This is a genomic window from Roseofilum sp. (genome assembly GCF_982964205.1).
Genome location: NZ_CEZBFX010000005.1, coordinates 1 through 106,309, shown reverse-complemented (window position 1 = coordinate 106,309; position 106,309 = coordinate 1). Strand labels below are relative to the sequence as shown.

The 106,309-nt window shown below is 45.5% G+C and carries 94 protein-coding genes, 3 pseudogenes and 1 CRISPR repeat array; of the genes and pseudogenes, 48 read left to right on the top strand and 49 right to left on the bottom strand.

The genetic code is table 11. From position 1 onward, the window contains the following. Nucleotides 1-170 precede the first annotated feature (170 nt). Nucleotides 171-1,685, bottom strand: a complete 1,515-nt coding sequence (locus tag AC3A14_RS02875; RefSeq protein ID WP_318733327.1) for a family 10 glycosylhydrolase — start codon at nucleotides 1,683-1,685, stop codon at nucleotides 171-173. 271 nt (nucleotides 1,686-1,956) lie between these two features. On the opposite strand from AC3A14_RS02875, the gene AC3A14_RS02870 reads away from it, so the two are divergent. Beyond that, nucleotides 1,957-2,688, top strand: a complete 732-nt coding sequence (locus AC3A14_RS02870) for a PEP-CTERM sorting domain-containing protein (protein WP_318733328.1) — start codon at nucleotides 1,957-1,959, stop codon at nucleotides 2,686-2,688. Nucleotides 2,689-2,753: 65 nt separating this feature from the next. Here AC3A14_RS02870 and AC3A14_RS02865 read toward each other — a convergent pair whose 3' ends face one another. Next, the gene (locus AC3A14_RS02865; protein WP_318733329.1) at nucleotides 2,754-3,665 is read right to left on the bottom strand and encodes an AAA family ATPase; all 912 of its coding nucleotides are present in this window, start codon (nucleotides 3,663-3,665) and stop codon (nucleotides 2,754-2,756) included. Nucleotides 3,666-3,775: 110 nt separating this feature from the next. On the opposite strand from AC3A14_RS02865, the gene AC3A14_RS02860 reads away from it, so the two are divergent. The 4 genes and pseudogenes from AC3A14_RS02860 to AC3A14_RS02845 all read left to right on the top strand — a co-directional run. Beyond that, nucleotides 3,776-5,323, top strand: coding sequence for a CPBP family intramembrane glutamic endopeptidase (locus tag AC3A14_RS02860; RefSeq protein WP_318733330.1), 1,548 nt, complete (start codon nucleotides 3,776-3,778; stop codon nucleotides 5,321-5,323). A 97-nt stretch (nucleotides 5,324-5,420) separates the two neighbouring features. Then, nucleotides 5,421-5,666 (top strand): ribbon-helix-helix domain-containing protein, encoded by a 246-nt coding sequence (locus AC3A14_RS02855; protein ID WP_318733331.1) that lies wholly within the window; start codon nucleotides 5,421-5,423, stop codon nucleotides 5,664-5,666. Between the two features lie 47 nt (nucleotides 5,667-5,713). Then, complete coding sequence (locus AC3A14_RS02850; protein ID WP_318733332.1) at nucleotides 5,714-6,037, top strand: hypothetical protein; 324 nt, start codon at nucleotides 5,714-5,716, stop codon at nucleotides 6,035-6,037. Nucleotides 6,038-6,177: 140 nt separating this feature from the next. Further along, nucleotides 6,178-6,561 (top strand): annotated as a pseudogene (locus tag AC3A14_RS02845) (hypothetical protein); the annotation flags it as partial. Here the strand turns inward: AC3A14_RS02845 and AC3A14_RS02840 are convergent. Continuing rightward, nucleotides 6,531-7,922 carry a UDP-N-acetylmuramoyl-tripeptide--D-alanyl-D-alanine ligase gene (locus AC3A14_RS02840; protein WP_318731484.1) on the bottom strand — a complete coding sequence of 464 codons (1,392 nt, stop codon included), beginning with the start codon at nucleotides 7,920-7,922 and terminating at the stop codon, nucleotides 6,531-6,533. The pseudogene AC3A14_RS02845 and the gene AC3A14_RS02840 overlap by 31 nt on opposite strands. A gap of 505 nt (nucleotides 7,923-8,427) precedes the next feature. Here AC3A14_RS02840 and AC3A14_RS02835 point away from each other — a divergent pair. The 3 genes from AC3A14_RS02835 to AC3A14_RS02825 all read left to right on the top strand — a co-directional run bounded on the left by AC3A14_RS02835 (nucleotide 8,428) and on the right by AC3A14_RS02825 (nucleotide 12,041). Further along, nucleotides 8,428-9,711, top strand: coding sequence for a hypothetical protein (locus AC3A14_RS02835; RefSeq protein WP_318731483.1), 1,284 nt, complete (start codon nucleotides 8,428-8,430; stop codon nucleotides 9,709-9,711). 261 nt (nucleotides 9,712-9,972) lie between these two features. Next, entirely contained in the window at nucleotides 9,973-10,542 is a 570-nt protein-coding gene (locus AC3A14_RS02830) for a Uma2 family endonuclease (protein WP_318731482.1), read from the top strand. Nucleotides 10,543-10,631: 89 nt separating this feature from the next. Continuing rightward, nucleotides 10,632-12,041, top strand: coding sequence for a GTP-binding protein (locus tag AC3A14_RS02825; protein ID WP_318700513.1), 1,410 nt, complete (start codon nucleotides 10,632-10,634; stop codon nucleotides 12,039-12,041). 17 nt (nucleotides 12,042-12,058) lie between these two features. Here AC3A14_RS02825 and AC3A14_RS02820 read toward each other — a convergent pair whose 3' ends face one another. After that, on the bottom strand, nucleotides 12,059-12,928 hold the full coding sequence (locus AC3A14_RS02820; protein WP_318700512.1) for a retropepsin-like aspartic protease family protein: 870 nt from the start codon (nucleotides 12,926-12,928) through the stop codon (nucleotides 12,059-12,061). 82 nt (nucleotides 12,929-13,010) lie between these two features. Between AC3A14_RS02820 and carA the strand changes: the two genes are divergently transcribed. The 5 genes from carA to AC3A14_RS02795 all read left to right on the top strand — a co-directional run bounded on the left by carA (nucleotide 13,011) and on the right by AC3A14_RS02795 (nucleotide 16,546). Beyond that, on the top strand, nucleotides 13,011-14,156 hold the full coding sequence (gene carA / locus AC3A14_RS02815) for a glutamine-hydrolyzing carbamoyl-phosphate synthase small subunit (RefSeq protein ID WP_318731481.1): 1,146 nt from the start codon (nucleotides 13,011-13,013) through the stop codon (nucleotides 14,154-14,156). Between the two features lie 114 nt (nucleotides 14,157-14,270). Further along, nucleotides 14,271-14,660, top strand: coding sequence for an STAS domain-containing protein (locus tag AC3A14_RS02810; protein ID WP_278003129.1), 390 nt, complete (start codon nucleotides 14,271-14,273; stop codon nucleotides 14,658-14,660). Nucleotides 14,661-14,739: 79 nt separating this feature from the next. Continuing rightward, nucleotides 14,740-15,138, top strand: a complete 399-nt coding sequence (locus tag AC3A14_RS02805) for a Mini-ribonuclease 3 (protein ID WP_318700510.1) — start codon at nucleotides 14,740-14,742, stop codon at nucleotides 15,136-15,138. A gap of 75 nt (nucleotides 15,139-15,213) precedes the next feature. After that, nucleotides 15,214-16,173, top strand: coding sequence for a 23S rRNA (guanosine(2251)-2'-O)-methyltransferase RlmB (gene rlmB, locus AC3A14_RS02800; RefSeq protein ID WP_413039040.1), 960 nt, complete (start codon nucleotides 15,214-15,216; stop codon nucleotides 16,171-16,173). 85 nt (nucleotides 16,174-16,258) lie between these two features. Further along, nucleotides 16,259-16,546, top strand: a complete 288-nt coding sequence (locus AC3A14_RS02795; protein ID WP_318731479.1) for a DUF1816 domain-containing protein — start codon at nucleotides 16,259-16,261, stop codon at nucleotides 16,544-16,546. A gap of 33 nt (nucleotides 16,547-16,579) precedes the next feature. Here AC3A14_RS02795 and AC3A14_RS02790 read toward each other — a convergent pair whose 3' ends face one another. Both AC3A14_RS02790 and AC3A14_RS02785 read right to left on the bottom strand, forming a co-directional pair. Further along, entirely contained in the window at nucleotides 16,580-17,392 is an 813-nt protein-coding gene (locus AC3A14_RS02790; protein ID WP_318731478.1) for an alpha/beta fold hydrolase, read from the bottom strand. Then, nucleotides 17,389-17,865: a nitrate reductase associated protein gene (locus AC3A14_RS02785; RefSeq protein WP_318731477.1), complete on the bottom strand. Its 477-nt coding sequence runs from the start codon at nucleotides 17,863-17,865 to the stop codon at nucleotides 17,389-17,391. Before AC3A14_RS02785 ends, AC3A14_RS02790 begins: the two co-directional genes overlap by 4 nt. Nucleotides 17,866-18,105: 240 nt before the next feature. Between AC3A14_RS02785 and AC3A14_RS02780 the strand changes: the two genes are divergently transcribed. Genes AC3A14_RS02780 through AC3A14_RS02770 form a run of 3 tightly spaced genes read left to right on the top strand, consistent with a single transcriptional unit; the run spans nucleotide 18,106 to nucleotide 20,698 of the window. Further along, the gene (locus AC3A14_RS02780) at nucleotides 18,106-19,083 is read left to right on the top strand and encodes a GDP-mannose 4,6-dehydratase (protein WP_318731476.1); all 978 of its coding nucleotides are present in this window, start codon (nucleotides 18,106-18,108) and stop codon (nucleotides 19,081-19,083) included. 53 nt (nucleotides 19,084-19,136) lie between these two features. After that, nucleotides 19,137-20,252 carry a glycosyltransferase gene (locus tag AC3A14_RS02775; RefSeq protein WP_318731475.1) on the top strand — a complete coding sequence of 372 codons (1,116 nt, stop codon included), beginning with the start codon at nucleotides 19,137-19,139 and terminating at the stop codon, nucleotides 20,250-20,252. A 56-nt stretch (nucleotides 20,253-20,308) separates the two neighbouring features. Beyond that, a complete protein-coding gene (locus tag AC3A14_RS02770) occupies nucleotides 20,309-20,698 on the top strand; it encodes a hypothetical protein (RefSeq protein ID WP_318700503.1) in 390 nt (129 codons plus the stop codon). Between the two features lie 38 nt (nucleotides 20,699-20,736). Here AC3A14_RS02770 and AC3A14_RS02765 read toward each other — a convergent pair whose 3' ends face one another. Both AC3A14_RS02765 and tmk read right to left on the bottom strand, forming a co-directional pair. Next, on the bottom strand, nucleotides 20,737-21,147 hold the full coding sequence (locus tag AC3A14_RS02765; RefSeq protein WP_318731474.1) for a DUF1622 domain-containing protein: 411 nt from the start codon (nucleotides 21,145-21,147) through the stop codon (nucleotides 20,737-20,739). A gap of 174 nt (nucleotides 21,148-21,321) precedes the next feature. Then, nucleotides 21,322-21,975, bottom strand: coding sequence for a dTMP kinase (tmk, locus tag AC3A14_RS02760; protein WP_318700501.1), 654 nt, complete (start codon nucleotides 21,973-21,975; stop codon nucleotides 21,322-21,324). Nucleotides 21,976-22,031: 56 nt separating this feature from the next. Here tmk and AC3A14_RS02755 point away from each other — a divergent pair, with 56 nt between their 5' ends. After that, nucleotides 22,032-22,445 carry a hypothetical protein gene (locus AC3A14_RS02755; protein ID WP_313898632.1) on the top strand — a complete coding sequence of 138 codons (414 nt, stop codon included), beginning with the start codon at nucleotides 22,032-22,034 and terminating at the stop codon, nucleotides 22,443-22,445. Nucleotides 22,446-22,554: 109 nt separating this feature from the next. Here the strand turns inward: AC3A14_RS02755 and AC3A14_RS02750 are convergent, their stop codons facing one another. The 4 genes and pseudogenes from AC3A14_RS02750 to AC3A14_RS02735 form a co-directional block, all read right to left on the bottom strand. Next, on the bottom strand, nucleotides 22,555-22,989 hold the full coding sequence (locus AC3A14_RS02750) for an FHA domain-containing protein (protein ID WP_318700500.1): 435 nt from the start codon (nucleotides 22,987-22,989) through the stop codon (nucleotides 22,555-22,557). 362 nt (nucleotides 22,990-23,351) lie between these two features. Next, nucleotides 23,352-25,664, bottom strand: coding sequence for a heavy metal translocating P-type ATPase (locus tag AC3A14_RS02745; protein WP_318731473.1), 2,313 nt, complete (start codon nucleotides 25,662-25,664; stop codon nucleotides 23,352-23,354). Nucleotides 25,665-25,875: 211 nt separating this feature from the next. Continuing rightward, on the bottom strand, nucleotides 25,876-26,217 hold the full coding sequence (locus AC3A14_RS02740) for a XisI protein (protein WP_318731472.1): 342 nt from the start codon (nucleotides 26,215-26,217) through the stop codon (nucleotides 25,876-25,878). Beyond that, nucleotides 26,205-26,392, bottom strand: a pseudogene (locus AC3A14_RS02735) (element excision factor XisH family protein). The gene AC3A14_RS02740 and the pseudogene AC3A14_RS02735 overlap by 13 nt, the downstream one beginning before the upstream one ends. Nucleotides 26,393-26,454: 62 nt before the next feature. Between AC3A14_RS02735 and AC3A14_RS02730 the strand changes: the two are divergent. Both AC3A14_RS02730 and AC3A14_RS02725 read left to right on the top strand, forming a co-directional pair. Further along, entirely contained in the window at nucleotides 26,455-26,841 is a 387-nt protein-coding gene (locus AC3A14_RS02730) for a hypothetical protein (RefSeq protein ID WP_318731471.1), read from the top strand. Nucleotides 26,842-26,988: 147 nt separating this feature from the next. Beyond that, nucleotides 26,989-34,032 carry an amino acid adenylation domain-containing protein gene (locus AC3A14_RS02725; RefSeq protein WP_487778905.1) on the top strand — a complete coding sequence of 2,348 codons (7,044 nt, stop codon included), beginning with the start codon at nucleotides 26,989-26,991 and terminating at the stop codon, nucleotides 34,030-34,032. A gap of 43 nt (nucleotides 34,033-34,075) precedes the next feature. Here the strand turns inward: AC3A14_RS02725 and AC3A14_RS02720 are convergent, their stop codons facing one another. From AC3A14_RS02720 to AC3A14_RS02690, 7 genes are all read right to left on the bottom strand, one after another. Beyond that, nucleotides 34,076-34,594, bottom strand: coding sequence for a YceD family protein (locus AC3A14_RS02720; RefSeq protein ID WP_413038755.1), 519 nt, complete (start codon nucleotides 34,592-34,594; stop codon nucleotides 34,076-34,078). Nucleotides 34,595-34,612: 18 nt separating this feature from the next. Beyond that, on the bottom strand, nucleotides 34,613-35,104 hold the full coding sequence (locus tag AC3A14_RS02715) for a Jag family protein (RefSeq protein ID WP_318731469.1): 492 nt from the start codon (nucleotides 35,102-35,104) through the stop codon (nucleotides 34,613-34,615). A 27-nt stretch (nucleotides 35,105-35,131) separates the two neighbouring features. Further along, nucleotides 35,132-36,322, bottom strand: a complete 1,191-nt coding sequence (gene yidC / locus AC3A14_RS02710) for a membrane protein insertase YidC (RefSeq protein WP_318731468.1) — start codon at nucleotides 36,320-36,322, stop codon at nucleotides 35,132-35,134. 118 nt (nucleotides 36,323-36,440) lie between these two features. Then, nucleotides 36,441-36,842: a PH domain-containing protein gene (locus tag AC3A14_RS02705; RefSeq protein WP_271941582.1), complete on the bottom strand. Its 402-nt coding sequence runs from the start codon at nucleotides 36,840-36,842 to the stop codon at nucleotides 36,441-36,443. After that, nucleotides 36,832-37,209 carry a ribonuclease P protein component gene (gene rnpA, locus AC3A14_RS02700; RefSeq protein ID WP_413039039.1) on the bottom strand — a complete coding sequence of 126 codons (378 nt, stop codon included), beginning with the start codon at nucleotides 37,207-37,209 and terminating at the stop codon, nucleotides 36,832-36,834. Before rnpA ends, AC3A14_RS02705 begins: the two co-directional genes overlap by 11 nt. A gap of 112 nt (nucleotides 37,210-37,321) precedes the next feature. Beyond that, nucleotides 37,322-37,459 (bottom strand): 50S ribosomal protein L34, encoded by a 138-nt coding sequence (gene rpmH, locus AC3A14_RS02695; protein WP_271941585.1) that lies wholly within the window; start codon nucleotides 37,457-37,459, stop codon nucleotides 37,322-37,324. A gap of 335 nt (nucleotides 37,460-37,794) precedes the next feature. Beyond that, nucleotides 37,795-38,340: a DUF2808 domain-containing protein gene (locus AC3A14_RS02690; RefSeq protein WP_318731466.1), complete on the bottom strand. Its 546-nt coding sequence runs from the start codon at nucleotides 38,338-38,340 to the stop codon at nucleotides 37,795-37,797. A 302-nt stretch (nucleotides 38,341-38,642) separates the two neighbouring features. Between AC3A14_RS02690 and AC3A14_RS02685 the strand changes: the two genes are divergently transcribed. The 6 genes from AC3A14_RS02685 (at nucleotide 38,643) to AC3A14_RS02660 (ending at nucleotide 44,439) form a co-directional block, all read left to right on the top strand. Then, complete coding sequence (locus AC3A14_RS02685; RefSeq protein ID WP_318731465.1) at nucleotides 38,643-39,794, top strand: Re/Si-specific NAD(P)(+) transhydrogenase subunit alpha; 1,152 nt, start codon at nucleotides 38,643-38,645, stop codon at nucleotides 39,792-39,794. A gap of 98 nt (nucleotides 39,795-39,892) precedes the next feature. Beyond that, nucleotides 39,893-40,180: an NAD(P) transhydrogenase subunit alpha part 2 gene (locus AC3A14_RS02680; protein ID WP_271941602.1), complete on the top strand. Its 288-nt coding sequence runs from the start codon at nucleotides 39,893-39,895 to the stop codon at nucleotides 40,178-40,180. A gap of 67 nt (nucleotides 40,181-40,247) precedes the next feature. Then, on the top strand, nucleotides 40,248-41,663 hold the full coding sequence (locus AC3A14_RS02675; protein ID WP_318731464.1) for an NAD(P)(+) transhydrogenase (Re/Si-specific) subunit beta: 1,416 nt from the start codon (nucleotides 40,248-40,250) through the stop codon (nucleotides 41,661-41,663). Nucleotides 41,664-41,801: 138 nt separating this feature from the next. Next, nucleotides 41,802-42,371, top strand: coding sequence for a Uma2 family endonuclease (locus AC3A14_RS02670; protein ID WP_318731463.1), 570 nt, complete (start codon nucleotides 41,802-41,804; stop codon nucleotides 42,369-42,371). 33 nt (nucleotides 42,372-42,404) lie between these two features. Next, entirely contained in the window at nucleotides 42,405-43,799 is a 1,395-nt protein-coding gene (locus AC3A14_RS02665; protein WP_318731462.1) for an FAD-dependent oxidoreductase, read from the top strand. A gap of 205 nt (nucleotides 43,800-44,004) precedes the next feature. Next, nucleotides 44,005-44,439: a DUF1810 domain-containing protein gene (locus tag AC3A14_RS02660; protein ID WP_413039038.1), complete on the top strand. Its 435-nt coding sequence runs from the start codon at nucleotides 44,005-44,007 to the stop codon at nucleotides 44,437-44,439. Nucleotides 44,440-44,642: 203 nt separating this feature from the next. Here the strand turns inward: AC3A14_RS02660 and AC3A14_RS02655 are convergent. The 3 genes and pseudogenes from AC3A14_RS02655 to AC3A14_RS02645 all read right to left on the bottom strand — a co-directional run bounded on the left by AC3A14_RS02655 (nucleotide 44,643) and on the right by AC3A14_RS02645 (nucleotide 46,663). Then, a pseudogene (locus AC3A14_RS02655) lies at nucleotides 44,643-45,235 on the bottom strand (NAD(P)H-dependent oxidoreductase). A 46-nt stretch (nucleotides 45,236-45,281) separates the two neighbouring features. Next, nucleotides 45,282-45,926 (bottom strand): peroxiredoxin-like family protein, encoded by a 645-nt coding sequence (locus tag AC3A14_RS02650; RefSeq protein ID WP_318731459.1) that lies wholly within the window; start codon nucleotides 45,924-45,926, stop codon nucleotides 45,282-45,284. A 32-nt stretch (nucleotides 45,927-45,958) separates the two neighbouring features. Next, entirely contained in the window at nucleotides 45,959-46,663 is a 705-nt protein-coding gene (locus AC3A14_RS02645; RefSeq protein WP_318731458.1) for a glutathione S-transferase family protein, read from the bottom strand. A 165-nt stretch (nucleotides 46,664-46,828) separates the two neighbouring features. Between AC3A14_RS02645 and AC3A14_RS02640 the strand changes: the two genes are divergently transcribed. Together AC3A14_RS02640 and AC3A14_RS02635 are read left to right on the top strand one after the other, a co-directional pair. Continuing rightward, nucleotides 46,829-47,191, top strand: coding sequence for a winged helix-turn-helix transcriptional regulator (locus AC3A14_RS02640; RefSeq protein WP_318731457.1), 363 nt, complete (start codon nucleotides 46,829-46,831; stop codon nucleotides 47,189-47,191). 568 nt (nucleotides 47,192-47,759) lie between these two features. Next, on the top strand, nucleotides 47,760-49,346 hold the full coding sequence (locus AC3A14_RS02635) for a serine/threonine-protein kinase (RefSeq protein WP_318719410.1): 1,587 nt from the start codon (nucleotides 47,760-47,762) through the stop codon (nucleotides 49,344-49,346). Between the two features lie 255 nt (nucleotides 49,347-49,601). On the opposite strand, the gene psaD is transcribed toward AC3A14_RS02635, so the two are convergent. The 3 genes from psaD to AC3A14_RS02620 form a co-directional block, all read right to left on the bottom strand. Further along, on the bottom strand, nucleotides 49,602-50,027 hold the full coding sequence (gene psaD / locus AC3A14_RS02630) for a photosystem I reaction center subunit II PsaD (RefSeq protein ID WP_318719411.1): 426 nt from the start codon (nucleotides 50,025-50,027) through the stop codon (nucleotides 49,602-49,604). 118 nt (nucleotides 50,028-50,145) lie between these two features. After that, nucleotides 50,146-52,221 (bottom strand): DICT sensory domain-containing protein, encoded by a 2,076-nt coding sequence (locus AC3A14_RS02625; RefSeq protein WP_318731456.1) that lies wholly within the window; start codon nucleotides 52,219-52,221, stop codon nucleotides 50,146-50,148. A 66-nt stretch (nucleotides 52,222-52,287) separates the two neighbouring features. Beyond that, entirely contained in the window at nucleotides 52,288-52,590 is a 303-nt protein-coding gene (locus AC3A14_RS02620) for a hypothetical protein (protein ID WP_413039037.1), read from the bottom strand. A 245-nt stretch (nucleotides 52,591-52,835) separates the two neighbouring features. On the opposite strand from AC3A14_RS02620, the gene AC3A14_RS02615 reads away from it, so the two are divergent. The 4 genes from AC3A14_RS02615 to AC3A14_RS02600 all read left to right on the top strand — a co-directional run bounded on the left by AC3A14_RS02615 (nucleotide 52,836) and on the right by AC3A14_RS02600 (nucleotide 57,002). Beyond that, nucleotides 52,836-53,474: a peroxiredoxin gene (locus AC3A14_RS02615; protein WP_318731454.1), complete on the top strand. Its 639-nt coding sequence runs from the start codon at nucleotides 52,836-52,838 to the stop codon at nucleotides 53,472-53,474. Between the two features lie 135 nt (nucleotides 53,475-53,609). Next, nucleotides 53,610-54,584 carry a cysteine synthase A gene (locus AC3A14_RS02610; protein WP_318731453.1) on the top strand — a complete coding sequence of 325 codons (975 nt, stop codon included), beginning with the start codon at nucleotides 53,610-53,612 and terminating at the stop codon, nucleotides 54,582-54,584. Between the two features lie 67 nt (nucleotides 54,585-54,651). Further along, nucleotides 54,652-56,628 (top strand): CRTAC1 family protein, encoded by a 1,977-nt coding sequence (locus tag AC3A14_RS02605; RefSeq protein WP_487778904.1) that lies wholly within the window; start codon nucleotides 54,652-54,654, stop codon nucleotides 56,626-56,628. 74 nt (nucleotides 56,629-56,702) lie between these two features. Continuing rightward, nucleotides 56,703-57,002, top strand: a complete 300-nt coding sequence (locus tag AC3A14_RS02600) for a (2Fe-2S) ferredoxin domain-containing protein (RefSeq protein WP_318731451.1) — start codon at nucleotides 56,703-56,705, stop codon at nucleotides 57,000-57,002. 6 nt (nucleotides 57,003-57,008) lie between these two features. On the opposite strand, the gene AC3A14_RS02595 is transcribed toward AC3A14_RS02600, so the two are convergent. From AC3A14_RS02595 to lpxD, 8 genes are all read right to left on the bottom strand, one after another. Continuing rightward, complete coding sequence (locus AC3A14_RS02595; protein ID WP_318731450.1) at nucleotides 57,009-57,851, bottom strand: acyl-CoA desaturase; 843 nt, start codon at nucleotides 57,849-57,851, stop codon at nucleotides 57,009-57,011. Nucleotides 57,852-57,928: 77 nt separating this feature from the next. Beyond that, nucleotides 57,929-58,984, bottom strand: coding sequence for a fatty acid desaturase (locus AC3A14_RS02590; RefSeq protein ID WP_318731449.1), 1,056 nt, complete (start codon nucleotides 58,982-58,984; stop codon nucleotides 57,929-57,931). An 89-nt stretch (nucleotides 58,985-59,073) separates the two neighbouring features. Next, nucleotides 59,074-60,126 (bottom strand): fatty acid desaturase, encoded by a 1,053-nt coding sequence (locus AC3A14_RS02585; protein ID WP_318731448.1) that lies wholly within the window; start codon nucleotides 60,124-60,126, stop codon nucleotides 59,074-59,076. Between the two features lie 164 nt (nucleotides 60,127-60,290). Next, complete coding sequence (gene hpsU / locus AC3A14_RS02580; protein WP_318731447.1) at nucleotides 60,291-60,905, bottom strand: hormogonium polysaccharide biosynthesis acetyltransferase HpsU; 615 nt, start codon at nucleotides 60,903-60,905, stop codon at nucleotides 60,291-60,293. Beyond that, entirely contained in the window at nucleotides 60,892-61,833 is a 942-nt protein-coding gene (locus AC3A14_RS02575) for a glycosyltransferase family 2 protein (RefSeq protein ID WP_318731446.1), read from the bottom strand. The genes hpsU and AC3A14_RS02575 overlap by 14 nt, the downstream gene beginning before the upstream one ends. A gap of 135 nt (nucleotides 61,834-61,968) precedes the next feature. Then, nucleotides 61,969-62,898, bottom strand: coding sequence for a glycosyltransferase family 2 protein (locus tag AC3A14_RS02570; RefSeq protein WP_318731445.1), 930 nt, complete (start codon nucleotides 62,896-62,898; stop codon nucleotides 61,969-61,971). 128 nt (nucleotides 62,899-63,026) lie between these two features. Further along, entirely contained in the window at nucleotides 63,027-63,569 is a 543-nt protein-coding gene (locus AC3A14_RS02565; RefSeq protein WP_318731444.1) for a hypothetical protein, read from the bottom strand. An 85-nt stretch (nucleotides 63,570-63,654) separates the two neighbouring features. Continuing rightward, complete coding sequence (gene lpxD, locus AC3A14_RS02560; RefSeq protein WP_318731443.1) at nucleotides 63,655-64,695, bottom strand: UDP-3-O-(3-hydroxymyristoyl)glucosamine N-acyltransferase; 1,041 nt, start codon at nucleotides 64,693-64,695, stop codon at nucleotides 63,655-63,657. A gap of 196 nt (nucleotides 64,696-64,891) precedes the next feature. Between lpxD and AC3A14_RS02555 the strand changes: the two genes are divergently transcribed. Further along, on the top strand, nucleotides 64,892-67,783 hold the full coding sequence (locus tag AC3A14_RS02555) for an NACHT domain-containing protein (protein ID WP_318731442.1): 2,892 nt from the start codon (nucleotides 64,892-64,894) through the stop codon (nucleotides 67,781-67,783). A gap of 41 nt (nucleotides 67,784-67,824) precedes the next feature. Here the strand turns inward: AC3A14_RS02555 and kaiC are convergent, their stop codons facing one another. The 3 genes from kaiC to AC3A14_RS02540 form a co-directional block, all read right to left on the bottom strand. Next, a complete protein-coding gene (kaiC, locus tag AC3A14_RS02550; protein ID WP_318731441.1) occupies nucleotides 67,825-69,399 on the bottom strand; it encodes a circadian clock protein KaiC in 1,575 nt (524 codons plus the stop codon). Nucleotides 69,400-69,482: 83 nt separating this feature from the next. After that, nucleotides 69,483-69,797, bottom strand: a complete 315-nt coding sequence (gene kaiB / locus AC3A14_RS02545; protein ID WP_318701478.1) for a circadian clock protein KaiB — start codon at nucleotides 69,795-69,797, stop codon at nucleotides 69,483-69,485. 63 nt (nucleotides 69,798-69,860) lie between these two features. Further along, a complete protein-coding gene (locus tag AC3A14_RS02540; protein ID WP_318731440.1) occupies nucleotides 69,861-70,775 on the bottom strand; it encodes a circadian clock protein KaiA in 915 nt (304 codons plus the stop codon). Between the two features lie 278 nt (nucleotides 70,776-71,053). Between AC3A14_RS02540 and AC3A14_RS02535 the strand changes: the two genes are divergently transcribed. After that, nucleotides 71,054-72,844 (top strand): sensor histidine kinase, encoded by a 1,791-nt coding sequence (locus AC3A14_RS02535; protein ID WP_318731439.1) that lies wholly within the window; start codon nucleotides 71,054-71,056, stop codon nucleotides 72,842-72,844. A gap of 212 nt (nucleotides 72,845-73,056) precedes the next feature. Here AC3A14_RS02535 and AC3A14_RS02530 read toward each other — a convergent pair whose 3' ends face one another. Further along, the gene (locus AC3A14_RS02530; RefSeq protein ID WP_318731438.1) at nucleotides 73,057-73,359 is read right to left on the bottom strand and encodes a hypothetical protein; all 303 of its coding nucleotides are present in this window, start codon (nucleotides 73,357-73,359) and stop codon (nucleotides 73,057-73,059) included. Between the two features lie 144 nt (nucleotides 73,360-73,503). Continuing rightward, a CRISPR array of direct repeats spans nucleotides 73,504-74,204; the repeat unit is 37 nt; unit sequence CTTTCCAACTAATCCGACTTAACCCAGTCGGTTGGGG. Between the two features lie 281 nt (nucleotides 74,205-74,485). Between AC3A14_RS02530 and AC3A14_RS02525 the strand changes: the two genes are divergently transcribed. From AC3A14_RS02525 to AC3A14_RS02500, 6 genes are all read left to right on the top strand, one after another. Next, nucleotides 74,486-75,985, top strand: coding sequence for an AAA family ATPase (locus AC3A14_RS02525; RefSeq protein ID WP_318700813.1), 1,500 nt, complete (start codon nucleotides 74,486-74,488; stop codon nucleotides 75,983-75,985). A 27-nt stretch (nucleotides 75,986-76,012) separates the two neighbouring features. Next, a complete protein-coding gene (locus AC3A14_RS02520) occupies nucleotides 76,013-76,444 on the top strand; it encodes an SH3 domain-containing protein (RefSeq protein ID WP_318731437.1) in 432 nt (143 codons plus the stop codon). A 257-nt stretch (nucleotides 76,445-76,701) separates the two neighbouring features. Continuing rightward, nucleotides 76,702-76,875, top strand: a complete 174-nt coding sequence (locus tag AC3A14_RS02515; RefSeq protein WP_318700815.1) for a hypothetical protein — start codon at nucleotides 76,702-76,704, stop codon at nucleotides 76,873-76,875. A gap of 18 nt (nucleotides 76,876-76,893) precedes the next feature. After that, a complete protein-coding gene (locus AC3A14_RS02510) occupies nucleotides 76,894-77,613 on the top strand; it encodes a peptidoglycan-binding domain-containing protein (RefSeq protein ID WP_318731436.1) in 720 nt (239 codons plus the stop codon). A 182-nt stretch (nucleotides 77,614-77,795) separates the two neighbouring features. After that, the gene (locus tag AC3A14_RS02505; protein WP_318700818.1) at nucleotides 77,796-78,815 is read left to right on the top strand and encodes a peptidoglycan-binding domain-containing protein; all 1,020 of its coding nucleotides are present in this window, start codon (nucleotides 77,796-77,798) and stop codon (nucleotides 78,813-78,815) included. Between the two features lie 88 nt (nucleotides 78,816-78,903). Continuing rightward, nucleotides 78,904-79,488 (top strand): thioredoxin family protein, encoded by a 585-nt coding sequence (locus AC3A14_RS02500; RefSeq protein WP_318731435.1) that lies wholly within the window; start codon nucleotides 78,904-78,906, stop codon nucleotides 79,486-79,488. A gap of 531 nt (nucleotides 79,489-80,019) precedes the next feature. Here AC3A14_RS02500 and AC3A14_RS02495 read toward each other — a convergent pair. The 3 genes from AC3A14_RS02495 to AC3A14_RS02485 all read right to left on the bottom strand — a co-directional run bounded on the left by AC3A14_RS02495 (nucleotide 80,020) and on the right by AC3A14_RS02485 (nucleotide 83,146). Beyond that, nucleotides 80,020-80,235: a hypothetical protein gene (locus AC3A14_RS02495; protein ID WP_318731434.1), complete on the bottom strand. Its 216-nt coding sequence runs from the start codon at nucleotides 80,233-80,235 to the stop codon at nucleotides 80,020-80,022. Nucleotides 80,236-80,480: 245 nt separating this feature from the next. Next, nucleotides 80,481-81,266 carry an EAL domain-containing protein gene (locus AC3A14_RS02490; RefSeq protein ID WP_318700820.1) on the bottom strand — a complete coding sequence of 262 codons (786 nt, stop codon included), beginning with the start codon at nucleotides 81,264-81,266 and terminating at the stop codon, nucleotides 80,481-80,483. A 164-nt stretch (nucleotides 81,267-81,430) separates the two neighbouring features. Next, on the bottom strand, nucleotides 81,431-83,146 hold the full coding sequence (locus AC3A14_RS02485; RefSeq protein ID WP_318731433.1) for a sensor histidine kinase: 1,716 nt from the start codon (nucleotides 83,144-83,146) through the stop codon (nucleotides 81,431-81,433). 265 nt (nucleotides 83,147-83,411) lie between these two features. Between AC3A14_RS02485 and AC3A14_RS02480 the strand changes: the two genes are divergently transcribed. The 5 genes from AC3A14_RS02480 to AC3A14_RS02460 all read left to right on the top strand — a co-directional run bounded on the left by AC3A14_RS02480 (nucleotide 83,412) and on the right by AC3A14_RS02460 (nucleotide 91,801). Next, the gene (locus AC3A14_RS02480) at nucleotides 83,412-87,854 is read left to right on the top strand and encodes a helicase domain-containing protein (RefSeq protein WP_318731432.1); all 4,443 of its coding nucleotides are present in this window, start codon (nucleotides 83,412-83,414) and stop codon (nucleotides 87,852-87,854) included. 26 nt (nucleotides 87,855-87,880) lie between these two features. Further along, a complete protein-coding gene (locus AC3A14_RS02475) occupies nucleotides 87,881-88,669 on the top strand; it encodes a Uma2 family endonuclease (RefSeq protein ID WP_318731431.1) in 789 nt (262 codons plus the stop codon). 114 nt (nucleotides 88,670-88,783) lie between these two features. Next, entirely contained in the window at nucleotides 88,784-89,779 is a 996-nt protein-coding gene (locus AC3A14_RS02470; RefSeq protein WP_318731430.1) for a S1C family serine protease, read from the top strand. A 208-nt stretch (nucleotides 89,780-89,987) separates the two neighbouring features. Then, nucleotides 89,988-91,121, top strand: a complete 1,134-nt coding sequence (locus tag AC3A14_RS02465) for a DUF58 domain-containing protein (protein ID WP_318731429.1) — start codon at nucleotides 89,988-89,990, stop codon at nucleotides 91,119-91,121. Nucleotides 91,122-91,231: 110 nt separating this feature from the next. Further along, on the top strand, nucleotides 91,232-91,801 hold the full coding sequence (locus AC3A14_RS02460; RefSeq protein ID WP_318731428.1) for an HD domain-containing protein: 570 nt from the start codon (nucleotides 91,232-91,234) through the stop codon (nucleotides 91,799-91,801). A 235-nt stretch (nucleotides 91,802-92,036) separates the two neighbouring features. On the opposite strand, the gene AC3A14_RS02455 is transcribed toward AC3A14_RS02460, so the two are convergent. From AC3A14_RS02455 to AC3A14_RS02445, 3 genes are read right to left on the bottom strand one after another with little or no spacing between them, the layout of a single operon-like run. Further along, a complete protein-coding gene (locus AC3A14_RS02455; protein ID WP_318731427.1) occupies nucleotides 92,037-93,842 on the bottom strand; it encodes a DNA polymerase III subunit gamma/tau in 1,806 nt (601 codons plus the stop codon). 18 nt (nucleotides 93,843-93,860) lie between these two features. Further along, on the bottom strand, nucleotides 93,861-94,310 hold the full coding sequence (locus AC3A14_RS02450; RefSeq protein ID WP_271941720.1) for a type II toxin-antitoxin system VapC family toxin: 450 nt from the start codon (nucleotides 94,308-94,310) through the stop codon (nucleotides 93,861-93,863). A gap of 15 nt (nucleotides 94,311-94,325) precedes the next feature. Continuing rightward, nucleotides 94,326-94,694 (bottom strand): hypothetical protein, encoded by a 369-nt coding sequence (locus AC3A14_RS02445; protein ID WP_318731426.1) that lies wholly within the window; start codon nucleotides 94,692-94,694, stop codon nucleotides 94,326-94,328. Nucleotides 94,695-94,868: 174 nt separating this feature from the next. On the opposite strand from AC3A14_RS02445, the gene bchI reads away from it, so the two are divergent. After that, nucleotides 94,869-95,978, top strand: coding sequence for a magnesium chelatase ATPase subunit I (gene bchI / locus AC3A14_RS02440; RefSeq protein WP_318700831.1), 1,110 nt, complete (start codon nucleotides 94,869-94,871; stop codon nucleotides 95,976-95,978). 72 nt (nucleotides 95,979-96,050) lie between these two features. On the opposite strand, the gene AC3A14_RS02435 is transcribed toward bchI, so the two are convergent. The 5 genes from AC3A14_RS02435 to AC3A14_RS02415 form a co-directional block, all read right to left on the bottom strand. Beyond that, nucleotides 96,051-97,094, bottom strand: coding sequence for a hypothetical protein (locus AC3A14_RS02435; protein ID WP_318731425.1), 1,044 nt, complete (start codon nucleotides 97,092-97,094; stop codon nucleotides 96,051-96,053). Nucleotides 97,095-97,233: 139 nt separating this feature from the next. Further along, on the bottom strand, nucleotides 97,234-97,893 hold the full coding sequence (gene tsf / locus AC3A14_RS02430) for a translation elongation factor Ts (RefSeq protein ID WP_271941732.1): 660 nt from the start codon (nucleotides 97,891-97,893) through the stop codon (nucleotides 97,234-97,236). A 516-nt stretch (nucleotides 97,894-98,409) separates the two neighbouring features. Further along, a complete protein-coding gene (rpsB, locus tag AC3A14_RS02425) occupies nucleotides 98,410-99,207 on the bottom strand; it encodes a 30S ribosomal protein S2 (protein ID WP_318729088.1) in 798 nt (265 codons plus the stop codon). Nucleotides 99,208-99,323: 116 nt separating this feature from the next. Then, a complete protein-coding gene (locus AC3A14_RS02420) occupies nucleotides 99,324-99,923 on the bottom strand; it encodes an NUDIX hydrolase (protein ID WP_318731424.1) in 600 nt (199 codons plus the stop codon). Nucleotides 99,924-100,103: 180 nt separating this feature from the next. Next, nucleotides 100,104-100,421, bottom strand: a complete 318-nt coding sequence (locus AC3A14_RS02415; RefSeq protein WP_318731423.1) for a P-II family nitrogen regulator — start codon at nucleotides 100,419-100,421, stop codon at nucleotides 100,104-100,106. Between the two features lie 500 nt (nucleotides 100,422-100,921). Here AC3A14_RS02415 and AC3A14_RS02410 point away from each other — a divergent pair, with 500 nt between their 5' ends. From AC3A14_RS02410 to bicA, 3 genes are all read left to right on the top strand, one after another. Continuing rightward, nucleotides 100,922-102,046 carry a sodium-dependent bicarbonate transport family permease gene (locus tag AC3A14_RS02410; RefSeq protein WP_318731422.1) on the top strand — a complete coding sequence of 375 codons (1,125 nt, stop codon included), beginning with the start codon at nucleotides 100,922-100,924 and terminating at the stop codon, nucleotides 102,044-102,046. Between the two features lie 115 nt (nucleotides 102,047-102,161). Further along, nucleotides 102,162-102,701 carry a phosphate-starvation-inducible PsiE family protein gene (locus tag AC3A14_RS02405; protein WP_278003134.1) on the top strand — a complete coding sequence of 180 codons (540 nt, stop codon included), beginning with the start codon at nucleotides 102,162-102,164 and terminating at the stop codon, nucleotides 102,699-102,701. A gap of 360 nt (nucleotides 102,702-103,061) precedes the next feature. Beyond that, nucleotides 103,062-104,789, top strand: coding sequence for a bicarbonate transporter BicA (bicA, locus tag AC3A14_RS02400; protein ID WP_318700838.1), 1,728 nt, complete (start codon nucleotides 103,062-103,064; stop codon nucleotides 104,787-104,789). Nucleotides 104,790-104,906: 117 nt separating this feature from the next. On the opposite strand, the gene trxB is transcribed toward bicA, so the two are convergent. Beyond that, nucleotides 104,907-106,271, bottom strand: a complete 1,365-nt coding sequence (trxB, locus tag AC3A14_RS02395) for a thioredoxin-disulfide reductase (RefSeq protein ID WP_318731420.1) — start codon at nucleotides 106,269-106,271, stop codon at nucleotides 104,907-104,909. Nucleotides 106,272-106,309 lie beyond the last annotated feature (38 nt).

The following is a 106,309-nucleotide window of genomic DNA, read 5'->3' as shown; positions in this document are numbered from 1 at the left end:
ACAACTCGAATCTATGATCAACAATGTACCTCATAGCAGCGCTTCGCGCTGTATAGCAGAGAAAGAGTTGGTGAGGACATGGTTCAAGAGTGAAACCTAGCTACCATCACCTATTCCCTATTCCCTATTCCCTATTCCCTATTCCCTATTCCCTAGCGCGCAGCGCTATATTACTGAGGGCGACAAGAACGCCGTTGGCGATCGATCTGCGGTTCTTGCCAAGAAAAGGCAAAATGGCTAATGGCTGAAATGCGGCCCTGCCAGCGTTGAAGGTCGCGCATCTGAGCTTCTAAAGAAGGTCGATTTCTGTAGGTTTCCCCCCATTGTCCTGCTAAGACCGGCTTCACTTGCACCTCTTGAGTGGCCATACTCAAGACTCGCTCCACTTGTTCCGTAATACATTCAGTTCCTCCACAAACGCCATAGGACATGGGATGCCATTCCATAGAAGCTGGGAATCGATCCCAAGGTTGCAATCGGGAATCATAACCTTTGCCAACGACTTTGTTTGCATCTGGGAAAAAGACCGCTCCAGTGGGTAACCCTTGGCGTTGAGCCGGGGCACTGGCAAGAGAGAGAAAGTCGATGACCCCTTGCAGAGCATGGGCAACAGTGAGGAACCACAATTCCTGTTGGAGACGATTCTGCTGTTGCCCTAAACTGAGGGAGGTTTGGGGTGCTTGGCGACCCTGCCAGAGGGGTTGACCTTCTTGGGGATGGCGGCGATTGGCAGCTTGAATATCGTCGATGGTAATATACCCCTTGCTGATATAGGCTTGAATTAAGTCCCGACCTTTGTTATTGGTGGCTCGTTGATAGAGGGACTGTTGAGATGCGGGGCCATAAATCCATAAATCTTGGACTTTTGTCGCCACCGAAGCGGGGCCAGTGAGCCGAGGATAGCGAATATAATCAAATAGCATTCCATCAGGTTGGCGTTTGAGGATGGAATTAACTAAGTAATAATAGTCTCGTTTGGCTTGGGGATGGTAGGGATCGATAAACACATTCTCTGTGTCGCCTCCAGTCACATCATAACTGGTATCTTTTTGATCGTGGACGGAGAGACTGGTATCATTATTGCCATTGCGGGCCAGGACTTGTTGGCGATCGCCAAGCAGACTATAGTTATACCCAAAATTCATCGAAAACAACCAGGCATAAATCCGTAATCCCCTTTGTCTGGCTTTCTGAATGGCCAGAGCTAACAAGTCGGCGTTTTCTTGTCCTTGAAGCCGAACGACAGAGGGCCAAGGTGTGGGGTTATCATTGACCGGTAAGAGGACTTGGCTATCATAAAATACCTCAACATAGACTTCGTTATATCCCTTATTAACAATCTCATCCATCACCCGATCCAAATTCCCGTTAAATAGATCGCAGGGATAGAGCCGTAGCCAAATAGCCTGAGTTTGGGGCCAAGTGCGATTGCGACAATTTTGCAGTTGGGCAGTATGTTGTTGAATCAAAGCTTGATAGCGCCTTTGTGCTTCTGGATTTCCACTCAGGGCTGCTTGACGGACCTGTTCTTTTTCTTGCCGCTCTCGATCGGATAACTGACAATAGGCATTGACTGCCGCCAAGCTAGATTTAACTTGAGTTAAGGTTCCTAAAATCGGGGACACAACTAGCAACAGAGCCAGCCAAAGATTCAACTTTTGAAGTCTCAAGAATGGAAAAGTCATGAAAAAAAGGATTAATGAGGTTGGAGTACCTTGTAGAGGCAGGGAAAATTTGGATTAGGCGATCGCCAAATATTGCTCGTCATCTTAACATTAATTCAATTGAGCCAGATCGTCGATCCGTACTTTTCCCAATCTTCATACCCCTGTGAAGAGTTGGTAAAGAAGGGGATTTAAGCTAGTCATCCGAGGAACTGACAGCTTAAATTAGGCATATGACATGCACTTAATCTTATTCAAACCCCTAAAGATGCCCTACCCAGGAGAAATAACGATGAAATCTACTCAAGTCTTTGCTGCGATCGCCACTACTACCACCTTAAGTGTAATGGCAATGACTAGCGCCGCCCAAGCCTTCACCATCGGTGGCCATCTGAACGGGGCAGAATTTGACGCTTTAGGTTTAGACATTCCCTGGGCAGCCGAAAGCCGTATTGGTCGCGTAGGAGACCATGAACTTAATATTCATGACCATACCAACAGTGCCCAAAATCGGGTTCAAGCAAACTACGACAACTGGGTGAGTGGTGAAGCCGTTGATTTTTCCTTGGTTTTTGACAGTGCGCTCAATACCCTTACTTATACAGTAGCTGGTATTGAACTGAGTAAAACTGAGATCTTCGAGGACAATTTTTCCGACCTCTACATCCGCACAGCCGCTCGCAAAGAAGGAACTAGCATGGTAGTCAATAACTTATTCTTGAGCGATGCAACCATGTCATCAAGTATTGGAGATTTCTCCAGTGCCTCCTGTTCTGGAGGAGTCGGTTGTGGATACAATGATGCCGACTACCTTCACATCGGCAATATTGTGGGTGACTTTACCCTAACTGGACAATCGACCATGACTTGGGGAGCAACGAAACCAAAGAATTCTAACCTTGCCTATCAAATTAAACTGGTGGAAGGAAATCCCTCAGTTCCCGTTCCCGAACCCGCTACGTTGTCCGTTTTCTCCCTGGGTTTAGTCGGTTTGTTAGCCAGTCGCAAACGTCGTCAATCCTAATTAACAATTAATAATTAACAATGATAGGGTTTCTGCTCAAGATTCAGAAACCCTATTTTCTTGATTTAAGTGCCAGTGGGAACCGATCGCAACAACCGCTCGATAATCACCCTCGCTTGTCGTCCTCCAGCCGGAATCATGCGATGACATAGTACGTGGGGAGCTAAAAACTTGACATCATCAGGGGTCACATAATCGCGATTTTCCAGGAAGGCTAGGGCTTGGCTCGCTCGTTGCAGAGAGATCGCTCCCCTAGGACTCACCCCTAACGTAATCTCTTCATCTTCACGGGTTGCGCGCACCAAATCCACAATATATTGCTGTAAGGGCACTTCCACCTTCACTTGCAAACACTCATTTTGCAGTGTCTTTACTTCCGCCAGAGAAATACAAGGTTTTAGGCGATCGCCCGGTTTTGCCCCTGCATGTTCTTGCAACATCTTTAACTCTTCCGATTCCGTGGGATAACCCAGAGAAAACGACAACGCAAACCGATCCATTTGCGCCTCCGGTAAGGGAAATGTGCCTTGATATTCCACCGGGTTTTGCGTCGCAATCACAAAAAAGGGAGACTCTAGAGTATGGGAAACTCCATCCACAGTTACCTGCTGTTCTTCCATTACTTCCAAAAGCGCTGACTGGGTACGGGGAGTGGCGCGGTTAATCTCGTCGGTGAGCAGCACATTGGCAAAAATCGGCCCTGACATAAACTTAAATTCCCCCGTATTCGGGTTCCAGATATTGGTTCCAGTAATATCACTAGGGAGCAGATCGGGGGTACATTGAATCCGTTGAAACTTACCATCAATGGAACGAGCTAAGGATTTAGCCAGTAAGGTTTTTCCCACTCCAGGAACATCTTCTAAAAGGGCATGACCTCCAGATAAAAGGGCTACAAGTACAAGACGAATTGGATCGTTTTTACCGACGATCGCTTGATTCAGGTTATCGATTAATTGCTGGATACGCTCTCTCATCCGCTGATTACTCCCCAAGCTTATTGTTTATAGAATAGCTTGGTTTCGATTCAGGATGTCTAGAATACTCCGGTACAATGGGATCTTGCCATCCCACCTAGAAGTGTTCTATGACCTCTGAAAAGCAACCTCTAACCATTAAGCAAATTGGGCTATTGTTCTTAACGGCGATCGCCCTTAGCCTGATCGCCCTCTTTTTGTATAACAGTTGGAGCCAACCCCAGTTTCAAGGTCAGTTAGAACTCTATCAGACCAATTTACTCCTGAATTCGTCTGTGTGGAAGGGGGAAAATTTAACCCCCCAAGCCCAAGGGGTGTTGCGTCAAACGCTGATCGGGGTTGAACCGGTGTCAACGGCGATCTCCCAATATGAAGATGCTCAAAAAGATAGCCAAAATCATCTGGAGAAAACGCGCCAGCAACTCACCGAGTTAAACCAGCAACCGGTAGCAAATCTGACTCAGGAGACCCTCCTAAAACAGGCGATCGCCTCTACACAAGAGAGTTTAGAAAAGATTAATCTTAATTTGGGTCTGTTAAAAATCCAGGCAGATCGAGTTCCAGAAGCTTTGCAATTATGGCAAAAATTAGCCGATGATCCCCAATCTTTTACCGGAGATACAGCACAGGCTTTAATCGGGTTATGGGAAGATTCGCCCCAGATTCTCTCAGAGGCACCATTGATGTTGGATCTGGAGTTATCGGGATGGTTTCGTTATCAGGCATTATCACGACTGTATGAGATCCAGGGTGACGAATTAGCCTTAAGGGAGCTGGAGACTCAGCAACAGGAGATCGCGTTTCAAGGGATTCGTAAACTGCTGATTGTGGCTGGGGTGCAGTCAGTGGGAATATTCTTAGGAACTGCCTTATTGGTGCTAGTCGTACTGCAATGGATCGTTCAACGGAAAGAGTCTTGGTTATCTCAAAATCAGGGGGTTACAGAAGTTCCCTGGAATTGGGACACTATCTTGTTAGTCTTAGTAGCAGGATTTTTCTTCATTGGCCAATTGATTTCGCCAGTCATTTTCCGGGAATTCTTAAGTCTATTTTCCTTTACTCGTGGCAGTGGAGTTCGCGCCGATGCCCTTATTATTTTAATGTCCTATTTGGTGAGCAGTGCTGGAGCATTAGGGATTTTATATGTGGCGGTGAATCCCTTTAAACCCCTACCACAAAACTGGTTTAAGTTTGATATTAAAGCGTCAGGTATAGTGTGGGGAATAGGGGGATTTTTGATTGCTATTCCCGTGGTATTATTGGTGTCTTTAATCAATCAAATTCTATGGCAAGGTCAAGGGGGTAGCAATCCAATTTTACCGTTAGCGCTGCAAGGGAATGATTGGGTTGCGATCGCCTGTTTCGCTTTTACCGCATCTGTTGCTGCACCGGTATTTGAAGAAATTATGTTTCGCGGTTTCCTGCTTCCATCCCTCACCCGCTATGTTCCAGTCTGGTTGGCGATTACGTTGAGTGGGTTTGTTTTTGCGATCGCTCACCTGAGTCTCTCAGAAATCATTCCCCTCGCCACCTTAGGTATAATTATGGGAATAGTTTATACCCGTTCCGGCAACTTACTCGCGCCCATTGTCCTCCATAGTTTATGGAATGGAAATACCCTGTTAAGTTTATTTCTCCTAGGCAGTAGTCTTTCTTGACTTGATCTATACTAGATTTAGTGAATATGTTGTATCGGTTGAATGATAGATATGATTTTCACTAGATCTCTTTTGATTGAACGAGTAAATTGTTGTCATGAATATCGTTTTAAGTCCGGAACAAAAACAATTCATTGAATCTCAAATCAAGAAAGGAAAGTATCTGAATAGTCAAGAGCTAATTAACAAAGCTTTGCAATTATTAGAAAAACAAGATCGAGAATATGAAAGATGGATTGAAGATACTCACAAAAAAGTTGTTGTTGGAATTGAACAATTAGAAAAAGGAGAAAAAATGGAGGGGAAAGTTGTGGTGGCACAATTGCAAAATAAGTTTGAGTAAATGCAGGAAGGTGGAATTAAAATGATTTTCTGAGGTCACCATTAAATATGCCTTTTAGTGCTTATAAAGACTTGAGTGCGGTTCTTAAAGAATTTGAGATTATCCAAAATCAATCCAATTTCATTATTGAAACCCCTTTTGAAATCTCGCCATACTTCCGGGAACATTTAGGTATTCTTCTAGAAGATGGTGTGGTGGATAATTCAGAATACGCTATCTGTGAATCCATTATTGCTCCGATTTTGCAAGAAATTTGGAAACAGTACCGGAGTAAGTTTATTCTCTGGAGCCATCAAACCCTTCGCTATGAAGATCCATTATCTGGAATCCCAGAATTCAGCGCTTCGCGCTGCTATGAGGTACATTGTTGATCATAGATTCGAGTTGTCATTGCGACCGCAGGGAAGCAATCGCCAAGATTTGGGGATTTTGCGATTGCTTCATTCCACTTCGTTCCATTCGCAATGACTTATCTCAATGATACTGTACTCCGTTACAGCGCAAAGCGCTGTATATCTTAGCTCAAAAGTCTCCTTTGGGAAAACGGGTATTTGACCGCCCGTATTTTGTGATTGTGGAAGGAAAAAAAGATGACTTCAACCAAGGATGGGGCCAATGTCTAGCAGAAATGCTTGCCGCACAGAAAATGAATGAAGACTCGGATCAAGAAGTTTTTGGAATCACTTCTAATGGAGAAGTTTGGAAGTTTGGGAAGCTCAGACGGAATCGTTTTACAGAAAATAAAACATTTTATACGATTCAAGACTTAGATCAACTTTTTGCTGCCATCAACTATGTTTTTCAGCAATGTGAGAGGATAGTCGATCGGCAAGTTATTCCCCAAAATAATCAACTTGATGGGGTCTATGAGGGTTCAGGATTGTCTAATCCGTAATGTTCTAAGATCGCTTTCACTACCCGATCCAAACCTACAGAATGGGATGCTTTAAATAAAATGCGATCGCCCGGTTGCATGAGGACTTTAAGCCGTTCAATGACCCGTTCATGGGTCGTGTAGACTTCACAGGGAATCTCGCGGATACCTTCGTCAATACCTTCTACATCTTCGTCATCTTGCAAAACCATTACTCCATCTAAGGATGGCAGTTGTTCTGCCCATTCTCCCAGTTGGCGATGATATTCAAAGGAATTCTCGCCTAATTCTTTCATGGCTCCCAAGACGGCGATGTGGCGGTATCCTGGAGTTTGATCCAATAACTCTAAGGCGGCTTTCATCGATTCTATGCCCGCATTATAGGTTTCATCAAGCAGGACGATATCATTCGGTAAAACATAGCGTCCCGATCGCCCGCTTGGTAAATTTACGGATAATCCGGCTTGTAGTGGCTTCCAGTCTAATCCTAAAACCTTAGCCACGGCGATCGCGGCCAGATAATTAGATGCATTATGACGGCCCGGAAGCGGTAAGGGTAAGCGTACTCCTTCTAACTCCAAGGTTTCTGTATCGATCAATTTTCCCTGACAGTCCCCTGCACTCAATCCATAGGTCAGGGTTTGACCCGACCACACTCGATCCGCCGTTGCCAGTAATCTCTCATTATCAGCATTTAAAATTGCTACTGAGTCTTTCGGCATTTTTTCTAGTAACTCACATTTCGCTTCGGCGATCGCCTGTTCTGACCCCAGCAGACCAATATGAGCAGTTCCCACATTCACAATTACCCCAATCGTCGGCTGGGCCAACTCTGAAAGCAAGGCAATTTGCCCCCGACCCCGCATGGCCATTTCCAGCACGGCATAGTTATGAGTCCCTGATAGTTCCAAGAGTGTTTTTGGCACCCCTATCTCGTTATTAAAATTTTTTTGCGTTTTGAGAATGTTTTTGGTATAATTTCTTCCTTTGAGGTGGGCTAAAACAGCAGCAATTAATTCTTTTGTGGTAGTTTTGCCACAAGATCCAGTAACCGCAATCACTGGAATATCGAACGTCCCTCTCCACCAACTGCCTACAGTTTGATAGGCAACTAATGTATCTTCAACTACAAGTTGAAGACCTCCGTGGGGAACGGGAGTATCGACAATAGAGGCAACTGCGCCCTTGGCGATCGCCCGATCAACAAAATCATGACCATTAAAGGTTTCCCCCCGCAAAGCCACAAAAACCGATCCAGGAACCAGAGAACGAGTATCAGTCGAAATACCCGTCACTTCTAACGTCTGGTCTAATTGTAGCTCATGGATTACCGTAGCCCCTAGAACATCAATTAACTGGGCAAGGGTGACCTGAAATGTCATGATGACCTAACTATTCCTCTAACCAATACACTTTGTCGTCCTTCATTGCTGAAGTCTTAATTTCCAGGATACCTCATAAATTCACTGAAGTTTTACAGAAAACTCGGATCAAAAGGAGGTACTTTACCAAAACTTTAAAAAAAACGCTCTCAATTGCCGGTCAATTATAGAGGAGAATTATTGGGAGTCTATCATTTGATCTCTCAAATGCACCGATTGATCGGGGTTTATCCCGATCTAGGGAAGATAGACGCTCTTTCAAAATTCCCAGAATTAACGGATGCAGGGTGACCCCATTCAGGGGGAAAATAGGGAATAATAAAAGTTATATAATTTACGGATAAGAAAAACATAGGGTGCCCAGACCTTAACTGGAAACCATCCATATACTGAAATAGAATAGATGAAAGAATAGATAAACCGATAGGGTCAAGGTCTCGATCGTATTGAGTAAAGCACGAAAGGGGATAACCCCCATATATATTCAAATCTAGGGGGATGTACAATGAACAGGCGAACGAACACTACTTATAACAAATCCAACCGAATTGCTCAAGAACAGGTGATCTATGAGCATCTCCTCGAATGTGTCCAAGCAGAAACCCCCGAACAACTCGTCGATCGATTCCGGCAACTATTTATCCATGGACTCGGATACGATAATCAAGAAGTAGTAGCTGCCTTAAATGCCCTAACCTCGGCTAAAGGGGCAGAAGAGGACTTTAAATTTGTTATTAACCGCTGTTGTCATATTCTAATTAACCAGTGGCGAACCTATCCCCAACATCAAAATAGCATTCCAGATTTAGTCCACCTATTCGATCGTAGCCGCAAGGATCTCAATGGTGGATTGACCCAAATGCGCTCCGTTCATCGTCTGCGCTCTTTAGTTCAAGACTTTACAAACACAGAACAATATGTAACGCTCTCTCGGTTAGCGGAAGTCTTTAGCGCCACACCCAAGCCAGCAGGGGATCGGGTTCCTCTCAAACAGCTTATTCACCGCTATCCCTACCTCTATTCCCACTGCATGTTAAGCGACCAAAGTAGTTCAGAGCAACAAAATACTGTCAGACAAGTTCAAACTCAAATGCAACAAAAGTTTGAGAAAAACCTGTCCCAGTATGTCACCTATCGAGTTCGGCAAAGCCAGATGCTGCGCCTATGTTCCCCAGAAAAGGCCAAACGACTGGTCAAACCAGAAGAAAATCCTACTCTATTGAGCGATCGCGAATTAGTCGGCGCACTCAAACACTATATTGGCAAAGTTGAAGGATCGTATACCCACCAAGACTTAGCTCAATCCTTTATCACCCATACCCATCAAGTGAGAACCTTCAGAGAGTACAAAGACAGTCTCTATGAATATCTCTCAAGCTCCATCGAATCCAGCTATGGTCAACGGAAGTTTAATAAACAACTCTACGAGCATCTCAGTAATACCCTCCCCCAAAGCGACGATCAAAAACCAAGTGACTTCCTCACGATCCGTACTTGTAGTCAACTTTTAAACTTCATGGTAGTTCAGGGTCAACAGAACCCCCAACACTATACCTTTATTGACCTCCTCTCCAATAACGGTCCCACAGCCACCATTGGACTATTGCTCAAAATTGTCCTAGTCTGCCATAAAGTCAAACCCTACTTAGAAAAGCGCCTCGCTATCCTCTATAACCACTATGAAAACTCCACGAAGTCAACTGTCTCTTGGTTGGTTCATGCTCTAGAACATATGAATGTCGCCCTAAGTACCAACTTCGGTAAAGTCGATCTCTCGATCATCCGTTAAACTGAGGGATTGGGCGATCGCCCAAAAAGATAGCCCGATCTGCAAGCGTACACTTACTAGCGCTTTGCGCTAAGGAATCGGGAATAGGGAATAGGATTGTACTACATGACTTTGGGGATTCGGTATCGTACTCCATAACATCGCAAAGCGCTCTCATGCAGTTCCCCAATACCATTTCTCCTGGTTAGTTTGGGGCTGTAGATATCCGTTCGTCTAAAATGGAGTCAGGTCATCCAAGCCATGGAAAATCTATAAAAACGTATGGTTGCGCGCCCTAAATCCGATTTTATCAGCCCAGAAGAGTATCTGGAAATCGAAGAACAGAATACCATCAGACATGAATATATTGATGGTCAAATGTATGCCATGTCAGGAAGCACTGATAGTCATAATGTTATTGGTGGTAATTTGTATATGTTGCTCCGCAATCATGTACGAGGAACGGATTGTCAGGTCTATTTCAACGATCTAAAGGCACAGATAGAAAAACAGAATCGGTTTTACTATCCCGATTTGATGGTTGCTGGCGATCCGAGGGATCGGGAAACTTCGGTGTATAAGCGATTTCCTAAATTAATTGTGGAGGTGTTATCTCCCAGTACAGAAGGATTCGATCGCGGGGATAAATTTAATGATTATCAAACCTTGGAGACGTTGGAAGAATATGTGCTAGTGAACACCAAACAGCAGCGAGGAGATATTTTCCGTCGCCATGGAAAACCGCAGTGGTCTTTTCAATCTTATACCCAAGATTCGGGAACATTTGCACTACAGAGTTTAGGGCTAGAGGTGTCTTTTGATCCATGGTACGAAGATGCGGGGATTGATTAAAAATTAACAATTTTCAGGTCGGCGGTAGCCGAAATAATTAACTGGTAGGGGCGAGTTTAGGGAATTAATTTTTTATTTTTAATTGATCCATGAGTGCAGCAGATTTTGAGCAAGAACTGGAACAAACCGTTCTTAGCTTCGCCGATATTCAAGCGGAATTAAACTATAAACAGGCCACGGAATCTTTACAATCCTTGGTCTCAAATTTGGATTTGAGCCATTCAGAACGGTCGGGTCTAGAAGCAGAAATTGAAGATTTACAAGGAATGCTCGACAAGTTAGAACAAAGTCGGGTACAAATTGCCGTATTTGGTTTGGTGGGACGGGGTAAATCTTCAGTGCTGAATGCACTGTTAGGAGATCGAGTGTTTGAAACCGGCCCTATCCATGGAGTGACTCGCGCTATTCATGGAGCGTCCTGGGAAGTTTGCGATCAACAGGAGTCAGAGTTAGTACGGGTGACCATTGGCCATCAAGGACAGGCTCAAATTAAGCTCATAGATACGCCAGGAATTGATGAGGTCAATGGTCAGCAGCGAGCGGCTCTTGCTCGCGAGGTGGCGAAGCAGTCAGACTTAATTTTATTCGTGATTGCTGGGGATATGACCCAGGTAGAATACGAAGCTTTGTCTCTCTTGCGAGCCGAGAGTAAGCCGATTTTGCTGGTGTTTAATAAGATCGATCAATATCCGGATACTGACCGGATGATGATTTATGAAAAAATTCGCGACGAACGGGTAAAGGAGTTGTTGTCCCCAGAGGAAATTGTGATGGCGGCTGCTTGTCCGTTGGTTCCGGAAGGGGTACTACAGCCGGATGGCAGTTTGGGGGTGAAACTGGTGCGGGGAGAACCGCAAGTGGAGGATTTGAAACTGAAGATTTTGGAATTGCTCGATCGCGAAGGCAAGTCTTTAGTCGCGTTAAATACCATGCTCTACGCCGATACGGTGAATGAGCGGTTAGTTCAACGAAAGATGGAAATTCGTGAGGGGAAGGGGAATCAAATCATCTGGAATTCCGTGAGGGTCAAGGGATTAGCCATCGCCCTAAATCCGGTTACGGCGATCGATTTACTCAGTGCAGCGATCGTTGATGTGGTGATGATCCTGAATTTATCTAAGCTCTATGGTATACAGATGACCCAACAAGGGGCCTTGAATTTACTCCAAAAAATTGCGATCGCCATGGGAGGTATTAGCGCCGGAGAACTATTCGCCAACCTGGGACTCAGTAGTCTCAAAGGTTTACTCGGTTTAGCGACTCCCGTGACGGGAGGAGTTGCCTTAGCACCCTATTTATCTGTCGCTATCAGTCAAGCAGCCATTTCTGCCCTATCTTCCTATGGCATTGGCCAAGTGACCAAAGAATATTTAGCCAATGACGCATCTTGGGGCCCGGATGGGCCAAAAGCAGTCGTTAGCCGCATTTTATCAGGTTTAGATGAGAGTTCTATTTTAAATCGGATTAAGGAGGAATTATGGACAAAACTACATCATTAACACTTAATAATCGTTAATTACCTCGGTTGAAAGACAATCTGGTCTTGGCGGATAATCAGGTCATAATCGCCAAAAAAGTCATGGCCGAGTAAGCCAATGTCCAACTGGGAACCGGCAATAACCACGGGTAAATTCTGCACAACTAAACTTTTAACGGCAATAGATTCGACCAAACCAATGGGGACTGTAACTCCTTTGGCACTCGCAGTATCCATTTTTGCAGACCCGATGAGAGGAATATTCAGGGATTGGGCCATCTTTTGGGTAATCACTACTCCTGTTGCTCCCGTATCAACGATCATTTCAAAGCTTTGGGTCTGATTAAACACCACATCAATCACTGGTGTTCCTCCCTCTCGGCGCTTAATGGGAGTTTGAATGCTGCCCGGTTGAGCAGAATAGGGTCTGCGTCGAACCGGTTGAACGGGGGTGACAGGTTTAACCGCAATAATTTGGGGGGTGGGAGCAGGCGCTGGGGAAGCGTTTTGACTTTGGTTTTGAGCGTAAGTCAGGTTTTTCTGATATTCATTGATTTTTTGTTGAGCTAGGGCATAGTGGGGACTTTGGGGTGAGATGTGTTGGAGAAGCGCGATCGCCTGTTGCCATTGCCGTGTCACTAACTGCCAATCCCCTGGAGATGCCGCAGACTGGGCGATACTGGCTGCACCATAGGCTTTATCTAAGGCTCGTTGTAGGGTTTTTTGATCTTGGACAACTGGAGAGGGGGCTGCCGAGGGAGAAGGGGAAGGGGAGACAATCGCCTGGGGGACTTCTGGGGTTGGCGGATCGGACCCCTCAACGGGCGATCGCCCACAGGCTACGATCCCGACTGCCATTCCTAATACAATTAAGCCTTTCACCGGTTCTAACCCGATCTGAGTATTCATTGGCAAAAACAATCTAAAAAAACCATAGCTTCCTTTTCCCCTGTGCGATAATAACCAGCGTTCTTAATCCTGCTTGATGCCTATGCCACTCAAAGATGCTCAACCCGCCCTCCTCGTCCTTGCTGATGGCACAGCCTATCGCGGTTGGTCTTTCGGTGCAACTGGAACCACCCTCGGAGAAGTTGTGTTCAATACGGGAATGACAGGCTATCAAGAAGTCCTCACCGATCCCAGTTACTGTGGCCAAATTGTAACATTTACTTATCCAGAATTGGGCAACACTGGGGTTAACTTAGATGACGAAGAATCCGATCGCCCCTACGTCAAAGGGGCGATCGCTCGCAACATTTGCAGCCTGCCCAGTAATTGGCGCTCTACGGAATCCCTACCCGACTATCTTAAACAACATAATATTATCGGTATTTACGGTATCGACACCCGTTCCCTAACCCGCAAGCTCCGGGGCTTTGGAGCCATGAATGGGGGCATCTCCACCGAAATTCTCGATCGGAACCAACTGCTTGAAAAAGTCAAACAAGCCCCCAACATGAACGGACTGAACCTAGTTCGTGAAGTGACCACCGCTTCCACCTACGAATGGTCAGACCCCACGCCAGATCTCTGGGAATTCAACCCCGAAGGCATTAAAGATAATACACAAAAATATACCGTAGTGGCGATCGATTTTGGAGTCAAACGGAATATCTTGCGTCGGTTAGCCAGCTATGGTTGCCGTGTCATTGTGGTTCCGGCTAATACTCCCTCTGAAGAAATCCTTCGCCATAACCCCGATGGTATCTTCTTGTCCAATGGGCCAGGAGACCCTTCTGCGGTGACTGAAGGCGTTGAAACGGCCAAACAGCTACTCACGGCTGGAAAACCCATGTTTGGCATTTGTATGGGTCACCAAATTCTGGGACTCTCCCTGGGAGCGCAAACCTATAAACTCAAATTTGGTCATCGAGGTCTCAATCAACCCGCTGGACTATCGCAAAAAGTGGAGATTACCAGTCAAAACCATGGATTTGCCATTAGTGGGGAATCTCTCGATCCCCAAGTAGAAGTCACCCATCTGAACTTAAACGACAAAACCATTGCCGGACTGCGCCATAAAGAACTGCCAATCTTCTCGGTTCAGTATCACCCAGAAGCAAGTCCTGGCCCCCATGATGCTGATTATCTGTTTGAAAACTTTATTCAGGCCATGGAAAATTACCGCGCGGCCTAAGTTCCCTGGAAACTATGGCATAAGGGACATCAGAAATGTTAATCTAGATCTCCGACTGTCCAATCTTGAATAGTCCTTTCATGGGGTTTACCCCTAAAAATTTGTTGATTTGATCTGAAATCAAAGGAGGGTAGAATTAAGGCTGAACCACTCACCCTGACTGTTAGTTTAAGAGGCACACGCAGCGTCAGCGGTAATGCACAAATTTTTCGCCTCACGGGTTTATTAGATGCATTTTCTGAACCCGCATTTCGTAAGGCCATCGGTAAATGTATTGATGAAGGGCCAAAGCACATTATCCTAGACCTGTCTAAGATTGATTTTGTGGATAGTTCTGGGTTAGGAGCTTTAGTCCAATTGGTGAAAAAAGCTCAGACTGAAGAAGGAAGTCTACAAGTGGTTGCCAATGCTCGGGTATTGCAAACTGTAAAACTGGTTCGACTAGAAAAGTTCCTATCGGTGTGTGACACGATTGACCAAGCCCTTGAAAATACGAAGAACTGATGACCAGGATAGGTCTTAACCGAGCTATCCAGTCCTTTTACTGGATAGCTTCCTATTTTAATTGTGGTGGAGGCACTTAGTGGTACTCGACCCGCGATCGATAGTTCCCGATCCTATCGACTTGCAACGATTATCGCCAGCGGCTTTAGCCTATGTGGGGGATGCTGTATATGAGTTGTACATGCGGACTTATTATCTAATGCCTCCCAAGAAATCGCCACTCTATCATCAAGCGGTTGTCCAACAGGTTCGCGCTGAACAGCAAGCTCAATATCTACAAACCCTAATTCCCTACTTAAGTCCAGAAGAGTTAGATATGGTTAGGCGGGGTCGCAATAGTGTCCATCGTTCCCCCCGACGCTTAGACCCCCAAATTTATCAACAAGCGACTAGCTTAGAAACCCTCATTGGTTATCTCTATTTAAGCGACCCCTCTCGATTGCATCAGTTATTGGGGATGCTTAATCTTGATGAATAACTAAAAATGTGTCCTGTTCGACAGACAGCCGAAAAAGCGATCGGGCAAACTACACCTTTAGATACGATTAATCCTATGGCAGCATTCCATAAACCCCGTCCTCAACGGAAATCCGAGGGGAGACGTTTTTCACGTCCTCAACTCAAAGGCAAACCCAAACCTGTACTCAAGCATCGCCCGTCTGCAGTAGAAACTCCCCAAGAGTCACCCCAAGAGCGATCGCCAGAAGTTGTGGAGGACTCGAACCCCGACCTAATCTATGGTCTCCATCCAGTACTCGCCGTCCTTAAAGGAGAACGGCATATCAATCGTGTCTGGATTACAGCCAAAATGAGGTATGATTCTCGATTTCATACCCTCCTCAACCAGGCTAAAGCAAACGGAACCGTCATTGATGAGGTAGACTATCGCCGACTCGACCAAATTACAGAGCGGGGAAATCACCAAGGAGTTGCCGTTCAGGTGGCTCCTTATCAATATATAGAGTTATCCGATCTGATTACCAGAGCCAAAGAACAAAGCCCCAATCCGGTCTTAGTTATTGCTGATGGAATTACCGATCCCCATAACCTAGGGGCAATGATTCGCACGGCTGAAGCCTTGGGATCTCAGGGTCTCGTGATCCCCCAACGCCGAGCTGTGGGGATCACCTCCAGCGTGGTTAAAGTTGCAGCCGGATCTTTAGAATCTTTCCTGGTTTCTAGGGTTGTCAATCTAGCTAGGGCCTTGGAAGAATTGAAGGCATCTGGATTTTGGATTTATGGAACTGTTGCTGAATCAGGAGAAGCTCTCCCTAAAGTTAACTTTTCTGGGGCGATCGCCCTCGTCATTGGTTCAGAAGGCAGTGGGCTAAATTTACTAACCCAGCGCCATTGTGATTTTCTCATTTCTATCCCTCTCCCAGGTAATACCCCCAGCCTCAATGCTTCTGTTGCTGCTGGAATGAGCCTTTATGAAATCTACCGGCAACGGTGGACTACCCCTTTGGATATTTCTGGTCAGAGCAATTGCCAAAATAAATTGAACCATGTATAACAAAATGTAAAGAAATATGACCATCGCTCAATATCGTCCGCTCAACTTTATTGTCCATCGGCAAAGTCAATAGGCAGGCTAGTCAATGAATAACGTCCAAGATTTGTTAGTGAATACCCAAAACTTCCTTGGTTTCGCCTACTGGATTGAAATCAAAACCCAAACCCCCTCTTGTACTTACTACTTTGGCCCCTTTCAGAGCATAGAAGAAGCGGAAGAAGTCCAACACGGTTATGAAGAGGATCTCAAAGCTGAAGCTGCTGAAGGCATCAGTACCCTGATTAAACAGTGTAAGCCTGAAGCCCTTACTATTTCTGGAGACTTGGGGGAAATCGGTAATCGGCAGGAGGCCATAGGGAATTATAGGGAATAGGGAAAGCCGGGTTTCAAAATTACCCATTACCCATTACCAGGCCTGAGAGTCTAGCCAATGGTCAATATCGGCTAAAACCAGGTTAGGGACTTCCCAAGGGAACAAATGGGCAGTTTGTGGATAACAGTGCCATTGACTCTTGGATAGAGCTTGTGCGGTTTCCCAACTGGAATCGGCTGTAATATGACAATCATGTGACCCAGCTAAAACTAAAGCTGGGCACTTAATCTGAACAAGAGCATCTCGGCGATCGTAGCGCTTTCTCAGGGCCCGATTCAAGGCTTGATGGGCAGCCCGAGAAGTCGAGAGATAGGCTCTTGTGCCCTCCTGAGCTAAATAGCGATAGGCTTGGGGGGTATGTTGTCGGATTAAGGTGCGAAAGAGCGATCGCCTCCCAAACTGCTCAATATTCCACTCCCATCCTGGCTTGATCCCATTCAACAGTGCTGCTATCCCCGTATACAGATAATCCTTCCAATTGACTGGAGGATGATTCCCACGGGGTCGAGCTGCTGTAGCAATCAGAATTAGCCCCTTCACCCGTTGCGGATGTCTCAAAGCCAACTCCAGGGCCAAAATACCCCCCAAAGACCATCCCAAGAGCAAAAATGAGTCAATTCCCAACCGTCCTAGAAGCGCCTCAAGATCGGCCAAATGATCGGTTAACTCAAACTCTTTTCGTACCTGGGAACGACCATAACCGCGCAAATCTGGGGCCAACGTCCAAAACCTTTGAGAGAGGCGATCGGTAAATACGGAGAGGGAGCCACCTGTACCTGGATGGCCATGTAAACACAATATCGGGAACCCTTCCCCCTTCGACTCCACAAACAAATCCTGGCTCATGGCAAAATCTGAAATTCCCTCAATGCAGGGACAAAATTGTGATTTTCATGACTGGGGCGACTCAGTTTAATTAAGGCAAAACGCTGGGCTGGAGTCAGTTTTGACCATTGCTCCAGAGTCAAATCAACCGTCACACTCTCCGCCTTTTCCACTACAACTGTGGGTATAACTGTTGCATCCATCCAAGGGAGATCGGGATCGATCGCCAGATCCTTGGGAAATCCCCCCGTTTTCGCGAAGACCAACTCTCGCAACTGTTCCCGATAGGTTTGCTGTTCCTCTAGAGTCTCACAAGGTAAAGCCATCAGCTCTTCTCTCTCCTCTACCGTCAATTGATGCCAATGGGTTAACTTCAGTTTCACGCCACAAGTATCCAATTTCATCCGTACCTGCATAGGAATACAGCGCAGGTCTTGCACAAAATCAGCTTCAAACTGAAACAAAGATAGGTTTTTGCCCTGATTATCACTCATGAAGGATCTGTCAATGGGGGTTTCTACAGAGTCTAGCAACGAATGGAGTTGTGCGATCGAATTGCACAACTCCAAGTGAAACAAAAATACTGATTATTCGGTAGAATTTTACTAAATTTCTGAACAGATCTCGAAGCGATCTCTTCATTGGGCTTTGCGCCCTTCGCAATCCCCTATCCTAGTTCAATCCCCCAGAGATGACTTAACATAAAAATAGAAACACACTTTACCAACTATCCCATGACCAAAACAGCAATCATTACAGGAGTGACAGGTCAAGACGGTTATTACTTGAGTCAGCTACTCTTAGGAAAAGGATATCATGTAGTCGGGTTAGTCTCTCCTCAACGCAAAAAAAATGTTTCTAAACTAGGAGAGTTAGCAGAACGGATCGAGATTTATCCTGTAGAATTAACGGATAGTGAGGCTTTGATTGAAATGGTTGAAGCCAAGCATCCAGATGAAATTTATAATCTAGCTGCCCCTAGTTTTGTCCCAGATTCTTGGAACGATCCGTTAGGCACTTTAGACTTAGTAACCGGAACCGCAACGCGCTTACTCGATGCTGTGCGTAAAGGAGATTTAGATACCCGATTTTATCAGGCCAGTAGTTCGGAAATGTTTGGCGATGTGCAGTGTTCTCCCCAGGATGAAGAAACCGCATTTCGACCCAAAAATCCCTATGCAGCGGCTAAACTTCATGCCCATTGGACTATGGTACATCATCGGCAACGATATGGTTTATTTGCCTGTAGTGGAATTTTATATAATCATGAATCTCCTCGCCGACCCCGAAATTTTGTTACTCGAAAAGTGTCTTTAGCAGCCGCTTCAATTAAGTTGGGTTTGAGAGAAAATTTAGAGATGGGAAGTTTAGAAGCCAAACGGGATTGGGGCTATGCTGGCGATCACGTGGAAGCCATGTGGCGAATGCTTCAAGCAGATGAACCAGAAGAATATGTAATTGGGACAGGAAAACTACATAGCGTTCAGGATTGGGTTGCTACAGCGTTTGCTTGTGTCGATTTAAATTGGGAAGACCATGTCACGATTAATCCCAAGTTTTTACGAAAAGATGAACATTTTCAATTGGTCGCGAATCCGACCAAGGCAAAGACGAAATTAGGATGGCATCCGCAGGTGAGTTTTGAACAATTGATTGAGAAAATGGTAAAACAGGATTTGGAGTTATTAAAACAGGGAGAGATAGGGAGATAGGGGAACACGGAGATCTCCTATTCCCTATTCCCTATTCCCTATTCCCTATTCTCATGGATATATTTGTTTTTTTAGAAATCTTTAGCCTGGAAGGAGGTATCCAATCCTATGTTAAAGATATTCTCAGCAGTTATACACAACTGTGCGCTCAAGACCCCGATCAAAGGGCTGAAGTTTACCTGTTGCGAGATAAAGCGGGATGTGATAATCCTTTTGAGGGTGAACCGGGTCTGAAGTTTTATTACTTCAAAAAAGAACAAGCTTGGTTAGGTCGAATTCATTTAGCCAGTACGCTCTTTCTTCATTTACTCCAAAAACGGCCTCGTCGCGTGTTTTGTGGCCATGTGTATTTAGCGCACTTGATACAACTGTTATGCAAGCCTCTGGGCATTCCTTATACGGTATTAACCTATGGTAAAGAAGTGTGGGAACCTTTAGCGCCGAAATATTACAATGCCCTCCAAAAAGCGGAATGGGTTTGGACGATTAGCCGTTATAGTCGAGATCGGACGAGTATCAATAATCAAGTCGATCGCCAGAAATTTGAGCTGCTCCCCTGTGCGATCGATGGGGATGTGTTTACCCCAGGGCCTAAAAATCTGGAGTTAGTGCAAACTTATCAGCTAGAGAGTGCAAAAGTGTTGATGACGGTTGCTCGGTTGTGGAGTGGAGATATTTATAAAGGGGTTGATGTGACTATCCGAGCCTTACCTAAAATTGCCCATGCTATCCCAGATGTGAAGTATTTGGTGATTGGACGGGGAGACGATCGCCCTCGGTTAGAGCAATTAGCTGAGGATCTGGGAGTGAGCGATCGCATCGTCTTCGCTGGTTTTGTGCCTGATGAGGCTCTTGTCGATCACTATCGTCTTGCCGATGCTTATATTATGCCATCCCAAGAAGGTTTTGGTATTGTATATCTTGAAGCGATGGCTTGCGGTGTCCCCGTATTATCAGGGGATAATGATGGTTCCGCCGATCCCCTGGAAGATGGGCGTTTGGGGTGGCAAGTCCCCTACCGAGACCCGGAAGCGGTGGCAACGGCATGTATCGAAATTCTGCAAGGGGGCGATCGCCGCTGTGACGGTTCCTGGTTACGGGAACAAGCTCTCTCTGGGTTTGGAAAACCAGCCTTTACCCAACGGTTAGCTCAACTTCTCCATAACTGACAATTGGGTAACTGAGCCATTATCCTAGGAAGAGACAACCCCATAAGGAGGCGATCGTGAACTTAAACGATTGGAAAAAACTTCAGATTAACCTATCCGGTATTGGCTTTTGGTTAGCCCTTTTTGGGGGAATTTGGCTGTTAGGATCGGTGGGTTTGGGCTGGATTGTCCATTCGATTCTGATTCTGATTGTCCTATTGGCGATCGCTCCTGTTATTTTTCTTATTGCTCTGCGCTGGTGGTTGCAACGAAATCTGATTGAGTCTTCTTGTCCCGTGTGCCAAACCTCATTTCCGGCGTTAAATAACACTCAAGTGCGCTGTCCTGGTTGTGGGGAACCCCTGAAAGTCGTCTCTGGCAAGTTTACGCGTTTAACTCCCGATGGCACAATTGATGTTGAGGCGATCGATGTGTCTGTACAACAAATCGATGACCGAGGAAGTTAGGAATTAATGGCTTGAGGCGGTAAACTTGAAATTCATCGCTATTCTCCAGATTGTAACTGGCTTTGCTCATTGAGTTTCTCTCGTAATTCCACTTGTTCCACTAACTCCTGATTCAAGAAATAATTGAGGAATGTTCGGATAATGGCGATCGCCCCCAATTTTCCCAAACTTTCCCAACTTGGCGCAACTGTTGTTGCTAAAATATCCGCCCCTAGCTGAAACTCCAGCGCCAACGCCAACCAAGACCCCAATTTAATTCGCAGCAGTACAAAAGGAGTATCCGAATTCCCTTGTGGCATCAACTTCATTTGAGGCAGCAGTTGGATCGCTAATCGCAGAGTTTGCACCAAACCAAGGAGAATGCAAAATACAGCGATCATCTCAAAGGCTAGTTGAATGATTCCAATGAAGCCACTAAAAGCTTCTTCAACATGATGTATCCATTCCATAGCTTCAGGTTGGTATGGTTTACTCCTATAGCAGAGAAAGAGTTAGTTAGGACTCCGGCTCAATACTGAAACCTAGCTACAATAACTTATTCCCCATTCCCTATTCCCTATTCCCTATTCCCCATTCCCTATTCTCTATTCCCCATTCCCCATTCCCTAGCCCACAGCGCTATATTAACCGTTCATCCTGATTTTAAGGGCAGTCCGAATCTGAGCCTGTACCCGATCTTCGGGCAAATTGGCATCAATACGAATCATGCGCTCTGGATAGGTGTGGGACAGACTCTCAAAGCCCTGTTTGACGCGATGATGAAAGGCCAGATCTTCTTGTTCCATGCGATCGGCTGATGCCCTTTGGCGCATTCGTTTAAGTCCAGTTTCCACATCGACATCCAACCATAGGGTGACATCACTTTGGATACCTTGTGTAGCAATTTGATTGAGTTGATGGATTAAGTCTAAACTTAAACCACGACCGTAGCCCTGATAAGCGAGGGTCGAATCGGTGAAGCGATCGCATAAAATAATTTTGCCTGCCTTCAGTGCAGGTTGGATAAACGCTTGGATATGTTGGGCGCGATCGGCTGCATAGAGTAACAACTCTGGAATATCATAAATCCAACTATCCCCCAATAACACCGCCCGTAACTGTTCGCCCAAAGGTGTACCTCCGGGTTCCCTGGCGATCAGGACTTCTTGAGAGAGCCAAGACCTCAGCCACTCTGAGGTTTGCTGGATTTGGGTCGTTTTTCCTGCACCCTCAATTCCCTCAAATACAATTAACTTGCCCAACCCAGGGGAAAAACGCTCTAATGGTTCTACAATCATAGTTTTTTGGCGATCGTACCCACCTCACTCATTCTCTCGTGTCAATAAGAGAGGGAATGACTGGTAAGATGAGTTTCGATAATATAGTTAAAATTATCCGTGTTTTACGTCCGGAGTGTTTTATGGCTCGGTACACTTGTTTATTTACAGTAGCGCTTCCCAATAACAATCTCCGGCAGTCGTTGATTGAGATTCTCAAATCCTTGAATATTGAGGTTCAATACGATAGAGCCGAGTACCTCATGGGACGCGAAAAGCCTGGCAAAGTCCCTTTTGGCAAATTAGTTACCGTGGAAGTGTTGATTGATAACACAACCGCTACTGAAACGGAAATTAAAATGACCTTAGTGGCCAAAAACGAAGAGCTACCTTTACAACTGGACAATCACTGTCATCAACTGTTCCAACAGGTTAGCAAGCAAATTCAAGACAGCAGTCAATTGAAGTTGATTGATACAGTTCCTGGATAACCCGATGGCCAGTAGTGGAGTAGGGAGTGGGGCGTAGGGAGTAAGGGAAGATCCCCAATGACCTGTTACCTATTACCCATGACCTATTACCCATTACCAGTACGTAGGACTATATATCTTCTTCGCCCATCATACCGGGGCTAATTAAGGTAATATCGAATTCATCTGATGCGGGAGTCGTGACCACGCTTTCCCGGACTAATAGATAATAACTAGCTCTTACTTGGGGACCGAAGACAATTTCATCTTCATTCTTGAGGTCATGGGTGGGGACTTTTTTACCATTGACCATAATCCCGTTAGCGCTTCCTTTGCCTTTAAGATTACCGTCAACGATGCGGTAATAGTAATTTCCGTCTTCTTTGGGTAACCGAACTAGGGTCGCATGGCGACGAGAGACGAATTGGGAATATAGGCGAATATCGCTCTGTTCATGGCGACCAATGGAGTAAACTGGGGCTTCGAGTGTAAATTCTCGCCGTCCCTTATCGTCTTCAATAATGAGGAGATGATTTTGGTTAGATTGGGCAGAAGTTTCGGTCATTATTTAGATTATACCTATTCAATAACATCAATAACTTAGGGTTTAGTCCTCATTTAAGAGGTTTTAGGGAAGGGGCAAAGGACACGAAGCCTTGTTAACCGTAGATTTTGGGATTCCTTTTCTAGTTTAAACGCTCTTGATGGAGATAGTTACTCTAATTGGGAGTATTTTTAGAGAAACCATGAGTACAATAACTGGAGAATGGAAGCCCCCAGATGAGTACAACAAAGTGACAATTTTAATCGATTCTAGTCATATTGTGAAGTAGGGGAACGGATCTGCCAACAGTAGTAATATAAGCTATTGTGTATTGCCTCTTGCCTATTGCCCATTCCCCATTCCCTAGGGCGAAGGTTAGAGAGTCAAGTGGGGTAACGTCGGCGCAACAGCAGAGAGTTGGTGACGACACTGACGGAGCTAAAGGCCATGAATGCACCCGCAGTCGCTGGAGAGAGGAGAATACCGAATTGCGGCAGAAACACACCCGCAGCTAGGGGGATGGCAAGGATATTGTAGGCAAAGGCCCAAAAGAGGTTTTGGCGAATTTTGCTAAAGGTGTCTCGACCAAGGGCGATCGCGTGGGGAATGTCGGCGAGCCGATCGCCGATCAAAACCAGTTGTGCGGTATCCATCGCTACTTCAGTGGCGCTCTGGAGGGCAATGCCCACATCCGCTTGAGCTAGAGCAGGAGCATCGTTGATGCCATCTCCGACCATAGCGACGCGGGCAGATTTTTGTAACGTAGCGATCGCCTCGGCTTTGGCTTCGGGTTTCACTTCTGCCTGAATTTCGTCCTGACTCAGTCCCAGTTTTTCCCCCACGGCGTGGGCGGTTGCTTGGCGATCGCCGGTTAGCATCATCACGCTTAAGCCCATCTGCCGCAGAGTTTCCAGGGTTTCCCTTGCTTGGGGACGCAGGGGATCGATAATCCCTAACCATCCGGCCCATTGGCCATTGAGGGCGATCGCTACGACGGTTTTACCCTCTTGGGCAAGTTGGTCAATTTCTTCAGTATTCGCGGGTAAAATAACCTCTTGTTGCGCTAACCATTCGGGGGTTCCCAACAGTACCCGTTCTTGCTCCACCCAGGCTTGAACGCCATAACCGGCAAGGGTTTGGAAACTTTCCGCCGAGGGTAAGATTAATTCCCGCTTTTGGGCTGCGTCTAAAATAGCACGGGCGAGGGGATGGTTCGTGCCTTGTTCAACGGCTGCCGCAGTTCCCAGGAGGCGATCGCTACTCCAACCTAGGGCCGGATTGGGGATACAATCGGTGACTACAGGAGTGCCTTGGGTGAGAGTTCCCGTTTTGTCAAAACTGATTAAGTCGATGGCGTTGAGTTGTTGTAGCGCTTGTCCGCCTTTGATCAGAATGCCTTGTTTTGCGCCAATTCCTGTACCGACTAAGATGGCGGTGGGGGTGGCTAACCCTAGGGCACAGGGACAAGCAATGACTAAAACGGCGATCGCCAATTTTAAGCTCAGTAGAACGGGAGAATAGGGGGTTTCCCCAGTTGCTAGTATATGGGGCCACAGTTGCACGCCCCACAGTTGCCAGAAGAGAAAGGTTAATGTGGCGATCGTCATAATGCCGTAAACAAAATAACCGGCTACCGTATCAGCCAGTTGTTGAATGGGCGCTTTACGGGTTTGGGCATTTTCCACCCATTGGATAATTTGACCCAAGGTTGTATCTGAGCCAACGTGGGTAGTCTCCAGAGTGACGAGTCCCGACTCATTCACTGTTCCGGCACTAACCCAATCTCCCGCCTGCTTGGGTACGGGGATCGCTTCCCCGGTAATCATACTTTCGTTGACCGTGGTTTCTCCACCGACGACGCGCCCATCCACGGGAAAGCGTTCTCCTGGTAAGACTCGCAACCATTCCCCCACTTTCACGGTTTCAGCCGCAATATCAACGGGGGTTTCATCCGGCGTTGAACCGACGGGAATCAGGTGCGCTCGTTTGGGTTGTAGGGCTAAGAGGGCACTGAGATCGGCGGCGGCTTGGCTTCTGGCTCTGGCTTCTAGGGTACGACCGAGGAGAATAAAGCCCAGGAGCATCACCGGTTCGTCAAAGAAGCATTCCCATCCGGTTTGGGGAAAGAGCAGGGCAATGGTGCTGGTGGTGTAGGCAGCGATCGCCCCCAAGCCGACTAAACTATTCATATTGGGGCTATTGTTCCATAATCCCCGTGCCCCTTCGATAATGATGCTTCGTCCGGGAAAGAGGAGGGCAAGGGTGGCTAAACCCCAGTGAAACGCCATGGAACTTAGAAGAGGTAAATCGTGAAATCCATGGCCGGTAAAGGATAACAGCAATAAAGAGGCGGCGATCGCCAATTCTTTTTGATGTGCTTTCAGTTCCTGTTGATACCGCTGTTGGGGAGAAAGTGAGGAATTTCCGAAGTTTTCCGGCGATCGCAGTTGGCTGGGAAATCCTGATTCCGTCAGCTTTTCAGCCAATTGAGTGCCATTAACCGCGCCACTCTCATATTCTACTGCCGCTACAGCCGTCACTAAATTAACACAAGCAGAGCGGACTCCTGGCTGTTGAATCAGTTGCCGTTCCACAGCTTGGACGCATCCGGCACACTTCATTCCCGTCACATCTAAGGTTAGGGTTTCGAGGGATATTGAGTCTTGGGGGACTGGTGTTTGGGGAACGACTTGCATAGGCGGCTCTAGAACTCTCCACTACGATCTCTGGTCTAGTTTAGAGCAAGCCTATGGAACAAGAAAATTAAAAAATTCCTTCTCTTTCTAATCGCAAGAGCTTCGCCATGTCCTCGTGGGTTGGGTTTTGGACAAGTAGAACGCAACGTCAACTCAACGGATTTGTTGGGTTTCGTTCCTTAATCCAACCTACGAACTTAGAGAGATGGGATTAGGCGATCGCAAATTCCGTAAACTTCCGAGTCTCCGGATCGTGAAACGCCAATACAATCTCCTCCTTCGATAGTCCTTTCAGCAATAGCTCATTGGCTATCCCTTCTTCCGTCCAATCCTCTTCAATATAAATTTTCTCATTTTTAATCCGAATATGAACATGAATATTTCTAATTTTCTTCTTCCCGTCCCACCCCATAAACAGCCAAAAATATTGGTCGTGAGTTTCATCAAACACTAAACAACTTTCTCGATCTAGATTTGATGAACCAGAGACCCATTCATGATATTCAGTTAAAATTTGTTGAATCAAGTCGCGATAGTGTTCTAATTTATCCATGGTATGACTTCTTCCTTCTCCATATCAACCACAATTAACCAGAGCTGATTGACTTTGGCCACCTCTTGAATTGATTTTCTCCTAAAAAAGTTTTCGTAAACGTCATCTTTATTGTCCAACCGTCTTTAATCAAGGCATGTTTGACTGCATCATGATAAATATCTTTGGCTGGCATCTTCGATCTCTGGGTAAACACTCTGATATTATATCAGAGTCTATTTACAATAGGCTCTAACTATGCAATTTGATAATTATGAATTTGATGGTTCCCAAAATGCGCTGATTGGGCAATTAGCCAGTCGCATGAAATTTGTCAGTATCTTTTTGATGATTGGTGGAGTGCTAACGGTCATCTTTGGACTGCGCGGATCGGAAGAAGGTATCGGAGCCACGATCTCAGGAGTGGCTGATTTTTTAATCGGTATTTGGACATACCAAGCCTCTACTGCCTTTAAGCGAATTGTCGATACTGAAGGTCAGGATATAGAACATTTAATGGGTGCATTAGGAGAGTTGCGAAAACTTTACACCTTACAATACTGGGTTTTGATCGTTACATTGGTGGCTCTTATTTTGGTCTTGGTCTTGGGTATGATTTTAGGATTGCTTGGGGGTTTAGGCTAGAGTAATAAGGCTAAAACTAACTATAGTCCAAGTTCTACACAGGAATTAAAGTATTGTTTATAGAAGATTCGAGAAGTAGGAGCGATCGCCCTATAAAATAAACTAGGAACTTACCCTAGCTCCCAAGTTAAACCGGAAAATTAGTCTATGACCACAGCATCAGCAAGCGATCGCCCATTACCCTCCTGGAACAATACTCAAGCCGACTATCCCCAAGATAAGTGCATCCATCAGTTATTTGAAGCCCAAGCGAACCGGACTCCTGACTCCGTGGCTGTTGTATTCGAGTCTCAACGACTGACCTATCGGCAGTTAAACGCCAAAGCCAACCAACTGGCTCGCCACTTGCAAGGGTTGGGAGTCGGACCAGAGGTATTGGTGGGTCTGTGCGTCGATCGCTCCTTGGACATGGTAGTGGCTATGTTGGGAATTCTCAAAGCCGGTGGCGCTTATGTACCCTTAGACCCCGCTTATCCCCAAGAGCGAATTGCCTTGATGGTTGAAGATGCCGCTTTGTCAATTGTCGTCACCCAAGAGCAACTCATATCGGGTTGGGGGGGATCGCCTGCTTTAAAATGGGTTAACTTAGACAAGGATTGGGACAAGATATCGCAACAGAGTCCAGAAAACCTAGAAAGTAATATTAATGCTGAAAACTTAGCCTATATTATCTACACTTCCGGCTCCACAGGCAAACCCAAAGGCGTGCAAATTGCCCATCGTTCAGTCGCGAATTTGTTACATTCGATCGCCACTTCTCCGGGATTGAGCATTCAAGACACCATGATTGCTGTGACCACCATTTCTTTTGATGTTTCAGTCCCAGAAATCTATGGGCCTTTAAATGTCGGCGGAAAAGTTGTTATTGCCCGTCGTGAAGTTGCCAAAGACCCCGCACAGTTAATGGCATTAATTCACCAACACAGTGCCACAATCATGTCAGCCACTCCAGCCACGTGGCGAATGCTGTTAGATGCCGGTTGGCAAGGGAGCCAAAACCTGAAAATCATTTCCACCGGAGAGCGCTTATCCAGGACATTAGCTAACCCATTATTAGAAAAATGTGCCTCTCTTTGGAACTTATACGGGCCGACAGAAATTACCGTTTGGGCAACCCTGTACCGAGTCAAACCCGGTGAAGGGAAAATAGCGATCGGACAACCGATTGCTAACACGAAAACTTATATTCTCGATTCAGATCGAGAACCCGTTCCCATTGGCGAATCCGGAGAACTGCATATCGGGGGTTCAGGTTTAGCGCGGGGATATTTAAACAGACTAGAACTCACCGCAGAAAAATTTATTCCTAATCCCTTTAGCCAAGACCCCAACTCCCGTCTCTACAAAACTGGAGATTTAGCTCGCTACTTACCCGATGGCAATATTGAATATCTTGGACGCATCGACCACCAAGTAAAAGTACGGGGCTATCGCATCGAACTCGGAGAAATCGAAGCCACCCTCAGCCAAAATCCAGAAGTCAAACAGGCGATCGTTGAAGCAAGAGAAGATGTCCCCAACCAGAAACGCTTAGTCGCATACATCGTTCCCGGTTCTGCCACTGACGAGCAAAATCCAGAAGATACCAGCGAACAGACCCAAAAATGGCAGAAAATCTGGGATGAAGCTTATATCCAACCCGACGAAACCCAAGACGGTAGCTTTCATATTGGTGGCTGGAACGACTCTTATACCGGCAAAGACCTCGACCCCGAACAAGTGCAAGAATGGGTTGACTATACCGTAGAGCGGATTCTGTCGTTGCAGCCCGATCGATTATTAGAAATTGGCTGCGGCACGGGTTTACTCCTGTTTCGGATGGCTCCCCAATGCCAGCATTACTACGCCACGGATCTTTCAGGGGAAGCCATTCGTTACCTAGAACGACAAATGGGTAATAACGAGTTAGCCCAGTCAGTCACCTTGCGACAGACTCCAGCAGATGGATTAGGTGAAATAGTCCAAGAAACTTTTGACACCGCTATCTCCAACTCAGTAATTCAGTTTTTCCCCAGTATCGATTATTTAGTGGAAGTTATCGAAACGGCGGTATCGTTAGTTGAACCCGGAGGCCAAATTTTCCTAGGGGACATCCTCAGTTTGCCCTTGTTGGAAGCCTTTCATACCTCAGTGCAGTTATATCAAGCGTCCGCTGAACTGTCTGTAGCACAATTAAGGCACAGGATCGGCGATCGCCTCTCGCGAGAGCAACGACTCATTATCGACCCGGATTTCTTCATCGCCCTCAAACAACACTTACCCCAAATTAGCCATGTAGAAATCCAACTCAAGCGCGGGCATTACCAAAACGAACTCACTCGTTTCCGCTACGATATCGTTCTTCATATTGGCAAAAAATCCCAAAATGCCACAAAACCCCCCATTTATCTAAACTGGCAACCAGATAATTTAACTGTGGCGAAAGTTCGCCAACAACTGCAAGAAACTGCCCCAGAAATCCTCGTTCTCACCCGCGTTCCTAACGCCAGAATTTGGGCAGACTTGCAAGCGATAGAAAGATTAGCCAGTCCTGAATGTCCCGAAACTGTCGGAGAACTGCGACAACAGATTACCCCAGAAGGCATTGAACCCGAAGATTGGTGGCAATTGGAATCCGAAGTCGATTATCGGATTAACATTACTTGCTCAGGCAATAGTAGTGAAGCTTACTATGATGTCCTATTTATTCGCTCCGACAGCAACATCATTCCAGACAGCACGATTATTGCACCTCAAGAAAACGGACTCAAACCTTGGAGTGCTTATGCCAATCAGCCCTACACCGGCAAGCAACACCATCAATTAATTCCTCAGTTGCGCGAGTTCCTGCAAGAAAAACTGCCCGATTATATGGTTCCATCGGCATTTGTGGTTCTGGACAAACTGCCCCTAAGTCCCAGCGGTAAAGTCGATCGCCGCGCCCTACCCGCCCCAGATAAATCTCGCCCAGTTCTCGATGTAGAATTAGTTGCACCGCGAACTCCCACCGAAGAAATTCTCGCCGGACTTTGGGCAGAATTGTTAACGCTCAATGAAATTGGAGTCCTAGACAACTTCTTTATGTTGGGAGGAGATTCCATCCAAGCGACTCAACTGATTTCGCGAGTCCGGGATACTTTTGGGGTTGAACTATCCTTGCATCGGTTATTTGAATCGCCAACCGTAGCAGAATTGGCAGAAACTCTACTCGGCACTTCCAGCCAACAACAAGCAACCATCCAACCCATACCGCGAGAAGCAGAACTCCCCCTCTCGTTTGCCGAACAACGCTTATGGTTTCTCGATCAATTGCAGGAAAAAAGTATCGCCTATAACGAGCAAGAAGCCTTGCGTTTGACGGGTTCGCTCTCGATAGAAGCCCTAGAGATGGCACTGCAAGAAATTGTTCGCCGTCACGAGAGCTTGCGGACTAATTATCAAGCCGTAGAGGGTTCTCCAGTCCGGGTGATTCACGAGATTCAGAAACCCGGTTTCTTTAGTCAACTCGCTTCTACAGCCAATACTGACACAGAAACCCGGTTTCTTGAGTTGCAGCGTTTAGCCGCAGAAGAAATTCAGCAACCCTTTGACCTAGCAAACGATCCTTTACTACGAGTAACCCTATTCCAGTTAGCCCCCGATGATTATGTACTGTTGCTCACCATGCACCATATTATTACTGATGGCTGGTCAACAGGAGTATTGAGCCACGAGTTAGAAGTTCTCTACGGGGCTTATGTGCAAGGGAAACCGTCACCATTACCCCCACTGCCCATCCAATATGCTGATTTTGCTTGCTGGCAGCGGCAACCGGCGACTGCGGAAATGCTCGCGCCCCAACTGACTTACTGGAAACAACAGTTAGCCGGAACACCTCCTTTATTAGAATTGCCCACGGATTATCCCCGGAAAACCGTGCAGACGGCTAACGGAGGGAAAGAGTTTTTTGAACTGGGAATTGAATTTACCCAACGGCTAAAGCGTCTGAGTCAGGAGTTGGGCGTGACTCTATTTATGACCCTATTTGCCACATTTAGCACCTTACTTTATCGCTATAGCTCTCAAGAAGATATTGTTGTCGGTACGCCCATTGCTAACCGCAACCGCAGCGAAATAGAAGGACTGATTGGATTTTTTGTCAATACTTTGGTGTTGCGAAGTCAATTTGAAGACAATCCCAGTTTCTCCCAACTTTTGCAACAAGTGCGGCAAACTTGTTTGGATGCCTACGCCCATCAAGATGTCCCGTTTGAGCAGTTGGTGGAGGCATTGCAACCAGAACGCAGCCTCAGCCACTCGCCGATTTTTCAGGTGATGTTTGCTCTGCAAAATGCACCGATGAAACCTCTGGAGTTACCGGAGGTGAGTTTTAATTGGTTACAGATAGAAAGCGCCAAAGCCAAGTTCGATTTAACGTTGTCCATGGAGGAGACAGCAGCGGGATTAATTGGCTATTGGGAATACAATCGCGATTTGTTTGAATCCACAACAATTCGTCGCATGATGGGGCATTTCAAGACGTTGCTAGAAGGAATTCTAGCTAATCCCAAAGCACCAGTTAGCGAACTACCGTTACTGATAGAAGCGGAACGCCATCAATTATTAGTAGAGTGGAACGATACCCAAGTCGAATATCTCCAGGATCGGTGCATCCACCAGTTATTTGAGGAGCAAGTAAAACGCACTCCCGATTCTGTAGCAGTGGTTTTTGAGGACAAACAGCTAACCTATCGGGAACTCAACGGGAAAGCAAATCAATTGGCGCATTATTTGCAAAACTTGGGAGTCGGGCAGGATGTGCTGGTGGGGATTTGTGTAGAGCGCTCTGTGGAAATGATAGTAGGACTGTTGGGAATTCTTAAAGCAGGTGGGGCGTATCTGCCTTTAGACCCCAATTCTCCTCCAGATAGATTAGCTTATCAAATCTTAGATGCCCAAGTATCAGTGTTGCTGACTGAGAAAAAGTTGGGGCATCTACAGCTACAAGAGCGAGTACGTCAGGTTTTGTTAGATGTAGATTGGAGCGTAATCGCACAAGAAGCAAATAGCAACTTAGTGACTCAAGCCAAGCCAGACAACTTGCTCTACGTTATTTACACATCAGGAACTACGGGTCAACCCAAAGGAGTCGCGATCGCACATAAATCGATGATCAACTACCTTCATGGGATTGTTCGGCAATTTAATCTCAACTCTTGTGAACACTTTGCTTTGGTCTCTAGTATTACTACTGATTTAGGGAACACGATCATTTTTCCAGCTTTATGCACAGGAGGATGTCTTCATATCATCTCCCAAGAAACATCTTCTCAACCTGATGCTTTAGGAGATTATATACAGCACCAAAACATTGATTGCCTCAAAATTGTGCCCTCCCATCTCATGGCTTTGCAAAGCTCGTCTCGTTCCGAGCAATTGTTACCCCGTCAAGTTCTAATCTTAGGCGGTGAAGCTTCTCGTTCCGATTGGGTGGGTTACCTTCAATCTCAAGCTCCCCAATGTACGATCTTCAATCATTACGGACCGACTGAAGCGACCGTTGGCGTATTAACTTATCGATTGGAGCCAGAGTTATCAATAGAAAATAGTTCAACGCTTCCTCTGGGGTGTCCTCTTCCCAATACCCAAATCTATATTCTCGACCAGCATCTCCAGCCTGTCCCCATAGGCGTACCGGGCGAACTCCATATCGGCGGTGCAGGGTTAGCGCGAGGCTATCTCAACCGCCCCGAATTAACCGAGCAAAAGTTTATCTCCAATCCCTTTAGTGACGAACCGGGTTCGCGCCTTTACAAAACCGGCGATAAAGCGCGCTATCTCCCGGATGGCAAGATTGAATTTATCGGACGCATCGACAACCAAGTGAAAATCAGAGGTTTCCGCATCGAACTCGGAGAGATTGAAGCAACTTTAGCCCAACATCCAGAAGTACGTGAAGCAATCGTTATCATCCGCGAAGATTCGACCGGGGATAAGCGTCTAGTAGCCTATATCGTTTCCGAGGCAGAAGAACTAGCGGGGTCTGATGTGCGCGGTTTCCTGAAAACGAAGCTACCGGACTACATGGTTCCCAGTGCATTTGTGTTTTTAGAGGCATTGCCTCTAACGCCTAATGGCAAAGTAAATCGCCGCGCCCTCCCTGCACCAGATAAAGAACAGAGAGAAAAAGGAGCGATCGCCCCCCGCACCACTACGGAACTACAACTATGCCAAATTTGGTCGGAAGTTCTCAAAATTTCCACCCTTGGAGTACAAGACAACTTCTTTGAATTGGGCGGTCATTCCCTGTTAGCCGTTCGTTTGATGGCTCGCATCGAACGGCAATTAGGCATTCACCTACCTTTGACTACTCTGTTTACAGAACCGACGATCGAAAGCCAAGCCCATTTGCTCTCCTCCCAAAGCCAAGTCCGCTCCCATTCTCCCTTGGTGCCGATTCAATCTTCAGGAGAGTTGCCACCATTGTTCTGCGTACATCCGGTTGGCGGCAACGTTCTGTGTTATGCAGAGCTAGCCCAAAATCTGGGCAACAACCGACCATTTTATGGCTTGCAGTCTCTGGGGTTATCTGGCGAACAGGAACCTTTGACAACAATAGAAGAGATGGCGGCTATTTATATAGAAGTATTACAGGAAATTCAGCCCGCCGGTCCGTACTATCTGAGCGGCTGGTCAATGGGCGGTATCGTTGCTTGGGAAATGGCACGGCAGTTGCAAACTTTGGGGCAAAACGTCGAGCTACTGGCGTTGATTGACAGCTATGCACCGAGCCACAATCAACAACCGATTGATGAGGCTTTTTTGATGAATACTCTATTGGGCGATCTCGGCGGTATATTTGGTACAGAGTTCTCAATTTCGACCCATGAACTTTACCCGCTTCAACCCTCAGAACAGTTAGGTCGCATCTTAACTGAAGCCAAACGCCTGAATATTTTGCCGCGAGAAATCTCCCTTAAACAGATGGATTGGTTGTTTGAGGTTTTCAAAGCAAACCTGAAGGCCGTATACGATTATCAACCTCAGCCTTATTGGGGTCGAGTCGCTCTATTTGCAGCCAGTGAACTAGAAGAAGACCGAGGGTGGAGTACTTGGGTGACAGGGGAGTTGGAAACTTATATGATTCCCGGCGACCATTATGGGATGATACGATCGCCCCACGTCTGGGTTCTCGCCCAAAAGCTGGAAGCTTGCTTGAATCAGGCACAATAGCGATCCAAGATCAAGTCTGGTTAAATAGATTAGAGTTTTATGATTAAGCTCGTGGGAATTGATCCTTAAGACTTGCCAAAGCTGACCAACGGGAATCCATAGCAGTATCGTCAGGTGCAGCCATTTCCTGAGTCACCTCAATTCCTGGACAATCTTTATCGCATAATTGCCGATGGGGAAGTCTTAAGCAAAGCTGTTCGTAGAGCCAAGCTTCAGGGTCAAAATGACCTTGAGGGGATAGGGTTTCCACCAAATCCTCTAAAGCCACTTCTCGCTCTAACGGTAGATTATCATTGAGAGTCTCGGCATTGGGATCGAGCCAAATCATTTCCTTCGCTTTCGCCCGCAGTCGATAATTATATTGTTGCAGACAGCGATCGCACTTCAGGGTTACGATCGTTTCGGCGATCGCCTTCACCTCCAAATAACTCCCTTGGTGAATCATCTTAATCCAGCCCTCAACAGGCATCAAAGAATCTAACCCATCCAAATACTCATCAACCTCAATCTTGAGTTTTCCATCTGGGCACTTCAACAACCCAGGAATATGGATCATCTGCATCATCCACCTCCTTGCAAACTACTCCGTGAGCTGGGATCGCACTCGTACAATCAAGCATCGATGAGGCTCCTTACCGACACTCTCCGTCTCTAGATCCTCATGCGATTGCAAAAACTGATGCACTTCTCGCCTTTCCGCCGATGAGAGCGCCTTCATCTCATACGCGATCGCCGTTTGACGCACCGTATAAGCCGCCACCTCAGCCATTTTCTGCACTTCCTGCTGTCGCTGGTGACGATAGCCATTCAACTCAACTGTAAACGACCCCTGTTCCTCCCGGTCTTGTCCCAGATTGAGAATTGCATTAATCAGATACTGAATGGCATCTAAACTTTCGCCCCCCGTACCCACCAACTGTTCAATCTGGGACTCATTCAAAGGTGAAGGGTCAATCATTAACCAAGACGTTTCCTGTCCTGACCATCCTTCAATTACCTCCACCTTCACCGCAGTGGTTAGTCCCATCTTGTTTAACAGGTTTTCTAGCCACTCCTGGCCGCGCTTTTGCATGGTTTCCTTCATCGCTGCTACCGAGGCCTATTTCTTTTTCGATTCCGGTTTAGTCTTCTTTTTAGACCGCTTTTCAAAAGGCAGATCCGCACGATTGTCGGATATGGTACCCGCAGGACTAACGCTCAGGCCTTTCTCCTCGACTAACTTCTGGAGATTTTCCGGCAACGGTTCCTTAGACAAAATAAACGTTTGTGCCGTTTGGAAAATATTGGCAATCACCATATACATCAAAACCCCAGCCGGTAAGGGAAAGAATAAGAACATCCCTGTAAAGATAATGGGCGTAATCTTATTAATGGTTTGTTGCTGGGAATTGGCATCATTATTAGTACTGGTTCCTCCCTGGCCAGACAGAACCTGGTTCAGATACAAACTGACCCCGAAGAACAACACCATTCCGAGGATGTCAAAGTTAATATTGCCATTATCATCAACAGCCCCAACTCTTCCGAGAGCTTTAATAAATAAAAATCCTTTCTCTGCTGCTAATCCTGGGACTGTCCCTTGAAGGGTCACTTCTCCCGGTTGAAGAGCAACTAAAGAGCCATCGGGATTAACCTCAACAAACTCTTCACCCTTAGTTATCGTCCAAGTCGGTTGTAACTTTTGTCCCCGATCTGGATATTGAGCCACCAACTCGTTAACCGTTTGTCCTTCTACAGTTTGTAGGTTAATTTGGGTTTTCTCGCCCACCCCAATTTTATTACCTCCAGGCAAAATTGCCGCTACTTTAGCATGAACCCCATCTTCGATATAGATGTTTTGGGGTTTCGTGGCATAAATTTGGGGTTGAATTCGCTGAATCTGTTCTTGGGGGAAAATCTGCACATCCACCGTATAGTTAACATCGGCAAACGGCGATCCTCGCAATGTGGCAAATAGAGCAAATAGCACCGGCATTTGAATCAGGACTGGCAAACACCCAGCTAAGGGATTCCCCACCTCTTTAAAGAGTTTAGCCATCTCTTCCTGTTGTTTTGTGGGGTCATCTTTGTAGCGATTGCGAATTTCTTCTTGTCGCTTTTGCATGTAGGGCTGTACCACACGGGTGCGGCGCATACTGCGAATCGATCCGGCACTGAGGGGATACAGAGCAAACCGAATGACCAAGGTTAGGGCGACGATCGCCAAACCATAGCTCGGTACGATCCCGTAGAAAAAATCTAGGATCGGTAGCATAACGTTGCTAGAAAGAAAACCAATACCAAAGTCCATTCGTCGTGAGTCAACCTTTGCGCTGAGGAACTGCCTCTTCAGTGTATCTGATTGTCGGAGGCTTGATCTGATTAATTTTCACCGAGAACAGTCAGACTGTCCTCGGACGAATAAAGAATTAGGCGTTAACCTTACTCCCAGAGCCACTTTTCGTTTGGGCATTTTTGGAGATTTTGCCATTGATATAGTCATACAGTTCCCGAAACTGGGGGAGCGATCGCAGTTCTAGACGACTGCCATCCTTGAGCGTAATCACCATATCTCCCCACGATCCAAATCCCCTAGGAACAACGACCACTTGGGAGATTTCCGAGTAAATTACATCCGTGCGGTTGCGTCCCATCCATCCTCCAACACTGGAAACCCGGCGGCTGGTAATCCGATATCGAGACCAAATCGCTCGAATAATCGAACCAATGGTTAAGGGGAGAGCAATAATGGTAAAACCGATAAAAATATTGAAGATTAAATCTCCAATATGGGGGCCGCCATCATAGATGACATCTTCTTTAATTCCCATTCAGTACCTCTGCCTGTGCCAATAACTGCTCTAATTCTTGCAGAAATTCGTCCCAATTGCAGGATTGAACACTTGGGCGCACAATAAATACCAATCTCCACCCCCTCTGAATTTTGGGGAGCAGTTGGCGGAGTTTGGCCCGCATTTGCCGTTTTATTCGATTACGATAAACGGCTCGTTTATCAACTTTTTTGCCAATCGCAATGCCAATTTGGGTAGGGTGGCTTGGACGATGGGCATTTTGCGAACGAGAAAGTTTTGGTCCTAAAGCCCTTAGGGTCAAATGGGTGGTTTCATGTCGGCTTCCTTGACGATAGACTCCGACAAAATGTCGTCTATTTTTCAGTCGATTAGCTTTGGGGAGCATGATATAGCGCTTCGCGCTGGTCATGGGTAAGAGGTCATGGGGGATTTCTTCCGATTTCACCATGACCTCTTAACCAGCAAGGATTTCCTCTCATTCGCATTAGCTGTAAATCTTAAACCGTTAACCGATGACGGCCTTTTTTACGACGCGTGCGAATTACTCGACGGCCGGTATTACTGCGCATCCGGGCCCGAAACCCTGATGTTCTCTTTTGTTTGCGGTTGGTTCCTTCTAAGGTTCGTTTACTCATAGAATTGGTTTCACTTAAATGGGTTAGCGACTCAATTGACATCCTCCCCGGTCTGAAGACACGGGGATTCCTAAATCTCACGATTTAAGCTTTCTGCTTCTTAGCAACCGCCTCTACTCATTAGCAAGTTTTATGGTCTTACGTTCGCTCCACAGACTATCCCCGCAAGCCCTGCGGTTCTTATGTAATAAAAATGTCACAATCGCTCATTATACCATAGATCACGGGATGTTCCCTGAAACGGCAGAACAGGGAATAGGTAATAGGTAATAGGGAGCAAGCTATCTCCACGTCTGTGCGCCTCCCCTGTCCCTCCATCCCCCTATTCCCGTCAATTATGGACTAATGCTCACTTCCCAGGTTCCGATATAGCGAGGTAGGGGCACTTCACCAGGGGTGAAGATTAAGCACTTAAACCGATAAATGCCAAATCCGGGGTTTTTGACATTGGAAAAGACCAACTCTAAATTCCCCGTTGCTGCGGGGATAGGGTCTTCTGGGTAAATCTCAACCAATTTATTTTCTTGATCCCAAATCACTTCTGCTAAGGGTTGAGCTTTTCCTTTAATGCGAACTTCCACTTTATCTGGGTCAATGATGCCTGTAAAGTTAGCGGGACTTTCAGAGTAGGAGATGGTAAATTGCTGAACTGCTTCTGTGAGTTTCTTTTGAGGAACTCGAAGCCGATAGCGATCCCATTGATTGGCAATGCCATCATAGTCAAGGCGGAAGGGTAGAGTATTTTCCCGTCCAGGACCCCCAAAGATAGTCAGTCCCGGTAAACCATTGGCGAAGGTTAGGGTAGGCACAGCCGCCACCAGACCTGTGGCGATCGCCGCAGCTAATAGAGGATACTTGATCGACTTTAATGTTTTAAGCATAGGAAAACCGCTAAATCCACTCATCCTTGATTGAAAACTACGTTACTTAACTTTACCAAAAGAAACCCCAAGATTGACAAACATCACCCCTATGGGGCCCTAGTGCGGACGCAAGGCTGGAGGCAAAAGTGCCACAAATACCTAATTCATAAAACAAGTTAAAGATCCCCTAGGGTTTCCAGGGATCGGCCTACGATCCATAGGAACCAAATGCAAATGACTCAAATCCAGTCGGTGCTATCCATCCAGCAATAGTGCTGGTTCGACAATAGCCCATTGATCGCTATAGAAGAGGAATATCCATGAAAATAGGAGTTGCGAAAGAAGTTGAGTATCAAGAACGCCGAGTTGCTTTAATTCCCGATGCGATCGCCAAGTTAACCAAACAGGGGTTAGAGATTTGGGTTGAATCTGGCTTAGGCGAGCAGTCCTGTTTTGAGGATTCTGCCTATGAGGCAGCGGGAGCGCAAGTTATTTCTGATAAAGAGAAATTATGGAAAGCAGTAGATGTGTTGTTAAAAGTTGGCTCTCCAGTCGAAGAAGAACTCGGTTTACTGACTCCCGGAAAGGTACTGATTAGCTTTTTAAATCCCTTGGGTCAACCAGAGATGATCCAGAAACTGGCCAATGCTCAGGTAACGGCGTTAAGTATGGAACTGATTCCCCGTACCAGTCGTGCCCAAAGTATGGACGCATTATCCTCTCAAGCGGGAGTAGCCGGTTATAAGGCCGTTTTGATTGCTGCTGCGGCTCTACCTAAGTTCTTTCCCATGTTAACCACGGCTGCGGGAACCATTCGACCAGCCAAAATATTTGTCATTGGCGCTGGAGTTGCGGGTCTACAGGCGATCGCCACGGCTAGACGACTGGGAGCTGTCGTAGAAGCCTTTGATATTCGTCCCGCTGTCAAGGAAGAAGTACAAAGCTTGGGCGCTAAATTCGTGGAAGTCACACTCAACGAAGAAACTGTAGCAGAAGGGGGTTATGCACGGGAAATTTCTGAAGACTCCAAACGTCGCTCCCAAGAATTAGTAGCCGAGCATGTGAAAACAGCGGATGTGGTGATTACCACCGCTCAAGTTCCCGGGAAAAAAGCCCCTCGGTTGGTGACGAAAGAAATGGTGGCACAAATGAAACCCGGTTCAGTAGTGGTTGATTTGGCCGCTGAACAAGGGGGCAATTGTGAAGTGAGCGAAGCGGGTAAAGATGTTGTCTATGAAGGCGTGACCGTCATTGGGCCGATCAATCTTCCTGCATCTATGGCCATTCATGCCTCACAAATGTATGCCAAAAATATCTCTACTCTGCTGAATTATCTGGTGAAAGAAGGCGAGTTGAATCTCGATTTTGATGATGATATTATCAGCGGCACTGTAGTCACCCACGGGGGAGAAATTCGCAATCAGCGAGTTAAAGAGGCGATCGCCAGCGAACAATCTGCTCTAGCGAGTTAACGGGTTTAGGTAGGGATGGGTAGATAGGGGAATTCTGCATTCCCTATTCCCTATTCCCTATTCCCTATTCCCCATGTCCATTACCCATTACTAAAATCATGACAGAATCATTAATCGGCGCTTTATTTGTCTTTGTGCTGGCCAGTTTTGCTGGCTTTGAAGTGATTAACAAAGTTCCGCCTACGCTACACACCCCTTTGATGTCTGGGGCGAATGCCATTTCTGGAATTGCCTTAATTGGGGCCTTAATTGTGGCTGGCGATCGCACCCTCAGCATTAGCGTAATCCTCGGTCTAATTGCCGTTGTCTGCGCCACAATCAACGTGGTGGGCGGTTTTTTAGTCACCGATCGCATGTTGCAAATGTTCAAGAAGAAAGAAGCCTGAACGCGAAGATTGGGAGATTTTCTATTCCCTATTCCCTATTCCCCATTCCCTATTCCCTATTACCCAAATGACAGCATTAACGGATTATTTACCCACAGGGATTCAACTGGTTTATCTGGTTTCTGCATCCTTGTTTATCATTGGTTTGAAACAACTCGGCTCTCCAGCAACGGCTCGCCATGGGAATTTATTAGCGTCTGTTGCCATGTTTTTAGCCGTTGTAGTTACCTTGTTAGATCAACAAGTTCTCAACTATGAATTTATTCTAGTCGGGATTATTATTGGTTCCCTGATTGGGGCGATCGCAGCTAAACAGGTCGCCATGACAGCCATGCCTCAGATGGTAGGCTTATTTAATGGTTTGGGGGGAGCTGCATCTGCTCTAGTGGCGATCGGCGAATTTTGGCGGCGCTTAAACCAACAGCAACCCATTCCCATTGATGCCAATCTCTCCATTATTCTCAGCGTCTTTATCGGTGGCATTACCCTCACCGGTTCTCTAATTGCCTTCGGAAAACTCCAAGGCTTACTCACCGGAGCGCCGATTAAATTTCCCCTGCAACAACCCATTAATATCCTCCTGCTGATTGGTTTTCTGGGTACAACCGGCTATTTACTCTACGACTCCATCAACGCCCCGGTTTTCCTGGTGATGACCGGAATTTCCTTACTCCTAGGTATCCTATTCGTCATTCCCATTGGCGGCGGCGATATGCCCGTAGTTATCTCCCTCCTCAACTCCCTTTCAGGTTTAGCCGCCAGCGCCGCCGGATTTGTGGTGATGAACAACGTCCTGATTATCTCCGGTGCATTAGTCGGAGCCTCTGGTTTAATCCTCACCCAAATCATGTGTAAAGCCATGAACCGCACCCTCACCAATGTTCTCTTTGGGGGCTTTGGCACCGCTGAAGGAACCAGTAATAGTGGAAGTTCTGGAGGAGCAGTACAACAAACCGTTCACAGCATCGACTCCGAAGAAGGAGCCATGATGCTCGGCTATTCCAAATCTGTCGTAGTCGTTCCCGGATATGGCATGGCAGTTGCCCAAGCCCAGCATGTCGTCCGGGAGTTAGCCGATTTACTCGAAAAACAAGGAGTTGAAGTCAAATATGCCATTCATCCTGTTGCTGGACGGATGCCAGGACACATGAATGTGCTGTTAGCAGAAGCCAATGTTCCCTACAACCAACTCTATGACATGGATGACATCAATCCTCAATTTGACCAAACTGATGTAGCGTTGGTAATTGGAGCCAATGATGTCGTTAATCCTGCCGCTCGCAGTAATCAGGATAGCCCCATTTATGGGATGCCCATTCTAGAAGTAGATCGCGCCAAACATACCATTGTCATTAAGCGCAGTTTGAATACTGGGTTTGCTGGCGTGGATAATGAGTTGTTTTACAAGGATAAAACGATGATGCTCTTTGGTAGCGCTAAGGATATGGTCAATCAACTCGTTTCTAGTGTCAAAGAGTTGTAGGTGTAGTCATTTCCAATAAAATGGAGAGAGTAGTGGCTCAAAACTTTGAGCCACTACTGCTTTTTATTCCCTGGCGATCGTTGGTTAATTCATCGGATTTGATATAATCAGGATATTCGCGCAAACCAGGACAAACTCATGAAACTTTCTACAGCATTGATTTCTGTAATAGATTATCTTGAAGGTGAAAAAAAGAGTCCCATCCGCCATGAATATCTTGGCGGCCAAATATTCGCCATGTCTGGTGGCAGCGAAGAACATAATCGTATTACTCTCAATATTGCTAGTTTCTTAAACTCTCACTTACGGGGCAGTGGTTGTAAAACATTCATGTCAGATATGAAAGTTAATATGCCCATGGCTCGCGATACTGCGGAGCTTTTTTATTATCCCGATGTCATGGTGACTTGTGACCCTCAAGATACGGAAAGATACTATAAAACTCGTCCTTGTCTAATTGTAGAGGTCCTTTCTCCTTCCACTCAAAGTTTAGATCGACGAGAAAAACGATTGAATTATCAAAGTTTGCCCAGTTTACAGGAATATGTTCTTGTTTCTCAAACCCAAATGAAGGTGGAAGTATATCGACGGGATACGGACGGCACCTGGTCTCTAGAAATCTTAGAGTCCGATGATAGTTTAGAGTTAAATTCAGTGGGTTTAACCTTGACAATGGCAGAGATTTATGATGAGGTTTTGACACAGTGAGAGATGACCGAGTAATAGATTTCAATTCTATCCATGACTAAAGTTCCTATCTATGATGTGGTAATTGTGGGCGCTGGCCCAGTAGGGTTAGCTACGGCAATCGGTTTGCAAAAACGAGGTCTAGAAAATATCCTAGTTATTGATAAAACTCGTGAATTTCGTCAAGTTGGTCAGGGATTTGATTTACTGCCGAATGGTTTAAAGGCGCTGAAACTGATTGATCCAGATGCATATGACGCAGTTAAACAATCTGGAACTTTATATTTAGCTTCTCCCGATCAGCCTAGTTCTCCATCTCCTCAATGGATCTATAAAAATACCCAAGGTGAAATTTTGCGAGCTGTTCCTCTGAGTTTTGACCATTGGTTCAAAACCTATGGAGAAGGGCGCGTATCTATCGGTTGGTACACTTTGCAAACAACTTTAAGAACGCTCCTATCTGAATCCCAAGTTCAAGCCAATTGCCGTTGTGTTAATATCGTACAAGAGTCAGATACAGGATATCTGAGAATTGACTATCAATCTAATGGTCAAGAATCCCCAAATATTTATGCTCATTGGCCAGAAAGTTTCACAGAAAATTCCTCTACAGAACCGACTTCTATTCAATCTATTCGCGCTAAATTCGTGGTTGCTGCTGATGGTATTAATTCTACAGTTCGCCGTCTGATTTATCCAGACAATCCTCCTTTGTATTCCGGTTATGGTCTGATTGGATGTACAGGTACTGAACAAATCCCTGATGCTTTAGCACAAACCATCTATGAAAAATTTATCGGTCAATTGCCTTTAGTCTCTATATTTAACCAACATTCAACACAGGGAATCAATAATAACAAGTCGCGTTTGATTTTGGCTAAACGCCCCAATCATCAATTTGCTTACATCATGCATCATTGTTTTTCTGTAGAAGAATTAACTCAACAAAGCAAGCCCCAAATTATCGATCGTACCATTCATATTCTGACCCAGGAAGAGTTTCCAGACGAATTGCTTGAGTTAGTACGCTTATCTCCGGCAGATTCTATGGTAGCTCGTCCCTATTATATCTATCCGGTTACTGCTGATTTATCATTTCCAGAAACGGCCGATCCTCAATTACAAAAAGGGCGCATCCCTAAGTTGCCATGGCATCGAGAAAAAATAGTTTTAGCTGGAGATTCAGCTCACGGAATGCCGCCTTTTGCTGGACAAGGTGCTAACCAAGGTTTGGAAGATGCTTGGTGTTTGTCTAGGGGAATTTCTCAGTTATTTGAGCAAGGTTATGAAGAGGATCTAGAGAAAATTAATGAAGTGTTTGATGAATATGAAAAAACTCGCTATCCAATTATGGCCCAAGTGCAACAAGCCACGTTGAGGGGATTATATCAAACTGACCAAGAATGGCAGGATTATAATCAAAGGATACATGGCCGATCTTTAAGTTGAGATTGGATGTATCTCTCTTGTGGTTAACTAACTCAAAGCAGCGATTATTGAGTCAATATATGAACGCAGTTCTAGAGCAGCGTCTTTTAGTCAGTTATATTGACTGGTATTTATCTTCAATAATGTCAAATAATTGTGCCATCCCGTATTCTCAGTTATGCTGAATTGTGTATTCATGGATATCTAATTCGTTATAAACCCGATGATGAACGGCGATCGCTACAACCTGAAACGTTTCCTAGGCGCACAAGCGACAATCTATGAGAAAGTCTTGGCTGAACTGAGAGCCGGTGAGAAGAAATCTCATTGGATGTGGTACATTTTCCCCCAGTATCAAGGCTTGGGTTTTAGCCTGATGTCACAAAAGTATGCCATCCAAAGTCTAGATGAAGCTAGAGCCTATTTAGAGCATCCAGTTTTAGGCGATCGCCTGCTCGAATGTACAACAACCGTTTTAGGGATCGCTGGGCGATCGGCACATGACATCTTTAGCTCCCCTGATGACCTAAAATTGCGATCGTGTGCCACCTTATTTTCAGCCGTGTCACCATCTGATTCTGTGTTTGTGCAAGTGTTGGATCGGTTTTACAACGGGGAACGAGATACCAAAACGTTGGAGTTGTTAGGAGGCGAGGGATGATACAGCAGTTTCCTCTGCTATGCCGTACATAAAGGACTGTTTTTTAAAGATACCTAGAATCGCTCACTCGCTAGATAAGGGCTGTTGTTCAATTCCTCATTCCTCCATTTCTCCACCCAGAGCGCAAAGCGCTGTATCCCTGTTCTGGCATTTTCGGAGATGGCGATCGCTTAACCAAAACTGACGTTTTTTAGTGGAGCTGTCTAAGATCCTTTGAAGTGCCGATCGAGAGGGGATTCAAACCGGATAAAATCATTTTCAATATCTGGGTTTTTCATCACATCAAAACAAACAAAGGTCGGCAAAGGCTCCATGTCAAAAAACTTAAAGTTAAGATGCATCGGCCAGAACAAATCATCTACACTTTTGCCTTCAAATAACCCTGATTGGGATCGTTAAAGGCTTCTTTAGGTGCGTTAAACGTCAGGGAAAGCATGTATTGTTTACCAGTCAACGTTCCACCCGTGCCATATTGCTTGCTGGGGTCTTTGCGAGTTCTGCCATCACCGTTACAGAGCCGACTATCCAGACCAGCAGAATACACATAATCCATGTATTTTTTGAAGCTCCATGTCACCCCCATCCAATTTACGGGAGTTTGGAGAATAATCGCATCAGCCCACTGGTGTTTGGCGATTTCTTCTTCAATGTCGTAATCATCTTTCATCGTGGTGATTTTGAGGGTATATCCTTTGGCACTCAGAAGAGTTTGGGCTTTTTCAACTAACGCGGCGTTGAGTTTGTCCGGGGAGATGGCATATTCTTCGTGGCCATTGATGATGAAGATATTGGGCATGGTTAAAATTTCCTGGGGTTATGGTTGATAAGGGCAATCGAATTTATTACAGCCCTTTTAAAGCATCTACAATAGCACTGGGTTCTGCCCGTTTGGTGTAATCGACATCTGCAAAGGCATACACAATTTTGCCATTGGGTTGGACGACATAGGTGGCGGGAATGGGTAATTCAAAATGGTCATTGCCATTATGAGCCGCCACATCAATGCCGAAACTTTGATAAATAGGGAGCAGAGAAGCAGGTAACTTAAAGACCAGCCCAAATTGTCGAGCGATTTGATTATCTACATCACTTAAGACGGGAAACGCTAACTCATTTTTCTCTTGCGTGGTTAAGGAATTATCTGGAGTTTCGGGTGAAATGGCGACTAGAGTGGCTCCAGTCTCTTCAATACTTGCCAGGGCATTTTGCAATGCCTTGAGTTCTAGGTTGCAGTAGGGACACCAACCGCCCCGATAGAATGCGATCGCTACAGGGCCTTTCGTTAAAAGTTCTTTAACATTCACAGGTTTCCCTGTAGCGTTTGGCAAAGTGAAGTCTGGAATGGTATCGCCTACCTTGAGAGTTTGCTCGAGAATGCCGGAGTCCCCTAAGTCAGTGGTAGCCTGCTGCATTACATTCTGTGTTTCTTGGGGAACATTACTGCGAAATTGTTGCTTGTGAGCGTTTAAGTCGTTTGCGAGGGTCATGTTAAATTCTCCAACGAGTATTAAGTGTTCGTTTACGCATTAAACCGTGAGGCATTTTCGGCTTGGGAAGCGGCTTCATCCCCTTTGCCAAAAAATGCTGGGAAGGGTTTAGGAATCGTGACAGCCTTTTGAGTGGCAGGTCGAGCATCAATGCGATCGCACCAAGCTTGCAGGTTATCGAGTCCCTCAATGGAAACTTTTGCCCAAGGGTACGATCGCGCCCAGGGATACGTGGCCATATCGACGATGGTAAAGTCGTCTCCTAATAAGTAGGCTTTGCCTTCGAGTTGCTCGTCTAGAACTTCTAGCAATCTCCGCGACTCAGCCACGTAGCGATCGATCGCGTATTGGTCTTCAATTCCTTTAGGGGCGGCAATGCGTTGAAAGTACATGGCTTGCCCCATCATTGGCCCAATGCCACTCATTTGAAACATCAGCCATTGCAAGGCTTGAGACCGGGCTTTTTCGTCGAGGGGAAGAAACTTCTGGTACTTTTGGGCGAGATACCAGAGAATTGCTCCCGACTCGAAAACGACAAAGTCATCATTGCTGCGATCGACAATGGTCGGAATGCGGCCATTGGGATTGAGCTTCATATACCACTCAGATTTTTGCTCTTTTTTCCCAAAGTCAATGTAGGTCAGTTCGTATTCAACCTCCGCCTCTTCGAGAAAGATGACGGGCTTCCAACCATTCATCGTGGAAGCGGTGTACAGATGAATATCGGGGGATGCCATAACAACCTCTGATCATGAAAGGATTGTAAATCGGATACAGGAGACGGCTAGTGCTTGTCGTCATCCCAAAATCCGGCCAGTGATGGTGCAGGTGAGCTATATGTCTTAAGATAAATAATCTAGTAACTAGCGTCAACCAGTATACTTTTAGTAACCAGGTTTATTATGAGTACTGTTACCAACATCACTACAGATAGCAAGGGTCGCAAGAGTGCAGTAGAACCTTGTTTAGAACCCTGCCCGATCGAGCGAGGAATGCGCGTATTGGGGGGCAAATGGAAAGGCTCAATTCTCTGGCATCTCAAAGATGGCCCGGTGCGATTCAATGATTTGGTGCGACAGTTAGGGGGAGCCAGTAAAAAGATGGTGAGCCAGCGCCTGCAAGAAATGGAAGAATCGGGTTTGGTCAAACGGGAAGTAGTGAGCGATCGCCCCATCGCCGTCGCCTACCAAATCACCGAGTTTGGCCAAACTGCCCTCTGCTTTTTGGAAGAACTCAAAAATTGGTCAGAAGCTAATAATATCTAGAGGAATTGCAGATTTTCAGGTATGCTAACGGGTAATTGGAAAAAATCACCACATAACCACATAAATGAAGGGTTTGGGAATACGCAGAAGTTGCTGTTTTGACCCAATCTATAGCGATCTCCTTATCCAATACTATACAGAGATTGACCTTATGCGACATATAGGCTGCGGTATGATGACCCTTGTGCTGACCCTCATTAAGGAAAATAGATGAGAATCATATTGAAGCGACGTGGGAGGCTTACATAGATAAGAGTTGGATTACAGTTGCTGATGAGATCTGTGCGCGCCGAGAAATTTAGGCGTTGACATTACCCCATGTTAACTGTCAAGTTCTTGAAAGAGCATGTATGATGATAAATAGGGATGCATAACTCAAAAGTCATACCTAGATTGTGATTGATGATTGGATTGCTCTGCCAGTCGCTTGGTATAATTACTCTCAACTCCCAGATAAAGGTAGTAATTAGAGCGACAATGACGATCGAACACCTGCTTAACTTGCGTCATAATCAATCTAGGATAGCCCTATCCTGGCAGTCAAACTTAAGAAGCGAGTAAGGCCTCAATGAGCTACTGCGTTAACCCGGTTTGTCCAAATCCAGAAAATTCTCCCAATGCTCAAGTTTGTGCTGCTTGTGGCTCCAAACTCCTGCTTCGAGAACGTTATCATATCTCTAAACTCTTGGGACAAGGTGGATTTGGGGCAACTTTTCTGGCTCAAAATTTATCCCTTCCAGGGAATCCCTATTGTGTGATTAAGCAATTGCGCCCGGCTTCTACATCTCCTCAAACCCTGCAAATGGCTAGAGAGCTGTTTCGGCGAGAAGCAAAGACCTTGGGTAAAATTGGCAATCACCCACAGTTACCTGGTTTGCTCGATTATTTTGAAACTGAACAGGAATTTTATTTGGTTCAGGAGTACATTAGCGGAGCAACCTTAAGCCGAGAGGTAAAACGGGGAGGGCCATTTACCGAAGCAGGAATTAAGCAATTTTTAAGTGAGCTGTTGCCGGTAATTGAGTATATTCACTCCAATCAGGTTATTCATCGAGATATTAAACCCGCTAATTTGATTCGCCGCAATCAGGATAAGAAGTTGGTCTTGATTGATTTTGGAGCAGTTAAGGATCAGGTGAATCCTACAGCAGTAGATAATAGTTCGGAACAAACCGCTCTAACGGCTTTTGCCATTGGGACTCCAGGATATGCCCCCCCAGAACAGATGGCTCTGAGACCCGTTTATGCCAGCGATATTTATGCAGTGGGTGTAACTTGTATTTATTTGTTAACTGCTAAATCTCCAAAGGATTTGGGCTACGATCCGGCGACAGGCGAAATTCTTTGGGAAAGACAGGTACAAATTAGCGATCATTTAACTCGCGTGTTGAAGAAAATGCTCGATGGGTCAGTTAAACATCGCTATCAGTGTGCCCAAGATATTTTGAAGGCTTTAGAGTTAGAGCCTTATTTGGATAGTTTAGCCCAAGGGATGTTAACGGGGCCAGTAAAACCGACAACAGAGACCTCTTCTAGGGGGACAGGAGGTCGTAATACCGGGAATTCTGGCCCAAGTAGCCATCTCTCTCGTTTCGGGGTATCGATTCGTTCGCGCCAATCCAGGTTGCGAGGTGGTAATACAGGACTTTCTAATACCTCAATTTCAACTCAAGCAAATTCTGGCCCAACTTCGGGGGGAAGTGCGGGAGCAAATAAGCCAAAGATTCCCACTCGTTTGAAGGAGCAAGAGTTGCTCACTTATTATGCTAAGGGGCGTAGGGATTTTGTGGATCATGATTTGAGTGCCCTTAATCTTCAGGAAATGGTATTTCCAGAGGCGAATTTCCGAGAATGTAAGTTTGTGAAGACGAATTTCACTCGTGCCAATTTGTTTCGTTCGGATTTTACAAAGGCGCGTTTAAAACAGACGATTTTGCGAGATGCGAATTTGAGTCGCGCTTATTTTAATTATGCGAATTTGGAGGGGGCGGATCTGCGGGGTGCTGATTTGAGTTATGCCTATTTGAGTAGTGCAAATTTGAATGGGGCGAATTTATGTGGGGCGAATTTAACTGGCGCTAAGGTGACGGAGCAGCAGTTAAAGCGAGCGAGAACGAATTGGAGAACGGTTTTACCGAAAGGGCGCGCAAAGTAGCCTGAATGAGGGGATAAGGAAGGTTCGCTATAAAAGGCCAAGATTACAGAAATGGAGGAGATTGCTTCATTTCCCTCCGTTCCACTTGCAATGAGATAGTCTATCTGATTCACCAGACTTGATATCACGTTCTTTTTTTGATGGGCTTTGGCTATACAAAAAAGGGCGATCGCCAAGATCGCCCTTTTCGAGACGAAAAACACCCTCTAGGGAAGTCTTTCGCTGCCTGTACTCAAGGAATATGAGTCGAGTGCCTTAAACTTCGTAGGGTTGTTTACCACTAAATTTAAGGGTTGCTGGCTCAGGATTGCTGCCGATATTGCGGTCAATTTTACCGACAAATTCCCGACCTTCGTTCACTTTTTCAGGGAACACACCATCTGCGGGATGAAGATACTGAATTTCACCATTGGGATAAACCCGGTAAATTTTATAATCGTTGATCTTAAATTTGGGCCGCAGTTGGCGATAGGCGAGGGCCAAGCATTGTTCTTTGCGAGCCAGATACAGAAGGTTTTCACCTTGTTGCATAGTGGCTGCACCACCAGTGGGCATCTCAAAGACTTGGGCTTTGGGCGATGTCCAAGTGATGGCGTATTTTTCTTCTACTGATGCTTTGGTGAGTAGTCCACCAGTACTTCCCCCGAATAGGGGAGCTTGTCCGGTCAGTGTCTCACTCATGGTTACAGCTCTCTCCTCTAAACCAAGATTTTTATGGCATCGTATCACTGAGATGGGGGTGGACTAGAGATTTTGTTAGGAACTGTTACAGTTGTTCATAATTCATAGGCAGGAAGCTCTATTTGTGTCGTTCAATAGTGGGCGACTGACGACGGGAACGGGAGGGGCGATCGCCTCTTGATGAGCCTCTTGATGAGCCTTGGGATAAGCCTTTATCTGCGATAGGCAGGGTAAATCGGAATTGAGAGCCTTGGTTTTTCCCTCCAGATTCAGCCCAAATCTGTCCTCCCCAGTTAGTGACGATTTGACGGCAAATGGCTAAACCGAGACCCGTACCACCGGTACTGCGACGTAGGGCCCCTTCTTCTTGATAAAAGCGATCGAAGACCGTTTCTAGGCGATTGGGTTCAATCCCGCGACCACTGTCTTCAACGGTGACTAAAATCATGGGTTGGTTATTCTGCGGTCGTTTTTGGGGAGGAACTCGCTCTTGAAATGGCTGGGTCTGGGTACTACAGATGGCTTGGATGGTGACCTGTCCCGGGGATGGAGTAAATTTACAGGCGTTATCAAGGAGTTTGGATAAGACTTCAACTAACCATTCTCCATCGACGTGAACCAGGGGTAGAGTCCTGGGAAGATGGGTAATAATCTGGGGTAAGTCCTGATTGGGTTGATGAGAGCGAATACTGCTGATGGCCAGGTCAATACATTCTTCCAAAGGTAGGGGTTCGGGATTCCAGTCTACTGAGCCACTTTCAAGGCGAGAAAGGGTGAGGAAGTCTTGGATCAGCTCTCGCAGGCGTTCAGCATCATCTAGGGCGGTATTGAGCATCACCTGGCGCAAGTCCTGGGGCATATCCGGTTCACTGGCTAAACTTTCTAGACAGACTTGGATGGTCGAGAGTGGGGTGCGCAGTTCGTGACCGGTGATGGCGATCAAGTTGCGGGTGGTGCGATCGAGGGCTTCGAGTTGTTGGTTGAGGTCTTCGAGGTTAGCGTAGGCCTGGGCTTGGATGAGGGCGACCCCAATTTGGGAGGCGATCGCCTGAACCATTTCTAGTTGACTCGATGCCCAAGTATAAGAACTCTCGCCACAGTGGTGAATTTCAATCATTCCGAGAAGTTCCTCTTTGTAGAGTACAGGAACCATTAACCAGGAATGGATTTTGGCGGGGGTGACTTGATCGGTTAGGGTAGGGTGATTGAGGGCATCTGGGTTTAAGTTACTCAGATAAGCGCGGTGATTTTGCTTAATGACATGGGAAAATAGGGGATGATCGGTTAGGGGCCAAGTTTTTCCTTTCAAGGAAGAGAGCTTACGGGAGTTCATGTATTCATATTCGATGGTCACCTGCTTTTGAGACGCTTTACAGGGATAAATTAGACAGCGGCAGCTCTCCATCGCTTGACCGAGTTCTTTGGCAGCAATCTGAAAAATTTCTTCTGGGTTGAGGGAGCGACGAATGGCATCAGTAATGGAGTTGACTAAGCGTTCTTTTTTCTCTTGGTTGGCGATCGCGGTATAGGCCTTCACCAGTTTATACTGACCGGCTTGTAAATAGGTCACTAGGCGCTCGGCGAAGGGAGCCGGATCGAGATGAGAGATCTGACAGGCAGGCGCTTGTGTGATCCGGGTTTGGGCTTGTTCCACTTTAGCCGCTAATTCCGGACGATACTCTAAAATTCGAGACAGTAAGGCCTGGGCTGCCTGTTCGCAAATTTGGCGATCGAATGTCCAAATGCCCTCAAAGCGTCGTGCTTGATCCATCGTCATCAAGGGAATTTCGGGCAATCCCATCCCTGACGGATCGCGTTCGCGACAAATTAAACACGTGGCATACTGTTGACCAATAATCACCAAATGCCATTCATGCTTGAGTTCGTCCTGGGAACTAAAGGCAATCGTTTCATACTCTTGGGAAGCATTCTTAAATTCCGTTTCTGGAGCAGCCAGAACATAAACCTGGTCAGTTTTTTGAGCAATGCGGCGATAGCGATGAGACTCTTGGCGATAAAACCGTTCTCGCTGGAAATTAGCAATGACTAAGGGCTGATCGGCCCCAGCCCCAGCCAAGACCTGATCTTCCATAGCATGGGAAAGGGCGGTCAAAGACGGCTTAAAATAGATTTGCGATCGCAGTTGGGGTAACCTTTGTAAAAGGTCTGCCAACACGGAAGGATAATTACTCATTAATGCTGCTTGGCCCAGTCAGGACAACTCCACACTTAACTTTAAGTTACTTTAAGTTTAGTTCGCTTAAGTTTTTATTCTATCGAGTTCCTGGGCCCTTTGATACGGTTTATAGTCCAGGCAATCGATCGCCCGCTCAGAATTGGCATAGTGAGGATGTACGGTACATTTGAGCCGATAGTCATTCGTAAAAAATTGACAATGGGCACAGGGAATCTGATGCATTTGTTTAGCCTGAGCTAGAGTATCTCCCATGGCTCTACCTAACGTCCAGGCGATCGCTGCCATGAAAACCCAAGCACTGACGAAGCAAATCGGAACCCCGAAAGGCTGTATACTTTGAAGCAGTTGAAAGAAAAAATCAATAATCGTGAGCATAAACGTATTCTCGATCCTTAAAAGTCTGGACAAGCAAGTTACGATCCGTTATAGCAGGAAGAGAGGCTAAATCAACTCGAGTATGACGATTCTAGATTGTGGCGATCGCCTCAGATATCTTAAAGCGTGAAATAAAATAACGAATTGTAAAGCCTCTAAAATCTGAAATCTCCTATGAGACGATAGTATTTGATGTCCAATCACTAACCGAACTACGATCGAAAAAGGATAGTTTTATGAGTCTCCGACTAGGTGATACAGTTCCTAATTTTACTCAAGCCTCTTCCGAAGGTGACATTGATTTCTATAGCTGGACAGGAGATAGCTGGGTTGTACTCTTTTCCCACCCCGCAGACTATACTCCCGTTTGCACCACAGAACTGGGTATGGTTGCCAAACTCAAACCCGAGTTTGATAAACGCAATGTTAAAGTCATTGCTCTGAGTGTGGATGGTGTAGAATCCCATAAAGGATGGATTGGGGACATTAACGAAACCCAAAAAACAACCATCAATTATCCCATTTTGGCTGATGAAGACAAGAAGGTCTCCGATCTCTATGACATGATTCATCCAGAATCCTTAAATAGCTTAACTGTCCGTACCGTTTTTATCATCGATCCCCAGAAGAAACTGCGCCTGAATATCACCTATCCAGCGAGTACCGGACGTAACTTTGATGAAATTTTACGGGTGATTGACTCCTTACAATTAACAGATAATTATCAAGTAGCTACCCCCGTGAATTGGCAAGATGGAGACGATTGCGTGATTGTACCTTCTCTCAAAGATCCAGAAGTCTTGAAAGAAAAATTCCCTAAAGGATACGAAGAAGTTAAACCCTATTTACGCATGACTCCCCAGCCCAACAAATAGGTTATAGCGCTTCACGCTAGGATGAGGAAGTGGGGACACGGGGACACGCAGACGCGGAGGTAAATTCTTGCCTAGTTCCCTATTCCCTATTCCCTATTCCCTATTCCCTAAAGATAAAGTTCGGTAACTAAACGGATGGATATCAAAGCAGGATTTATAGCCACAGTGGGCAATACGCCCCTCATTCGATTAAACAGCTTTTGCGAAGAGACCGGGTGTGAAATCCTCGGTAAAGCAGAATTCCTCAATCCAGGGGGTTCAGTAAAAGACCGAGCCGCCCTGTATATCATTGAAGATGCTGAAAAACAAGGACTCCTCAAACCTGGCGGCACAGTCGTTGAGGGAACTGCTGGCAATACAGGAATTGGTTTAGCCCATATTTGTAATGCTAAAGGATATCGCTGTAAAATCATCATCCCTGAAACCCAATCCCAGGAAAAAATCGAGGCCCTGCGAACCCTCGGTGCAGAGGTTCAAACTGTCCCTGCTGTACCCTATCGAGACCCAAATAATTATGTGAAATTATCGGGGAGAGTAGCGGCTGAACTCGATAATGCGATTTGGGCGAATCAATTTGAAAATTTAGCCAATCGTCAGGCCCATTATGAAACCACAGGGCCAGAAATTTGGCAACAGACTGACGGTAAAATTGAGGGTTGGGTTACGGCTACGGGAACCGGGGGAACTTATGCAGGAGTTGCCCTATACCTAAAGGAGAAAAACCCCAATATTCAGGTGGTGGTTGCTGACCCCATGGGGAGCGGTTTGTATTCCTATGTGAAGACGGGAGAAATTAAGCCAGAAGGAAGTTCGGTAACGGAAGGCATTGGCAATTCTCGGATTACAAAAAATATGGAAGAAGTTCCGATTGATGATGCCATTCAAGTTGACGATACTGAATGTATTCGCGTTCTCTATCAGCTATTACGTCGAGATGGTTTATTTATGGGTGGTTCTGTCGGTATTAATGTGGGAGCTGCGGTAGCTTTAGCGAAACAAATGGGACCCGGACATACGATTGTGACGGTCTTATGTGATGGGGGCGCTCGCTATCAGTCCAAGCTTTATAATCGAGAGTGGTTAGCCTCGAAGAATTTGCTACCGGATTAATATAACCCTTGGCGTGGTAATGGATAATAGGTAATTGGCACTCTAAACCTTGAGGAACCAAAAACCAATGAAAATGAAACGTAATCTTTTCATATTTGTGGGAATGATATTGATTTCCCTAGTTTTGGTCTTATTCAAGCCATACCATCAATTAAGGGATATTTATCTTAGTAAATACTACCCATTAAATACTCATTCTGGTTTCATACAGCAGGACATCGGTTTTTCTTACTCACTATTTGACTTAGGTGTAGCTGAGATTAATCAAGACAGATTTTTAGATATATATTCTACAAATCACAATAGTCGCCAACTCTTCTTAATGAATCAACAAGGAGAAGATTTCAAAGATGGGCTAACAGAGTTGGGTTTACCCCAAAACTATGAAGCGACATACTCACCCGTGCCCGATCCTCTGTTAAATAAGACAGAACCAGGATTATATATCTATTGGCATAATTATGAATTAATAGTTGCCTCCCAAGGTCTAACTAATTTAGAAAATATGGGAGGTCTGATTATTGTTCCTCTCTTAGCAACCTCTACAGAATCCGGTGAAATCTCAACAAAAATAGACAAGAAACCTGCCCTATCAGCAGGAATTGATAAGGTACAAGTGGCAAAATTTAAGGTGAAAGGAGATGGGCGATTATCTATTAAGTTTCCAGCATTTTATCCGTTTTTTCAACCGCTATTTAAGTTGAACACTGGAGCCGATATAACTCATGTTTACATCGGTTCTCGTTTTGAATCTCCGACTTCCGTTGATTTTGCTCTACCTCCTATTTATGCTTTACCTTATATGGATCGACACGGTATGGCTTGGAATGATTATAATAATGAAGGGAATATGGATGTAGCGATTGCCAGAGCAGGAATGCAAGGTAAGATATCAGAATTTGATCCGGATGCTAAAGATGAATTAATGTTGCAAACCAGTTCCGGTTTTGAAGATATTGGAGGGAAGGTAGAGCTAGATAAAGAGGGTTGTGCTTCACGACAAGTGGCTTGGGTTGATTTTGATCGAGATAATCTTTTAGACCTTTACATTATGTGTGGACGGCATTTGCCACCTAATTCTATATATCCGAATCAACTGTATCGCCAAACTGCTGAAGGTCGTTTTGTCAATGTTTCTGCTGAAAAAAATGTAAATATACCCGAAATGGGGTGGTTTGCTTGGTTAGATATAGATAACGATATGGACATGGATTTATTTTGGGCTGATGAAATAAGTTTTTGGCTCTACAGAAATGAATCGGGAACGTTTATTGCCGAAAAGTTAGGGGAAAATAAGCGTAAGAGCTTAGTGAATCAATTGACGATCGCTGATTATGATGGAGATGGAGACCTGGATTTATTCTCCGCTTCCAGAAAACAGAGTATATTATTTACCAATGTGCAGGGTAAATTTGAAAGGGTCGATCCAGAATTAATTGGACTCCCCGATCGAGCATTTGCAGCGAACTGGGTTGATTACGATAATGATGGGTTGATAGACTTACATACTTTACGGTATGGAATGTACCGCCAACTGTCAAATCACACATTTGAAAAAATAAATTTATTAGAAGTTAGTGCACCAAACACATTCGGGGGGTATGCTTACTGTACTTGGTTCGATGCAGATAATGATGGCGATCGCGACTTACTCATGGGAAAATCTGAAGAGATGTCCTGGTGGGAAAAGCGGCAAAGAAAAGCACAAGATATTGCGGAGCTAACTAAATACAGTAAATCCAAAGTGTTGCTGTATCGAAATCTGGGAAATAACAATCATTGGTTACAAATTGAATTGAAAGGTTCCCCCGGAAACTCGGTCGCGATCGGTGCTAAGATCAAAGTCACTACGGCTAATGGTACACAATTGCAACAAGTCGGACAGTCGGAAGGAGCCTGGAGATCGCAAGGGCATTACCGCCTATACTTTGGTTTAGGAAAACAAGATGCAATTAGCTCAATTCAAGTTACATGGCCTGATGGTAAAGTTCAGGAAATCCTAAATCCCGACCTCGATCGATTATTGATTATTGAGCAAGCATAAACTTGGATCGATCGGATGGCTCCCCCATACTTTTTGAGAGACTAAAGAAACGATATAAAAAAAGAGGGTGAAATATGGATGAAACCGCACTAACCAAACAGGTGCGCGTGTGTCAGCATCAAAGTTGCCGTCATTTGGGAGCCGCTCAGGTGTTGGAGGCGTTTGAACTGCACCTGGTCGATAGGGTCGAGGTTGTAGCCGTTCACTGTTTGGGGCAATGTGGGAACGGGCCGATGGTTTTGGTTTTACCCGAAGAAGTTTGGTATTATCGGGTTTCTCCCCAGGAAGTGCCTGCGGTGGTTGAGCGGCATTTAAGGGGAGGAAACCCGGTCAAGGGAATGTTATATCCGAAGTTTCATCCCCCTGACAGTTAAATTAAACTAGGATTCATTGGGAAGGCGAACTTTGGTGATTAAGCCGACTCGATGCAAGAGGCTAATGACTCCCCAACTCGGATCGATTTCCCACCATTTTAAGCCGCAACGAGCAGAATAGGGAAAGGCATGATGGTTATTGTGCCAACCTTGTCCGTAGCTCAAAGGGACTAACCACCAAACATTGGTCGATTTATCATTGGTGTCATAGTTACGATAGCCGAAGGTGTGAGCCACACTGTTGACCCCCCAGGCACCATGCCAAAGGAGAACGACACGGACGATGCTTCCCCACATGACCCAAGGTAAGCCTCCCAGGGCAAATAGGATGGCAGCGAGACCAAAGTGCAAAACTAGGAGATAGCGATCGCAGAATAGATAAAACGGATCGTCTTTAATATCTTTGGTCACTTTAGCGATTTTGTCATCTAAGTCGGGTTTGTGATAGAGAATCCAGATAAAATGGCTCCACCAGAATCCTTTATTGATATTGTGATAATCGCCCTCTTGGTCTGAATGGGCATGATGAATGCGATGGGTTCCAGCCCAATCAATGGGGTTAGATAAACCGCTAAAGGCTCCACAGAACACAAAAAAATATTCAACCCATTTGGGACAAGTAAAGCTACGGTGACTGGCTAAACGATGCCATCCGATTTCGACTCCTGAGCCGGCGATCATGTGCAGAACCAGAAAAACACCCACAGCCGACCAACTAAAGAATGGGGGAAAAAAGGCTAAAACGACCCCGATATGCATGGCAATCATCACAAAGATGATGATCCAGTTGAGACGGGGAGAGGATTCCGTTTCAGGAATCGTTGTTTCAGAAGTAAGTTCTTTAATCATCAAAGGTTACCTTGGATAAACATGTTGAGCTGATGAACAGGAGAGGGATTACTCGTTAATCCTCCGCTCAGAGCGAACTATAATTTCCCTTTCTGGGTAAACGGTTGATAGCATTTATCTTCATCATATAAATGACAAACGCTGGTAATGTTCCAGAGAGAAGAGAGGGAAAATTCATTGGTGGTCATGTATTGTCCCCAGTTTTGTTCTAGACTGGCATGAGCTTGACGCAGATTGTACCAGGGAATCGCAGTAGAGATGTGATGGGGAACATGAACGTTAATGTCATGGGCCATCCATTCAAACCATCTGGGATATTGACAATGGGCTGTTCCCATAAGTTGGGCTTCGGCTTCATTCCATTCCGATTGGGGTTTGAAGGGAATGTCGGTTTTGGTGTGATGCAGGAGGGTGATGGTACTCATCCAAAAATGGAAGACGAGCCAAGGCATGAGCCAATAGTTGACCCATCCCCATAATCCGGTAGTGGCAATGAGTAAGGGGAATCCGATCGCCATTTGAGCGATGACAAAGAGGGCTGAAAATCGAACTTGTTCCCGTTCTTTACCGGCAAATGTCCACCATTGGAAGTGCAGTTTTGCCCAATGAACGGCAGAGGCTAACCACCAAAATTTACCCCGCAGGCCCCGATAGGCCCATTTTTCAATCGGATGAAAATTGTTGTATTCTTCACGAGAATAGGCTTTCCACGCATTATCTATTTCGAGACAGTTGGTGTATTTATGATGGATATTATGTTTAATCCGCCAACCATGAAAGGGATAAATGCAGGGAATGAAAACGAGATGACCAATGAGGTTATTAATCCATTTACGATTGGCAAAGGAGCGGTGTCCACAATCGTGACCGATGACAAATAAACCGGTGAAGGCGCTACCAGTAAAGAGCCAGAGCAGGGGTAAGCAATACCAGGGGGCGATCGCCGTGCCCCACCATCCTAAACCAACTAGGATCAGGTTAATGATTAACCCTGACCAGGCTTTGATGGAATCTTTGATAAATACTTCTCTGGGAAGGGTGTTGATAATATCTCTGAGGCGGATATTGGAGTCGAGGTGGATCTTTTCGTCTGTTTGCAGCCGTGCAGACGGATGAGCGATCGCTGTTTTCATTCAACGTTTTCCTGTTTGATTTGTTTCGGATCTGGGGCAATCTAAAATATACGCCCATAGAGGGGGGGTCTTCAAGTCCCACGAAAAAATTACTGAGATTCGGAAAAGGTGCGATAACCCTTATCTTCGTCATACAAGTGACAAACATCAGTTATTTCCCAAAGCAAACGGAAAGAAAACCGTTTTCTGGTGATATATTCTCCCCAATTTTCTTCAAGGCTGGCATGGGCTTTGTGCAGGTTATACCAGGGAATGGCTGTGGTTAAATGATGGGGAACATGAACATTAATATCATGGCAAATCCATTCAAACCACCAAGGATATTTACAATCGGTGCTACCTACGAGCTGGGCAGTGACTTCATGCCATTTTCCGTCGGGTTCAAATTTGAGATCGGGTAAAGTGTGGTGCAGGAGAGTTACCGTACTGAGCCAAAAGTGGAAGACAAACCAAGGCACGCACCAGAGGGAAAACCAGCCCCACAATCCCGTAGTGGCAATGAGTAGAGGAAAGCCAATCGCCATTTGTGCAATCACTAATAGGGCAGAAAATTTGAACTGTTCCCGTTCTTTTCCTGGCTTGATTGTCCACCATTGAAAGTGGAGTTGGGCCCAATGGACAATGGAACCTAACCACCAGAATTTACCATGGAGGGAACGATACACAATTTTTTCAAAGGAATTGAGGGATTGATACTGTTCCACGTAGAATGGATTCCAGGTATTATCGCGATCGATGTGGTTGGTATGTTTATGATGAATATTATGTTCAATCCGCCAGGGATGGAAGGGATAAATGCAGGGGGTGAGGGCAATATGACCAACCAAATTGTTTACCCATTTTTTGTTGGCAAAGGAACGATGACCGCAGTCATGGGCAATGACAAATAAACCAAAAAAGCCCGTTCCAGTAAAGAGCCAGAGCAGGGGAAGTAAATACCAAGGGGCGATCGCGATTCCCCACCATCCTAAACTGACGAGAACGACATTGGAGATAAATCCAAACCAAGCTTTAAATTGGTTTTTGGCAAAAACATCTTTGGGTAAGGTTTTTAAGACATCTTTTAAGCGCAAATTCCGATCGAGCTGGGGTCGTCCCGCTGATATAAGCTCCGCCGAGGGATTGGCGATCGCTGTTTTCATGCTCAATGTTCCTCTATTAACAATTGCATCATTATACCCTCTACTTCCGCAATTTTCATGAATTTTAGAAAAGCAAATTTTGCTCTTCAATCTAGAAATTTGACATCCATAAAAAGGACATATTTTCAACCGTACAAACACTTATTCTTTGTGCAAGAAAATCTTTAGTTCTCTTCCAAGGGCGTGCGAGGGCTATGGGCCTTGGCGGGGGTTCCCCAGCAAATATAAGATTCTGGTAACGAGCGAAACACACTACTACGGGCCCCAACCACGCTATTCGCTCCAATTTTAACCCCTGGAGACACAAAACAATCTGTGGCAATCCATACTCCATTTCCAATCTTAATTGGGTCAGTGACTAGGCGAAAACAGGGGTCTTGAATATCATGGGAACCCGTACAAAGATAGGTTTTCTGGGAAATGACACAATGCTGGCCAATTTCAATCTGGTCTAAGCTATAGAACACCACATCATCGCCAATCCAACTATAATCTCCAATGCTGACTTTCCAGGGATAGGTAAACCGGGCTGTGGGCCGAATGACCACTCCTCGGCCAATTTTTGCCCCGAAACAGCGCAACAACATGACCCGAATATTATGCCAATTATGTAGTGTTAAAGGAAACGTAATAGCCTGTATAAACCACCAAAGAATAATCCCCCAGGTGGGACGACCGCGATCGAAATTAGATTGGTCATACTGGCGCAAATCGATCCAAGACGGGGAATCGAGGCGATAGGATGGGGAGGATTCAGGAGTTAACTCAGGAGTTGACATGGGTAGGGGAAGATTGAGTGCCAGAAGATTGTGCTTTCATGGGATTAATATGCCCTCCAAACTGGCGTAGCTCAAATAACTTTACGCCAATATTGTATTCATATTGACTTAAGAGTCTGGCATAAATATATCCTGCTTGGCCATCTAAAAATCCCAATTGGAGAATATAGTGTAAGATAAAGCGAATTGTGGGTTTAAAAGGTAAGCGCACCCATATTTTTTTTAGCCACCGTTTGCGCTGTACGGCATCCCCAAATAAGTTAGAACCAATGGTATTCTCTTCGTCCATCCCTTCGATCAGATTGTAATAGACTCTAGCTTCCCAATTAGAATAGCGGTTATGGCGAGCTAACCAAGCGTAAATATCGCGGAAATCTTCATGAAGCATATCTTCTTTGAGATAACCCACAGTCCCCTCCAGGATTACATGCTCGTGAACTTCATTATCGCCAGCATTTCTAACATCTTCCACGTTCAAATTTTCGTAGCGACCTTTTTGATGTTTGAATAGCCGTAAATTCCAGTCTGGATATCGTCCCCCATGGCGAATCCAAGCCCCTAGGAAGATGACTCGGCGATTGAGATAATAGCCATTCATGTTAGGATCTTGAATGGCTTGTTTAATTTCTTCCCATAAAGGGGGAGTAATCCGTTCATCACAATCAACAATCAAAATCCATTCATTACGAAAGGGGAGGTTGTCTAATGACCAGTTTTTCTTTTTTGGCCATGACCCATTAAACTTAAATTGAATAACTGTTGCCCCTAAGCTTTCGGCAATTTCTGCGGTGCGATCGCCACTTTGGGAATCAACTACAAAGATTTCATCCGCCAGTTGCAAACTATCCAGGCAAGCGGCAATGTTATCTTCTTCATCTTTTGCTGGAATAATAATCGATACCGGGACTTTAGAAGCTTCAGAGGTCATAAGGGCACGGGAGGGATGAGACAACGTTTAGGATATCAGATCAATCTCAAACTTTGGATTGTGACATCTGCATTTTTCTCCTTTAGTTATAACAGGTCTGGTATAACGGTGAAGATGAATAGGGCACAGATAGATTTACTTCAATGGAGCATTGCGAGACCACAAGCCTTCGATCGCCGTAGTCAGATAGCCGATTTGACCATAAGCATAGACTAGATTATCAAAGTGCAGAGCTGGATCGCTGATATATTTCACTGATTTATAAAGTCCCCGAATGATGCGCTCTCCCCCCAGCGAAAATTGATGAAGTCCTCCTCGGTTGGAGAGTTGTTCCCGGTAGCATTCACTCACCCCTTGCCACCATCCTCGGCGCAGAAACCAAGAGCGGTTGACTCGCTCTGGAGCAACATTGTGAGCAACTAAGGCTTCAGGGATATAGCTGACTTGCCATCCTGATTTTAGGGCCAATTCGGTCATCACCAGTTCTTCGTTGGAGAGCAATTTTTTTCCTACCCGTCCTAAATTGGGGTCAAATCCACCAATTTCTTCTAGGAAACTGCGTCGGAGGGAGTAGTTTAAGCCTCTGGGGGTATTGCCGGGTTGGGTAATTAAGACCGGACTATCGCCTAAATCATAGGCTCCTAGATTACCGGCTAGACCCTCTGAGAGCCAAGGAGGAGGGGTAATATCAGTCGGCCAAATGAGGGTGACTTTACCGCCAGCGATCGCCAGTTTATCGTTTTCTGCGTAGGCTCTGGAGAGAACCGTTAACCAGGACGGGGTAGCGATCGCATCATCATCTAAATAGGCTAAAATTTCTCCACTGGCGTTTTTTGCCCCTGTATTGCGAGCGACAGATAAACCAGTCACCGGTTCATAGACCGATTTTAGACGGGGATGGGGTTGTAAGGATTTGATAACTTCTTGGGTGCGATCGCTCGACGCATTATCAACAACAATGACCTCAAAGTCAGGATGATCTTGATTGAGCAAGCTTTCTATTGCGCCACCAAGATATTGATCTCGGTTATGGGTACAGATAATAGCTGAGATTTGGATGCTCATTGGGGAATAGGAGAGTGGGGACGTGAGGAAACGAAGACGTGGGGATAGATGACTTTAGGACTTTTTGGGATCGTATAGATTAGATTCCATCTCTGTTTTACCCAATTTTCCAATTTTGTCCAATCCCCCTATCTCTCCATCCCCCCATCCCCCAATTGGCGATGCAAACTCTTTAAAGATTGGGCTAACTGGGATAGACGCTCTTCTAACATATGCTTTTGGTTCAGAAACTGTCGCAATTGTTGATAGCGGTGAATGGCTAAACTCATGGATGCCACTTCTTCTGATGGACAGGGACGACTCCAAACTTCTCCATTTTCATTGAGTCTACAGAGTCGATAGGATGTGCAAGAACTTCCGCTAGAATTCCTCTGGGTTGAGTTGGGGGTAGATTCGAGCCATCCCTCAATAATTGGCCCCTGATGATAAAGAGCTGTAATTTGATCGTGGATCTGGTCTAACTGATCTTGCCATTGACAGGCGATCTCCTCAATATCATGAAGTACATCAATGGCTAAATTGGGAGAATATTGATTTTGATAACGGCTTAAGCGCGTCGGTTTATACTTGGGAAAAGGCGGCAGTTCAGTGGAACGATGAATCTCGGCTGTGCCTAATTTTTTCTTATTCGTTGGTTCAAAAGGATGGGAATTGGGTGGATTGATGTCCATAGCGCTTTGCGCGGTAATGGGTAATAGGGAATAGGAAATGGGAAATCTCTGCGTCGGGAGCGTCTCCCGAGCTTTTTCTACTGGTTTAGGGGGATTCTAAATGACTCAGTCGCTTTTGCAACTTCTTCAAAGACTGGTATAAATCCGGTAGACGCTTGTAGATGGCCGATGCTTTGAGATAAATAGGATGATTCACCGCCGGGTTTCCAGAAACGACGGAGCCAGGGGCAACGGTTCCATGGACTCCGGCTTTTGCGGAGGCAATCACGTTATCGCCAATAACCGTATTGTTGGCAATTCCCACTTGTCCCGCGAGAAGGACTTTATTCCCTATTTTTGTGCCACCTGCCATGCCAGTTTGACCGGCGATCGCACAATTTGAGCCAATCTGAGAACCATGTCCAATCTGCACTAGGTTGTCAATTTTAGTATCGCGACCAATGCGGGTTTCCCCGACGGCTGGACGATCAATGGCGCTATTACATCCTACTTCCACTCTGTCTTCTAAGACGGTTCGTCCAGACTGTTCCATCTTAAACCAGCCTTTAGGGGTGGGAACAAAGCCAAATCCTTCCGAGCCGATCGCTGCACCACTATGAATAACACAATTTTGACCAATCAAAGTCCGTTCATGGATGGTACAGTTGGCATGAAGAACGGTGCGATCGCCGATTTCGGCTTGGGGATAAATCACCACATTGCCATGAATACAAACCCCATCGCCAATTTTGACTCCAGATTCAATCACCACATGGGGACCAATATAGATGTCTTGTCCCAACTGTACATCTTCAGCGATCGCGGCAGTGGGGTGAATCTGTGGTTGGGGATGAAACGGTTGATAAAAGAGGGTAATGACTTGGGCAAATAAGAGACGCGGCTCCCGGGTAGCGATCCAGGCAATTCCGCGCTCTGTGGCAGCTTCGATTAAATCAGACGGGATAATTAAGGCGATCGCCTCAGTGGTGTTAATCTGATGAATAAACTTCCCACCCTCAATGAAACTCAGACTTTGGGGAGTCGCTTGATCTACAGGTGCAACTCCCGTAATCTCTGGATCGAGATCGGGTAGGGAATTTTCTGAGGCTACCTTACCCAATTTTTCAATAATCTCGCTGAGTTTCATAGATCTAAGCACCAAGTTTTGAGGGTTGAGAACTGCATCTTTGCAAAGTTTACAGTAGTTTTCGCCACAAAACGCAAAACCAGGTTTTAACCTTTCCTTCCTGTCTATCTCAACGTGCTAAAGAGGATTGGCTTGATAGAATAGTGCCATTCGTGCGATCGCAGCTAAGAGAGATCGATAGTCAGGATAGAGTGGAGTGAATAAACGCATCGTTTTCAAAATTGGCTCTGGGGATTTTGATCGAGGGTTTCCAGTCACGCTACAACTAGGTGAGGAAGGACGAACCCCACAGCTTGAGTTGAGCCGGTGTTTAGATGCAGCTCCCGATTTACCCCTCCTTTATCAGCAGTGGGTGTCAGCCTATCATCGGTTGGCAGGTTTGGATACTCGGATTCGGATTCCGACGATGCCAATTACCCATTTGGGCATTCCAGAAGCGCACCACAACTGTCGAGAAGCAGCGGAGAAGTTGCGATCGCACTTTAACCACTGGTTACGCCAACCTAATATTCTTGATTTACGCGAAGCCATCCTTGAAACCCTAGATCGCCAAACCCCAGTACGCATTATTATCCAAACTCAAGACTGGATTCTCCAGAGACTCCCTTGGACAGTTTGGGACTTTTGGCAGCGCTATCCCCATGCCGAAATTGCCCTCAGTTTACTCGACTATCAAGGCGTAAAACCAGAACTCACCCTCCAGGGAACAGCGAATATTTTAGCCGTATTTGGCGAAGATCGGGGATTAAACTTAGCTGCCGATCGACATAGTTTAGATCGCCTGCCTAATGCTCAAATTACTTATCTAGAGTGTCCCAGTTTTTCCCAACTGCACGATCGCCTATGGTCCGAACCTTGGGATGTTTTCTTTTTTGCCGGTCATAGTTCCAGTGCATCCGGAGGTCAGTTTCAACTCAATCCCCAGGAACGTTTAAATTTAGACCAGTTGAAATATGCCTTAAATCGCAGTATCGATCGCGGATTGAAATTAGCCATTTTCAATTCCTGCGATGGCTTAGGTTTAGCTCAACAGTTAGCCGCTCTCAATTTGCCGCAAATAATTGTCATGCGCGAGCAAGTCCCCGATCGCGTCGCTCACCAGTTTTTAGAGCATTTTTTGTATCAGTTCTCTCAAGAAACCCAGTTATATGAGTCCGTGAGATTGGCACGGGAAAAATTACAGGGTTTAGAAGATCGATTTCCTTGTGCCACTTGGTTACCCGTTATTTTCCAGAATCCCGCCTACTTGCCCTTAGTATGGAAAAAAACAGAAGTTCAGTTAACCCCTCAATCCAATTTAAGTCGCTTAGAACTTCGCAATCGTCAAATTTTACTCAATAAGGTGAATCTATATTGGGTGAAAGGGGTTTTGGAGGCTTCGCTCCATGGACAGGTATTACTAGAGTTGGGGATTGAAGAGCGCTATGATGCGATCGCCCATCCTTGGGGCTTAGTTTGGGAAAACACCGAGCAAATGCAACAGTTTCCTGTGACTCACTATTCGGCAATAGAAAAATTTGAGGCTTTGGGTATGGGGCGATCGCTCCTCATCTTAGGCGAACCTGGTTCTGGAAAAACCACCACCCTTTTAGAATTAGCACAGGAATTCATTCATCGAGCCAATCAAGATCGCCATCTCCCCATCCCAGTTGTGTTTAACTTATCCTCTTGGTTAGGCGAACAACAATCCATTTTAGATTGGTTAATTCAGGAACTCTATACCAAGTATCAAATCCCGAAAGAAATCAGCCAAAATTGGATCGACGACTCTGCTCTCCTCCTGTTACTCGATGGCTTAGATGAAGTCGCTGCCAACAAGCGCCAAGCTTGCGTCACTGCCTTAAATGAATTTATGCAAAACCATGGCACTCTAGAAGTTGTCATTTGTAGTCGCTACAAAGACTACGATCAACTCTCGCAAAAATTGCACGTTTTAGCGGCTATTTATCTCCAACCTCTAACCCAGGATCGCATTGAACAGTATTTACAATTTTGTGGCTCGGACTTATCCGGATTACGGCAAGCCATGCAAAGCGATATCATTTTACAAGATTTAGCCCAATCTCCCCTAATGCTGAATATCATGGCTTTAGCCTATCAAGGAATGAGTTATGATGATTTCCCTAAGCAGACTAAAGAACAATATCATACTCATTTATTTGATGCTTATATTGAACGCATGTTTAGCCGAAAAATCGGTGAACATTTTTATTCTAAGGCTCAAACCAAGAACGGGTTAATCCAACTCGCCCAATGGATGGTCAAAGAATCACAAACGGTGTTTTTAATCGAACGAATGCAACCGAGTTTCTTAAAGACAAAATCTGAAAAATTGAGATATTGCGCTTTAATTGCCCTCATTGGTGGTATCTTCAGCGCTTTAGGAATTGGGTGTAGTGTCGGACATATTGCTGGTCGTCATATCGGATTACTCTCTGGAGCAATTTTAGGCATTGCTGGAGGACTAGCGGGAGGGATTATTTTAATGTGGGTGTTACCTCGGATTGAACCCGTAGAAAAAATGAAGTGGTCTTGGCACAAAATGAGGATCAATCTGATTCCAGGATTGCGAGTGGGATTGATTGCGGGTGGATTTTATGCTTTAAGTGTTGCCTTAATCTTTAATGTCATTTATGGCTTAAATATGGCAGTTAAGGAGCTATTAATTTTTTGGCTATCTGGATTAAATTTAGGCGTGATGTTTATTTTACTCAGGGGCTTAACTGGAGGAGACATCAATACCCACACTGTACCCAATCAAGGTATCTGGTTAAGCGCTCGAAACGCCTCCCTATTTGCAATCCTAGGCATCTGTACCTTAATCGTCCTAGCGAAAATTGTAGGACACCCAACCTTGTTTGGCGCGATCGCCGGTTTATTAATCGGTTTATTTTCCCCTAGTAGCAGCGCCTGTCTACAACACTTTACTCTGCGAGTTATTCTCTATGGTTCTGGAAAAGTTCCTTGGAATTATGCCCGCTTTCTCGATTATGCTACCAGTCTCATTTTCTTACAAAAAGTGGGTGGAGGCTACATTTTTATCCATCGTCTGTTGTTGGAACATTTTGCCCAACTCTCTCTAGAATAAATTTGACAGCCTCCCTATTTCCTATTCCCTACAGCATCGCGCTATAACATATCTTCTTCTTCCTTATTCTGAACCCCGCGCATAATTCGAGAAAGTTCACTTTTTTCATTCACAGAAATTCGACTCGGTGAACCACTGATAATTCCTTCATAGTTCCGGAAAGAATCCTTAATTTCTGCACCATGTTCTGTAATCGCATATTCTCGAATGCCTTTATCATGCCACGATCCACGCATCTTGAAGACATTGATCGCTCGCGACATTTCCCCACGAATTTCCACATATTGCAGCATTAAAATTGTATCCGTAATCGTAGAAATATGAGATTCAGTAATCGAATGAGACCCCATAAACTGATCCGTCGTGTTAGTAAAGAAACCGGTGATTTCTTCCTGTTTTGCATATCCTGTCACCCCAATCACAAATTGACGGAAAGCATTATTACTCACCCCTCGTGCTAAGGCAGACAGGGAATCAATGGCAATCCGAGACGGTTTGAATTCTGTAATTTTAGATTTAATCAATTGCAAGTGATCTTCTAATCCTGCTGACTCTGGATAGGCACACAGAATTTTCAGCAACCCTTGATTTTCTAATTCTTCAAAATCAATTCCCCAAGAGTTCGCATTCCGGAAAAGCTGGGCCCTCGATTCTTCATAGGCAAATAAAATGGCTCGTTCTGAATTCTTACAGGCATTTTCTAGAAATTTACTAACCAATAGAGTTTTACCGGTTCCCGTTGCTCCAGTGGCTAAAATAATCGAATCTTTGAAAAATCCGCCACCACACATTTCATCTAAAGTGCTAACTCCGGAAGAAACCCTAGCATTAGAAGAGCGTTGAGTAAGTCGCATCGCACCGAGCGGAAAGATATTAATTCCATTATCGGTAATGGTAAAGGGATATTCTCCTTTCATGTGTGTTGTTCCTCGAAGTTTGAGGATTTCTACGGTTCGTCGTCGTCGTTCTCCTTCTAAGGCGTTGCGAACAATAACTACATTATCGGAGACAAATTCTTCTACCCCAAAACGAGCAACTGGCCCATATTCTTCTTCCCGTTCTGTTGTCATGACGGTGGTGACACCGAGTTGTTTGAGTCTGGCGACGAGGCGAAAAATTTCTCGGCGCACCACAGAAGCGGCATCATATTGTTGAAATACAGCAGTTACGGAGTCAATGGAGACGCGCTTGGCTTTGTATTTACGAATGGCGTATTGAAGCCGTTCTATCAGGGCAGAAAGGTCAAAGTTGCCAACAATATCTTGACCTTCTGGGTCAGGAGATGCATCTAATATAAAGAGTTTGCCATCATCTATGAGTTGCTGTAAGTCCCAACCAAAACTGGCGGAGTTTTGAATAATATCTGTAGGCGATTCTTCAAAGGTGACAAAAATACCGGGTTCATTAAAATAGGTAATTCCATTGTAGAGAAATTGGATTGTCAGCATGGTTTTACCTGTCCCTGATGTCCCACTGACTAGGGTGCTGCGACCTTGGGGTAGTCCTCCATGACTGATGTCATCAAAACCTTCAATTAGAGTTCTGATTTTGGTGATTCCAGTAAGTTTTTTAGGGGGAGTCTTTTCTGGTTCGCTAATTTGATCAAATGTACTCATAGGTGATATAGCTCTAAATTAGAATAATAAAAGAGATGATGAAAAAAACAAATGGTCTTGGTCATTGCTGTTTTATCCCAGATTTATCCTAGACCTTCATCATCGCGCAGTTCATCATATAATAAATCGAGTCCAATCAACACTTTTTCGCGATCTGAGAGATCTCCAATGATTTTACGGACAGGAGGGGGGAGTATTTTGGCAAGGGTGGGCGTGGCGAGAATTTTGTCTTCTTCGGCAAGTTGTGGGTTTTTAAGAACATCAATCACTTTGAGGGCATAAACCCCTTGAAATTCTTGTTCGAGAATGTCGTTCAGTGTTTTTAGAGCGCGTACTGAGTTGGGGGTATTTCCAGCAACATAGAGTTTGAGAATGTAGGTTTTTTTTAGGGGACTCATGGTTGTTCTGTGTCAAAGGGTTTTAGATAGTGTTGTCATTCAGGACTATGAATTAACAAGAATTTAGGATTCGCGAGGAATTGAGCGGCGATACATTTCACACAAATGGGCAATAGTATCAATGAGGGTTAAACGATAGTCAAGTAAAATCTCTTCACTCCGTCCTTCTAGCTGTAATTGTTTGGAAAATTCTTCCATTAGTTCCATGTGAATTTCAACAATTTGAGACACAGAAATATCGGCAAAAAAAGCGATGTTTACAAACTCGTCGATTTTGGAGTTAGTTCCTTCATCATCGGAGAAGTAGTTCAGTATTATATCCTCATAGTCTTTTTTTAAGCAATTGAGTAAGTCTTGTTGTTTTTCATAAGATAAACGACGGAAAAAGTTTTTGGGGTCTCGTTTGTAATACACGCCGAGATATCCTAGTCGTTCTTTAAGTTTCTCAGCTAAACGTCGCTGTTGACGTTTTAGGGAATGTTGAATGGCGATCGCATCGATCTCGTTTCCCGGTTGTGCGCTGGTCGATTTTTGGGTGGTTGATAGTTCCAGAAATTTGGCGATCGCTTGATTGATGACCGAGGGAACTTCTTGCAGTTGCTCGGCCGTGACTTCTAGAACGGCATCATGGTATAATCGCCTTATCCCTATTAGATCGGGAACATCTAAACTATCCGCTTCTTCTTGATTCTTTGCGTGGATTTCTAGAGGTAGTCTTTGTGCCATAGATTCCCCGATCGCCACTAGAGGTAGATAGGTTTTTTGTTGCCGCAGTTTACCTAAGAGTTCCGATATCTCAGGGGTCTGTTCTACCACCAAACAGTCAATTTGCTGTCTGTGCTGATCGACATATTCGATTAACTCACTTTCAGAAAATAAGCGAGTGTGAACATGGCGAGTGTCTTCTAGGCATTGCTCTAAAGCATCGCCAAGGGACGCGGATCGGACAAAGATACAGATAGACAGTTTAGAGGGCACGCCAAGGTGTTAAAAGAAACTACAGGTATCGGCTTCGCCTATAGAAAAAAGCGTTGCGTCAATAATTGAGTAAATTTGTTTTTTACAAGTCTTGATATCAATGTAAACATTCTAGACTTAATTGTAAATAAATTGTTATGTTTCTGGGAAGTTTTCCGGTCTGCTTAGGGCTACCTCCCTGAAATTCTGGTTAACGATCCAGAATTAGGTGAGCGATCGCTTACTGATTTCAGGCTGAAGCCACCAGGTGTTGCTGACATTGTGGTTACCTAACATTCATGAACCCTCCTTTGCTCCAAGCTTTTACGTCTCCAGTGGTTGTCTGTCCACAAACCACTCTGCTCGAAAGGGCTTTAATGGAATGGAGTTTAACCGATCGAGAGCTGCTTGTGGTTATCGATCCTGCCCAATTCCCGATCGCCTGTATCCAGTTTTCCCGGTGGTTACCTTATTGGCTGCATCAAGACTCCCAAGGGATTCATACTCCCTCTTTACTCAAAATCAACCCTCAATTATACCAAATTGGAGAACCGATATTAGAATCGATCGCCTGTTTTGCTAGCGATCTCGAGATCGGCGCACTTCAGGAGCAACTCCAACAGTTTAATCCTGCGATCGCCTGCCATTATGCTCTCATCAATCAGGAACGGGAATTTGTGGGATTGCTCGATAACCAACGCTTGCTTCAATATTCCTTAGATCGGAAAGCGGCTCATGGGCTAGAGCTAAGGGAAGCAGGAGGACGGGAGATCTTCCTCAGCGATCGCACCTTGGATACTCACCCCTTCTCCCAAACCCTCCCCTCATCCCTGTTTTCCTCCTCCCATACAGACGCTCTCTCCCAGCTCTCTCCAGAGTCTCCAGCCGACTGGCAACTTCAAACTCTCTTGACTCGCGTTACTCAATTGGTCAAGGAAAACCATGCCAAAGACCAGATCTTAGCCTATATCAGCCATGCTCTAAAAACACCAATTACCTCAATCTTAGGCTTATCCAACCTATTATCCCATCCCCATCACTCCCTCAGTGAACCTCGACAACAGCAGTATTTAAGTTTGATTCATCAAGGAGCCAAACAACTGAGGATGATGACTGATGATGTGGTGACTTGGACACAGCTCGAGCTAGGAGAAGTCGTGTTAAAGAAATCGCCAGTTAAGCTCTCCCAATTATGCGATCGCATCTTGGCTAGCTTTCAAGAGCTGGTGCAAGATCGGGTTGAACCGCTCTACCTCAACCTCAGCCCAGATCCCGATCTTACTGATGTGATGGCTGATGAATTTTGGGTGCGGCAAATGCTCAATCGACTATTATCGTATAACGTATGGGCGATCGGCGATGGGTTGCACGATCGCTCTCCCCAGCCTCTCCCCATAGCTCTCGAACTTGAGATTGGATCTCAAGGGGGATTTTGGATTAGCTTTCGCTTAACCAATCCTCACTTAACCACCCCCATCAATCTTACCCCTTGGATACCTTCTTCTGGTCAACCGAAGGCCTCCCCCTCTTCCTCCACTTGGGAATTAGGATTAGTCATTGTCAGCCAACTTGCCCAACTCCATGGGGGCGATCTGATGTGTTCCTTCAAACCCAACGAAGGTGCAGAATTGACTCTTCTCTTACCCTCAGAATTGCTCGATCAACCCTCAGAAACTGAAATCGAGTCCTCTTTCCCGCAAAAATTAACCCTATTATGCCTATCTCCCGGGACACCGCAAAAGGGAACCTATCAAGAATGGGTACGGGGATGTCACGCCTTGAGAGGTAAAGATTGCCGTCTCTTGGAAGCGGAAGATTTAGATCAAGCTGAAATCTTAGCCAGAGTTTGGAAACCTCATGTTTTAGTCTTCAATGATGCCGGTTTAGAGGATGTTTGGGGGTATTTAAATGCTCTGCGTCAATCAGAATCGTTATGTTATTTACCCCTGATTGCCCTCAGTCAGGAAACGACTCAAATGGCAAATCAAATTCCGGGATTGTTGGTATTCCCTTGTTTGGTTTCTCCTGATTCTGAATTGGCTGTTTCTACGTTGTTACAAGTGATCAAGATAGCTGCAAGTCAGGGATAGGGAGATGGGGGATGGGGAGATGCGGAGATGCGGAGATGGGGGGATGGGGAGATGCGGAGATGGGGAGATGGGGAGATGGGGAGATGGGGAGATATGGAGATGGGGAGATGCGGAGATATGGAGATGGGGAGGATGGGGAAGAAATTACCCATACCCTACATCTATCGACAATGCACGATTTTATCCTGGTCAAGGCACTACGGTAATAATTTTTAATTTTTAAATGTCTCTTTTACTCCAGAACCAGTGGCTTCTTGAATCAGGGCTTCGGCGCGATCGCCATCTTGATAGAGTAATTCTAAAAACTGCCAGGGTTCCATCCCGACTAACCGGGCGTAAAATCCAACTTCACCCATGATTCTGGCTTCTGACTGGCGCAAGTACATACTGAGGCAATGATGGGCCTGATTTTCGGGTTGGCGCTGGGTACGGAAAAAGGCTAAAGCATTGAGTAATCGGTCTTCATAGGGCGCTAGGGGTCTAATGTTCAGGTTTTGGGGAGTGCGTTGAGTCATAGTATCAATTAACAATTTTCATGTCGGCGACAGCCGAAACTATTAAAATTCGGTAGGGGCGAAAAGTTTCTTGCCCCTACCGAGTTTTTAACTATTCTAATTTAACGCAAGCGGTTGGGTGTTTAGAAACCCGGTTTCTTGAAGCTTTCCAACTAATCCGACTTAACCCAGTCGGTTGGGGTTTACGATGTCTAACGCTTGTGCCATGAGCTTTTTCGTCTTTCCAACTAATCCGACTTAACCCAGTCGGTTGGGGTCAAAATGAGCCACTTGATTCAACTCCTTCTCAGCTTTCCAACTAATCCGACTTAACCCAGTCGGTTGGGGGAGACGAGGTTGAAACGAAATACTCGGAAGGTAACACTAGCGCTTTCCAACTAATCCGACTTAACCCAGTCGGTTGGGGAGTAATAATTTCATTTCCACAAATTCCTCAATATAGCCTTTCCAACTAATCCGACTTAACCCAGTCGGTTGGGGATTGAATGGTCTGAAGCCGAAATTGACCATATTAACTTTCCAACTAATCCGACTTAACCCAGTCGGTTGGGGATCGCCTCCATTGGGGTAAGTAGCGCGATCGCATTTCTTTCCAACTAATCCGACTTAACCCAGTCGGTTGGGGTAACGCCTTGAGGCGGTGTACCACCACCGACCCCAAGCTTTCCAACTAATCCGACTTAACCCAGTCGGTTGGGGAGGATATAGAAGGCAACGGATTTAGCTTAGAGCTGTTTTTTCCAACTAATCCGACTTAACCCAGTCGGTTGGGGATGATTAATTCATCGAGTTAATCACGACTTCATTTTTTTCCAACTAATCCGACTTAACCCAGTCGGTTGGGGGGCTGGTCTGGCAGCCCTTGCCCTGTAAGGGTTTCAGGAGCCAAATCCGACGCACTCCCTAAATTGTACAATATAGGGCTGGTCAACGGGGCAAAAAAACAAGCAAATAACGCTAAAAACCTCTCCCTGACTGACTCCGACGCTCGGAACGAAAATGCGTTGTTTCAGCGATTGGCCGAGGTGCGTCGGTTTTATAGCGCTATGGGCGGGTAAGGGGAGTCTATACTATAAATTTACCGTATTTAAACTGAGTCTCCTATACCCGCACAACTTGATAGTCCATGAGTTTTAAGGAAGAATTTGAACTACTGCTGCGATCGCGCTATCCGATCATCTATATTCCCACCGCCGAAGAAGAACGGGTGGAAAGGGCGATCGCCGAATCGGCCAAAAACCTCGGCAGTCGAGGAGTCTATACCTGGGATTTCGTCGATGGTTATCAAGGCAACCCCAATGATAACGGGTTTGGTCGTCGCAATCCCCTCCAAGCCTTAGAATTCGTCCAGAAAGTTCCCCCCACAGCCGCTGGAATTTTTGTTCTCCGGGATTTTCAGCGCTTTTTAGAGGATGTTTCCATATCGCGGAAACTGAGAAATTTAGCCCGCAGCCTCAAATCGGAAGCCAAAAACCTGGTGATTCTGGCTCCAGAAATTGCCATCCCCACCGACTTAACCGAAGTGATTACTGTCTTAGAGTTTCCCTTACCCCAGAGTGGAGACATTCGGGAAGAAGTGAGCCGGTTACTGATGGGATTAGGGCAAGTTATTGAGCAAGAAGTCCTGGAAGAAATTGTCCGGTGTTGTCAAGGTCTTTCCCTAGAGCGCATTCGCCGGGTATTGGGAAAAGCGATCGCCACCCATGGGGAATTGCGCCCGGAAGATGTAGACCTAATTTTAGAAGAAAAACGGCAAACCATTCGCCAAACCCAAATCCTAGACTTTTATCCCGCTCAAGAACAAATTTCTGACATTGGCGGTTTAGAAAACCTCAAAGATTGGCTCCTGCGGCGCGGTGGCGGGTTTTCCGAGCAAGCCAGAGCCTACGGACTGCCCCATCCCCGTGGTTTACTGTTGGTGGGCATTCAAGGAACCGGGAAATCCCTGACAGCAAAAGCGATCGCCCACCATTGGCATCTTCCCCTCCTGCGCCTCGATGTGGGACGACTATTTGCCGGACTCGTGGGAGAATCGGAATCGAGAACCCGGCAAATGATTCAACTAGCTGAAGCTCTCGCTCCTTGTATTTTATGGATTGACGAAATTGATAAAGCCTTTAGTGGCATGGGATCGCGGGGAGATGCAGGCACAACGAATCGGGTATTCGGAACCTTTGTCACTTGGTTAGCAGAAAAAACTTCACCGGTTTTTGTCGTTGCCACCGCTAATAATATCCAAAGTTTACCCCCAGAACTATTACGCAAAGGGCGATTTGATGAAATCTTTTTCGTGGGACTCCCCACCCAAGAAGAACGACAAGCCATTTTTGAAGTTCATCTCTCTCGGTTGCGTCCCCAAAGTCTGAGAAATTATGAGTTAAAACGTCTTGCCTATGAAACCCCTGATTTTTCGGGGGCAGAAATTGAACAAATGATTGTAGAAGCCATGCACATTGGCTTTAGTCAAAACCGGGATTTTACTACCGATGATATCCTAGAGGCAGCCAGTCAAATTGTCCCCTTAGCTCGCACGGCTCAAGAACAAATTGAATTGTTACAATCTTGGGCAGCTTCCGGTAAAGCAAGACTTGCCTCTCGTTCAAGTGGTTTAAAACCGCCCTTGTAGTCGTTATTATTTTCCAGATTTATTCTTATGGTTGGTAGATTAGTTTCCGGATTTTTTCAAGTATTTTTGGGGATCGCGTTGGCGATCGCCCTGATGTTAGTCGGTGGATTAGCCGCTGCCCGTTATTTTATGGCCAGAATGACCATTGACCCTCCCAAACCCGAATTTCCAGAGGCACAAGAGGCTAAACCGGCTTCTGCTTCCCTGTCTACTCCTGCTGAAGTCCAAAAGCCAAAAGAACCAGAACTTCCAGAAGGAGCCTACAAAGCGAGAGTCACTTGGCCCGATGGTCTGATCTTGCGGAATTCCCCCAGTTATGAGTCGGGGTCTATTGGTGGAATCGGTTATAACGAAACGTTGTATGTGATTGGAGAAAGTGAAGATAAGATTTGGCAAAAAGTTCGGGTTGCTTCTCGAGATGCCTGGGTGAAAGGGGGAAATGTGGAGAAAGTGGAATAGAAGGGAATGGGGAATGGGGAATGGGGAATGGAGATGCAATTCTCTCTGCTATGAAGTACAGCTTGAAGCCTCAGACCCTAAGTAATACAAGATATTGCCTGTTGCCTATTGCCTAGCGCAAATCGCCTTAAATGTTAAGAAATATCTCTAAACCTCAAGCTTGATTGCAATTGAGGGGAAATTATGCACGGAAAAGAAACTTGGGTGATACCCTGAGAAGACAAAATTGATCGGCACTCATCCAGAAATTATCTTTTATGTATAATAAGTCTTCTGATTCGGATTGGCTCGAAGCGATCGTTACTGGCAGTATCGGTGCAGGTATTGTAACTTCTTTTGCCGTCAGTCAAGGGCAACATCCCCTAGTCGGTTTAGCTATTACCCTATTTGCTGGTATTTGCGCTTGGTTGATCGATCGACAAATGCACTAATTGACACCAACTCAATCCATGTTTACCCTTGTGTTACCATTTGGTAAATTCATCTCTTCGGGTTCTCGCTTAATCCAAAGCTTGCTAACAATAATCCTGATTCTAGGGTCGTTGACTCTCTCAGTCAGAGCTATAGAAATAGGAGATGATGGGCCACAAGTGCGGGAATTGCAGCAACGACTCCAAGATTTAGGGTATTTTAATTTACAACCGACAGGACGATTTCGGGAACTGACCCAGGAGGCGGTCATCCGATTTCAACAAGATCGGGGCCTAATTCCCGATGGTATTGTGGGAGCAGAAACTTGGAGTCGATTGCGTTCGGGAGGAACCCAGAGATCGACATTAGACAATTCTCCCGTACTCCAGCGCGGCGATCGCGGCCCGGAAGTCACAGCTCTACAGGAAAACCTGATGGCCAAAGGCTTTTTTAATGGCCCCATTACGGGATTATATGGTTCCTTAACCGAGGAAGCGGTTCGCTCCTATCAAGAAGTCCAAGGCTTAACCCCAGATGGTATTTATGGCCGCCGCACTCAAGCACAACTCGAAAATGGAGCGCCAGTGGGTCAGTCCTTAAGTTCAAGGTCAGATCCCCAAGTTCTAGAATTACAGCGCCGTTTAAAAGCCAGGGGATTGTATGATGGCCCCTTAGATGGCATCTTAGGCCCCCTAACCCAAGAAGCCATATCCAGAGCGCAACAGAGGTATGGTATTAGTCCAGAAGATATTCGCTGAGTTTCTCTAGGTAACCAATCCCCGCGAAGACAGCGACGGGGCTTCCAAACGTATCGGAGACTTTACGTGAGAGCCCCCTGAGCCAAAGAAATTACAAGTGAGCAATCTTGAGTCATTTTGCTCGAAAAGATCGCCTAAAATAGGGGCAGCATCGACACCTGGATTAAGATCTCCTACTCTCTATGGACTCTCTAGCCTATCTCCATCTAGCCCTAGCCTATCAAGACCCGACCAGCACCGAACGGGTTTTACGAAAATCAATCCAGCAATTTTGGCAACAGTTGCTGGCTAAACCAATTTCTAGTCGATTGATCCTACGATTACTCTCTTTAGGCATCACGCTGGCGATCTTGACTTTAGCGCAAGTAGCTCTAGCTCTACGATTCGGAGATTCTGGCACAGATGTAGCACAACTTCAGCAAAATCTCCAGCTATTAGGATACTATCGAGGCCCCATCACCAGAATCTTTGATGGAGTAACTGAGCAAGCAGTACTCAGTTTCCAACGTGATGCTGGTATTGGGGTCGATGGCATAGTGGGTTCGGAAACTCAATCTGCGATCAATCGGACCTTGTTCAACCAATTGCCACAAGCAGGATTCAATACGTTCCCTCAAATTCTGCCCCCTCCTCCAGCACCTTTTAATACGCCATCTTTTACACCCGGTTTCACTTTTGGCGATCCCCTTCCGAATTCCTTTAATCCTGCTCTGGGTCAACCCAACTTTAATCAACCCTTTGGATTACAACAAGTAACACCCAGTTCTCCGATCTGGCAGATTCAGCTACTGCAAAGTAGACTGCAAGATCTAAGATTGTATCGGGGCACAATTGATGGAATCTATGGCCAACTGACAACAGATGCTGTGGAGCAGTTTCAGCGCTTAAGAGGTTTATTTCCTAGTGGCATAGCTGATAGCAGAACTCTAGCAGAATTAGGCTTAGGATCAGACCCAATAGCCACAGGAAACAATACTTTTCCCCGCGTAACACTCCAAGGATATGTCGTAGTGATTCCAACCGGTAACAATTTTATCTATCAACAAATCCGCATACGGTATCCCAGCGCTATACAAACTCGAAATCGAAGAGGGAGATTTGTTTATATACAAGCCTATGACAATCGCGATCGTGCTGAGAGTCAGTCTGCACTATTGAGATCGCAAGGTTTTACTAATGCCAGAGTCGTCTATTTCCGTTAAGCTCTAAATATCAAGGATAATGATTCCTGTGGCGATCGCCCTTGAAAATTCACTTACCACCTAAACCTGTTACTCCTATTGATCCTCTATGACTGAACCTGTTGCCGATCTCAATACCCAAGCTCCTATGGCGACTCGCATCCGTAATCTGGTGGTGGCGTTAACGGCGATCGCCTTAAGTGTAGCTTTGTTTCTAGGTCTACAAACCCAAAATCCCTCTACTTCTCTGTCTGAGTTGGCCGAAACCTCTACACCGCTAGAAGTTGCCCTAGAAAATGAGAAGCCGACGTTAATGGAATTTTATGCCAATTGGTGTTTAAGTTGTCAAGCTATGGTTCCTGATATGGTAGCGTTGCGAGAGGGCTATGGGGAACAAGTCAATTTTGTCATGTTGAATGTGGATAATACCAAATGGTTGCCAGAAATGGATGCCTATCGCGTCGATGGTATTCCCCATTTTGTATTTTTAGATCGTCAGGGAGAGGCGATCGCCGAAACAATTGGCGAATTACCAAAACCCATTCTCAAGGGTAAATTAGACGCTCTTGTGGCTGGTGTCCCCATTCCCGACGCTGGCAATATCGGCAAAGTATCCAGCCTAGAATCGGGTTCGCGAAACGAAGTCCCCATGGTTTCCGATCCCCGCAGTCATGGATCTCAGGTCGTACAGTAGGCGATCGGATGTCTCCAGGCATTTTACATAAATGGATTGACAATTCTCATTTTTTCTTGAATGAATTGATCGTAGTGCAAATCTTCTGAGTACAAGATTGCACAATCGAGAATTAAAGCAGTCGCAATAATCAAGCTATCCCAATAAGAGTATTGGTATCTAGATTTTACAGCAGTTTCCTCTGCTATGAGGTACATTAATGACGGTTTTTAACAATATCTAGAACAGCTCAGAGCTTCTACCAAGTCTGTTGTTTGCTCCCCCTATCCCCCTATCCCCCCATCACAGCGCAAAGCGCTGTATCTCTAATGCTTGAAGCACTTTAAGAGTATCTATTTCTGAAATGGTAAAATTGCTGACTAACTCTAATACAATTTCTTGAGATTCCTTGTCCTCGACAAGCTTCTTTCTTATCAAAACATTAAAGAGTTCTCCTAAAATTTGAGTTCAATAATCTGCTTCACTTTAAGATATTTGCCTTCAGGTTCTTTAGCATAGAGATAAACCCAAAGATTAGTATCTAAAAAAACTTTATCGCTCATAAAGCTTATCTCGCTTAAACTGATAATCTTTAGACAAGTGAAAAGAATGCTGATCGACTAATCGCAAAAATCTTTGCTTTTTCAAATCAACTTCATCCAATTCTAGCAAAACGACTTTAAATGTTTTGCCCTCCATCATTGATTCTAGGTGTTGATCGAGAACTAGACTGCCATTGTGATAGGTTGCTTTCAATATCTTATACATAGTATTTTTTAGGAGTAATAGTAAAGTAGTCAATAAGTTGAGTCGTGTTCAAAATTTCCTTGTGGCAGTCGATTATTAATGTTGGATAGAAGAATACAGCGCTTTGCGCTGTTATGAGGGACAGTTTTGAATCCTCAAAGCTATGTACCAAAAGCCTATTCCCTATTCCCTATTCCCTATTCCCTAGCGCAAAGCGCTATATTATTCAATCCTTTCATCATAACCTTTCCATTGGTTTCCCTCCTCTAAGATATATTGATAAACCGATCGCGATATAAAAAACCTTGAACGTAATCAATTTGCATTCGTCGTGCAAAGGCCAAATCCTCTTCGGTTTCCACCCCTTCTAAAATGATTTTTTTTCCTGTACTATGCACATAATTAGTCAAGAACTGAACTAAACAAATTAGATTTTTATTTTGTTTATTCTGCACAACATATCGATCCAGTTTAATAAAATCGACCAGTTGCATAACCGATGTGGAGATCATCGATTGTGGATTACAAACATCATCAAGAGCCGTCTCAATTGTGGCATTTGATAATTCATGGATCATAGACAAACTCATCATAGCATGATTGATTTCAGTATTTTCAATTAACTCAACGACAATCCCATCACCAGTTTGATAATTATGAAATAACTCTAGAAATGGATTTTTTCCAGAATGGGTTGTGTATTGTTCTCTACTACAGGAAAAATACGAATCTTGATCGAGGTTGACAAAAAGCTTCGTCTTCTTGGGAGCATGAGCTAATTGCAGTATTTTTTGTTGATATTCAACCTCACAGAGTTGGAGAGGTGTGTTGTGTAAAGCTCGATATACTATATCTGGTGGAATGGCTTGATTAGAAGCATCAAAAAATCGGGCTAAACACTCGAATCCATAGATCTCTTGACTCTTGACTTCAACAATCGGTTGATACTCCACTCCATATCTTTGTTCCGAGATCAACTCATCTATACTCTTAGACCAATTGACCCAAGCATCTATCTTTTTTACTTTAAAACCTGAGCTATTTAAGCGCATTTTTTCTACTTTTCTTCATTTTTTCTGGAAGATTTGAATGATGTATGAACACCAACATTTTTTTCTTCGTTGTCAATCCAATGGATGTTTCATTGCACTAGCATAAGATAATTGTGCTTTCTTACGCCTTTTGTCTTGGGTACTTAACACTAAGGATTTTGAGCTTAACTGGTGACCAATGGAGATGATCCATGACTAGCGCCTAGCACGATAGCATAGTTGCACGTATTGAGTTGAGTTGCAGATAGGGATTGAGATCCAACTTTACTTGGGGATGGCGATCGCGATATCGGTAGATTGATCGAGAAAGTGGTTCCTTCTCCCATTTTAGACTGGCACAATAGCTTACCACTGTGCTTATCAACAATTATTTTATAGCTAATCGACATCCCTAAACCGGTTCCCTTATCCGCAGATTTTGTAGTGAAGAATGGTTCAAATATTTTCGCTTTTACTTCATCAGACATTCCTGAGCCATTGTCAACAATTTTGATTTGCACTTGGTTTTCTCTTGCCACAGAAGTTTGAATTTTAATTTGACCTTTTTCGAGATAAATGTCCTGCTCTTTCTGTTTTTTGCTTCGCTCATCGAGTACATCAATTGCATTGGCGATAATATTCAGAAACACTTGGTTGATTTGCCCACTGTAACCCTCGACTTTCGGAATCTCTCCATATTCTTTGATGACTGCAATTTCAGAACGATAATCTTTGGCTTTTAATCGATTGTATAAGATCAATAAAGTACTGTCTAAACCTTCATGGATATCTACCGGTTTCATGGTAGATTCATCAACATGAGAAAAAGTCCGCATGGATTGAACAATCTGGGCGATGCGTTCGGTTCCCACCTTCATGGACTTGAGTAAATCTGGAAAGTCTTCCATCATAAATTCGAGATCGGATTCCTCACTATAGTCAACAATGGCTTCGACTGGTTCGGGATAATATTCTTGATATAACTTGAGGAGGGTTAAAAGAGATTCGCAGTAGTCTTGAAGTGGCACTAAGTTACCCCCGAGAAAATGGAGGGGGTTCTTGATTTCATGAATGATACCCGCTAACATTTGGCCCAACGCCGACATGCGTTCGCTGTGAACGAGCATGGCTTGAGTGTTTTGTAATTCAGTTAAAGTCTCTTGTAGAGTATTGGCTTTCTCCGTTTGCTTTCTGAGGAGTTGTTCAATCTGTAGCATGTAGCGCTGAGAAGCTCTGAGATAAATGCTCAGAAAGGTAATTAAAGCTGTACTGCCGATAATGATGCTCCAAGTCCGCCAATATTGATCGGGGGCAATGTATTGAGCAGTGGGGATCAGCAACCAAGAAATTTCACGATCGCTCACCTTTAGCGATCGCTGACAGGGTAGCGTCACGGAATTTCGCGATCGCCGCAGTTGACGAAATGCTTGCCCAGAGGCTGAACTCGTCGGAGGGGCAAATTCTGGACATAACCACCCCCGACCAATTAGACTTGGAGGGTTTTCCTCAAGATTGTTGACAAATAATCGCTCATTCACTTTATAGAGCGCTACGGGTTCTAGCTCTTGTTTCAGGTTACCTTGCCAAAAATAAATCTCTAGCTCGGTTAGATTCAGCCCCCGTAGGGAGTGTTCTAGTAATGCCTGAATTAATTCACTTGAGGTCAGCTTTTCAATCTGCTCTGGACGGATTTTTTGTTGAGTAGAGAATTGTTGTTCTAAGGAATGTTGAAGACGATCGGCTTGAATCTGTAAGCTGTTTCTCAATTCGCGCCGCTCCCATTGCCAAGTCGCAGAAGCAAGAATCATCGCGAAAATTGCACTAAGGATGGTGAGGGCTGTAACGGGTACATTGCGATATAGAGCAATGGCGCGACGATTCCGATCTAAAAAATAAGTCATAGTTAGATTACTCTATTATCGCAAATGAAGATTGGGAGTATTGGTATCTATTGAGAATATTTCTTAACTATAAGGGTATAAAGCACCAAATATTGGTGATCTGAATCACATAAAAATCAAAGATTAGATTAAATCTTAGGTTGTTCTTACTCCCCACTGCCGACTCGTTGCTTGTCCTGAGTATCTTCCTATCAGGGTAACGACAGGGGAATTAACGATCCACTAGAATTTAAACTATTCCTACTCTCTGAACCCAATTAAGTTCATGTACGTTTATCGCACAGATCAAGTTAAGCACAAAGCCAAGCAGCATAATCTGGAGACCCACATTAATCGATTCTGTGATGAACTGTTGCCTCAGAGTGTCGATCAAGCCCAAGCTCATTTCAAGCGCCTGTATCCTTATCTCAAGCGCAAGGTTGACCATAATTATCGCTTGATTGCTCGCATGGTACGGGTGCAGGGGGAAGGTGCGGGGGAGGATGTTTTGGTGTTGCTTGATATCCTCAAGCGGGGAGCAAAAGACTATGAACATTTTCTTAGAGACCGGGAAGGGTTTGGCCAGCAGTATCTCGATCTTCAGATTCAACCTGGGGAATTGGAGAATTGGCTATTGGGTCAACACAATTTAGAGTTGGTTCCCCATCGGGTACGGCCATTGGTACAGGAAAACCCGGATTTATTACCCTGGTTAGAACCTCCAGGATGGAAACGGGAAAACCAGGGTGCGTTAATTTATGAGAGTGAAATTTGGTTTGGGGAGTTAAGTAGTGCAGCGATGCGATCGCACGCTTCCCAGTATACCCAATTAGTCGAAGTGATTCAGAGTCCCCAATCGACGGAACAGACGACTGAGTGGCCGGGAGTGTTGCTTTATGGAGCAGGCGATCGCTATATTCTCTTTAGTCGGATTGTCTGTGGGGATCAATCGTCGTCGATTCTGTTTCTACTGTGTCCCTTTTCCCATTATCCCACGCCCGAGGAAATCAGTGCTATTGGCGATCTCACCTATCTCTACAATCAAACTGTCAATTATCTGAACGGCCATTTCAACCTCAATTCCATTACTGCCCTAGCTCGCCGAGCCTATCCCAATTATTTGCTCGCCCATGAGGATTGGCTAATCCTTGAGGGTTCCCCAAAGGTGAATTTAGCCCTGTCTGCGGAAGAGGAGAGCCTCTTAAACCTTGTCTCAACACCGGGCAATCACGCTCTTCCCTTGTTCTTAAACGGACAAGCGGGGAGTGGTAAATCGACGCTCCTCTTTTATCTGTTTGCCGACTATTGCTATCGCAAATTCTATTATTATGGCGATCGCCTTTTACCTGGCAATCCCCTATTTTTAACCTACAATGAGCGTCTGCTAGAGGTTGCCAAAGACCGAGTCCAAAAACTATTAAAATTTCATCATCGCTTTGTTTCCCAACAAACCAACGACGATCCGATTCCCAATATTCGGCATTTTTTTAAACCTTTCCAGCGTTTTTTGCTTAACCTTTTACCCCCAGAATATACCGAAAAGTTTGCCTTAGACCGCTATATTTCCTTTCATCAATTTAAGGTCTTATATCAGCACTGTCCCCTCCCCACCGCCCACCATTACTCCCCCGAACGGTGTTGGCATGTCATTCGCACGTTCATTAAGGGATATAGCTTAGAAGAGATGACCTTAGAGGACTACGAGTTTGAAGTTCCACGTAAGGAACGAACCGTTCCCATTCAAGAGTTTAAAGATATTTATACCCTTTGGCAAAATTGGTATCAGAGAAAAGCACAAGAATCCGGATACTGGGACGATCAGGACTTAATTAAACAGGTCTTGCAACTGCCCTTGGATTTAGCCCGCTATACCGCCATTTTCTGTGATGAATCCCAGGATTTTACCCGTATTGAGCTACAATTAATTTTAAGACTCTCTATTTTTTCTCGCTACGATCTGGGATATCAAACCCTAGAAAACTTTCCCTTTGTGTTTGCAGGCGATCCGTTTCAAACCCTGAATCCAACGGGATTTCGCTGGGATAGTTTTAAGGCCGCATTTTATAGTGAAGTGGTGATTCAACTCGATCCCACCCGTCAATTGGGGTTAGAAATGAATTTCCAAGAATTAGAATGTAACTACCGTTCATACGCTCCGATTGTAAAATTCAATAACTTGATTCAATTCTGGCGCTATCTCTTGTTTAATCACCGAGATCTAAAGCCTCAAAGAGTCTGGAAGCAAGGACAACTATTACCGGAAAAATTTATTTTAGAAGACAATTTACCCCGGGAAGTATTCAAGGAATATATCCAAAATACAATTATCATTATTCCCTGTGAAGAAGGGGGAGAAATTGCCTATATCCAAGAGGATGAAGTCTTATCTGAAGTGATTGAAGGGTGGAGTGATGGGGAGCCGCCCAAAAATGTCCTCAGTGCGATCGCCGCCAAAGGACTCGAATTTAAGCGGGTGATTTTGTACAAATTTGGGGAAGCCTGTCATCACCGGTTTTGGACGCTCCTAGAAGCCGATCGCCCCGAATTGAGCATTGAAGTAGAATATTTCTTTAATAAGCTCTATGTGGCAGCTAGTCGCGCCATTGAACGCTTATTTGTCGTCGATACCCCCTGGGGCGATCGCACCCTATGGGATCAGATCAACGATCCTCATCACGTAGAAACCCATTGGGGACGAGTGAAAAATCTCCAGGACTGGCAACAACGGATACAATTTTTGCAAACCGGAACGGATGAAAGTGCGAAGAATTTGCAAGAAGATGATTTACTCTCCGTTGCTCTCACCCTTAAAACCGAAGGCTTAAACGCCCAAGATCCCAAACTATTACGGCGAGCCAAACAATATTATCGAACCATTGGTAATTTAGAAGAAGGACATCTTTGTGAAGCTTGGGCGCTCAAATTTGAACAACAGTATCAAAGAGCTGGGTCAGAATTTTGGCAACTGGGAGAAGAAGAAGAAGCTTGGGATTGTTTTTGGCAAGGCTCCTGTTGGGCTGACTTATATCAATGGTATCAGGATGTGGCCGATCGCCCGGAACTTAGCGATCGCCATAGCCTCGAACAACCTCTGATTAACTTCATGGTCTCAGAATTTGACCAGGAAGCCATACAAACCCTCACCCAGGCATTACAAGTTTATCACCATAATCAGACCCAAATTTTAGAGCAACATCGTTTTAGTCCCCAATGGGCAACGGCAATCAAAACCTATCAGCAAAACATCGAAGAAATTAACGACGAAAGTACCTTACAACCCGCCATTTGGTACAATGTCGGTGAAGTTCTGCAAGCTTTATCAGATGCTGGATATCCAGGTCTACTCACTTCAGCCGGACTTTGCTTCTATCGTGGAAAAGCGTATCAAGAAGCCGTAGATTGTTTCACCTCTGCTCAAGCAACTGAACAACGGGAATATTATCTTGCCAAATCCCAATTAGTTGGACTTCCCGAAGGCTTAGAATATCTGAAACTGGCTTCAAGTGCTAGAGGATCGACCCCAACCAAGAGTCATTCCGATCTCGAACATCTCATTTATCAGGCTTGGAATGAAGCGGGATCTCCCAAAGACCCCGCCTGGTTACGCTATATTGCTCCTATTTTAGAAAATCAGAACTCTTACTATCATGCCTTTATGGCTTATCTGTATTTAGACGATACTGAAGCCCTAAAGCGCTGTTTTGACCAGATTTCCGATCCCAGAGAACAGCGCCAAGTTTTACCCCTATGGCTACAATATTTAATCCGTCGGGAATCTTGGCCAGAATTACCGGAAGTTTTTGAACAATGCACTCGCGAACGGTTAACCGATCTTGTCGAAAAAACTCAAGTTTTGGCGGTAGTGATTTATGAATTAGCCCATTCTAATTTGCATCCCAATCGCCTCTCAATTCCCGATCGCCAACGCTACGAATATTTAATTAAAGACCAGTTTCTAGGTCAATCCAACTGGCAAAATTATCTGTTGATGGAACAGGTGGGCATTGCCCTGGAAAAAATCGGCGGTTTGGGAGTTACCCTAGACTTTTATCAAACCTTCTGCGAGGGCAATTATCCCACCAACACCCAACAGCTTGCCCGCACGCGCTGGTTAGCCACCAAGAAAAAACAGGAAGACTATTACACCACCAAGGGCAAAACCAACCGCCTGATCCGTATTCGCTCGGAACTAGCACAAAAATCCCGCAGTTGGAAAATCCCCCTAGATACGGTATCAGCAACTCCTCCCTCTGCTCCCCAACACCGTCCTTCCCCTCCCCAGCCCCAGCAGAAAAATCTCCCTCCTGTTCCAGAAGTTACTAATACAGCTCCTGCAAATCAATCGGTTGAACGCTCTTTAGATAAGCCGATGACTAACGAGCAGAATATTGACCAGGTCGAAATTTTAGGCTTACCCAAAGAGGTAGAAGTGAAGCAAATTAGCCATGGAGTACTGTGGTTCCCCATTAAAAATCTCGTGATTAAGGTTACTCCAATGGTCAAACAAGTGTTAATTGCCGATATTCTCAGTGGCGATCGCCTGCGGGTCGATTTAATCAACTCTAGCCTATTGTTTAAAACCATGTCTATGAAAGGTTCTGGCAATGAACCCCTCATCTTTAGTTGCTTTAATGCTAGCTATGAAGGACGCTTAGAACCCGGCGATCCAGCCCAATTATTCCTCAATATTGCCGAACATCAACTGTGCTTCAAATTCAAAGGAAGATAAAATAAAGAGAAAATCCCGATCGACTTATGCACCTCCAATACCATCCTAGAGATTACTACCCCTCGGCGGAGGATTTGCCCGACTCAGACGAGACTCCTGTGGATAATGAACTGCAAGATTTAATTCCGACTCTACTCAAAGCGATGCTGGCATCAATTTGGTCAGAGCGCATGGATTGGTTTTTTGGTGTAGATATGGGAGTTTACACCGATCCAAACCAACCGGCAATTGTCCCTGATGGATTTTTGAGTATTGGTGTCCCCAGAATTATTGATGAAGGTTTACGCTTATCTTATGTTCTCTGGAAAGAGAGACAAGTTCCCACTCTAGTGTTAGAGGTAGTCTCGAAAACCCAAAGGGGAGAATATGCCGAGAAAAAACAAAAATATGCCCAACTGGGCGTTCTTTACTATGTAATCTATAATCCCTTGCCGACAGAGCAACAGAGATTGGAAGTTTATCAACTTAAAGGGGGTAAATATCAATTATTGTCTGGGGAACCCATATGGTTATCCCAACTGAATTTAGGGATCGGTAGAGAGCGAGGGACGAATCAAGGAATAACCAGAGAATGGCTCTATTGGTATGATGAAAAGGGAAATCGTTATCCGACTCCAGAAGAGAAAGTAAAGAGTGCAGAACTAGAGCTAGAAAGGGAGCGTCAGGATAAGGAAAAGCAACAACAAAGAGCAGAGAGTGCAGAATCGGAATGCGATCGCCAACAGCAAAGAGCAGAGAGTGCAGAATCAGATTTACAACAACTCCGTGAGAAACTACGACAATTAAATATCGATCCCGATTCTTTATTGTCGTAGTTTCTAAACGGCGATCGCTAATTCAGAGAACATCTGACGCAGACTATTAGGAAACTATCAGCACCATCGTGTGTCATCCATTCAAGAAGGATTGCCAACTCTGGGTAAAGAACCATGATTCAACCAAAAACTTTATTCCTGTCCACCCTAGCAGCGGGATTGATATTCACCCCACCCGCACTGAGTCTACCCGAAGCATCCATACTGGCTCAATTTAGTGGCGAAGAACAAACTCGGATTCAAGTCTATAACCAAGCGAGTCCTGCGGTAGTGACGATTAAAGCTGGACGAGGTTCAGGTTCTGGGAGTATTGTGCGCTCCGATGGTTTAGTGTTGACTAATGAGCATGTGGTTTCTGAAGCGAGACGGGGAAGGGTGGAGGTGAGAACAGCCCAAGGACAACGATATCAGGGTTATGTCATTGCAGTCGATCGCCGCAACGATTTAGCCTTAGTTCGTCTGCAAACCAATGATACTCTGCCCACCATCCCGATCGCCAATCGCCAAGGCGTACAAGTCGGTCAACAAGTTTATGCGATTGGTAGTCCTTTTGGCCTTTCTGGCACCATTACCACAGGTATCCTCAGTCGCATCGACCCGGAAAACGGAGACCTACAAACCGATGCAGCGCTTAATCCCGGTAATTCAGGCGGTCCCCTACTCAACTCCCGTGGGGAACTCATCGGAGTCAATAAAGCTATTTTAAGTCGAGATGGAACCAATAGCGGTATCGGCTTTGCCACCAATGCCTCCATTGCCCGCGAGTTTATTGTCGCCAATGGCAATCAACGCGCTCCTGGCTTTCCGGATGATAGTGTGGCTCGACGCAATCCAAATTATCCTCCAGATAACGGCAATAGCCGCGATCGCTTTTCCGATCGTCCCCGTTTAGGCGTAACTGTCGATCGGGATTTAATTGTATTAGAAGTAGAACGGGGTTCTTTAGCCGCAGATATTGGTTTTCGACCTGGCGATCGTCTGTTAGCGATTAATCACCGTCGTTTGCGAGGAGTTAATGACCTCATTGGCTTTCTTGAAACCCGTCCCCACTCCATGTTGCTCACCGTGCGACGCAATCGGAGAATTGCCGAAGTCTTGGTTGAATTTTAGAGCGCTAGGTAATAGGCAATAGGCAATAGGGAAAACCGTTTTACAGTTTTCTGGAGCTGTATCTCCGTCTCTCCCCATCTCCGTCTCTCCCCATCTCCGTCTCTCCCCATCTCCGCGTCTCCCCATCTCCGCGTCTCCCCATCCACGCGTCTCCCCATCTCCAGAAGCGCTATAAAGGATAAGGGGGAAATGATTCAGGAGTAAGAGCGTGATACAGGCGATCGCCGATTGGTTAGAGAGAAAATGGGTAAACCCAGCCTACGCCGGATGGTTGCTGGGCGCTCTGATGGTCTTTTTCTTTGGGGCAGCGACCAATACCATGGTGGGATGGTTGTATGTGATGAGTGGTATTATCGCCGCTCTGCTGTTTATGGCTGCTATTTTACCCGTGCGATCGCTACGCGGCCTAAAGATCCATCGCCGTCGCATTCGCCCCATCAGCGCTGGCGATCGTCTCACCCTTGAACTCGATATCGAAAATTGCACCAACCAACCCAAAACCCTGCTCCAAGTTCAAGACCTGCTGCCCTTTGTCCTCAGTCCTCCCCAAACCACAGCGATCGCCCATATCCCCGCTCACAGCGCCTACAAGTGGATTTACGATCGACCGACCCAAAAAAGAGGAATTTATCGTTGGAGTACTCTACAGCTTAGAACAGCCGCCCCTTTAGGGTTATTTTGGTGTCGCCGTCGCCGAGAAGCCCCTGCCACGGCGATTGTTTATCCCCAAGTGTTGCCCCTGCGAACTTGTCCCCTGATTGATGACCTAGGACAAGACCAAAGCCCCAAATTTAAACGCGACCATCAGGGGGTACAAAATGCCACAGAAGGTCTGACTCGATCCTTACGCCCTTATCGCACTGGAGATCCCTTAAGGCTAATTCACTGGCGTACCAGCGCCCGCTATGGAGACTTAAGGGTGAGAGAATTGGAAATTATGGCTGGTGGTGACGATGTAGTGATTGCTCTCGATACGGAGTTTGCTTGGCATCCAGAAACCTTTGAACAAGCCGTTATTGCTGCGGCTTCTCTCTATTTCCACGCTTCCCGGCGGCAAATGAATGTTAAACTCTGGACCGCGTATACGGGACTTATTCAAGGTTATCAAGTCGTCTTAGAGAGCCTTGCGGGAACTACCTTTGGCGAACAGGCGCGTAATTTACCCAATTTACCCTTAATTGTACTCACTCAAAATAGCGATCGCCTCAAGCAACTCCCTATCGGCAGTCGTTGGGTCTTTTGGCCTCCAGAAGATTGGTCGGGTAGCCTTAAAGAAGATTTTAAGGGTTTACAAATTGTAGGCGATCGCCCCCTAGAGTCCCAATTGCAACAGCCTCTTTGAGGGAATTGTGGAACATGGAGACGCGAGAAAAGCTCTCCCTGAGCGGAGTTGAAAGGAGCATGGACACGGATATGTCCTATTCCCTATTACCCATTACCTATTACCCAATCATGCTTTCTAAACGCTTTGAAGATGCCCTCATCTTGGCACACCAACTGCACCAAACCCAAATCCGTAAAGCTTCAGGAGTTCCGTATATTGCCCATCTCCTGGGGGTTGCCAGCATTGCCCTAGAATATGGTGCAACTGAAGATGAGGCGATCGCCGCCCTATTGCATGATGCCATAGAAGATCAAGGAGGAGAAGCCACCCGCGATCGCATTCGAGAACAATTTGGAGAAACGGTAACTGCCATAGTCGAAGGATGCACAGACGCTTACACCATCCCCAAACCTCCTTGGAGGGAACGCAAGGAAGCGTATCTTGCCCACCTTCCCCAAGCTTCTGCTTCCGTTCGCCTCGTCTGTGCTGCAGATAAACTCTATAATGCTCGCTCCATTGTCAAAGACTATCGCCAAGTGGGAGAGAGCATCTGGGACAGATTCAAAGGCGGAAAATCGGGAACCCGATGGTACTATCAATCCTTAGTCGAAGCTTTCCAACAAGCTGAAAACACGCCCATCATCCAAGAACTTGCGCGAGTTGTGAATGAAATGACACGGTTAGGTAATAGGGAATAAGTAATAGTACCAGTAGTGGATTGTTTCACCTAAAATAGGGCTTTGTTTGTAGTAAGCACTTTAGTGCTTAAAAGCCTAGCTGGAGAGGGCTAAAGCCCTCACTACCAACAAAATCTAATGCATCAAATTAGATGAAACAATCCAGATTGGTGCGTTAGCGAAGCGTAACGCACCAATCTGCTATATATGGAGTCGTTGCGTCAGTCCTAGAGTAATTGGACATTTCCCATTCCCCTTAAAACGGAGGATCTTCATCATCGTCCATTGATTCTAAATAGGACGATTCGTCCTTAATACTTTCTGGTTTAGGTAAGTCTATTTTTGCTTTTAAGTTCATTATTTCTCCACCAAAAAAATCGGCAAACCCTTCGGCTGCTTGTCTGACTTTCTGTTTTTCCCGTTGTTTTTCCTGGTCTAAACTTGGTTGTGGTGGAGGAGTTGGCGATCGCCTCGCAACTGATTCTTGCACAATCTCTGGTTTTTGAGCTGGAGGTAGTGGATTAAGAGGTATTTTTTTTTCTGTATCATCCAGAAGCTGAAATTTCAAACTAAAGGGATGATGAAAGGTTTTCTTAAACGCTTCTTGTAGTTGGGGTTGAACACCTTTGACTAAATTTTGCGCTCCCTTCCTATTAATGCCAATCTGGGCGGTTTTATCGTTTAAGGTTAATAAACTGCAATGCTTGGAAATTAAAACTTTGGTTCCTGGTAATTCTAAGTTATCAATGACGGTTTGCCAAACCTGTTCTAAGTTGTCAGTCTTCACCGGAGTCACCGGTTGAGGGGGTTGGGTGTCTTGTGCTGGGGAGGGCTGGGGATTGGGTTTTGGTGGATCGACTGGTTTTGTCCCTGGAGAAATGGCGGGTTTTGCCGCAGGCGAAATACTGGCAGCAGGAGTGTTAACTACAGGTGCAGGAGTGGCTTGTACTGGAGGTTGGTTAGCCGACAGTAAGCCTAATAGAGTGACTTCTAACCAGAGTCGCGGTTGAGTCGTATTTTTCAGTTGAGTTTCGCTCTCTTGCAGATGCGTTTGAGCCGCTAAAATTTGTGGCAAACTGAAGTGTTGAGATAATTCGATCAATTGCTTCCAAGTCGAAGCAGTGAGAGCGACTAAATCTTGCCGATTTGGTGCGGTTCTAGCAATCAGTAAATCGCGATAAAAGCTAGTTAAGTTATGCAGTAGAGTTAGGGGTTCTCGACCCCGATCTAAGATATTTTTAGTTAAGTCGAGAATATCAGCCGGATTGGGTTTGCTAATTGCTTCTAACAACTGTAATAAATCGCGCTCTGGTACTGACCCCACTAAGTTCCAAACCTGTTCTACACCCACTTCGGTTACGTCATCTGCACCGACTAATAAGCTCAGTTGATCGAGTAAACTTTCCGCGTCGCGGAGTCCCCCTTGGGAAATTTGCGCCACTAAAGTTATTGCTTCCTCGGTAATAGCGATCGCCTCTTTGCTGGCAATATCTTTTAAGTGATGCACCATCGACTCCAGGGGAATGCGTCGAAAATCGAACCGTTGACACCGGGAAATAATCGTCGGCAGTACCCGTTGCGGATCGGTGGTCGCGAGAACAAATACAACGCGGTCTGGCGGTTCTTCCAAGGTTTTCAGCAATGAATTAAATGCCGCCGTACTCAGCATATGACATTCATCAATTACATAAACTTTATACCGACATTGAACCGGTGCAAATTGCGATCGCTCAATAATTTCCCGAATATTATCCACTCCCGTATGGCTCGCAGCATCCAATTCCATCACATCCAAAGAAGAGCCTTTTGTAATAGAAACACAAATCTCGCACTCACCACAGGGAGTAGCCGTGGGCCCCTGGGTCTGAATACAATTGAGAGACTTGGCTAGAATCCGCGCACTCGAGGTTTTCCCCGTTCCCCTCGGTCCCGTAAACAGATATGCGGGGGCGATCTTATTCCGGTTTAACGCATTCGAGAGCGTTTGCGCGATCGCCTCCTGTCCCACCAACTGGGCAAAGGTTTGGGGTCGATATTTATGATGGAGCGGTTCGTAATTCACGGCAGAAAAAATGGCAGATTAATTGCCTAATACATCTTCAGGAGTAACAATGGTCATTTGAGGCACACGAATAAAATCATTAGGGTTAAACGTTAACAAATAGGAAATCTGATAAACATCCATAAACGCCATTAATCTCAGATCGTGCGTTCGTTTACCCTTAACTTTGTACTGGGTTACCCATTGAAACCACTGCTGAAAAATACGCTCATTTTCTTCAAGCATCCTAAATTGATCCATAAACTGTACGAGGACTTCAGCCGTCAATTCAGGAGTCCATCCTAAACCATTGACCTCTACTGGACGAGTGGCCACAACCCAAAACTCAATTAAAACTTGAGCTGTAATCACACATTGATCGCCTTGATTAAAAAGTTTAGCGATCACCCCTGATGCCAAACTATGCTGTACGGAAGTGCGATCGGCAACTCGAAGTAAAATATTTGTATCCAGTAAGTACCAAGTCATAGGAATATTGCCGGGTTAATCATACATGCTATCTCGATGCAAAGCTTCATCAGGTAACAGGGAACTCTTTTCAGGTAAACCTTGCACAAAAGTTAACCATTTTTCTGTTCTTTCTTCTGGAGTTAATGAAGTATTAAAGTGATTCAGGCCTTCCATCATCAAATCATAATTAATCTCTTCCACAGAACGCTTGGGGTGACGATTCTGTAATTCTTCGATGAACGCCACAAATGAAGACCGCTTGCTTGGAGCAGGATGGGAGAAAACCACAAACACATCCACCTCTTGACCTTCAGAACCAGAGGGGACTTGAATTTCCACTTTATCACCCGGCAAAACTTTGGTCGAGATCCGCAGCGCAGACTGCATCATAGGAGGATTCATGGTTGGGTACTAGATATGGGGTCAGCACTACTCTATCGCAATCATCCCGCGATCGGCCGGTAGCCCTGAGTTTTGCCATCCTCTTCAAAACCGTGCCCTTTTCAGGGAAGATAAATAAAGAGAGTTTATACTCTCCTGATGCGATCCAAATCAACCGATAGATTAAGTAACCTTATGAATTCAGTCCTCGCCCCTGAGCAGAACTCAACCAGTGAAACCCCCTTATCTCCTGTGCAGCAGAGCCGTCCTGTTTTCCCCTTTACTGCAATTGTGGGACAGGAAGAGATGAAACTCGCCCTGCTGCTCAATGTGATTGACCCGAAAATTGGGGGAGTGATGATTATGGGCGATCGCGGTACAGGTAAATCTACCACTATCCGTGCTTTGGCCGATTTATTACCCGAAATCGAAATCGTCGCTGATGACCCCTTTAACAGCGATCCCCACAATCAAGAACTGATGAGTGATGAAGTCAGACAACGGGCGAGCCTCCAAGAAAATCTCCCCATTACGCGCCGCAAAGTGATGATGGTGGATTTGCCCCTAGGTGCAACCGAAGACCGGGTATGTGGAACCATTGATATTGAAAAAGCCCTTTCTGAAGGGGTAAAAGCCTTTGAACCGGGACTATTGGCGAAGGCTAACCGGGGGATTTTATATGTGGATGAGGTAAATCTGCTTGATGACCATTTAGTCGATGTCTTACTCGACTCTGCCGCCAGTGGATGGAATACAGTAGAGCGCGAAGGCATTTCCATTCGCCACCCAGCCCAGTTTGTGCTAGTTGGTTCCGGAAACCCAGAAGAAGGGGAACTCAGACCCCAATTATTAGACCGGTTTGGAATGCACGCGGAAATTCGCACGGTTAAAGAGCCAGATCTACGGGTGAAAATTGTGGAAGAGCGCTCTGCATTTGATAGTCATCCCCAGGAGTTTTTACACCGCTCTCAAACCGAACAGGAAGCGCTGCAACAAAGATTGGTAGAAGCTAGAGAACGCCTATCTTCTGTCAACATTGATTATGAATTGCGGGTGCAAATTTCCCAAGTCTGTTCGGAATTAGATGTGGATGGTTTGCGCGGCGATATTGTCACCAACCGTGCGGCTAAAGCGTTGGCAGCATTTGAGGGACGCACAGAGGTTACTCTAGAGGATATTCAACAAGTGGTTACCCTCTGCTTGCGCCACCGTCTGCGCAAAGATCCCCTAGAATCGATTGATTCTGGCTATAAGGTGCAAAAGGTTTTTTGCCGGGTGTTTGGTTTAGCTGAACCCGAAGCTTAAAGCTTGTAGGGGCGAAAATTTTTCGCCCTATATCCGTGTTCCCGCGTCTCCTCATCTCCCTATCTCCACAGCCTATTCTCGGTCTTCAACCCAACTGGATCGCCAGGCAAATTCCGCTTGGGCGATCGCATATTCTTTTTGTTTGCGCTGATAGTCTTGTCCCTTAGAGTACAAGCGATCTTGTAAATGACGCAGTTGCTTACGGTAGCTCGTCACCCTAGCATCACTAAACTCGATATCTGATAGGCGCAGGTTAATCAGCATGATTTTCAGAGGCAGAGAAAAAGGTAAAAGGGCGATCGGATCGCGATCGTCATCTTCATCCTCATCGTCATCTTCTTCCTCATCTGGATCGTAGTCTCCCTTCTGTAAGCCAATAATCACTGGAGGAATTGAGTCTTCATATTGCTTGAGTAAGCGTTCTGGCAATTCAATCTGGCCTTTCAACTCTCCTTTTCTTCTAGGAGTGAGAAAGTTTTCTGCCTCAATCACTAGATTTAAAATATTCGGTAAACTGGGAGCGAGGGACTCTTGAGTGCCCATGGCCTGTTTAGCCACTTCTATCAAAGGTTCAGGTATATTTTCGGTAAAAATATTGGCTTTTCTCAAGAGCTGATTCACTTCATGGGAGAAGTGTTCTAATCGCTTGAAGATCTGTTTTTCTATATTTTGTTGCCATTGAGCTAAGGCTTCCGGATTCTTGATTAAGGGGTATTCTTCCTCTGATTCCATTACCTTTAAGTCTAAGGAGGGTTCATCACTCTCTTCTGGGTTTTCCTCCTCCTCTTCTTCGTCTTCTGCCTCTTCTGAGGACAGAGCCAGAGGCGTTTCTAGGGGGCGGCTGACTATTTCCTGAATTTCCGCTTCTGCTTGTTGGGCTAAACGTTTAACCCTTTCCTGTAACTGCTGTCTTCCAGTTAACGAGAGTGCCAAAAACTCGTGAGGATATCCTTGGGTACAAATCTGATAACTGGCTACAATTAACTGTTGGCGTACCACTTGCCCTAAGTATTGGGTATAGTTACCATAAGCTTGATAAAATTCTTCTGCTAAAGAGGCGATCGCACTTTCCAACTCCTCGATCTCTCGTTCGATTCGCTGTAGGGGTCTAGCCATAATTTTATATTTACTCTAGGATTTTCTATCAATTCCACCTGGAGATAGCAAAGGAGCGTAAACTCTACGCCCCTTATCTAAGCCAGCAAACTTCCACTAGCTCACGGGGTAGGGAGGCCGTTTGCCCCCCTAGCATCCCTTATTTACCACTGGCTTGAGCAGCTACTTCTTCAGCAAAGTTGCTCTCTTCCTTCTCAATGCCTTCACCCAAAACAAAGCGAGCGAAGCGGCGCACCTGAATATTTTCACCTAACTGGGCGATCGTCTCAGTCACCAATTCACCAACCGTCTTGGCTTGGTCTTTAACATAAGCTTGATCCAGTAAGGTTAACTCTTTCAGGCGTTTTTCAATCCGTCCAGCAACGATTTTTTCCTTGATGTTATCGGGTTTCTTGGCTAAATCATCCCGTTCCATCTCAATCGCTTTTTCTTTCTCGACGATCTGCGCCGGAATTTGGTCTATGCTGACATACTCAACATTCGGACAAGCGGCGATTTGCATTGCAATATTGCGCACCAGGGTTTGGAAAGCTTCCCCACGAGCCACAAAATCGGTTTCGCAGTTGACTTCTACCAAAACTCCAATTCGACCACCCGTATGGATGTAGCTATCCACTAAACCCTCTGCTGCAACACGAGAGGACTTTTTCCCAGCCGAAGCAATCCCTTTTTTCCGCAGCCATTCTGAGGCTTTTTCCAGGTCGCCATCGTTTTCTGTGAGCGCTTTTTTGCAATCCATCATGCCAGCGCCCGTTTTTTCCCGTAGCTCTTTAACCAGTTTTGCTGAAATTTCTGCCATGTTAATTCAGATTTTTGATTACACCAAAGTGCTTACGCACGGCTGCTTACTCTTTCTTGACATCCTCACCGGGTTGAAGACACGGTGATTCCTTCTTTATGTCTGCGAAGTGGAAACCTCACCTTAGTGAGAACTACCCTCCGCAGGAGGCTTTAGGTTTCTGTTTCAGTGCAACTGCCTCCACCCACTGACGAGTTTATTGTCTTACAGAAAGCTCCACAGACTATCCCCACAAGTCTTGCAGTTTTTAATGGGCCATTCTTCAACAAAAAAACTTTGTTGTTAGTTGATTCAAGGGTTGGATCGCCCATTACCCCATCCTCTTTTCCCGATTTACCGCAACTCTGTGCGCCACTGGTTAAAACCAGATGTCGTCACGTAAAGGCTGTCTGTTACGTCTGCATCGCGGGTGGGTCATTGACCACTTCATATTATATTGTAAAGCCGTGCTAGAAGGACGGGCTTTCCCACCCAAACTTTTGAAGATTCGGCCATGATAGCCTATCAAGGCGATCTCTAGCTTTCTTTACTCTCCTCCTCCTCTTCTTCTCCATCCTCATCAAAGTCTTCATCATCGAAGTCTTCTTCAGCATCTGGATAATCCGTATCCTCTTGGTCATCTACATAAACTTCGCCATGATGACCTTCATAAATGGCATCTGCCAGTTTACCCACAATTAGCTTAATCGAGCGAATCGCATCATCGTTGGCGGGAATCGGATAATCAACTGGATCGGGATCGCAGTTCGTATCTAGAAGGGCTACAATCGGGATATTGAGTTTAATGCACTCCTGAACAGCGTTATACTCGCGCCGTTGGTCAATCACTACTACGATATCGGGGACTTTACGCATCGTTTTAATGCCGCCGAGATATTTTTGTAGTTTACCCATTTCCCGACGTAATACGGACGCTTCTTTTTTCGGGCGCAAATCCAACGCACCACTATTTTCGAGGCGTTCGAGTTCTTTTAAGCGTTCTACCCGATTTTTAATGGTTGCCCAGTTAGTGAGCATTCCACCTAACCAGCGCTGATTGATATAGTATGCACCACAGCGAGAGGCTTCTTGGGCAATAATTCCGGCTGCTTGCCGTTTAGTTCCCACAAACAAAACTTTTCTGCCTTGTTCAGACATGGTACGCATGTACCGATAGGCTTCTTCGATTTTCTGGGCGGTTTGTACCAGATCGATGATGTGTACCCCGTTGCGCGAAGTGTAGATGTACTGGGACATCTTGGGATTCCAGCGACGGGTTTGGTGTCCGAAATGAACTCCAGATTCTAATAACTGAGCGAGTGAAACAACGGGCATAGGGTTTAATTCTCCTTTCGGGTTTATCCTCCATCTAGGTGGATTGATTTCCATGTAGGAAACACCCGAACCTCCTAGATGTGCGTGTTTAGACAACCTTACTATTAAACCACAGTTTAGGGGAATTCGCCACCCATTTCCGAAGTCGGACGGTTGCCTTTCCCGCTACTGCTGCTATATTGCCATTCCTGAAGTACAGCGCGACATTGAAGACAGGTCAAATCTTGGTAAAGCTGATGGAGACCTTCGGAAGTATGGGGATAGACAGCGCCGAGGCGATCGCGCTCTACTGTAATCTTGGGATCGATCTGAGCCACACATCCATACAATTTCTGATTAGAAAAGGAACTATTAATCAGCCATCCTTGTTCATTGAGTAACTGAATCTGCAAAATATCCCCTTCTCCAATACCCAATTCACGATTGAGAATATGGGGGACAACCTCCAAGGGCTTTCCTTCGTTTCGCACCCGTCCCCCAGGAAAATCCAACGTGATGCCCTGCACGCCGGGACGATACTGGGACACAGGCAAGATGACGCGATCGCCTTGAATTGTCACAATCACCACGGAATCAGCTTTTTCGACTCGCCAATAGTCCAACACTTGACCCTGGCGATCCTCAAGCTGCTCTCCAATCAAGGTCATCCACTGAGAAGAAATTCTGACTAATGGCTTAAGGAGTTTCCATGTTTTATCCGATTGAGGTTGCTGCATCGAGTCTATTAAATTTAATGATTCATTGATATAACTTAGAGCCAAGATATAACTTAGAACAAAATGAGCTTAGTGGTGCAGAACCAATATGCTCAACTGGAATTCTCAAAGGTGACATTTCTACGATCAAACCATTGACCGTGGACAACACCGTTCTCTGCACCACTAAAGGTTGTTGAATCAGAACTTGTGTGCGTGCAGTACCTCCATCACATCACAGAGGTAGGCAATGCCCGAATAATCGTCGAAAAACCTTGCTGCGACCTCATCGGAAATCTTCACAGCCATATCCCGATTAGGAGTGAGTACCTCAAACTTGATATTCGTGAAGTCGTCGCCAACGCTAGGTTTTCCCGGCGAGCGCACACCGCGACTGCCTTTACCGCCAGCTTCCACTACTGTATAACCGGTAGCTCCGGCTTCATCAATGATCTTGGCGATCTTTTTGAGCAGCAATTTTTCCGTGACGATGACGAGCTTACTAGCTTGCTGAGTCATATTTATTACCTCTTGATATATGTGGTCAATTAAATACAGAGAAACTCAGGAAAACGGAAGCACAACAAGCTATTGCACTGATTAGAGCCAACAAAAAGAATGTCATTGGGTTCCTATCAGATTGCGTAATAGTGCGCTTGCCATAGTAAGCACGGTAACATTATGCTAATCGATCAGTCAAGAGGAAGCGCACCCCAGAAAAACTTATGATTTGAATTAGACATTGCGTTTCAAATTCATCGTGGAGAATGCACAAATTTGTACAGTTTTAGGATAGACTAATAATACATAAAATTCAAATCTTGATAGATTAGAATCTATGGAAGCTGGTGGAAAATCGCTATCATCTTCCAATCGTGTTCAGAGAGCATCCTTCTCTGAATACCCCGTCAACAGGTTCTTCTATAACACCTGTGCTGTAGGGGAGCTTCACCCCTACTTTAATTAAGCTCACTTATCACAATCATCACCTCTCGTAGAGGAGGTGGAAGGAGGTATTCATGGATTTCTTATCCAATTTCTTTACGCTCTTCCTGGGGAAATTGCAGTCCCCGACACTCGGCTTTCTGATTGGTGGTATGGTCGTTGCGGCCGTCAATAGCCGATTGCAAATTCCAGATGCAATCTATAAGTTCATTGTATTTATGCTGCTCATCAAAGTGGGTCTGAGTGGCGGTATTGCTATCCGTAATGCAAATCTGTTGGAGATGCTGTTACCCGCAGTGTTCGCCGTGATCCTAGGGATTCTTATCGTGTTTATCGGGCGCTATACCTTGGCCAACCTGCCAAACGTCAAAGTTGTGGATGGTATTGCGACTGCGGGCCTGTTCGGTGCGGTAAGTGGCTCTACCCTCGCAGCCGGCCTGACAATCATGGAATCGGAAGGCATGACATACGAACCCTGGGCCGCTGCTCTCTATCCTTTTATGGATATCCCAGCGCTCGTAACGGCGATTGTCTTGGCGAGCATTTATGTTAGTAAGCAAAAGCAGCGTCGTGAAGCACAGGAGCAGCTCAGTAAGCAGCCGGTTGCCGCAGGGGAGTATTCCAGTAGCGAAGGCGGATATACCAGTGACCAAGGCATTATCGCAAGTGGATATCCTAAACAGGATGCCGGAAGCGATCGCGTCAAGATCTGGCCCATTGTTCAGGAAAGTCTTCAGGGTTCAGCCCTATCTGCATTGCTGCTTGGCCTCGCTCTAGGTTTGTTCACCCGGCCGGAAAGGGTCTATGAGAGCTTCTTCGATCCCGGCTTTCGCGGCCTGCTTTCGATACTGATGTTGGTCATGGGTATGGAAGCCACGGCAAGGATCGGTGAACTACGCAAGGTGGGCCAATGGTACGCCCTATATGCCTTTATCGCACCGCTCCTGCATGGATTTATCGCCTTCGGTCTCGGCATGATTGCCCATGCCATCACAGGATTCAGCCTTGGCGGCGTTGTTCTACTGGCTGTCATTGCTGCCTCTAGTTCAGATATCTCAGGGCCGCCCACGTTACGAGCTGGTATCCCGTCAGCTAATCCCTCCGCCTACATCGGCTCCTCCACAGCCGTTGGTACGCCAGTTGCCCTTGCTTTGGGAATACCGCTCTTCATCGGGCTAGCTCAAGCGCTGGGTGGCTGAATCGCAGACGGGTCGGGTCTGCCGGCGCTCCTGTCCGGCGACCAACATGGTGGCTATGGCGATGATTCAGAATCTAGACCGCTTCCCCGCCCTTTACCCTTTACCTTTGAGTACTATGGAACCCTTATCGTCAAACCCTTCTCCTCGCTGGTGCAGTTGGTTTAATGGAGACCGCATCGTTCGTTTTCTAGAACTCGTGCAGGACTTAATTGTGATTTCGGTGTGCATTGGCTTGTTTAGCTTCATGGTGATGCAGTTACGAGAGATGTTTCTGTCGCTGTTGCCACCTTTGAACTTTCCTCGGGTTACTGCCGATATTTTGTTCTTGCTCATTCTGGTGGAATTGTTTCGATTGCTGATTATTTATTTAAAGGAGCATCGAATTTCGATTGGAGTCGCAGTGGAGGTCTCGATTGTATCGGTACTGCGGGAAATCATTGTTCGAGGCATTTTGGAAACTCCGTGGGTGCAGGTTATGGCGGCCTGTTCTTTTCTCATCGTGCTGGGAGGTTTATTAGTTGTCCGTGCTTGGATTCCACCTACTTTTGATGGCATTGACCCAGAGCAGAATGTGTCCCGCCGTCACCGGATACGCTTTGGTCAAACATTGACAGAAAGAGACAGCAAAATAGATGCTCAATCGTTTCAACCCTAAAATAGGGCAGTCCTGATGCTACTTGCATCTATCCTGTGGTACTGCCATCAAGAGTTAAGAGTTCGTTCTTACTTGATTCACCTCATCGATCGCAAACTACAACCATTATGTCTGGGCCAATGACTTCTTCGCTGGTGTCAATGTCCCTCTGGCACAAAATACGGCTACCTAAAAAGCCGGGGTAATACCCCGGCTTTTTAGTTCGATCTATTCGATTTTTTAGGGTACTATGTACAAAGTCTTAATAAATTATTATTAAATACATAGATTCCAATAATATGTATTGTGATAGATAAGTTTAAGACTTTTTAGCTGTATATTGATATACAGTTTTTACCCCTAATCAAAACTCGTTCAACAATGAAAGTCTTTAACAGGATCAATTTTAATAACCTACAGGGGGATATCTTTGGCGGTCTAACCGCTACGGTCATTGCCCTTCCGATGGCTCTGGCCTTCGGGGTCGCCTCTGGTGCAGGGGCTGAAGCTGGACTCTATGGTGCAGTTTTGGTTGGCTTGTTCGCTGCTTTATTCGGGGGAACGCCTACCCTCATTTCCGAACCCACCGGGCCGATGACCGTCATTATGACTGCCGTTATTGCCAGTCTAGTGGCCTCCTATGGTCAAGAGCAGGGTATGGCCATGGCCTTTACTGTGGTAATGATGGCTGGGGTATTTCAGATTCTCTTTGGAGTTCTGAAGTTGGGAAAATACGTGACTCTCATGCCCTATACAGTGATTTCTGGGTTCATGTCAGGGATTGGTTTAATTATGATCATCCTGCAATTGGGGCCCTTCTTAGGTCAGGATAGTCCCAAAGGCGGTGTGGTTGGAACCATTACAGCCCTACCTGATTTATTGGCGAATATTCAACCGACAGAATTAGGTTTAGCGGCGCTCACTGTAGCGATTCTCTTCTTAACTCCATCAAAAATTAAGCGCAAAGTCCCCCCCCAATTGATTGCTTTAGTTGTGGGAACTATTGTCTCGGTTACTCTCTTCGGAGGTGTAGACTTAAGGCGGATTGGTGAAATTCCAAGTGGTTTGCCTAGCTTGCAATTCCCTGTTTTCACGTTTGAAGCTCTAAGAACGATGTTTGTTGATGCTCTCGTTCTAGGGATGCTTGGATGTATTGATGCACTGTTAACTTCTGTGGTGGCTGATAGTTTAACCCGTACTCAACATGATTCTAATAAGGAATTAATTGGTCAAGGATTGGGGAATATCATGTCCGGTTTATTCGGCGGAATTGCCGGTGCTGGAGCAACGATGGGAACAGTGATCAATATCCAAACGGGAGGACGTACGGCTCTCTCTGGCATAGTTCGTGCAGTTGCTTTACTTTGTGTTGTTCTGTTTGCTGGCGGATTAACCCAAAATATTCCCTTGGCAGTCTTGGCAGGGATTGCCCTGAAAGTGGGGATTGATATTATTGACTGGGGTTTCCTGAAACAAGCTCATAAAGTTTCGATGAAAGCAGCCCTGATTATGTACGGGGTGATCGGATTAACGGTATTTGTAGACTTGATTACAGCCGTTGGTGTTGGGGTCTTTATTGCCAATATCTTGACGATTGACCGGTTAAGCGAACTTCAGTCTAATGATGTGAAGACGATTACGGATGCTGATGATGCCATCTTGCTTAATGATGAAGAGAAAGAATTGCTCGATCGCGGAAATAATCGGGTACTGCTGTTCCATTTAAGCGGGCCCATGATTTTTGGGGTGGCTAAGGCGATTTCCCGCGAGCATACGGCGATGGAAGACCATGATATCCTGATTGTTGATTTGACGGATGTGCCGGTGATGGGGGTTACGTCTTCTTTGGCGATTCAAAATGCGATTCAAGATGCTCTTGATGAAGGCCGTCAGGTGATGATTGTGGGTGCTTCGGGTAAGGTGAAACGGCGGTTGGAAAAGTTGGGTGTATTAGCTGCATTGCCTCCCAATCACTTGTTTGTCGACCGTACAGAAGCTTTACGTCAGGCGATCGCCTTGCTGGAGTATGAACAATATGAGCCTCAAACCAATGGTGCTGCTAGTGTTCCCTCTTCTACTGATTTATCTCACTCTTCAATGAATAATTGAATTCAATTTCTCTGTTGGTCGATTAACCTGGCATTTACTTCGGTAATGTCAGGTTTTTCTCTGGGCGATCGCCTTCTCATTGAGGAGAGGACGATCTCTTTTTCTTTTCCCAGAAGCCTAAAGGCTACTTTCAATGACCTGGCGATATTGGCTTTTTTGTTTCACTCCTTTGAGTTCTTGTAATAACGCCTTATCCTTAAACACTTGTACGGTGGGAGTCCCAGTAATACCAGCATTTTCAGCAATGTCTTGATCGGCTTCAATGTCAATTTGCACATAGTGAATTTTGGAGTCAAATTCATCTATAACTTTGCTGAGAATTGGTTTTAGAGTATGACAGGGGCCGCAGGTGGGAGAGGTGTACATTACCAGTAAGGGGCGATCGCTTTCATGGAATAATTTGCGTAGGGCATACCCTCCCGTATGGCGTGTTTCCTCCAGCTTAAATGTCTCTTCTGTATCAGTTTGCGTCGTCGCAGCCGCAGCAGTTTCCGATGGCTTTTCTCCTTCTTCCTGCTTAAATTCCTGACCTAATCCTTTCGCCGATAACCACCGCTCGGCTAACATCGCTCCCATACAGCCCGTTCCAGCAGCCGTGATTGCTTGTCGGAATTCATGGTCTTGCACATCGCCAACCGCATAAACTCCTTCCACACTGGTTTGTACCCCATGTTCGGTAACAACATAACCCACATCATCTAACTTTAATTGCCCTTGGAACAGTTGGGTATTGGGAGTATGACCAATCGCATAGAATAAACCACCCGCAGGCAAATCCTTTTCTTCTCCCGTTTGGTTATTCTTGACCTTCACCCCCCCAAATTTCGTCCCTTCTCCATAGACATCTACCGCTTCCGTATGCCAATGAACCGTAATTTTAGGGTGAACTAGGACCCGGTCTTGCATCGCTTTAGAAGCCCGCATTTCGCCCCGTCGCACCAGTAAATGGACATGAGACCCATATTTGGTCAAATAGACCGCTTCCTCCGCTGCCGTGTCTCCGCCACCAATCACGACCAGTTCCACACCCTTGAAAATTGGAGTTGCCCCATCACAAATGGCGCAAGCAGAAATACCGTTACTCCAAAAGTCCTGCTCGTGGGGAAGACTAAGCCGTTTAGCCGTCGCACCCGTAGCAATCACAATAGTATGAGTTTTGAACTCTCGTTCCTCAGACCGTACCGTAAACGGCCGCTGACTTAAATCAACAGAAACCACATCTTCCGTATACAGTTCCGCTCCCCAGCGCACTGCTTGCGCTTTCATCCTATCCATCAGTTGCGGCCCGGTGATGCCATCGGGAAAACCGGGGAAATTCTCCACTTCTGTCGTGGTCATCAATTGTCCCCCTGGAATTCCCCCCATCTGATACCCTTCAAAAACCACGGGCTTGAGGTTCGCCCGACCCGCATAAATAGCGGCGGTAAACCCGGCCGGGCCGGAACCGATAATCACCAGATTCTCTACTGTAGGGTTGCTCATATTTATATAAACTCATAACGACTACGTTTAGTATAGCG

What these genes read in the sequence shown, in the direction of transcription:
- AC3A14_RS02780 (WP_318731476.1), top strand. Translation starts at nt 18,106, where the DNA reads ATGACCAAAACAGCAATCATTACAGGAGTGACAGGTCAAGACGGTTAT.
- AC3A14_RS02640 (WP_318731457.1), top strand. Translation starts at nt 46,829, where the DNA reads ATGAGTACTGTTACCAACATCACTACAGATAGCAAGGGTCGCAAGAGT.
- AC3A14_RS02490 (WP_318700820.1), bottom strand. Translation starts at nt 81,266, where the DNA reads ATGCGCTTAAATAGCTCAGGTTTTAAAGTAAAAAAGATAGATGCTTGG.
- AC3A14_RS02480 (WP_318731432.1), top strand. Translation starts at nt 83,412, where the DNA reads ATGTACGTTTATCGCACAGATCAAGTTAAGCACAAAGCCAAGCAGCAT.
- rlmB (WP_413039040.1), top strand. Translation starts at nt 15,214, where the DNA reads ATGGCAGCATTCCATAAACCCCGTCCTCAACGGAAATCCGAGGGGAGA.
- AC3A14_RS02495 (WP_318731434.1), bottom strand. Translation starts at nt 80,235, where the DNA reads ATGTATAAGATATTGAAAGCAACCTATCACAATGGCAGTCTAGTTCTC.
- AC3A14_RS02435 (WP_318731425.1), bottom strand. Translation starts at nt 97,094, where the DNA reads ATGGCTAGACCCCTACAGCGAATCGAACGAGAGATCGAGGAGTTGGAA.
- AC3A14_RS02795 (WP_318731479.1), top strand. Translation starts at nt 16,259, where the DNA reads ATGAATAACGTCCAAGATTTGTTAGTGAATACCCAAAACTTCCTTGGT.
- AC3A14_RS02510 (WP_318731436.1), top strand. Translation starts at nt 76,894, where the DNA reads ATGTTTACCCTTGTGTTACCATTTGGTAAATTCATCTCTTCGGGTTCT.
- AC3A14_RS02660 (WP_413039038.1), top strand. Translation starts at nt 44,005, where the DNA reads ATGAACGGCGATCGCTACAACCTGAAACGTTTCCTAGGCGCACAAGCG.
- AC3A14_RS02535 (WP_318731439.1), top strand. Translation starts at nt 71,054, where the DNA reads ATGAACCCTCCTTTGCTCCAAGCTTTTACGTCTCCAGTGGTTGTCTGT.
- psaD (WP_318719411.1), bottom strand. Translation starts at nt 50,027, where the DNA reads ATGAGTGAGACACTGACCGGACAAGCTCCCCTATTCGGGGGAAGTACT.
- AC3A14_RS02765 (WP_318731474.1), bottom strand. Translation starts at nt 21,147, where the DNA reads ATGGAATGGATACATCATGTTGAAGAAGCTTTTAGTGGCTTCATTGGA.
- AC3A14_RS02485 (WP_318731433.1), bottom strand. Translation starts at nt 83,146, where the DNA reads ATGACTTATTTTTTAGATCGGAATCGTCGCGCCATTGCTCTATATCGC.
- AC3A14_RS02470 (WP_318731430.1), top strand. Translation starts at nt 88,784, where the DNA reads ATGATTCAACCAAAAACTTTATTCCTGTCCACCCTAGCAGCGGGATTG.
- AC3A14_RS02410 (WP_318731422.1), top strand. Translation starts at nt 100,922, where the DNA reads ATGGATTTCTTATCCAATTTCTTTACGCTCTTCCTGGGGAAATTGCAG.
- AC3A14_RS02595 (WP_318731450.1), bottom strand. Translation starts at nt 57,851, where the DNA reads ATGATTAAAGAACTTACTTCTGAAACAACGATTCCTGAAACGGAATCC.
- AC3A14_RS02785 (WP_318731477.1), bottom strand. Translation starts at nt 17,865, where the DNA reads ATGAGTGATAATCAGGGCAAAAACCTATCTTTGTTTCAGTTTGAAGCT.
- AC3A14_RS02420 (WP_318731424.1), bottom strand. Translation starts at nt 99,923, where the DNA reads ATGCAGCAACCTCAATCGGATAAAACATGGAAACTCCTTAAGCCATTA.
- AC3A14_RS02745 (WP_318731473.1), bottom strand. Translation starts at nt 25,664, where the DNA reads ATGCAAGTCGTTCCCCAAACACCAGTCCCCCAAGACTCAATATCCCTC.
- rnpA (WP_413039039.1), bottom strand. Translation starts at nt 37,209, where the DNA reads ATGCTCCCCAAAGCTAATCGACTGAAAAATAGACGACATTTTGTCGGA.
- AC3A14_RS02475 (WP_318731431.1), top strand. Translation starts at nt 87,881, where the DNA reads ATGCACCTCCAATACCATCCTAGAGATTACTACCCCTCGGCGGAGGAT.
- AC3A14_RS02600 (WP_318731451.1), top strand. Translation starts at nt 56,703, where the DNA reads ATGGATGAAACCGCACTAACCAAACAGGTGCGCGTGTGTCAGCATCAA.
- AC3A14_RS02705 (WP_271941582.1), bottom strand. Translation starts at nt 36,842, where the DNA reads ATGGGAATTAAAGAAGATGTCATCTATGATGGCGGCCCCCATATTGGA.
- kaiC (WP_318731441.1), bottom strand. Translation starts at nt 69,399, where the DNA reads ATGAGTACATTTGATCAAATTAGCGAACCAGAAAAGACTCCCCCTAAA.
- AC3A14_RS02755 (WP_313898632.1), top strand. Translation starts at nt 22,032, where the DNA reads ATGACTGGTAAGATGAGTTTCGATAATATAGTTAAAATTATCCGTGTT.
- AC3A14_RS02790 (WP_318731478.1), bottom strand. Translation starts at nt 17,392, where the DNA reads ATGAGCCAGGATTTGTTTGTGGAGTCGAAGGGGGAAGGGTTCCCGATA.
- AC3A14_RS02415 (WP_318731423.1), bottom strand. Translation starts at nt 100,421, where the DNA reads ATGACTCAGCAAGCTAGTAAGCTCGTCATCGTCACGGAAAAATTGCTG.
- AC3A14_RS02850 (WP_318733332.1), top strand. Translation starts at nt 5,714, where the DNA reads ATGCCTTTTAGTGCTTATAAAGACTTGAGTGCGGTTCTTAAAGAATTT.
- AC3A14_RS02665 (WP_318731462.1), top strand. Translation starts at nt 42,405, where the DNA reads ATGACTAAAGTTCCTATCTATGATGTGGTAATTGTGGGCGCTGGCCCA.
- AC3A14_RS02585 (WP_318731448.1), bottom strand. Translation starts at nt 60,126, where the DNA reads ATGAAAACAGCGATCGCCAATCCCTCGGCGGAGCTTATATCAGCGGGA.
- AC3A14_RS02645 (WP_318731458.1), bottom strand. Translation starts at nt 46,663, where the DNA reads ATGGCATCCCCCGATATTCATCTGTACACCGCTTCCACGATGAATGGT.
- rpmH (WP_271941585.1), bottom strand. Translation starts at nt 37,459, where the DNA reads ATGAGTAAACGAACCTTAGAAGGAACCAACCGCAAACAAAAGAGAACA.
- AC3A14_RS02405 (WP_278003134.1), top strand. Translation starts at nt 102,162, where the DNA reads ATGGAACCCTTATCGTCAAACCCTTCTCCTCGCTGGTGCAGTTGGTTT.
- AC3A14_RS02625 (WP_318731456.1), bottom strand. Translation starts at nt 52,221, where the DNA reads ATGAGTAATTATCCTTCCGTGTTGGCAGACCTTTTACAAAGGTTACCC.
- AC3A14_RS02680 (WP_271941602.1), top strand. Translation starts at nt 39,893, where the DNA reads ATGACAGAATCATTAATCGGCGCTTTATTTGTCTTTGTGCTGGCCAGT.
- AC3A14_RS02590 (WP_318731449.1), bottom strand. Translation starts at nt 58,984, where the DNA reads ATGAAAACAGCGATCGCTCATCCGTCTGCACGGCTGCAAACAGACGAA.
- trxB (WP_318731420.1), bottom strand. Translation starts at nt 106,271, where the DNA reads ATGAGCAACCCTACAGTAGAGAATCTGGTGATTATCGGTTCCGGCCCG.
- bicA (WP_318700838.1), top strand. Translation starts at nt 103,062, where the DNA reads ATGAAAGTCTTTAACAGGATCAATTTTAATAACCTACAGGGGGATATC.
- AC3A14_RS02505 (WP_318700818.1), top strand. Translation starts at nt 77,796, where the DNA reads ATGGACTCTCTAGCCTATCTCCATCTAGCCCTAGCCTATCAAGACCCG.
- AC3A14_RS02515 (WP_318700815.1), top strand. Translation starts at nt 76,702, where the DNA reads ATGTATAATAAGTCTTCTGATTCGGATTGGCTCGAAGCGATCGTTACT.
- AC3A14_RS02460 (WP_318731428.1), top strand. Translation starts at nt 91,232, where the DNA reads ATGCTTTCTAAACGCTTTGAAGATGCCCTCATCTTGGCACACCAACTG.
- AC3A14_RS02450 (WP_271941720.1), bottom strand. Translation starts at nt 94,310, where the DNA reads ATGACTTGGTACTTACTGGATACAAATATTTTACTTCGAGTTGCCGAT.
- AC3A14_RS02615 (WP_318731454.1), top strand. Translation starts at nt 52,836, where the DNA reads ATGAGTCTCCGACTAGGTGATACAGTTCCTAATTTTACTCAAGCCTCT.
- AC3A14_RS02825 (WP_318700513.1), top strand. Translation starts at nt 10,632, where the DNA reads ATGAGTGCAGCAGATTTTGAGCAAGAACTGGAACAAACCGTTCTTAGC.
- AC3A14_RS02865 (WP_318733329.1), bottom strand. Translation starts at nt 3,665, where the DNA reads ATGAGAGAGCGTATCCAGCAATTAATCGATAACCTGAATCAAGCGATC.
- AC3A14_RS02775 (WP_318731475.1), top strand. Translation starts at nt 19,137, where the DNA reads ATGGATATATTTGTTTTTTTAGAAATCTTTAGCCTGGAAGGAGGTATC.
- AC3A14_RS02530 (WP_318731438.1), bottom strand. Translation starts at nt 73,359, where the DNA reads ATGACTCAACGCACTCCCCAAAACCTGAACATTAGACCCCTAGCGCCC.
- AC3A14_RS02860 (WP_318733330.1), top strand. Translation starts at nt 3,776, where the DNA reads ATGACCTCTGAAAAGCAACCTCTAACCATTAAGCAAATTGGGCTATTG.
- AC3A14_RS02570 (WP_318731445.1), bottom strand. Translation starts at nt 62,898, where the DNA reads ATGAGCATCCAAATCTCAGCTATTATCTGTACCCATAACCGAGATCAA.
- AC3A14_RS02445 (WP_318731426.1), bottom strand. Translation starts at nt 94,694, where the DNA reads ATGAATCCTCCTATGATGCAGTCTGCGCTGCGGATCTCGACCAAAGTT.
- AC3A14_RS02500 (WP_318731435.1), top strand. Translation starts at nt 78,904, where the DNA reads ATGACTGAACCTGTTGCCGATCTCAATACCCAAGCTCCTATGGCGACT.
- kaiB (WP_318701478.1), bottom strand. Translation starts at nt 69,797, where the DNA reads ATGAGTCCCCTAAAAAAAACCTACATTCTCAAACTCTATGTTGCTGGA.
- AC3A14_RS02740 (WP_318731472.1), bottom strand. Translation starts at nt 26,217, where the DNA reads ATGGATAAATTAGAACACTATCGCGACTTGATTCAACAAATTTTAACT.
- hpsU (WP_318731447.1), bottom strand. Translation starts at nt 60,905, where the DNA reads ATGTCAACTCCTGAGTTAACTCCTGAATCCTCCCCATCCTATCGCCTC.
- AC3A14_RS02750 (WP_318700500.1), bottom strand. Translation starts at nt 22,989, where the DNA reads ATGACCGAAACTTCTGCCCAATCTAACCAAAATCATCTCCTCATTATT.
- AC3A14_RS02820 (WP_318700512.1), bottom strand. Translation starts at nt 12,928, where the DNA reads ATGAATACTCAGATCGGGTTAGAACCGGTGAAAGGCTTAATTGTATTA.
- AC3A14_RS02565 (WP_318731444.1), bottom strand. Translation starts at nt 63,569, where the DNA reads ATGGACATCAATCCACCCAATTCCCATCCTTTTGAACCAACGAATAAG.
- carA (WP_318731481.1), top strand. Translation starts at nt 13,011, where the DNA reads ATGCCACTCAAAGATGCTCAACCCGCCCTCCTCGTCCTTGCTGATGGC.
- AC3A14_RS02675 (WP_318731464.1), top strand. Translation starts at nt 40,248, where the DNA reads ATGACAGCATTAACGGATTATTTACCCACAGGGATTCAACTGGTTTAT.
- AC3A14_RS02730 (WP_318731471.1), top strand. Translation starts at nt 26,455, where the DNA reads ATGCAATTTGATAATTATGAATTTGATGGTTCCCAAAATGCGCTGATT.
- AC3A14_RS02830 (WP_318731482.1), top strand. Translation starts at nt 9,973, where the DNA reads ATGGTTGCGCGCCCTAAATCCGATTTTATCAGCCCAGAAGAGTATCTG.
- AC3A14_RS02685 (WP_318731465.1), top strand. Translation starts at nt 38,643, where the DNA reads ATGAAAATAGGAGTTGCGAAAGAAGTTGAGTATCAAGAACGCCGAGTT.
- tmk (WP_318700501.1), bottom strand. Translation starts at nt 21,975, where the DNA reads ATGATTGTAGAACCATTAGAGCGTTTTTCCCCTGGGTTGGGCAAGTTA.
- AC3A14_RS02720 (WP_413038755.1), bottom strand. Translation starts at nt 34,594, where the DNA reads ATGCAGATGATCCATATTCCTGGGTTGTTGAAGTGCCCAGATGGAAAA.
- lpxD (WP_318731443.1), bottom strand. Translation starts at nt 64,695, where the DNA reads ATGAAACTCAGCGAGATTATTGAAAAATTGGGTAAGGTAGCCTCAGAA.
- AC3A14_RS02520 (WP_318731437.1), top strand. Translation starts at nt 76,013, where the DNA reads ATGGTTGGTAGATTAGTTTCCGGATTTTTTCAAGTATTTTTGGGGATC.
- AC3A14_RS02725 (WP_487778905.1), top strand. Translation starts at nt 26,989, where the DNA reads ATGACCACAGCATCAGCAAGCGATCGCCCATTACCCTCCTGGAACAAT.
- AC3A14_RS02870 (WP_318733328.1), top strand. Translation starts at nt 1,957, where the DNA reads ATGAAATCTACTCAAGTCTTTGCTGCGATCGCCACTACTACCACCTTA.
- AC3A14_RS02605 (WP_487778904.1), top strand. Translation starts at nt 54,652, where the DNA reads ATGAAAATGAAACGTAATCTTTTCATATTTGTGGGAATGATATTGATT.
- AC3A14_RS02690 (WP_318731466.1), bottom strand. Translation starts at nt 38,340, where the DNA reads ATGCTTAAAACATTAAAGTCGATCAAGTATCCTCTATTAGCTGCGGCG.
- AC3A14_RS02575 (WP_318731446.1), bottom strand. Translation starts at nt 61,833, where the DNA reads ATGACCTCTGAAGCTTCTAAAGTCCCGGTATCGATTATTATTCCAGCA.
- AC3A14_RS02650 (WP_318731459.1), bottom strand. Translation starts at nt 45,926, where the DNA reads ATGACCCTCGCAAACGACTTAAACGCTCACAAGCAACAATTTCGCAGT.
- AC3A14_RS02610 (WP_318731453.1), top strand. Translation starts at nt 53,610, where the DNA reads ATGGATATCAAAGCAGGATTTATAGCCACAGTGGGCAATACGCCCCTC.
- AC3A14_RS02525 (WP_318700813.1), top strand. Translation starts at nt 74,486, where the DNA reads ATGAGTTTTAAGGAAGAATTTGAACTACTGCTGCGATCGCGCTATCCG.
- AC3A14_RS02855 (WP_318733331.1), top strand. Translation starts at nt 5,421, where the DNA reads ATGAATATCGTTTTAAGTCCGGAACAAAAACAATTCATTGAATCTCAA.
- AC3A14_RS02835 (WP_318731483.1), top strand. Translation starts at nt 8,428, where the DNA reads ATGAACAGGCGAACGAACACTACTTATAACAAATCCAACCGAATTGCT.
- AC3A14_RS02875 (WP_318733327.1), bottom strand. Translation starts at nt 1,685, where the DNA reads ATGACTTTTCCATTCTTGAGACTTCAAAAGTTGAATCTTTGGCTGGCT.
- AC3A14_RS02635 (WP_318719410.1), top strand. Translation starts at nt 47,760, where the DNA reads ATGAGCTACTGCGTTAACCCGGTTTGTCCAAATCCAGAAAATTCTCCC.
- rpsB (WP_318729088.1), bottom strand. Translation starts at nt 99,207, where the DNA reads ATGCCCGTTGTTTCACTCGCTCAGTTATTAGAATCTGGAGTTCATTTC.
- AC3A14_RS02840 (WP_318731484.1), bottom strand. Translation starts at nt 7,922, where the DNA reads ATGACATTTCAGGTCACCCTTGCCCAGTTAATTGATGTTCTAGGGGCT.
- tsf (WP_271941732.1), bottom strand. Translation starts at nt 97,893, where the DNA reads ATGGCAGAAATTTCAGCAAAACTGGTTAAAGAGCTACGGGAAAAAACG.
- AC3A14_RS02670 (WP_318731463.1), top strand. Translation starts at nt 41,802, where the DNA reads ATGAAACTTTCTACAGCATTGATTTCTGTAATAGATTATCTTGAAGGT.
- AC3A14_RS02715 (WP_318731469.1), bottom strand. Translation starts at nt 35,104, where the DNA reads ATGCAAAAGCGCGGCCAGGAGTGGCTAGAAAACCTGTTAAACAAGATG.
- bchI (WP_318700831.1), top strand. Translation starts at nt 94,869, where the DNA reads ATGAATTCAGTCCTCGCCCCTGAGCAGAACTCAACCAGTGAAACCCCC.
- yidC (WP_318731468.1), bottom strand. Translation starts at nt 36,322, where the DNA reads ATGGACTTTGGTATTGGTTTTCTTTCTAGCAACGTTATGCTACCGATC.